The following is a 115,343-nucleotide window of genomic DNA, read 5'->3' as shown; positions in this document are numbered from 1 at the left end:
TCGTCGACGATTAGGAGCTCATACATGCGTTCTCCCCCCATGGTTCGATTCCTTGCGACTCCTTGCCATTCCTTACGATTTATCGCGGTTCATTGCGGTTCATTGCAAACGTCTACTGCTTACGATACCACGGCAGCCGCGAGAGTGGCGCCTCAACTTGAAGCACTACGGGACCTTCGACGAGGCTGCCGTCATCGCCCAGCCAGCGGCCTTCCGGGAAATGCACGATTCTGGCCGTCTGTCCCTTGACGACGACCGGCGCGACGAGCATGTCCGAGCCGAGCAGGAACTGATCCTGTACAAGCTCGTAGCCTTGGCCGGGATACTCGAACGCCAGGCTGCGCAGGATCGGCAGGCCGTCGGCCGCCGCCTGGCGGGCGAGCGTCAGCAGCTCTTGCCCGAGCTCGGTCCGCAGCCGCACGGCGTCGAGGGACCAGGTCAGCTCGTCGCCGCTCAGCACGCGCCAGGGCGCCATGGAAAACTGCATGACCGGGAACAACGCTGCGCACTGGGCATACCGGACGAACAGCTCGCTGTCGAAGCGGAAGTCGGGGGAGTTGATGTCGCCGTCCATGCCGCCGCCGATCATATCCGGGCAGTTAAACGCGTAGCCGAGCAGCCCCTGCGCGATGGCGTTCGGGATCAGGCCGCCGAGCCCGCCTGCGTCCCAGGTATGCGTCTTGTCCCGCTGGCGCTGGATGAGCGCCTGACCGCCGAGCTTCCAGCACATGCGCAGCTCGACGAGCGAGTAGCCGACGCCGAGAGACGCGTAGGCCTCGCAGTCTTCGAGCAGGCGCAGCGGACGCGACCAGGCGACGGGCTGCGTCGTATCCGTCGCGCCCGGCAGGATCGGCTCGCCGGCGTCGAGCTTGAAGCCGTCCACGCCGTAGTCCGCGATCAGCCGGTCCATCTGCCGCCTGAACCAGGCCGCGCCTTCCGCCTTCGTATAGTCGATGACGGCGCTGTAGCCGTTCCACCACTGCCGGAGCACGGGCGCTCCGTCCGCGCCCGTCATGAGCAGCCCGCCGCTTCGGAGCTCCTTGAAGATCGTGCTGTCCGCGCTCACGTAAGGGCACATCCACAGCATCACCTTGAAGCCCATGCGGTGCAGCTCTGCGACCATGGCAGCCGGGTCGGGGAACCGGTGCTTGTCGAAGTCCCACATGCCATAGTCCTTCATCCAGTTGTCGTCGACGATGAGGATGCCCGGCGGCAGTCCGTTCGCCAGGATCGATTCCGCATAGCGAATGATCTTGTCCTGCGTAGGCGCATAGAACATCTCGATCCAAGTGCAGTATTGCGGCGCCGTGAAGGCAAGCGCATCGGGGATCCGGCCGGACGGCGGGAAATGCGAACTGCTGGCATGCATGTATGCGCCTTTGAGCGAACCGTGTCCTTCTTCCAGGATAACCTCGCCGGCGCCGGGCGAGACGGTCAGCCCATTTTCGTCTGCGCGAAAGGCGAAAGGTTCCTCGCTCCAGAGATATCTTCCTTGGCTGGATATAAGCAGGGGGGAGGCCTGATTGTCGTCCGTCATGCGCAGATCTCTCGCATGGACCGTTCGTCCGAACGGCATGGCGCCGCCTTCGTTGATAACGCCGCCCCACCAATATTCGCCGGGCAGTCCGGCGATCGAAATGTCGGTCATGGGTCATTTCTCCTTGTCTGTAACGGACGGATGCGGGCGGATGCCAGCTGTTTTTGCGTCCTTGATCAGCTGAGTTTTTGCTTCAGTTTTAATTATGCAGTCAACGCAAACGGCTGGAAAGAGGATCTAAAGAATGTGGCCGCAATCTTAAAATTGGGGCATATCAACGCGCAAATCCCGTGCTTTATGATGAGAGCGTCAAGAGCTCACGACGATCATCAGCCAAATACGAGGGGGATATCACGATGAACGTAACAAAGAAATCGAAAGCGGCTTCGGCGGCAGGCGTACTGCTCGTCGCTTCGCTGGCGCTGGCTGCCTGCGGCGGCAACTCGAATAACGGAGGCAACGCGGCTAGCAGCGCGCCGGCTTCGGCAGGGGGCGCTTCGAGCCCGGCGGCCAGCAAGCCGTCAGGCGGAGACGGCGGCAAAGCCGTCACGATCTCCTATACGATCTGGGACAAGAACCAACAGCCTGCCATGGAGGCGATCGCCAAGGCGTTCACCGACCAGAACCCGAGCATCAAGGTCAAGGTCGACGTCATCCCGTGGGGCGACTACTGGACCAAGATGTCCGCGGCCGCGCCGGCAGGCACGCTGCCCGACGTCTTCTGGATGCACGGCGGCCAGTTCATCAAGTACGCGACGGGCCAGTTCCTCGAGCCGATCACGGACAAGGTGCAGGCGGGCGAGATCGATCTGAACAATTACGCCTCGAACCTGGGCTCGATTTACACGCTCGACGGGCAGAACTACGGCGTTCCGAAGGACTTCGATACGATCGGCCTCGCTTACAACAAGGAGCTGTTCGATCAGGCAAGCATCCCGTATCCGGACGATACGTGGACTTACGAGAAGCTCGCCGAAGTGGCGAAGCAGCTCAGCCAGCCGGACAAGGGCATCTACGGCTTCGGCGCCAAGCTGGATACGCAAGCCGGCTATTGGAACGACATCCTTGCCAACGGCGGCCACATTCTGAACGACGACATGAGCAAATCCGGCTACGACGAGCCGGCCACCATCGAAGCGCTCAAGGCCCGCTACCAGCTGATCCTCGACAAGGCTTCGCCGACGCACCAGCAGATGACCGACACGGACGCGGTAGAGATGTTCAAGTCCGGCAAGCTCGCGATGATTTTCGACGGCTCGTGGGATAACGGCAACCTGGCCAGCAGCGACGTCATCAAAGGCAAGTACGACTGGGCGAAGCTGCCGAGCGGCAAGGTCAAGCGCGGCAACATCATCAACGGCCTCGGCAACGTGATGTCCGCTAAGGGCAAGCACAAGGAAGAGTCCTGGCAGTTCCTGAAGTTCCTGGGCTCGAAGGAAGCGGCCGACATCACGGCGCAAATGGGCGCGGCGATCCCGGCGTTCAACGGCACGCAGGACGCATGGGTGAAGTCCAAGCCGGACCTGAACCTGCAGGTGTTCATCGATCAGACGGCGGATGCGGTGCCTTATCCGAGCGGCTCCAAGTCGTATCCGGTCTGGTTCGCCAAGGAGAGCGAGATCATGTCCCAGGCATGGGGCGGCGCGATCTCGGTCGAAGAAGGCGCCAAGAAGGTCGCGGAAATGATGAATCAAGCGATCGCGGACGCGAAGTAAGCATCGTCTCAAAGAGGTAATATCGTCGAAGGCGATCCCGTTAGCGGGACGCCTTCGGCCATGATGGGGTGAAGGAAATGCATTCGAGAAGCAGATACGCATGGGCGTATATCATGATCGCCCCTACCTTGATCGGGACGCTGGTGTTCTGGCTGTGGCCGGCGATCTACTCGGTCTATCTGGGCTTCCTGAAGTCCGAAAATTTCGGCATGGACAATCACTGGGTGGGCCTCGCCAACTATGAGCGTTTGTTCAAGGACGACGAGTTTTGGCAGAACCTTCGCAACACGATGCTGTACGTCGTGCTGTTCGTGCCGCTGACGATCGTGCTGTCTACGTTTTTTGCCGTCCTGATGAATGCGAAGATCAAGGGCAGGTCCGCTTACCGGGTCATCTATTTTCTGCCGCAGGTCACGATGGCCGCCGCGGCCGCCATGGTATGGGTCATTATTTTCGCGCAGGACTACGGCCTGCTGAATTCCGCGATCGGCACGCATATCGCCTGGATCTCGGATAAACGGTTCGCCATGTACGCGCTTGTCATGGTAGGCGTATGGGGCGCGATCGGCTTCAACATGCTGCTGATCCTGGCAGGTCTCCAGGGCATCCCGCGTTCGCTGTACGAAGCGGCCGAGCTCGACGGCGCCGTCGGCTTCCGCAAGTTCCGCTATATTACGCTCCCGCTGCTGACGCCGACGCTGTTTTTTACGTCCATCGTGCTCGTCATCGGCGCCACGCAAATTTTCGACAGCATCTACCTGATCATCGGCAAGACGAACGTCGCGCTGCCTTCCGTGCGCTCCCTCGTTTACGCCTATTACCAGAATTCGTTTATCTACTACGATCAGAACTACGGGGCGGCGATCGTCAACATCCTGCTGCTCATCAACCTGATCCTGACCGGCTTCCAGTTCCTGATGCAAAAAAAATGGGTGGTTTACGACTGAGGAGGTACGAATATGAGCGGCGTCGCCTCTGCCAAGCGTAGAAGCAATATCGTCATTCACTTGATTCTCATCGCGGGAGCCGCCATCATGGTGCTTCCGTTCCTCTGGATGGTCCTCACGTCGCTCAAGACGACGACCGAGGCGACCCAGATTCCGATTCGACTGTTCCCTGCGGAGCCCAGCCTTCGCGGCTATAAGGATGCGCTCGCGCAGTCCCCTTTTCTGCACTACTACGCGAACACGCTGATGTCGGCGTTCATGAAGACGCTGTTTCCCGTCATTTTCAGCGCCATGGCGGCCTTCGCTTTCGCGCGCATTCGCTTCCCGGGCAGCGCCCTGTGCTTCTTCCTGATCATCTCGGTCATGATGGTGCCCAACCCGGTTTTTTACACGCCGCAATACATGATGATGAGCAAGCTCGGACTCGTCAACACGGTGACCGCGCTCTGGATCGCCTCGCTCGTCAGTCCGTTCGCGACCTTCTTGCTGCGGCAATTTTTCCTCGGCATCTCCAAGGAGCTGGAGGAGGCCGCCGTGCTCGACGGCTGCAATCCGTTCCAGATCTTCCGCCACATCATGCTGCCGCTCGTGAAGTCGGCGCTGGTGGCCATCGTCATCATCCAGCTGCTCTGGTCCTGGAACGACCTGCAATGGCCGCTCATCATCAACAGCTCGCCCGAGAAGCTGACGCTGTCGGCAGGACTTGCGACGCTCGTGTCGATGTTCGGCACTGACTATCCGGTGCTCACGGCCGGCGCGTTCATGGCCGTCATTCCGATGCTTGTCCTGTTCTTTATCTTCCAGCGGCGGTTCATCGAGGGCGTCGCGTTCAGCGCCAGCAAGGGCTGAGGCTGATTGGCGCCAGGGAAGGTTGCTCAGTTGGCGCAATTGTTCAGGCGGCTGGCAGGATTATTGCAATCCTGGCAGCGCCTGTGCGCCGCGAGGGACTTCCAGCTTCTAAAGACACATTGAAAAGCTCGCGCGCTAACTAGCTGTAACCGCAAAAAGTGAGCTTGGAGCGGCGGAAGTCCCTGAACATGGGGCTGTAAGCGCAAAATGTGAGCTTGCGGCGAAGAAGCTCGGCTGTAAGCGAGGAAAGCACGGCTACAGCACGGTGCGGACTTGTGAATACGGCTGTAAGCGAGAAATTTGAGGTTACAGCACAAATGCCCGGCTGTAAGCGAGGAAAGCGCGGTTAAAGCGCGGCGCGGACGTGTGAATACGGCTGTAAGCGAGAAATGCACGGCTACAGCGCACCGCATGCTCGAATCTCTACAAGTGCTCGAATCACTACAGTGCTCGAATCTCTACAGTGCTCGAATCTCTACAAGTGCTCGAATCTCTACTAAACGGTTTGCTCGGAAAAGAAGGGAGGAGGGTCGTCAGGCCCGCCGGCAAGCCCCTTTAAGCAATTGTGGTAACGCTATCATTGGTAAAAACCAATCCAGGAGGTTTCCGATGAATCCATTATCGGCCCATCAGATTCGAAAATCGTCATTCAGCGTTTTTCTCGCGATGTGTTTGCTCTTAAGCACCGTTCTGGCGAATACCGCGCCAGGCAGCGCCCGTGCCGCAGGCCCCGATCCGACGCGCGTGCCGGTCAATCCCTATCCGAGCCCGGTGGCGGACAGCGCGCTGGCCAAGCACGATCTGACGGCTGCGCCAAGTCCGCTGGCCAATCCGCTCAAAGGCTTCGCCCCGTTTTATCCGTGGGACAACGAGGCTTCGCTTCCCCACAGCCTCGAGTGGTTCTACGTGCCGCTCAAGGCGGTCATGAGCGGACCGAATTCCTTCACGTTCGACGCGGGGATCGAGCCGCAGCTGAATGCCATTGCCGCACGCGGCAATCAGGCGGTGCTTCGCGTCTATCTGGAATATCCCGGCGAAGCCGACGCGATCCCACAGTTCATGCATGACGACGGCATCGCGATTCGTCACAACGATGCCTTCAATCAGGACGAACCCGATTACGACGATCCGCGCATGGTCACGTATTTGACCAACTTCATTCATGCGTTCGGCGCCAAGTACGACGGCGATCCGCGCATCGGCTTCATCCATATGGGCCTCGTCGGCTTGTGGGGCGAGTGGCATACCTGGCCGTACGACTCGGATACGAGCAGCGACAGCTATCCGGACCATATGCCGAATGCCACGACGATCAACGCCATTTTTAACGCCTACGACACGGCCTTTAATCACACTAAATTAGAGGTCCGCAATCCCGGCCTGCCGGGCGCGGGCGATTACGACATCGGTTATCATGACGACTCGTTCGGCTATAAGGAAGGGGATCCGCTGCAGAGCGTGACCCAGCCGGAGAGCATGGGCGGCGCCTACTATTCGTTCATGACGCAGATGCTGGATGCCGGCTCGGAGAACAAGTGGATCACGGAATCGATCGGCGGCGAGGTCCGTCCGGAGATTCAGGACCGTTTCTTCAGCGGCGGTACCGACGTCGACGACGCGATCGACGATATCGAGCTCGCCCATGCGACTTGGATGATCAATCATAAAGGCGTCGGCGGCTACAGTGCGAGCGATGCCAAGGTGGCTGCGGGTATCCGCAAGATGGGCTACGATCTGAACGTAAAAAGCGCTTATTACAACAATGTGGCGCAGGGAGCTCCGCTTAAAGTCGGCGTTGCGATCCAGAATAACGGCGTTGCGCCGTTCTCCTACCCCTGGAAGGTACAGCTGGGCGTCAAAAACGCGTCCGGCAAGCTGGTCAAGCAGTGGGACACGTCCTGGGATATCACGAAGGTCCAGCCTTCGGAGATCCGCACGTATCCGGAATGGAACGTAGATGGCAATCCGAAGTACGTGCCGTTCGGCGAGCCGTATTATTTTGATACGACCATCAACGATCCGGCCTTAAGCGACGGCTATTATTACCTGGTCATGAAAGTCGTCAATCCGCTCGAGGCCATCAGCAGCAAAGCGAAGCAGGTCGGATTCGCGAATACGAATCAGGACAAGGAAGGCTGGCTCAATCTCGGTACGGTGTTGATGGGGAACTGCGCGTCGCCATGCACGCAACCGCCGACAACGCCTCCGCCTCCGCCGACGAAGCTGCTCGTCGATAATTACGACGGGACGCCGGCCTGGTCGGCCAGCACGCAGAACGATCTGAATCAATGGACCGGCTCCAGCAACTTCGCGAACGGCAGCGGCGCGGGCGTCGTTGAAGACGGCGCGCTCATCCTTCAATATCAGAATATGTCCCGGTTAGAAACGAATATCGGCCGCAATCTGGCAGCTACGAGCAAGCTCGTCATTCGGGCGAAAGGCGCCGTCGGCGGCGAAGAAAGCCAGGTCAACCTCACGATCGGCGGCGTTACGAAGACGCTCGGCCAATTTAGCGGCGACACCATTACGACAAGCTATAAAGATCTCGTCATCGATCTGCCTGCAAAAGGCGTGGATCTGTCGCAGACGATCTGGAGCCTCGCCCTCGCGCAAGCGACCTGGAATACGACGGGCACCATTTATATCGATGAAATTTACTTCACGGACAAATACGAATCGGATACGGAGACAGGCGGCAACGGAAACGGTCCGGACACGCCGACGAATCCGGGCGCCGGCACGGCTGGGCTGATCGAAGACTTCGAGTCTTATGCGGACGATACGGCCATCAACCAAGCATGGACGGAAGCCTGGTCCGACAAGCCGGGCTCGGTGACGAGAGCGCTCGGCCTAACGAGCGGCAGCAAGGGCCTCAAGCTGTCCGTCGCCACCGCGGATTCGGAGTGGGCGAATATCATCCATGCGATCCCTGAAGGCAAGCGGGATTGGTCCCGATACGACGGCTTAAGCTTTTGGATCAACAACACGACGAGCGACAGCAAGGACTTCAGCTTAAACGTTGCGCTCGAAACGCCTGTTGCGAACGGGGAGTTCGGGTTAAAGGACGGCGGATCGGCCCTGACGCTCGCCGCGGACGGAAGCTGGCGCAAGGCGGCGTTTAACGGCGCTTCGCTGAACGTTCCGGCAGGCTTCAGCGGCGTCGTCAGAATCCCTTGGGATCAATTCGTTCAAGCCGCCTGGCAGTGCGACGGCGATCAGACGTCATGCGCGGCCGCGCTGGACACGAGCGAGATCGACGGACTCCAGTTCGGCTTCCCGCCCAAGGGCTACACGCACAATGTCGTCACGATCGATGACATTGCGCTCTACCGGGCAGACTTCAGCCTGGACAGCTTCGATACGTATGTGGACGATGCCGCGCTGCAGAACGTCTGGAAGATCGATTGGGAGGACGGCGATCCATCCGTGCTTCGGACGCTCGACAAGGTAAACGTGGCGAACGGTACGCAGGCGATGAAGTTCTCCGTCTCCCCGACGCCTGGCAAGTCTGCGTCCAATTGGATCAATATCAAGCGTGCGGCGTTTACCGGGACGGATACGGACTGGACGGACTACGACGGTCTTACCTTTTGGGTGAACAACGCGTCGCCGAGCAGCAAAAGCATGGATCTGAACGTAGCGTTGGTTACGGACGCGTCGAAAGGCGAGTTTTCCTTAAAAGCCGGCGGCGCCGTCAAGTTCTATAACGCTGCGGACGGCTGGAAGACGACCACCCTGGGCGGAGGTTCGCTGTCGATCGCCGCAGGCTACAAGGGCATGGTCCGCATTCCTTGGGACGCCTTTTCCCAATCGTCCTGGCAGGGCTGCGGCGCTTGCGACGCCGCATTCGACAGAAGCAAGGTGCTGCAAATTCAGTTCGGCTTCGGCCCGGCCAGTCAATCGGACAATGTCCTCACGATCGACGCGCTCGGCTTGTATGCGCTGGCGGGCAGAACGAGCGGCGGCGACGGAGGTCCTTCCGGACCTGAGCCTGTCGACCACCCGAGCGCGCCGGCATGGGCGACGGCAGAGGGAACGCACGCACTCACATATAGCCAGGCACCCGTAGATAATCCGCTCAAGGGCTTCCTTCCTTTCTACGATGCGTCCGAGGAAGCGTACTTCACGGCAGGCGACGATTGGAGAGACCGTCCGACCCAACTGCCGTACAGCATGGAGTTCTTCTATCTGCCGCTGAGCAAGCTGATGAACAACCTGAACGACTTCGATTGGACAGAGCTGGACAAACGGCTGGAAGCGGTGGCGGCCAGAGGCAATCAGGCGGTGTTCAGAGTGTATCTGGACTATCCGAACAAGCCTTCGGGCATCCCGCAATTCCTGATCGACGAAGGTCTGAAGACGTTTGCCTATGAAGGCTACGACAACGGCAAGGATGCCACGAGCCTGGCGCCCGATTACAACGACGAACGCTTGATGGGCGCTTTGGACAATTTCATCGGCGCGCTTGGCGCGCGTTATGACGGCGATCCCCGGATCGGATTTATCATGATCGGCTTGATCGGCTTCTGGGGCGAGTGGCACACGTACCCGTATGACGGGAATTTAAAGTCGCCGAACCTGATGCCGACCGACGCCAACCTGAAGCGCGTGCTGACCGATATGGATCACGCGTTCGACAGCACCCAGCTCGTGCTGCGGTATCCGATGGACAACAGCACGCTCAAGACGACGAATTTCGATGTCGGCTATCATGACGATTCGTTCGCGTTCCAGACGCTCCCGCCGAGCCTCGGCGGACAAAGCTGGCATTTCTGGGGCCGCATCAAGGATGCGTCGGCCACGGAATTCTGGAAAAAGAACGGCATGGGCGGGGAGATGCGGCCCGAAATTCAAGTGAAAATGTGGAACAACGATCCGCCGCGCTACAATGAGCCGTCGACGCCGATCGAAGGCGCGCAGGGCGAGGATTATTACACCAGCCTGAATCTGACCCATGCTTCCTGGCTGATCGCGCAAGGCATCTTCCAGACGCCGCTGGACGCCGAAGCGCTGGCAAGAGCGACGGAAGGCTCGCGCAAAATGGGTTACGAGTATTATGTGCCGACGGCTTATCTGGATGCGGCTGACGGCAACCTGAAGGTCGGTGTAGAAGTCGAAAACAAAGGCGTAGCCCCCTTCTACTATAACTGGAAGGTCGAGCTCGCCGCGCAAACGGAAACCGGCATCGTGAAAATCTGGGAGCCGGGTTGGGATCTGAAAGACCTGCTGCCGAATACGAACGGCTTCGACGGCAACAAGCTGTTCGAGTCGACGAACAATCCGGCGCTGGGCAACGGAAGCTATCAGATTCTGATGCGTTACGTAAATCCGCTCGAGCAGGTCAATGCGGACGCCAAGCCGTTCCAGTTCGCGAATGCCGAGCAACATGACGGCGGATGGCTGAATCTGGGCAGCGTCGTCGTGACAGGCAGCGCGGCCGAGGCGCCGGTACGGGTAACGAGCTTAACGGCTGCGACGGCAGAACAGCTGAAGTTGACGCCGGGCAAGAGCGCGCAGATCAGCGTCGCCGCCGCGCCAGCAGCAGCAAGCAACGCGAGAGTCGTATGGTCCTCGTCAGACCCGGCAGTGGCTTACGTTTCTGCCGCGGGCTTAGTCAAGGCTGTCGGCAATGGACAGACGGTAATTACGGCTAAGACGTCGGACGGCAACTTCGCGAAGCAGTTCCAGGTTACCGTATCCTCGGGATCCGAGCCGGAGACCAACCCGCCTTCCGGCGGCACGACCGTGACGCCTGCGACACCGGCGCCGGAGCAGACGAAGGATGGCGTCAAGCTTGGGCAGGACGCAGTGAAGACGACGCAAACCAAAAATGCGGACGGCGTCGCCGAGACGACGGCAACGATCGATGCGAAGCGGCTTAAAGAGGCCTTCGATGCGCTCGCGAAGCAAGCGTCGGCGACCTTGAACGCGGTCACGATCGACGTGAAAAACGACGGCGGCAGCGTGAAGGCAGAGATTCCGTCGTCCGCGCTGATCGATGCCGCGGGCAAACTGCCGGGCGCGTCGATCGTCGTGCAGACGGATTCGGGAAGCTACAAGGTGCCTGTCTCCGTTCTGGGACTGACTTCGATGGCGGAAAAGCTGGGCGTAAGCGTCGATGCGATGACCATCAGAATCGAAATTAACAAAGTGGCAGGTGAGGCGGCGGAGCGGTTGTCCGCACAGGCAGCCAAGGATGGACTGACCTTGCTCGCCCCTGCGCTGGCATACGACATATATGCGGAAGCGAACGGAAAATCCGTCGAGATCGCCGATTTCGGCAGCACCTATGTCGAGCGGACGATCGGCCTGTCGGGAACGGTGGATCGTGCAATAACGACAGCCCTGCTGTACGACCCGGCTGCAGGCACTTTCCGTTTCGTACCGGCCGTCTTCCAGACAAGCGGCGACCGTACGGAAGCCGTTATCAAACGGAACGGGAACAGCATCTATACGGTGGCGACCGGCAGCAAGACGTTCGACGATCTCAACGGCCACTGGGCCAAGGCGGATATCGAATCGCTCGCTTCGAAGCGGATCGTGAGCGGAGCTTCGTTGAACCGCTTTTCGCCCAATCAATCGATCACGCGCGCGGAATTCGCGGCCCTGCTCGTTCGTTCGCTCGGATTAAGCGCTCCGGCTGCGGCAGCTTCGTTCAGCGACGTCGCCGAATCGGACTGGTATAACAATGCGGTCGAACAGGCGGTAAATGCGGGTATCATCGAGGGCTATCAAGATGGTACATTTAAGCCGAACGACCGGATCACCCGCGAACAAATGGCGGTCATGCTGTCCAGAGCGCTCAAGTATGTGGGACAATCCGCGGCAGCGGGCGACGCCGAGGAGACGATTCTTGCGAAGTACGCGGACCAGGGCGCGATCGGCGCTTGGGCCAAACCGGCCGTCGCTCAGCTGCTTGCCGCCGACATCATGCAAGGAAGATCGGCAACGACGATCGATCCTGCCGCGAATGCGAGCAGAGCCGAAGCGGTCGTATTGCTCGAACGGTTTTTACAGCTCGTTCAATTTATGAACTGAATGTTTGGAGCCTCGGCAGGATTCTGCCGGGGCTTTATACAATTGAATGGTATCGATGCTTTTTTACCGGGGGAGACAGGCTGAGGTGAAAACAGTAAATCGCATTTTTTTATTCTGTTCGATGATCGCGTGGGTCATAATGGCCTCGTCCTGCAAGGGCATACCGGGGCTTGGCGGCTCCGAAGGCAACAACGGCACGGAAGCGTCGCAGCCCTATGTCACGCTAAGCATGATCATGCCGGGGGACGAGTCGGGGCGCATGCGGGAGTTCGTCGACAACGAGCTGAACGCGCGCTTGAAGCAGGAGCTCAACATCAAGCTGGAATTGACGTATATTCCCTGGGCGGATTATCAATCCAAGGTCGAGCTGGCGCTGTCCACGGGCGAGAACTACGACTTGTTTTGGTACGGCATGTCGTTCGTGTCGGATTACAAGACGAAGGGCTACATCCAGCCGCTGGATACGCTGCTTCGGACGTACGGCAAGGATCTGACGGCGAACATCCCGGCGGATAACTTCAAGCAGTACGAGATGGACGGCAGCCTGTGGGCGATTCCTTCCCAGGCGTTTACCTCTGCCGGCAAATTCACGTCGGTGATGGTGCGCCAGGATCTGCTCGAGTCGGTCGGCATGAAGGATATCCGGACGATCGCCGATCTAGAAGCGTTTTATACGAAAATGCATGCGCGGGATCCGAGGTATTACGGGTACTTGGAAAACGATCGCGGCCAGGATGTCCTGTGGCGAGAGCTGTCGGATGAGCCGCTCACCTTCCTCGATGAAAATCAGATGTTCGCCGTCAACGAGAATACGGGCGCGCTGGTCGATTACCTCGAATCCGATCTGTACAAGAAGGTCGCGCAGGTACGCAAGCGTTGGGTGGACATCGGCGTGATCGACAAACGCCTCGCCGGCAACAAGGCGGCCAACATCGATCAGGAGGACGCGGGCAGGCTGCTGTTCCGGGTGGGCGCCGTCTCCCGGGCGATGGAGAACCTGCAGACGGTGCAGAACGCGGACCCCGATGCCAAGCTGAGAGAATATTACTTGGCCCCGGAGAAGCCGAAATACATCGTCGCGCCCTCCAACGAGGCGTATATGATTCCGGCCAAGGCGCTTCATCCCGAGCGCGCCATGCAGTTCATGAATTGGATTCTTGAGAGCAAGGAGCACTACAACTTCATTATCTATGGCGTGGAAGGCAAGGATTATCGGATCGAGAACGACAAAATCCAGCTGCTCACGAACGACCAGTTCATGTACGAGTGGATGTGGCGCAACAAAAACTACTTCATGCCGACGACCAATGTGGACGATTCCGTCGTGGAGGATATGCTGCATAACGACGACAACGCGAGAGTCTCCCACATATTCGGCTTTCATTTTAACCAGGAGCCGGTCAAAAAAGAGTACGCCAAAGTGCTCGCGGTCTACAACGAAAAGTTCCTGCCGATCAACCTGGGCATCGTCGGTTACGATCAGGCGTTTCCGGGCTCGATGGAGGCGCTGAAAAAAGCGGGATACGATAAGGTTTGGGAAGAATTCAAGCGACAGTACGCGGATTTCCGGGCTGCACAGACCTCCCGCGCGGATCAGGAGGAATCGGAGTGAAATCCAGCATTTTCACCAATATGGTACTCGCTTTGCTCCTGCTGCTGACGCCGATCATCGCGCTGTATGCCTACTCGAACCATACGAGCTCCAGCGTCCTGACAAGGGAGATCGTGAAGGCGAAGCGTACGCAGGTCGAGACGTTCGTTGGACAACTCGGTCAAATGTTCGCGCAATACGATTCCTATCAAAAGATGCTGTACGAGAGCACGGAAGTCCGCAATCTGGCCTATCCGGACCTGCTGGACGACGATCTGCTCTACTATCGCACGCTAAAGACCGTATCCGAGGAAATCAGCAGGCTGGCGGGCTACGGGAGGTGGAAGGGCATCATCGCGGTCGTCTACCCGAAGACGGGCGTGGTGATCAAGAGCAATTCCAGCCTGGGCGCCGTGCCTGCGGAGCTGCCGGACAAGGATGGCTTCTGGAGCTACCGGACGAATCCGAAGGGGAATTCCTATTTCATAGAGACGATCTCCAATCCGGCCAAGAGCGCGAGAGAAGAAGAGGCGGATCTGACTGTCGTCGCCAAAGTTGACGAAGGCGAGATCAAGAGCGATCTGTCCGAGATGAAGAGCAACGGGCTGGAGGATCCGTTTTTGTACAAGCCGGGCGATACCCCGATCTATAACTATACGGCGAATCAGGCTCTGATCCAGGAGATGCTGCCCGAGCTTGACCCGGCGGGCGCCGACGGCGAATTCGAGCCGCTGCTCATCCGGACGAGCGGGGGCACGTACCAGGTGCATATGGACATGGTGCAGCCGCTGGGCTGGTACCTGGTGGACTACGTGCCGATCGACACGATTATGGCCCCGATCAAACGCAGCCAGACGATGTTCTACTCGATCAGCGGCATGATGCTGTTCATGGCTTGCATCCTGAGTTTCCTGCTGTACCGGAGCATCCGTATTCCGTTCCGCAAGCTGATGCAGGGCATGAACTTTATCGAGAAGGGCATCTATACGAGCCGGATGAAGGACCCTCCGAAGGGGGAATTCCGCTATGTGTATCAAAAGTTCAACTCGATGGCCGCGAGAATCGAAGAGCTGATTGAGGACGTGCTGAAGGAACAGATCCGGACGAAGGAGGCGAACGTCAAGCAGCTGCAGTCGCAGATCAATCCGCATTTCCTCTACAACACGCTGGCGTATATCAAGAGCATGGTGGAGCTTGAGGAAAAGGAAGCGGCCGTCTCGATGACGATGAACCTGAGCAGGTATTACCGCTATACGACCAAGCTGAGCAGCAGCTTTGCGACCATTCAGGAAGAGCTGAATCTGATCGAAAATTATTTGGACATCCACCGCATGCTGACGGACGACTTCGAGTACGAGATCGATATCGATCCGGCGATGTTGAAAATGGAGATCCCCCGCCTGTCGCTGCAGCCCTTGATCGAGAACGTAATCGTACATGCGTTCCGCAAGCCCGTCAAGTACGGGACCGTCCGCATCCGGGGCACGCTGGAGGAGGGCGGCATCGCGCGGCTGTCGGTCGACGACAACGGCACGGGCCTCGCGCCGGCGCAGCTGGAGTCGCTGCAGACGAAGATTCGCACGGCGCCGAGCGATCAGATCGACTCCGGCTTGCAGAACGTTCACCAGCGCCTGATGCTGCTGTTCGGCAAAAGCTCCGGGCTGTTCCTCAGCCAATCGGAGCGGGGCGGGCTGTGCGCGGAGTTGATCTGGCAGGTGCAGGAGGATGAGGAAGCGGAGTGAGGGCGGTCGTTGGGAGGTCGGCGGGAGAAGGTCGGAAGAGTCGGAGAGCGTCGGGAGAGCGTCGAGAGAACGTCGGGAGAGCGTCGGGAGAACGTCGGGAGAGCGTTAAGAGTTGTTGAGAGATCGATTACAGACGGACCGAGGAGCCGCTATTGGGTTGAATTTGCGCCAAAAATGATCGGTTGCGGACAACAGTTCCGTTATCCTCACCTGTAACTCCGGAAACTCGCTTGTTTAACTTCGTTAACGAACCCTGTGTCCGCAACATCGCCGATAGCCATGATTTTGAGTAAATAACGCATCCAGTGTCCGGCTGCGTCGGCCGCGAAGACAGCATCGCCTCTTGTGCAGGAGGCGATGAGCCTTTGGCGGTCCGCAAATTCGGCATCGCCTCTCGTATAGAAGGCGATGAGCGTTCCGGGGTCCGCGAATTCGGCATCGCCTCTCATATAGAAGGCGATGGGCCTTTTGCGGTCCGCGAATTCGGCAACGCCTCTCATATAGGAGGCGATGGATCCTCCTCGGCTTCCCGCGAGTCGAAAAACTCAATATCGAGTTAGTTTCAGAGCTTGGTTGGCGGGGAAGCCGATACGACGGATATAGAGTTACTCTACGATCTAGGCACAGTACTACCAGCACTGCCCCACACCCGCCAAATGGCTGTCTCGAAGGTCGTAAAGCGACCTGGGAGACAGCCTTTACTTTTGTTTGCCGGCCCACGCCCGACCCTGGAAAAACCAATCTAAAAAAGATGGCTCCGATCTTAAAATCGGGGCCTATCAGCATGCAAAACGCGTGATTTATGATGAGATCGTAAGCGCTTACGAAGGCGCTATCCCGTCCGCGTCAGTCTGCATGCATGCATGGTTATCGGGATGCAGCGGAGACGTGGCCGCGATGAGAGGGGGCGAGGAGCAGGGACGGCGGGCAGGCTCGCCGGTCGCTTCAGCAACATATCCCATGCGAACAGGAGTGAACGATGTAATGTCGAACGCACGACTCGCAAGACCCGCAAAGCCGGTACTCATCCTGATGGCTTTTGTCCTGATCGGCACGATGCTGCTTATGAATTTTCGGCTGCAGCACGCCGCCGCTTCGGGAGAATGGCAGACCCAGACGTACGACCAGAATAAGCCGGGGCTGGAGCAAAATCCGCTGAAGGGATTTTTGCCCTTTTCCAAGCAGCCTTCGGAAAGCGTCGATCCGAACAACAGCTTCCCGCACAGCATGGAATGGTTCTACGTGTCGCTGCGGGATCTCATGACCGGCTCCAACACTTACAACTGGGCGCCGCTGGACGCCTATCTGAACGATATCGCCAGCCGGGGCAACCAGGCTGCGTTCCGCGTCTACGTCGACTATCCGGGACGCACGACCGGCATCCCGCAGTTTCTGATCAACGGCGGTCTATTGACGCGCGATTACGACCAGAACGGCAACCACGACACGTCGACGCACAGCCTGGCGCCCGACTGGAACGACGCCAACCTGAACACGGCGCTGCGCCAGTTCGTCGCCGCGCTCGGCGCCCGTTACGACGGCGATCCGCGGATCGGCTTCGTGACGACGGGATTGTACGGCTTCTGGGGCGAGTGGCATACGTGGCCCTACAATTCCGCCCCGAACGACTGGCAGATGAACCAGTCGAACATGGACGGCTTGCTGACCGCATTTAAAAACGCGTTCAGCACGACACAGGTGCTCGCGCGTTACCCCTATTCCGCGAGCACATCGACGCTGAAAAACGCCTTCGGCTACCATGACGATTCGTTCGCCTGGGAGACGCTGACCCAGACGACCTGGGATTTCTGGAGCCTGATTACCCAGAACAACCTGCAGAACATCTGGCAGACGCATCCGATCGGGGGCGAGCTTTATCCGCCGCTCCAGCAGGACGCGAACTTCTGGCAGACCTGGCCCAACCAGAACGGCCAGAACTTCCAGACCTCGGTCGAGACGACGCACGCCTCCTGGCTCATGTACGACAAGGTTTACAAGTCGACCCTCCCGAGCGCGACCGCCACGGCCAATGCGCTTCGGGCGCACAAGATGCTGGGCTATACGCTGTACAACTCCGGCGTGCAGCTGCCCGATTCGCCGGCTTCCTCGCTGACGGTCAACGTCAAGCTGCAGAACAAGGGCGTGGCGCCGTTCTACTACAACTGGCCGGTCGAGTTCGGCGTGTTGAACGCCTCTGACGTCTGGGTCAAGTCGCTCGGCACGGCGAACTGGAATCTGAAAAGCGTGCAGCCGGGCGGCGCGGATTATAGCTTTACGTTCAGCTCGAGCCACAATCTGGCTGCCGGCGATTACAAGCTGGTCATGCGCGTCGTCAACCCGCTGTCGAACGGCAAGACGCTCCGCTTCGCGAACACGCGGCAGGATGCGAATCGCAGCGGCTGGCTGACGCTGTCGGGCTTCCATGTCACCGCAAGCGCCACGACGTCCACGACGCTGGCCGATCCGCCATTAACCGGCGGCGCTACGCCAACTCCGACTCCAACTCCAACGCCGACGCCAACGCCAACAGCAACGCCAACAGCAACGCCAACACCGACGCCGACCGGTACGACCTCCTATGAAGCGGAGGCTTCGGGCAACACGCTCGTCAGCCCGGCTGCCGTCTCGAGCTGCACGACCTGCTCCGGCGGAAGCAAGGTCGGCTACTTGGGCAATGGCAGCGGCACGCTGCGGTTTAACGGCGTCACGGCGCCTTCCGCGGGCGATTATACGCTGACGATCTACTACCTGAACGGAGACGCGAGCCGTTCGGCCTCGCTCAGCGTGAACGGCGGCGCGGGCACGTCGATCAGCTTCCCGAGCTCCGGCGGCTGGACGACGGTAGCGGCAAAGACTGCGACCGTGCATCTGCAAGCGGGTGCCAACACGCTGCTGTTTTCGCAGCCGACCGGCTATGCGCCTGATATAGACCGCATCGTCGTGAGTACCAGCGGCGGAGGGGGCGCAACGCCGCTTATCTTCGACAACTATGACAACGTGGCCCAGTATAATACGCTGCTGAAAAACGATATGGGAGGCGGTTATTGGGGAGACGGCAGCATCTCGAGCAACGGCTCCGAGCTGACGCTCAGCGGGGTCACCTGGTGGGACTCCACCTTCAGCGCAGCCGAGGCGAACGTCAATCTGTCCGCTTACACCTACCTCGTATACGTCGTGAAGAGCGCTACGAACGGCGCCTCGTTTAACGTTACGATGTGGGATGCAGGCGGGTCCAAGGGGACGAAGACCGTCACCGCTACGACTGCCTATCAGACAATCCGCATCCCGCTGGCCGACTTCACGGGTTTCGACAAAGCGACGGCCATCAAGTTCAAGCATAGCGCGTTCACGGGCAACTTTACGATCGACGAGATCCGGTTCGAATAGCGATCTGAATGCGTCCGTTTCCATTGCGAAGCGGACCACAGACCCGCTATTTCAACAAAGCCGTTCGATTTGGAACGCCACGCGGACCCAGAATCCGCTATCTTCGGGTAGTGGCGTGAAAACGGGCGGTTTAGGAGGGAATAACGGCACTGGGGTCCGCGGAGTGTGATAACTGCAGGTAGATCGCTACAATAGCGGATCGTATGTCCGCAATCAAAAAGGCCGGCGCGCGACTCACCCGCGTACCGGCTTTTTGCGGTCGGAATCGCGCCACTTCTTGCGAATCCCAAGCCAATTACAGGCTTCTCCCCAGCAGCGTTCCGACTTGCTGCGCCATGACGCGCGGCGGATGGGGCATGCCGTTTTTAATCCACCATTCAATGATGCCGACATAGGCGGTGCCGGCATACTGGAGCATGACATCGTCCGTCAGGTCCGTATTTTTGCCGCTGTCCCGGTCGATCTCGCACTTGAAGCCTTCCATAAACGAGGTCAGCAGCCGGGTCCTAAACGAAGACGGAGCCCCTTTGCTGGCCAGCATGGTCGAGAAGAACAAATAGTTTTGCTCGAAGTATTCAAAATAAGGGACGAGCGCGTCCTTCCATTCCAGCTCGCACGCCCATTCGTCCATTTCGCCCATTTCATTCAGGTGCGATTCGATGAGCTGATCCAGCAGATCGAATTTGTCCTGATAATGGAGATAAATGGTCCCGCGATTGACGTTGGCCCGGTCCGCGATCTCCTGAATGGTAATGTCGTCGAAGTTTTTTTCGGTCATCAGCTCGATGACGGCCTTTTTCAAAGCCTCCTGCGTCTTCGCGATTCTCCGATCCACTTTAACCATCGTCGCTCACCCAGCTTTCCAACATACTTGACACATTTCGCTGATGTGTTCATCTTTGAACAGATCCTGTCGGATTGACCATTGAAGCCGGCGAATCAGACTATATAATAATAGACATGAGTTGACTAATCAAATCGGTTCGATTAGGTTGTGGAGAAGAAAGCAACTCGAACGGAGGGGCGCACATGGAGATCAGAAGAGCGGGGGAGCAGCCTTCAGGCAAAGGACCTTCCGATTATTTTACCGGCACGGTACGTATCGATCCGCTATTCGAAGCAGCCGATCCGGCACGGGGAGCCGGCGCCAACGTGACATTCGAGCCGGGGGCGCGGACCGCATGGCATACGCATCCGCTCGGTCAGACGCTGATCGTGACGGCGGGTTATGGACGGGTGCAGCGTTGGGGAGGCGAGATCGAGGAGATCCGTCCCGGCGACGTCGTCTGGTTTCCGCCCGGCGAGAAGCACTGGCATGGCGCTTCGCCGACGACGGCGATGACGCATATCGCCATTCAAGAGCGGCTGGACGGCAAAGCGGTCGAGTGGTTGGAGCATGTGAGCGACGAGCAGTACGAGGGTTAAGGCGTCTCGCACGTGGCGCCAAGAGAAAACGAGGGACGGCGATCAGCCGTTCCTCGTTTTTTCTTACGCGGCGCCTTGCGTTAAGTTATAAATAAAGTGGTGGGCAAAACTTCCGGCGCAGGGGGCGAAGAGATGAGAGAAGTAACGGTATACCATTATGATGCGTTTAGCCGTATTCCGAATAAAGGAAATCCGGCTGGCATCGTACTGGACGGTGACATGCTTACGGACGAGCAAATGCAAGAAGCGGCCCGGAAAGTTGGATTTAACGAAACAGCCTTCCCGCTTCCTTCCGATGTAGCAGATTTGAGAATCCGCTATTTTACGCCGGGGCATGAGATCAATCTCTGCGGACACGCAACGATGGCGACGCTATATGCGTTAAAAACGAGGGGCATGTTGGGCGAAAAGCGTGACTTGACGATCGAAACGAGAGCGGGCATCCTGCCGATGCATTTTGATGCCACAGATGCAGTAAGCAAATTTGATATCACAATGAGGCAGGCTACTCCTCAATTTCAGGCGTTCAAGGGTTCGCTAAAAGAGCTGGCCCTTTCGATGGGAATCGACGAGCGTGACATAGAGACACAATGGCCGACCGTCTACGGCAGCACGGGCATCTGGACGCTGTTGGTTCCAATCAAGAACCTGTCCGCATTTGAACGAATGAAGCCCGACAACAAACAGTTCCCTTTCATTTTAAAGGAGAAACCTAACGTCTCTGTCCATCCCTTTTGCTTTGAGACTTACGATTCCCGCGCCCACATGCATGCTCGCCACTTTTCGTCGCCGTTTTCCGGAACGGTAGAGGACCCCGTCACAGGCACGGCCTCGGGCGTCATGGGCGCTTACTATGCGAGATATATAAAGCCGGCGCCCGAACTAAACCTCCTGATTGAACAAGGTCAGGAGCTAGGAAGAGATGGAATTGTGAAAGTCACCGTAATTAACGGAGAGCAAATCGATATTACGGGCACAGCCGTGTATGTAAAAGAATTTCGAATTTCGATATAGGGATTCACAAGAAGAGTTACGCGGTGGAATATAATTTGCATTCGAAAAGATATGCCGAATGTTCGGTCTAGGGCAAATCGTCGGTTCTCCGCAACCGGTATCCGAAGGGTATCTGCATCAAATGTTTTGCCTGGAGACGGATCAAGGAAAAAACCAGGCGCTCCATACGCAAGGCCGACCAGATGTGTTCCTAAGCAGGAACATGGAGGCGCTCCATGCGCAAGGCCGACCGGATGTGTTCCTACTTAGGAACACGGAGGCGCTTCATGTGCAAAGCCGGCCGGCTTTGTTCCTACTTAGGAACACGGAGGCGCTTCATGTGCAAAGCTGGCCGGCTTGGTTCCTACTTAGGAACACGAAGGCGCTCCATGCGCAAGACCGGTTGGATTTGTTGCTAAGTAGGAACATGGAGGCGCTTCATGCGCAAGGCCGTCTGGATTTGTTCCTACTTAGGAGCACCCAGGCGCTTCATGCGCAAAGCCGTTCGTTACGGCACCGCCGGCAGGGGGATATCGATCGCGAGCAGGCAGCCGGCGCCGCCGTTCGCGGAGACGGCGAACGTTCCGCCGTGGCGCTCGACCCGTTCCTGCATTGCCGTCAGGCCGAAGCCGAACGGTCCGGCTTGGTAAGGACGCCCGTCGCTTGCCAGACGGAAGCGAAGCCGAGCATCCGCGACGCCTAGTTGGAAGGCGAACGTCCGGCTGTCGCCATGCCGAATCCCGTTCGTCAGCCCCTCCTGCAGCGCCCGGTACAGCGTTGCGCAGAGCGCTTCGTCCAGCGCAGGCAACGGCTCGATCGCGTAATCGACGGCAATGCCGGTCATCTCCTCCGTCCGGCGAAGCAAGCTGTGCAGCGCCGGGAGCAGCGCTTCCTGATCATCGGCCGTCTTCAGCATCCGCACCGTGCGCCGGATCTCATCGAGCCCTTCGCGTACCGATTCGCGGGCGGCGTCCAGCTTGCCGGCAGCCCGCTGCGGATCGTCGTCGAACAGCAGCTTCGACGCTTCGATCTGGATCATGGCGGCCGTCAGCGTGTGGCCGACCTGGTCGTGCATGTCATGCGCGATCCGGTTGCGCTCTTCCAGCACGGAGACTTCCGCAAGCGCGTGCGCCGTCTCGTGCACGGAGTCGATCAACTGCCGGTTGGCATGCTCCAGCTCGGCCGTGCGCTCCTTCACGAGCCGCTCGAGCGAACCGGTCAGGCGCGACAGCTGCAGGTGGACGCGCACGCGGGCAAGCATGTCGTCCAAGACGACGGGCTTGATCAGATAGTCGTTCGCGCCGGCATCGAAGCCGGCCGCGATGTCGGCCGGACTGCCGGTCGCGGTCAGCAGCAGGATCGGCAGAGCGCCGGCGTCATAAGACTTGCGCAGCGTCCGGCATAGGTCGTAGCCGTTCATGATCGGCATCATGACGTCCGCGATGACCAGATCTGGCTTGCCGTTCGCGGCGATCCACGCCAGCGCTTCCCGGCCGTCGGCCGCCGGGACGGTTTGCATCCCTTGCAGCGACAGCAGATTGGCCAGGACCTGGCGGTTGATCGCATCGTCGTCGACGATCAGGGCGACGGCAGCCGCCAGATCGGCGTTCGGCGTCTCATGCGACGGCACAATAGCGCCAGCGTTCACCGATGCTTCATCTGCAAGCGGGCGTTGAACCGATCCCGGCTCGGCAATCCTCGCGACTGCCCCGACCTGGACCGTCGCGACTGTTCCGGCTTCAGCCAGTGCCGCCGCTGCTGCTTCTGCTGCAGCTTCTGCTACTGCTGCTTCTGCTACTGCAGCTTCTGCTACTGCTGCTTCTGCTACTGCAGCTTCTGCTTCGACGGCCGTCGCTTCGGCCGCCGCCATTGATACTGCAGTAGCCGTCGAGGCCGCCGCCTCGCCGCGCTCCGCGATCGGCAGCGAGAACGTGAACACGCTGCCTCGACCTGGCTCGGACAAGCAGGAGAGCGTGCCGCCGTGGAGCTCGACGAGCTTCCGCGCGAGCGGCAGGCCAAGTCCTGCGCCGCGCAAGCCGGCTTCGCCCTGCTCGAATGGCTCGAACAGCCGCGGCAGCTCCCGAGGATCGATGCCCACGCCCGTGTCGGCGACCGAAACGTGCAGTTCCCTGCCGACCGGCTTGGCCGTCACGCGAATGACGCCGGCATCGGTATACTTGATCGCGTTGCCCATCAGGTTGAACAGCACCTGCTGAACGCGGTTCTCGTCTGCGAAGACGAGCGGCGCATCGTCCGCGATGTCGATCAAGACGCGCAGCCCCTTGTCCCGGGCAAGCGGGGCCACGAGCGCGGCGACGACGCCGGTCAGCGGCGCCAAGGCCATCGGCTCGCGTTGCAGCCGCAGATCGCCGTGCTTAAGCTTGGAGATGTCGAGAATATCGTCGACCATGTGCGAGAGCCGCTTGCCGCTGACGGCGATCATCTGCAGCTGGTCGGCAATCGGCTCGCCTACGGGGCCGGCGGCGCCGCGCGCGAGCGTATCCGCGATGCCGATAATGCCGTTCAGCGGCGTGCGCAGCTCGTGCGACGTGTTCGCGAGAAAGTCGTCCTTAAGCTTGTCGAGCTCCGTCAACCGGTTGCTCTTTCGTTCTAACTCCTCGGCGTGCCGTTCGGCTTGGGCGTACACGGCCCGTACCCTCTCCCTAAGCACCATCCCCATGCAGAACAGCAGCACGAAGAAGGCATGCATGAACCGGCTTTGCTCGAAAATAAGGCGGTCCAGCCACCACCACCAGATGCCGGCGGCCGAGAGGCAGTAGACGGCCAGCACGGGACCGAGGGCGGAGAAACCGGCCAGGTACCAGAGCGCTTCCGGACTCCGCCGCTTGCGGTAATGGGCGACGGAATGCGCAAGCACGATCGCGATGATCGGAATCATGAGCAGGAAGAAGACCGTGTTCGTCGCCGGATAGGCAGGCGGATCGAACAGGGCGGCGCCGATCATGACGGCGAAGAACGGCGGCATGGCCTGCCACAGCCGGCGAACGATTTTCCGGTAGCCCGGACCGAATACGGATTCGTAGAACAGGAGAAAGCACATGACGCCAAGCGGCACGAACGCGTTCATATAGTAAGGATAAAGGTACGTATCCGCGAACAGCTGCAGGAAAGGAAACGACCGGCCGACGCACAGCGACGCGATGTAGAGGGCGAACAGGGAGAAATAAAGGTAGCTGCGGTCTCTGCGGGAAAAGAAAAAAACAAGCGCCCCCGCGCCGATCAACGCAGAGACGAAACCGAGCGCGATCAAATAAGCGTACTCTCCGAACAACGCGGCAAGCTGATCGGCGTAGCTGCGGATATAGATTCCGCCAACGCCTGCATATTCGTTGTCTTTGTATACGCGGATATATAGGGTGCGGTCGGTGGCCGCGTCGAGCGGCAGCGGCGCGCGCCCCAGGCTGGAGCCGGGCACGATACGGCGCTCGTACGGCTCGCGCATGCCGCGCTCCAGAAGGACGGAGCCCTCCAGATAAACCTCGTAGTGCAGCATTCCCTGGACGAACAAATTGGGGTCGCGCCACCGGTTGTCCGGAAGCTCGAGCGCATACCAGAAATAGCCGGTCGTCTTGCGACCGCGGTATTCCTGCCATACGTCCGCCGCGCGGCGCCAGGAAGCTCCTTCAAGCCGATCGCCCGGCAGGTCGCCGACGTATGCGCGGAGATTGTCCTGCGCGCCGACCGAATAGACGTTAGCGTAGGAAGGCGTGACGCGGTGGTCGAGGACCGCGAACGGCACGAGCGGCACGATCGTGATCGCCAGCACGATCAGCATGACGATATACGGTTTGGTCTTCGACAACAACATGAAACTCTCCATTCCGGCTCGTGGATGTACGGCTGCGCCGTAGCACCATCATCGCCGCTTCTTTCGTCGCGTGACCAGTGACGGCGGTCATGGTTCTGGTCACGATCGGCCGTTCAGCAGGGCGCAGTCCCTTTCCGGCGTCAATCTTCGTCCCGGTTCCCCGGCTCCCCTTCCCGCATCAGGCCCTGCAGCAGCAGGAGCGCCTTGGCGCGATCGTTCGTGCCGATTTTCTGGTAGATGACGCTGACGTAATTTTTCACCGTGCCTTCGCTCATGAAGAGAAATTCCGCCATTTCCCGGTTGCTTCGGCCTTCCAGCATGAGCAGGATCACCTTTTTCTCGCGGTCGGTAAATCGGATCATTTCTTGGCGAAGCCGCTTCGGATCAAGCACGTCGGCAGGCGCCTTCGACAGGAAGGCGAGCCGCGACGCAAGCTTCGCGGCGACGGAGGCCGGCAGTATGAGCTGGCCCTTGACCGCGTCCCGGATCGACTCGACGATCTTGAGCGCGGGCAGATCCTTCAGCAGATAACCGCAGGCGCCGTTGGCCAGGGCATCGACGATATACTCGTCCTCGGCGAAGGTGGTCAGGATCAGCACGGCGGTGCCGGGATGCTCCCGCTTGATCGTCTTGGCGCTCTCGATGCCGTCCCGACGGGGCATTCGAATATCCATCAGCACCAGATCGGGACGCAGCTCGCGGACAAGCTCGCAAGCCTGCTCGCCGTCCTCGGCCGCGCCGACCACTCGCATATCTTTTTGCAAATCGATGATCGTCTGCAGGCCGTCCCGCATCAGCGTCTGATCGTCGGCGATGACTACGCGAATCATTAGAAAAGAACAACCTCCGCCTCCACGTTCGATTTTCCTATTATACCGCTGCGCGCGCCTATGCGGAGCGATTTTGACAAATTTCGTCATCATGACGCCGGTAACTGGTCATTTTCGCAATAGGCCCTACAATATAGCATGGAAGAGTAGAATGCCATAAGGGGAGAAGCGGCATTTGAGAGGATCGACGTTTAATCGCGCGGAGGGGAAAACAAAAAATGAATCGCAAGTTTAACATGCTGCTAGGCAGGATTATGCGCGGTCTTATGCGCGGAACCGTCCTTTCGCTTGGGGCGGGCGGCCGTGCTTTTCGCGGCTGGCGCATGCGTTTCGCATTGGCGGCAGTCGTGTGGATGGCCGCGGCGGCGCTCGCGTCGACGGCGCAGGCGGCGGACGAACAGACCAAGCTTACGGCGGTCGCCGTACAGGTGACGGCAGGCGACACGGGCGTCGTCTACCAATCGTTCGCGAACCGGTATGTCGTAGGGCCTAACGGCTGGATGGAATGGAAGATTACCGTGAAAGAAAAGCTGGCAGGGTTCACCGAGGGCGCCTTATACGATTTTGATAAAGAGAGCGCATTGAACTGGTGGGAGCACAAGCGGGCCGTCATTAAGAAGCAGGAAGGCGACCATACGCTTGTGCTGCGTTTCGATCCGGGGACTTCCAGTCCGAGCGGGCCGCTGACGCTCGACCGCAAGCTGGCGCTCGACGGCCAATACGGCTCGGTCAAGTACTATGCCGTCAATCCGGACAACGGACAATCGGTCCTCAAGTCGACGACCGCCATCGACCTGTCGGGCGTCGGCGGCATGGCCGCGGTTCAGTTCAAACGGGAATATCCAACGCTGACCATCACGCCGAATCCAGCCGATCTTCAGCGCAGCGGACAGGCGCCGGGCGGCTTGTCCGTCGACCGGATCATCGTCGACGTGAAGGACGCCGTGCTGGACCCGCAGGATTTCGAGTTCAAGTACAGACTCAATGCCGGCATGTACAGCAAATCGGCCGATTGGACGACGATGTCGGAGCGCAACTTCATTGCGGTGCCGCCGGAGGCGCGCGGCAAGGCGGCGCACGTGGACATCGAGGTGAGGGACCGCGGCGGCAACTGGCGGCCCTACACCTACTTTTATCCCGGACCCGGCGGATTCGCCGAATCCCGCGTCACGATCAACCCGTTCTACGTCATCGGCGGCGGCTCCGGCGACGCGGGAAACCGTTACCTGCGCATGCTGGACGCGACCGGCATCGATGCGGGGGTACGCGTGGACATGCTGCGTACGGCGGTGTCGGACTTCAAGTTTCTGAAGCAAACGTACGAGATTCCGAGAAACACATACACGTGGCTTTCGGTGTTTCTGTACAGCACGGCGCAGAAGTCGACGAGCGGCTACGCGGGCTATGCGGACGTCGATCTGACGAAGAGCGGCTACTTGTGGAGCGCCAGTCCCGATTTGCCGGCGGATGACCTGCCGGTAACGCCTTTTTCGGACACTTATCGCGCCGTCGAGACCAATCCGCTGAACGGCCGTCAGTATGAAGGCCACTGGGCCGTCCTGGCCAATGCGAATACGTCCGCGCTGCGCGAAGGGACTTACTATTTGTACGTCAAAGCCGTCGACGCCGTAACGGGCGGCTTTATGTGGCAGAAGGTGTATTACGACTCGGACCGGTTCTTGACCGACAAGAGCGCGACCAACTTCGAGCCGGTCAAGCTGGTGAAGGATACGACGCCGCTTACGATCGACTTTGCGGACCAGCCGCTCGCCCGCGGCGATTACGTCATGCAAGCCGAAGTAGGCGACAACACCGGGCTGGGCGCCGTGCAGTACCTGGTCAGCGAGTACGATTTCTGCGCGCGCAGTCCGGGCGCGTGCGAGTCGATGGGCGCCAAGTGGACGGACGTGCCGCTGGCCGCCGGCGGCAAGACGGCGCATGTCGGCATCGACACGGCCCCCTATTATACGGACCGGTCCGGATTCCGTCTCTACGTCTACGTAAGAGGCGTCGAGCAGCGGCACAAGCAGCCGCCGTACAACAACGATCCGTTCGCGGCCGGCAACAAAGCGAACATCGTCACCGCCGCGTCTTCCTATTACGTACTTCGGGGAAGCAATAAGCTGGAATTAAAGGCGACCTACGTCGATCGGATCGACGCGCAGGGCCGGCTGGCCTCGGCGCCGGAGCACCGGCTTCGGCTGTACGCGCACGCGGCGGGCTTGCTGGCCGCCGAAGGCGACGTGCGTTACCGGATCGAGCGGGCCGACGGCACGGTCTTCAAGGATTGGGCGAACGTGCCGAGCGGGCAGGAAATCGTGCTTGCCGGCGCGGACGGCGAATACCTGCTGCGCGCGCTGGCGCTGGATGCGGAAGGGGCGACCGTAAGCGAGGCGTACACGCAGGCCTACGTAATCGGTCCTGCGGCGTCCATCACGGCCGTATCGGCCAGCTTCGGCACGACGGAGATGACCAGCCGGGACGTGACGCTGACGTTGACGACGGGCGTACCGGTGAAGATCCTGAATTGGGAAGGCGTCGACCCCGCAGCCGCGGACAAGTCGCATACGCTTGCGATCAAGGAAGCGACAGCGCCCGGTTCGCCCCTCTCGATTCTGATTCAGCCGGAAGGCGGAGAGGCCGAGTCGATCCGGGTGTCGGTCGGACAGATCGACAAGAGCGGTTTTACTCATCTGGCGGGAGGCGGCTCGGTCATCTATTCGGTCAGCCAGCCGACCGCGGGAGAAGTGACGGCTTATATGTACGTCGGCAAGAAGGTCAAGCCCGGCGTCGGCGACGGCATCACTTACCGGAACGGCTGGGTGTCCTATACGTTCGCGGCGAACGGCGAGCATCTTTTCGAGGTGGAGGATCTGGCCGGCAACGCGCTTCAGGGCTATGCGAACGAGGATAACCGCAAGGCGGCCGTGACGTGGATCGACAGTTCCGCGCCCGCCGTATCCGTCACGTACAGCACGGCGGCGCTGACGAACAAGCCGGTTGCGGCGACCGTGCAGCTCCCGAGCGGATTTACGGTGATCAACAACGGGGGAAGCGCCTCCTATACCTTTGCGGCAAACGGCGAGTTCGTCTTTCTCGTCAAGGACGGCAACGGCGTCATCCGCGAGTATAAGGCTACGGTTGCCAATATCGACAAGGAACCGCCGGTGCTCACGCTTAATGGACCGCTGACTTATCCGGTCTATCAGGGACTGCCGTTTTCGTTCGACGAGCCCGGCTTTACGGCCGTCGACAACCGGGACGGCGATGTATCCGCGAAGGTCAGCGTGTCCAGTCAGGTCGACGTCTACAAAGGCGGCTATTACGAGATCGTCTACACGGTCTCCGACAGCGCGGGCAACACTGCGCGCGGGGTGCGGGGCGTGTCCGTCATGGAAATGAACGGGATCAACGTGTTCGTCAACGGCATCCGGCTGCGCGGCGACGTCGCGGTATCGCGAGGAACGCTGCGCTTCGATATTGCCGGCCAGGAGAGCGACGAGATGGTCTTCAAGTATCTTCCCGGCAAGCATGCGGCGGGCGCCTTCAAGAGCGGCGGCACGCCGATCGACGGCCGGACGCTTACGCTTAACGAAGCGGGCTGGTACACCTTCTACGTTCAGGACCGGGAGCGGCGAACCTTCGTCGGACAGATCAATGTGCAGTAGGAAAAGGGAGAGAACGGATCAATGCGCATGCGATGGATGAAAACGGCTGCGGCGGCAATCGCGGTCGCGGTGACGGTCTCGGGCCTTGCGCCCGGGTGGGCGCTGGCCGCCGGACGGCCTCAGCTCTCGGACGATGTGCTTCGCGTCAGCGTGAACGAGCAGAACGGGCGGATCGGCGTGGGAACGACCGGCGGCGATCCGGTTCGTGCCGGGGACGAGGATCAGCCGCTCGTCTACAATCCGGAAATGCCGGAAACGTCGTTTACGAGCTTTCGGATCGACGGCGAGGAAGCGATCTACGGCCATGACTACGGCCCGGCAGCGGCGCCGTACGGCTACTTCGTGCAAGCGCCCGCCGTCGAAGGCGACCGGATCGTGTCGGTGTGGCGATACAGGGGCGTCGACATCCGCCAGACGGTCGAGCTCGTGCCGCAAAGCGACAAGACGCTGCCTGCTGGCAATGCCAAGCTGTCTTACCGGGTGGACAACAAGTCCGGCAAGAGCGTCAAGCTCGGGACGCGGATTCTGCTCGACGTCAAGGCCGGGGACAACGACGGACCGCTGCTGATGGCGCCGGGAGAGCTGTCCCCGGTCCTCGGCGAACGCGAATTCGGTCCCGCCGACGTGCCGCTGTACTGGCAGGCGATGGACGACATCGACAATCCGTCGGTTATCGCCTACGGCACCTTGTACGGCTTCGGCGAGAAGAAGCCTTCGCGCGTCATTTTCGGCCACTGGAACGGACTGTCGGCGACAAAATGGAAGTACGACTGGAGCCAGTGGACCGATTATACGGCCGACGGGGGGCTGTACGGAACGGCGGACAGCGCGGTTGCCGTCTACTGGGACGAAGCCGCCCTGGCCGGCGGCGCGTCCGCGTCGTTCTCGACCTTGATCGGGATGGGCGAGATGAAGCAGCGGCAGGCGCTGCTCGACAATATGGCGGTTACCGTCTCGGCGCCGCAGAAGGTGACGGCGGAGGCCGGCGGCCAAGCGTCGTTCGAGCTGTCCGCAGAGCTGGCCAACAACCTGCCCAAGTCGGTCGCCCAAAGCGACGTGCGCGTCGAGATCGTATATCCGGGCAGCGCTACGTTGACCGGAGGCAGCCAGAGCGTCGCTTATATCCCGGCGGTCGCCAAGGGCGAGCGGCTCTCCTTCCGCTGGCGGTTCGTCGCCACGGGCGCCGACGCGGTCAACGTCTTTGCCTTCAAGGTGCGGATTACGGTAGGCGATCCCGCCGCGCCCGGCGTGAAAATGCGGGAGGAGACGGCGCATATCGTCGTGCTGAACGACTTCCGGCAGCCGCCGGATATCCAGTTCACGGCCGTCGCGCCGAACCGCATGTACGAGAAAGAAACGTTCCGCAAGGCGGTCATCTACGGCAGCAACCTGAACTTTCTCAAGGACGCCCCGGACCGCTGGCACGTCTATATCCAGGCGGCCGGCGGCGTGCGGACGAACATTGAATCCAAGTACGTGACCGTCGACAGCGACAGTCAGCTGTCCGTCATGCTGCCGCAGCTGCCGCTCGGTTCTTACGGCATCGGCGTGGAGCACGATCTGAGCAAAGGCATGTACCGTCCCGACGCGATCCGCATTACCGACGACATCTCGGTCATGAAGCGCGGGTACGGCACGCTCCTGATCACGAAGAAGGATCTGCTCAAGACCCGCACGGACATCGGCGGGCAGTATACGCTGCGGACGAACAAGATTTATTATGCCAAAGGCGGCGCGCTGCCGTCCGTCCCGGCCGGCGAGGAGGAAGTGCTCCGCATCCAGGGCAACATTCAGGACATGGGCGACGGGACGTATTCCGTCGTGCCCCATCCGTCGCAGGCGGTATCGCTCGGCAACGTGCTGAAGCTGACCGTGTCCGAATTCGATGCGGACTTGCCCGGCGAGATCGTCGTCAAGCCGGTCGCGTACGAATACGAAGACAACGGCCTCGTCTACGACAGGGCGACGCAAGCGGTCGTCAGCGGCAACGAGCAGAGCCGCATTTACCTGAAGCAGCTGACGAATCTTCCGAATTCGCCGCTTATTTGGAAGGATGCCTTCACCTTCAACGTCAACGATATGAAAATCAAAAATCCGAACGTATTCGGGTTCAGCGACGACGCCCAGGCGATCGTCGGACCTTATGTGCTCGGCATCAAACAGGTGTCGGTCGTCTACGACCCGGACGCGAAAAAATACGCGGCCGAATTCAAAGGCTCGCTCGACATTTTGTCGATCATGAAGACGCTGTACCGCTTCTTCGGGGCGAGCAACAATGCCGTATTCAGCAAGCTGCTGTATGCGGAGGTGGCGGTCGACAAATTCCGCGTGTACGAGGACGGACAGATCAAGTTCGCGCTGGAAGCGGGCGTCGGTCTGCCGCAGATGAAGATCGGGCCGTTCGTCACGTCGGACAGCCTGAATCCCAATCAAACCGGCGGGGTCGAGGGGCGGCTGCGCATCGATTCGATCCAGAACCTGTACAGCATCTATGCCAAGTTAAGCCTGCCGAACCTGGAGTCCGTCCCGACAGGCTCGGGCGGCAGCTTCAACCGCAACTCGCGGATCCAGGGGAAATTCGGCATCTTCGCCGTGCCGACGCCGGAGGGCGGAGCGATCGTCTTCCCGGACGAATTCATGGCCGAGTACGCGGATAACGCGGGGTTCATCAACATCCCGAACATTCCGCTGACGATCAATCAGCTGGGCGGGGAGATCAAGGGTCTGCATACGATCCGCGACAGCATCTCCAAGGGCATTTATCCCGACTTTGGGGGCAGCTTCTGGTTCGGCGTGACCGATACGGTGTCGCCTGTCCTGCTCGGCAAGCGGGCACTCAGCGCATCGAACGTCAAGCTGTCCATCGGCGCGCGGGAAGCATCCTTGAGCGGGACGGCGAACGTGTACTTTTTTCCGATCGCCGACATGACGGGCAAGATCATGTTCTATCCGGTGTCCGGGGCGCTGGTCGGCGGGCGCATCTCCCTGCTCGACGTTATCGTCGGCCAGGCGTCGGTCGAGCTCAGCTACAACAACGAATCGTCGCAATTTTATTTCGGCGGCTACGTCCGGGGTTCCGTCCAGCTGCCGCCGTATTCGCCGATCTTCCCGGGGCTGAAGCTCGCGGACGCGTCCGCGGCGCTGAACACGAACTTCGTTCAGGCGTACGCCAAGGCGCTGAACACGATTCCGGTCGGCGTGCGCTACACGTGGAGTACGCAGCAATTGCAATTTTTCAATCCGGATCAGAAAGGGTTCTCCACGGTGTCGGCGCTGTCGGCAGCAGGCGCGGCCGATCGCGAACGGCTGGCGATCGGCACGAATCTGAAGCAGCTTCCGGTCAAGAAGGCATCCGGCGCCGTGCGGACGCTGGCCGCGAAAACGGCGTCGACGTTCGAATCCGCCGGCGGCGAAGCGCTGCTCGTTCAAGCGAAGTACGCGAAAGGGAGCGAAATCGCCTTGACGCTCGCCGATCCGGACGGCGCCGAGGTCCCGCTGGTCGAGGACGGAGACGAAGCGAACGTGTACCGCAGCGAGTACGTCGATCCGGACAGCGGAGAGGTTCAGAGCTATATCGCGATCGCGGTACCCGCCGAGCGGAGCAAAGCCGGCACCTGGACGCTGACGAGCAGCGTGCCGGCTGAATTCGAAGCGTTCGACGCCGCGCCGACGCCGGAGATCGAGACGATTCAAGCGGTGCAGGACGGCGGCCAGGCGGCGGTCGATCTCGCGTTGACCCGGACGCCTGCGGACGGGCGGACCAAGGTCGACCTGTATCTGCAAAGCGTCGACGCCGCGAAGCCGTTCCTCTCACGGGTCGCTGCGGAAGAGACGCTCGCGGACGAGGAAGCGACGCTTCGTCCGGCGCTGCCGGACGGCATCCCGAGCGGCTCCTATAAGATTGTGGCGGTGCTGAAGCAGTACGACGCCGGCGGCGCTCTATTGCAAAACAGCTTCCGCGATTCCGCGCCCTTCGCCGTCGCGAACCCGAAGGTGCCGACCGCGCCGGGCAACGTGACGGCCGAGGCGATCGGCCGCGGCGCGCTGAAGGTCGAATGGGACGCGTCGGCAGGCGGGCATGTGGCCGGATACTATATTTTCACGGTCGATGGGGAAGGGAAGCCGGCGGACGGCTCGAACTGGACGTTCGTGCCCTACGAAGAAGGCACGGAGCGCTACGCGACCGAGATCCGGGGCTGGACGCCCGAGACGTACCGCATCGTCGTGCAGGCGGTAAGCGAAGCGCCCGGCGGCACGGCGAACGATCCTTACGAAGGGTATCCTGCGGCAGGTTGGGCATCCGTCGACGATCCGCTCAAGCTGGGCCAATACACGGCCGCATGGGCGCCCATCGCGGGCATCTCGGAGTATGTCATCCGGCTCACGGACGCGAACGGCGAATCGTATGCGATTCCGTATTACGGCGAGCCCAACGCCAGCGACGAGAGCGACGGCGATGACGACGGCGACGGCGACTATTATCAGACGACGCTGTATGGCTTGCCTGCCGGCAAATCTTTTAATATTACGGTAAACGGCGTCGTAGAGCAGGATCTCGAAGCGAAGGCCGTGCAGGCCGCCGAGGCCGGCGCCGGCAAGAAAAAAATCAGCTGGGACAAGGTCGAAGCGGACGGCGTGCGTTCGTACACGATCTACGGAAAGCCGGCGGACGACAAGGCGCCCGTCGTGCTCTTCGAGCATCCGGTACCTTCCTCCGGTCAGCCGGAGCGGTATGCGGACATCGCGGTCGACGGCTTCGCCGCAGGCACGGATTACGATATCTCGGTTATCGCCAATGTGGCCGAAGAGCGGCCGGAGCGCTATTTCGGGGAGTGGTCATCGCCTGTCGAGCTGAAGCTGCCGGTGCCCGATCCGCCCGCGTTCGACCTCAAGGTGCAGCCGGTCGATCCGGCAGGCGGCGTCGTGCGGATGGACCGGGATGCGGAGGGCTTGCCGTATTTCCGCAGCAGCACAGGCGACGTGACGCTCGGCTTTACGAGCGACGAGGCGGTCCGGACGGAAGTTCGGGTGAACCCGTCCATGTACGATCCCGCCGCCGAGCCTGATGTGTACGCGGGTGCGGCGTGGACGACGAATGTCGTGCTTAAGGAGGGCACGAACGAGATCGAGGTCACCGCATACGACGGCGACGGCGACGCCGACGAGAAGACGTACCGGGTCGTCGTGAAGGAGAACGGGCCGATGCTGGCGGTGGACGATCCGGCGTTCCCGGACGGCCAGGTCGAGCTGACGGGCCAGACCGACATCGGCGCCGGCGTGACGGTGAACGGCTACCCGGCCGAGGTGGATGACGCGGGACGCTTCACTTACCGGCTTCCGCTGCCGGAAGAGCAGGCTTTTGACGTCGAGATCGTGGCGTCCGATGCGTTCGGCCAGGATAACGCGTACGTCCAGCGGCTCGTCAATCCGAAGGTCGGGCGCATCGAGAAGGTCGTCATCGGCATGCAGCGCGAGATGAGCTCGGCATCCAGCCAGCCGCTTCGTCTATACGCCTACGACGGCGACGGCCATGCGGTGCGGCTGCCGAACGATGCGGTCGAATGGACCGTTCTATCGGGCGAGCAGTACGCGGAGATTGCCGGCAGCGAACTGAAGGGGCTGCGGCAAGGACAGGCGGTCGTGTCGGCCAGCTATCGGGTGAACGAGCAGTATGCATGGACGGATTACGGCGTCTTCGACATCGATCAGCACAGCCTTGTCGCGATGACCGATCTGGATGCGGTGACGGCCGATCTCGGCACGCTTGCCGTTGGTTACGCAGCGGATGAAGGGCCTGCCGGCGTGACGAAAAACGTCGCCCTGCCGGCCGCAAGCGCGAACGGGACGACGATCGAATGGTCGTCCGACAATCCGCAGGTCATCGACGCAGAGACGGGCAAGGTGAGCCGGCCGACGTTCGAAGCGGGCGATGCCGCCGTGACGCTGACGGCGACCGTCGGCAAGGGAATCGTCAAGCAAACGAAGACGTTCCTTGTCAATGTGTCGAAGCTTCCGGAGTCGGGGGGACATATGACCGATCTGCAAGCGGTCATGGCCGATCTCGGCGCGCTTGCCGTCGGCTATGCCGAAGGCGATGGACCGACCGGCACGACGAAGAACGTCTCGCTGCCGACCGCGAGCGCGAACGGCACGACGATCGTCTGGTCGTCGGATGCTCTGCAGGTTATCGACGCGGCGACCGGACAGGTGAACCGGCCGGCGTTCGAGGCGGGCGATGCCGCCGTGACGCTGACGGCGACCGTCACGAAGGGCGTCATCGAGCAAACGAAGACGTTCCTTGTCAACGTGTTGAAGCTCGCGGAGACGGGCGGCAATAACGGCGGCGAGATGACCGATCTGGAGGCGGTGACGGCCGATCTCGGGTCGCTTGCCATCGGATATGCGGGGGGCGACGGGCCGGCTAGCGTGACGAAGGACGTCGTGCTGCCGACCGCGAGCGCGAACGGCACGACGATCGTCTGGTCCTCCGACAAGCCGCAGGTCGTCGAGGCGGCGACCGGTAAGGTGAACCGGCCGGCGTTCGAAGCGGGCGACGCCGCCGTGACGCTGACGGCGACCGTCACCAAGGGCATCGTCGAGCAAACAAGGACATTTTCCGTTAAAGTGTTGAAGCTTGCGGAATCGGGCGGCAATAACGGCGGACAGATGACCGATCTGGAGGCGGTGACGGCCGACCTCGGTTCGCTTGGCATCCTGTATGCAGGGGGCGACGGGCCGGCTGGCGTGACGAAGGACGTCGTGCTGCCGACCGCAAGCGCGAACGGCACGACGATCGTCTGGTCGTCCGACAAACCGCAAGTCATCGATGCGGCGGACGGTAAGGTGACCCGTCCGGCGTTCGAAGCGGGCGATGCCGCCGTGACGCTCACGGCGACTGTCACCAAGGGCGCCGTCAAGAAGACGAAGACGCTTGTCGTCAACGTATTGAAGCTCGCGAAGACGGGCGGCAATAACGGCGGCGAAATGACCGATCTGGAGGCAGTGACGGCCGATCTCGGTTCGCTTGTCGTCGGTTATGCGGGAGGGGACGGGTCGGCCGGCGCGACGAAGAACGTCGTGCTGCCGACCGCGGGCGAGAACGGCACGACGATCGTCTGGTCGTCGGACAAGCCGCAGGTCGTCGACGCGGCGACGGGGAAGGTGAGCCGTCCGGCGTTCGAAGCGGGCGACGCCGCCGTAACGCTGACGGCGACCGTCGCCAAGGGCGCCGTCAAGAAGACGAAGACGTTTGTTGTCAACGTGTTGAAGCTCGCGGAGGCGGGCGGCAACAACGGAGGCAATAACGGCGGCGAGAACGGCAATAACGGCGGTACGGACCAGCCTGCCCAACCGGCCGAGCAAGCCGGCTGGCGCATCGATCCGGCCGTCGGAGGCACGATCTCCGGATCGGGCGCTTCGATTCGCTTCCCGGCAGGCGTCTTTCCCGCAGCGTTCCGCATCAATATCGCGACGCTGCCGGAGGAGACCGGCAGCCGGCTGCCCGATGCGTCGCGCCGCGTAAGCCGCGTATACGACATTACCAAGTCGGCGTCAGGCATGTTTCTGAAGCCGGTCACGATCACGCTGCCGTTCGACAGCGTACGGCTGGACCCGAAGGCCGACACGGTCGCCGTCTATTGGCTTAACGAGGTGACCGGCGAGTGGGTGCCGCTGAACAACGCTTCGATCGACCGGGAGCGCGGCACGGTCAGCGGCGAGACGATTCATTTTACCAAGTTTGCCGTACTGACCGCTCCGGGACAGCTTCCTTCCGGAGAACCGCTGCCCGCGCTCGGCGACATATCGGGCCACTGGGCGGAGGCGAGCATTCTGAGCATGGTCGGCCAAGGCTATGTCAAAGGCTATCCGGACGGCACGTTCCGTCCGAACGCCAAAGTGACGCGGGCGGAGTTCGTGCAGCTGGTCGTCCGGGCCTTCGGCATCGCGGAGGCGGACGCAGCGGCCGGCACTTTCCGCGATACGGCGGGTCATTGGGCGCGCGGGGCCATTGCCGCGGCCCAAGCGGCCGGCATCGTCGACGGCTATGAGAACGGCACGTTCCGGCCGAACGATCCGATCACCCGCGAGCAGATGGCCGTCATAATGGCGCGGGCGCTGAAGCTTCAGCCGGCAGATGCCGGCGGTAAGAAACCTGTTTTCGCCGATCGTGCTGATATCGCCGATTGGGCGCTGGCATCGGTTCTGGCTGCGACGGAGAAGGGCTTGTTTAACGGCTACGAGGACGGCTCGTTCCGCCCGCATGCCTATGCGACAAGAGCGGAGACGGTCGAAGTGCTGAGACGCGCAATAGATCTTCGCAAATCATAATGATTAAAAGACTGAAAAGGGCCTCCTCGCTGCCAAGCGGAGAGGCCCTTTTCAGGTTCCAATATGTGTTAAAATGAATCGTTGTTGACGAGCCTGAGAATGTCCGCATGGATCGATAAGAAGACAATCACCTCCGTTGTCGATAAGAATCGTTCAAATGAAATATGGGAAAATGGAGGCAAGTTGTCGATGGAAAAGAAAGAAGAGCGCGGTGAAGGAGAGTTCGGAGGCATCCGCCACAAGCTTGAACAGAAAAAGCTCGTCGAGCTGCTATCCAACGACATGTCAGGCTCCGAACTAAATACACTTTTGTTGGAAGTGTTTCAGCGGCGGAAGGCTAATATTTCGCCGAGCGAACTGTTGCGTAGTTATAAAGATAACCGGTTCGTCAGTCCAGCTTCTGTCGATCCGATCGCACTGAAGCAATTAGAGTTAGAACTGCTGGGAATCGCGCAGAGCAATCGGTATACACCAATTCAACTGTCGCCGGTAGCACCGTTTGGAACGTGCTCGGTTGTGGCGCCTGCTGATCAAAATAAAGTTATTTCCGCGCTCCGGGGAACGGAAGTTGTCGCGGACGCGACCAATCTAATGGCCCTCCATATAGCAGACGGCATCAAGTCAGGCCATTTTCAAAATCATTCCGGCCTGATTCGTTTCGCTGCAACGCATCGGCATGTAAGGGCGCAGAAGTTTCCCCAATCGCCTGGCATGTTGGCGCATTTCAGCCTGTACGCGATGGTTACTTCCGGGAAGGACGTTGGGTCATACGGATTTGAGAAGCAGTCCATTTGGGAGCACATTGCAGTGTACAGACAGATTTTTCGAGAGAAGTATCAGTCGGAAATACAACTCATTATAAATGCGCGAGAGGGGTATTCCGACTGCGAAGGGCTGATTGAACGGATCGTGCGGCACATCCGGGAACAAGCTCCTGATATGACGATTATTACTAACCTTGTATCTTCTGATAATGCTTACTATAAGGGACTCCAATTTACGATCAGAGCAACAATGAATGGACACGAGCACAACATTGGCGATGGTGGCTTCGTAGATTGGACCCAACAGCTGCTTGGGAATAAAAAGCAACGCTTGCTGATCAGCGCAATCGGACTTGATCGTATGTGTAAATAAGAAGTTAGGACTGTATTCTGGAGCAAAGGGACGACGCGACGGCGATACGCGGACCCATCGGAACGGTTGTCGGATAAGTCAAGCCGTGCAGGACGACCCGGAAGAGATCCGTCAGGTTTATCTGCAGGATTCGCCATTCGCCGCTTCTCGTTTTTCTAATCCGGCCAATTAATGCTTGGTCCTGTCCGTTTCTCAGCGTGAGCGACAACCAGGTGCAGGAATATACAACTTTTACAGCGGAACGGCATACCTTTTGTCGTTATTCATAGTTACATTTTGCGCATTAGAATGCCAAACTGAATCGCAGAGGAGGTGGAGAGCCGGTTTGCCGCAAGCAACATGCAGGGCAGTCCCAACAGCAACAACATACGACTCTAACGAAGCGAGGGAACGAACTGATGAAGCGAGTAATGCCAAGGACTGAACGGACAGGCACCACGAAGTCCAAATTGTTCGGCTTGATATGCGCGGCGGCGATCGTGGTACCGGTCATACCGGCGCCGAGCGCTTTTGCCGCGACGATAAATGTAACCGCTTTCGGAGCAAGCGGAAGCGACACGGCGGACGATCTTACGGCGATCCAGAACGCTGTCAATTCGGCGGCGGTAGGCGATACCGTATATCTGCCTGCAGGCACTTATTATCTGTCCGCCAACGTGAACGGCAAGACCGGCGTCAAGATCGCCGGCGCAGGACGCGATTCGACGACCGTGAAGCTGACGTCGGGCTCCTCTTCCGACAAATTCTTTTACCTGCACAACGTGTCGAACGCGGAGATCGCGGACATGACGCTCGACGGCAACAACAGCACGACACTGCTGTCGGCCATTACGTCGGAATCCGGCGACGGCAACAAGATGCGCCATCTGCGGGTCAAAGATCTGGCCGCTTCCTCGGGCTTCGGTCCGTTCGCGCTGTACGGAATCGGTTCCACGCATCTGGAGATCTCAGACAATATCGTGACGAACACGGGCGTGAATTCCGATTGGGGCGGAGGCGTACGTACCGGCTGGGGTTCGAACTATGCGCTTATCGAGAACAATACGATCTCGAATACCGGCCGTGGCGGTATCTTCGTCAACGACGACAGCGCGTATGCGATCGTCCGCGGCAATACGATTACGGGAACCGGCAAGAAGATGGAAGGTCTCGGCATCGAGCTGCACACGAACGCCGACTATTCTCTTATCGAGAACAATAACGTCGACCACTGGATCAGCGCCGTGCGGTCCAAATACATCGCCGTCCGCAACAACGTCGTCAAGGCGAACGACGGCTCCGTGGGCAACATGGGCCTCGAGGTGATGGTCGATCACGGCGTTACGTCGGGCAATCTCGTCGACGGCGGTCAGCAGGTCGGCATGCAGCAGTCGCCTGGCACCGGCTACCAGCTGTGGAACTACAATACGGTCCAGAACATCGTCATGTGGGGCATGCAGCTCCAGGGAGCGGGGACCGGGCAGACGGAACAGTACCAATATTTTTACAAGAATACATGGAAAAACGGGGCAGCGGGTAATCCTGCCGCCGCATATGCCGGCTATGACGGCAATGCGGTCCGAATTCACGGAGATACCAAAAACATCGTGTTCGACAGCAATCAGATCTTGAACAACGGCCGCAAGGCGATCGAGATCACGACGGCCACCGGCACCGACCGGATCAGCTTTATCAATAATACGATCACCGGAAACGCCGGTCCGTCGATCGACCAATATCCGTCGTCCGCCGCGGATCTGGAGTGGAGCGGCAATACGGTCAGCGGCAACGGCACGAACACGCAACTGACGGGCCGCGGCTTCTCGGATCCCAAGCCCGTCGCCAACTTCACGGCGCCGCTCACGGTGCAGCTTGGTCAGTCCGTGACGTTTACCAATACGTCCACCGACAACGGCACGATCGTCGAGAATCTGTGGGATCTCGGCGAGGGCATCCCGGTGACGACGGCCAGCCCGACGTATACGTACCAGAAGGCGGGCACTTACAAAGTCATCCTGGGCGTCTGGGACAACGGCGGCCGCGCGAGCGTCAAGGAGCAGACGATAACGGTTAACGCCGGACCGCCCGACACGACTGCACCGAGCGCGCCGGGCAGCCTGACCGCGCCGTCCAAGTCCAACGTGACGGTCAACCTATCCTGGTCGGCATCGACGGATAACGTCGCGGTCGTCGGCTACGACGTCTACAGAGGCGGCACGCTGGTCGGCTCGACCACGGGCGCGACGACCTACACCGTGACGGGTCTGACGCCGAGCACGGCATACAACTTCACGGTCAAGGCAAAGGACGCCGCGGGCAACGTGTCGGCGGCGAGCAACACGCTGAACGTCACGACCGATGCAGGCGACACGCAGGCGCCGACCGCGCCGTCCGGCCTGACCTCTCCTGCAAAAACGGACACGAGCGTCAGCTTGTCATGGGCAGGCTCGACCGATAATGTTGGCGTGACCGGCTATAACATTTACAACGGCACTTCGCTGGTTGGCTCGACGACGGGCGCGAACGCGACGACCGTTACGCTGACCGGACTGTCGACGAATACGACATTTACTTTTACGGTCAAAGCGAAGGACGCTTCCAACAACTTGTCGGCGGCGAGCAATACGTTGACGGTCACGACCGATCCGGCCGCGAACTGGGTCAACTGCGCCGGGGAAAACAACCTGTGCTCGTTCACGGGCACGAAGCAAGTGCGTTACGGCGCCGCGGGCAGCTACGTTTACGGCACGTTCACGACTTCCGTCATGTGCTCCAACAATGCCTTCGGCACGGATCCGGCCGTCGGACAGTACAAGACGTGCGACGTGAACCTGGCGGGCGGCGGCGGAGACACGCAGGCGCCGACGGCGCCGGGCGGCCTGACGTCCCCGTCCAAGACCTCGTCCAGCGTGAGCCTGTCCTGGACCGCATCGACGGACAATGTAGGCGTCACGGGTTACAATATATACAACGGCAGCAGCCTTGCCGGATCGACGACCGGCGCGACGACGTATACCGTCAGCGGCCTTAGCGCGAATACGGCATATGCCTTCACCGTCAAGGCAAAGGATGCCGCGGGCAATCTGTCGGCTGCGAGCGGCACGCTTAACGTGACGACGAACGCGTCCGCCGACACGCAAGCGCCGACGGCGCCGAGCGGCCTGACTTCGCCGTCCAAGACCTCGTCCAGCGTGAACCTGTCCTGGACCGCGTCGACGGACAACGTAGGCGTCGCGGGTTATGATATTTATAACGGCAGCAGCCTGGCCGGCTCGACGACGGGCGCGACGACCTTCGCGGTCAACGGGCTGAGCGCGAGCACGGCGTACACGTTCACCGTCAAGGCGAAGGACGCGGCGGGCAACGTCTCGGCGGCGAGCGGCGCGCTGAGCGTGACGACGAACGCGGGCACGACGCCGACGAACGGCCTGATCGGCGCGTATTACGCAGGCAACTTCGGCACGCTGGCGATGACGCGGACCGACGCGACGATCGACTTCGACTGGGGCGACGGCCGTCCGACCGCCGACGTGCCGGGCGAATGGTTCACGATTCGCTGGACGGGCAAAGTGCAGCCGCAGTATTCGGAGACGTACACGTTCTACACCGATACGGACGATGGCGTCCGCCTGTGGGTGAACGGCCAGCAATTGATCAACAACTGGGTATCCATGAACGGCGAGCTGAGCGCCACGATCACGCTGACCGCAGGCACGAAGTATGACATCGTCATGGAGTATATCGAGAACGGCGGCAACGCGCACGCCAAGCTTTCCTGGTCCAGCGCGTCGCAGGCCAAGCAAGTCGTGCCGACCGGCAGACTGTTCACGAGCTGATTTCGTAAAAAGGTTCGTCGTCTGAGGAGGCGGCAAGGGAAACGCGCTGAATTCGGAAGCTGCCGGTTGCTGCCGGCAGCTTCATTCTTTTATAGACAGTTCACCCTGACATTTCGCCACGAAAGTCGTGACCTTTCGTCACTTCTCAATTCGACACGCCCGCTTTATATTTGGTAGTGATTGGCGAATGGTGTCGATAGCAGAGGGCGAAAGGGGACCGATGAAGTTGTCCGTAACAGGGAATATGAGGCGTATGGTCGCATGGCTGCTTATATTGGCGCTTGCGTTGCCGGGGCTGTTCGCAGGATCCGGGCGAAGCGTGGCGGGGCCGGCAGTGACAGAATGGCGGAGCATTGCCGGAGATATGGACTTTGACCGCCCGAGCGGCATAGCGCGGGATGCGGACGGAACCATTTACGCAGTGGATTCCGGGAGAGGCGTAATCAAAAAGAGACTTCCCGGCGCCAACGAATGGACCGTTATTTCAGGCGAAGGCGATTTTAGCTATCCGAACGATCTGGCTGCCGGGGGCGGAGATCTTTATGCGCTCGACAACGGTAACTCCCTGCGGCTGATGCGTCTGGCGAGCGGTCAGACCGAATGGACCGAGGTCGCGGGAACGAACAAGCCGAGCATTCCCGGCAACAGCAGTATCGCGGTTGCCGGCGACGGCAGGCATGTCTATTGGTCTTTCTTCGATACGGTTTACGTATACGACGTAGACGCCGATTCGTGGTCGACGATCGACGCATCCGGTTTGAATGCGATGATCGCCGACACGGCGGTCGACGCGAACGGAACGCTGTATTTGCTTGCGCAGGTGACATCGCAAGGCTTTCCCCGGACGACGACCGCGGGACTGTACAAGTATGAGAATGGCAACTGGACATCGGTCGCCGCCGGCTTGACCGGTAACGTGAATTTGGCAATTGCAGGAACGGACCGATTTTTTATCGCGCCAAGCGCCTCAACCACGCTCCTTTCCACAAGTAAGGGCGTGTACGAGATCATAGACGGCGCAGCGAAGTCGATCGTGCCGGCGGACGGCGCATGGGTGACGACCGGCGGGTTGGCTGTCGATTCCGAAGGCTATGTCTATGCGGCCAGCATCGAGAACAGCACGGTGCTGACGACAAATCCGAATGTGCCGACGGCCCCGGCAGCAAAGGGCAGCTGGGTGCCGGTAGGCGGCTTTAGAACTCCTGCCGACATCTCCGCGCATTGGTTCGGTCTGGGCGAAGACAATACACCTATTGCTGCATATGGATTGCCGAACTATAGTAATCGAACGCAATCTACTCCGCCTTCCGTTCAGGCGTATGACGGCAACGGCTGGTCCGCCTATGAAGCAACGGCCGATTTTACCTATGCCAGCACGACGTCTTATGCGATCGGCCCGGACGGACGGGTGTACATTGCAGTGCCCAAGAGCGACAGCGGGAGCTACAAGCTTTACATATACGTGAATGGAGGTTCCGGCTGGCAGCCGTGGGGCGATCCGGCAACGGTCGCGACGACGAACATGCCGAGCCCGAAAATCGCGTTTGATCGCGAAGGCGCCTTGTATATGACTTATGTTTATGGCAGCGGCAGCGATTATCATCTTGTCGTGCAGAAAGACGAAGGCAACGGCTGGGTGCAGGTCGACTCGCTTCCATTTACCGTGTCCCAGGGAGCTCCCGTAATCGCGGCAGGCGATGCGGACCATGTATATATTGCAGTACGGAATTTTAACTTGCAAAAGGTTGCCGTCTACCGCGTCGATCCGAACGGACTGACGCTCTTATCCGGGGGACTGCTCGACAGCATCTCGACGCCGGGTACCGCGATGGCGCTTGAAGTAAATCCGCTGGACGGCGCGCCGTATGTGTTCGTAGCAGACCAGATGGACGGAAATAAAGGGCGGGTGTATGCCTATCGCGACGGTTCGTGGAACGCGGTCGGAAATCGGATCGACAGCTTGGTAAACTTTACGAGCCTTGCCTTTGCCCCGGACGGCACGCCGTACGTTTCCTACACGGATTCGGGCAAAAAAACCACGATCACGGTGCTGAAGCTGGCTGACGGCAGCTGGCAAGCGGTCGGTCCGCGGGGCGTCGCGCCCGATTACGGGATTTACTATTTTAATCGTATCGTCGTTTCATCGGAAGGCATTCCTTACGTCTCTTATTTCGATCAAACCAACGGCCTCAAGGTTTACCGATATCAGCCGCCCGCTCCTGTATTGGCGGCGGATACGACGGACAACGATCCGGCGCACGATATCGTCATTACGTTCACGGACAATCCGGACTGGCGCGGCAGCATTACGAATGTGCTGGACGGCGGCGTATCGGTAACGGCCGGTACGTACACGCTGGGCGCAGGCACGCTGACATTCGCAGCAGGCGAGCTGTCGGTCGGCAGCCATCAGATCACGCTCACGTCTTCAAAGTACGCGGATGCAACGGTTGCGCAGACGGTGACCGAAGAAGCGACGCCGACACCATCGACGTCGCCATCGCCGACGCCGGACGATTCGACGCCGTCCCCGTCGCCGGACAATTCGACGCCGTCTCCTTCTCCGGACGCTCCAACGCCGTCGCCGGACAATTCGACGCCGACGCCATCGCCGACCTACGCTGCGTCGCCGACGCCATCCCCGTCGGCAACGACAGGCGTCGAGGTGTTGGTCAACGGCAAGGTGGAGCAAGCGGGCACGGCAACGACCGGCGTCGTTGACGGACGCACCGTCACCAAGGTAACCATAGACGAAGCCAAGCTGATTGAACGTCTGGCCGCGGAAGGCGAACGGGCAGTCGTGACGATTCCGGTAAAGGGCGGCTCTGACGCGATCGTCGGCGAGCTGAACGGCCGCATGGTCCAAGGCATGGAAGACAAGCAGGCGGTCATCCGGATCCGGACGGCCCTTGCGGACTATACGATTCCGGCTGCGCAAATCGATATCGGCGCGATCGCGGCCAAGCTTGGGGCTGACGTGAAGCTGCAGGATATCGTGCTGCGAATCGAGATTGCCGCACCGGCTGCCGGTACGGCGAAAAGCGTCGAAAACGCAGCGTCGAAGGATGGATTCACGCTCGTGGCGCAGCCGTTGGAATTCAGCATTCATGCGGTATACGGCGGTCAAACGCTGGATGTCTCCAGCTTCAACAGCTATGTGGAACGTTCGATTCTCCTTCCGGACCATGTGGATCCGGGCAAGATCACGACGGGTATTGTCGTGGAGCAGGATGGATCGGTCCGGCATGTGCCTACGAAGGTCGTAACGACCGACGGCCGTTATTATGCGCAGGTGAACAGCCTGACGAACAGCACCTATGCGGTCGTCTGGCATCCGCTGACCTTCGCGGACGCCGTCGGCCACTGGGCTGAAGCCGCGGTGAACGACATGGGTTCCCGTATGATCGTGGACGGAACGGGAGCCGGACAGTTCCAACCGGACCGGAACGTGACGCGAGCCGAATTCGCCGCTATGATCGTCAGGGGCCTCGGCTTGAAGCCGGAAGCGGGCAGCGGCGCATTCAGCGACGTGAAGGCGGCGGACTGGTACGCCGGCGCGATCGGCGCAGCCGTCTCGCAGGGGCTGATCCAAGGCTACGAGGACGGCACGTTCCGTCCGACTGCAAGCATCACGCGGGAGCAGGCGATGACGATCGTCGCCAAGGCGCTGGCGATTACCGGATTAAAGGCGAAGCTGCCGGTCGCGCCTGCGGCAGACATCTTAAGCGCGTTCGTCGATGCGTCGAGCGTATCCGACTGGGCGAGCGGCGGCTTGGCGGATGCGGTTCAAGCGGGACTCATATCCGGCCGCGGCCAGGCGGGACTTGCGCCGCAGGCTTCGATCACGCGGGCGGAGGTCGCGACGCTCATGCAGCGGCTCCTGCAAAAATCCGATTTAATCTAACCGTATCGTAATTTCCGTCAGAAGATAGAGATGCGCCAAGAGCAGCCCAAGTCGTCCGAGAGGACGTCTTGGGCTGTTTGCGTACCCGCAGCATTGCCTTTAACCGCATTCATTTCGCATCATCGATCAGGTTTTTCTCGATGATCGATCATTTACGGTGCGAATTAAAGATGAGATTCTATAGGTAGAACATGCGAATACGGATCTGCGGGAAGGGAGAGGCGCCTAGTGACTTTGCAAGAAGAGAAATTCGGATATCTGTTGGTCCACTTCATCGGGGAGCAGCCGGATGGGGAACAGGTCTATTTTTCATATAGCGAGGACGGCTTGCACTGGAACGATCTGAATAAAGGCTTGCCCGTGCTCCGTTCCGAGCTCGGGGAGAAGGGCGTGCGGGATCCGTTCCTCATCCGTTCGCCAAGGGCGGACAAGTTCTATCTGATCGCGACGGATCTTCGCATCGCGAGCGGCAAAGGCTGGGATGCCGCCGTGAATCATGGCAGCCGCGACATCATCGTATGGGAATCGGCCGATCTCGTGAATTGGTCCGCGCCGCGGGCGGCGACGGTCGGCGTGCCGGAGGCCGGCTGCGTCTGGGCGCCGGAGGCGATCTATGACGAGGCCGCGGACGACTTCCTGGTGTTCTGGGCATCCGCCACGCAGGAACCGCATGAGCGGGACCGCAAGCAGAAGATCTATAGCGCCCGGACGAAGGACTTCCGATCCTTTTCGGCAACCGAGAAATACATCGAACGGGAAAATCATATCATCGACACGACGATTATCGCTCATGAAGGCGGCTATTACCGTTTTTCGAAGGACGAGACGACGAAGAACATCCGGCTTGAGAAAGGCGCATCGCTGGCGAGCGACGCTTTTTCCGACGTGCACGCGCCTGTATTGGAAGCCATGCTGGGCGTTGAGGGCCCGCAAATCTACAAGTTCAACGACCGTGAAGAATGGTGCCTGATCGTGGACCGATTCGCAGAAGGGAAGGGCTACCTTCCGCTGCTTACATCCGATTTGGATAGCGGCGAATTCACGGTCGTTCCCGAAGACGCGTTTAACCTCGGAAAAACAAAGAAGCGCCACGGCGGCGTTCTGCCGCTGCGCGCGGAAGAATGCGCCCGACTGCTGGCCGCGTTCGGCGAATGACGCGAAGGAGCGGATCTCAGTGACGATTCCAGGCAAATTAACGATAGACACGCGACAACGAGGGACGCCGCTGGGCGACCTGTTCGGCATCTTTTTCGAGGACCTCAACCACGCCGCGGACGGCGGACTGTATGCCGAGCTTGTCCGCAATCGTTCCTTCGAGTTCGATCCGGTCGATCATCCGGATTATCATGCGCTGTCGGGGTGGGAGAAGCTCGAACGCGGGGCCGGCAAGGCGGCGCTTACCGTTGAGCATGCTGATCCGATCCATGCGCGCAACACGCATTACGCGGTCATCGAGATTATAGAGGCAGGGGGCGGCGTTGGCATCGCCAATCCGGGCTTCAATACCGGCATTCCCGTTCGGGCAGGCGAGCAGTATCGGTTCTCGGTCTACGCCAGGCGGGACGCCTCCTTTGCGGAGCCCGTGCGCATCGCGGTCGAGAGCGCAGAAGGGGCCATTCATGCGGAGGCCGTCATCGAGGTCGGTTCCTCCGACTGGCAGCGGTACGAGGCGGTACTCACTGCGGGCGCTACCGATTTTAGCAGCCGGTTGACGATCCTGACCCAAGGGACGGGGAAGCTGTACCTGGATATGGTGTCCCTGTTCCCGGCGAAGACGTTCCGCGACCGGCCGAACGGTCTCCGTGCGGATATCGCGCAGCTGCTGGCCGACCTGAAGCCGAAGTTCATGCGCTTTCCGGGCGGCTGCCTGGTGCATGACGGCTCATTGAACGACGAAGACCGGGATTCGATGTACCGCTGGAAAAATACGATCGGCGATGTCGCGCAGCGGCCCCCCAGACGCAACAACTGGCGGTACCATCAGACGCTGGGGCTCGGTTATTATGAATATTTTCAATTTTGCGAAGATATCGGGGCGAAGCCGATTCCGATCCTGCCGGCCGGCTATGATCCGCATCACAAGCGAGCCGTACCGATCGAGGCGCTGGGCCAGTGGATCGACGACGCGCTTGACCTGATCGAATTCGCGAACGGCGACGCGTCGACCGAATGGGGAAGCCATCGCGCGAAGCTTGGCCATCCGGCGCCCTTTAACCTCGAATACATCGGCATCGGGAACGAAGAGGTCGGCGCGCCGTTTTTCGAACGGTATGCCTACTTCCATCGGGCCATTAAGGATAAGCATCCGGAGATGAAAATCATTAATTCCAGCGGCCCCTTCGCCGCGGGCGGCGAGTACGAACGCGGCTGGCGCTCGGCGAGAGAGAACAAGTCGGATCTGGTGGACGAGCATTACTACCAGTCGCCGGAGTGGTTTTTGGCCAATGTCCGCCGGTACGACAGCTTCAAGGCGGACGATCCGAAGGTGTTCCTGGGCGAATACGCTTCTTGGGGCAACGCCTATTACAATGCGCTGACTGAGGCTGCCTTCATGACGGGACTGGAGCGGAATGCGCATGCGGTCGGTCTGGCATGTTATGCGCCGTTGCTCTGCAACGTCGATTACGTGAATTGGAAGCCCGATATGATCTGGTTCAACAATCACGAAGCATTTGGAACCGCCAATTATTACGTTCAGCAGCTGTTCATGCACCATCAAGGCGACTACTTGCTGCCGATCGAAGCCGCCGGCTTGCGGGCACCCGAGCCTTATAGGGAAGTAACGCCCATTCGTGGCGAGATCGGACTTGGCGCAAATGCGAATGCGGTCGAATACGGCTCGATTCGTCTGGTCAATCATGCGACGGGCGAGACGTTATCCTTGGCGGATACGGCATTTGACTGTACGAGTGAGGGCGACAAGCGCATCGCCATGCTGGGCGCCACCGATTGGGAGGACTACACGCTGTCGCTCAAAGCAAAGAAGACAGGCGGCGGCCAGTGGGGATTCGCCGTTTACTTCGGGTGGACCGACGACCGGCAGCATCTGCAATGGGACATCGGCAGCTGGCAGAACCAGGATTCCATGATTCATTCCCTGGTCGGCGGCAAAGATTCGGTGCTCACCCAAAGCTTGTTCGAGGTACAGAATGGCGTGACGTACGACCTGGCGCTTCGGGTTACGGGAAGAAAAATCGTCGCCTCCATCGACGGAGTCGCGGTCGCAGAAACCGAAGATCATATTCCGTATATCGAGCCTCTCTATTATTCGGCAAGCCTGGAGGACGCGACGGGAGATACGATCCTGAAGGTCGTCAACGTCCGCGGCGAGGCCGAGACCGTGGAGCTGGCGTTCGAGGGTATGGAAGGCGGCCGTACGCTCGTCGCGGAAGTCCATGTGCTGAGCGGCCACGGCCTCGAAGACGAGAATTCGTTCGAGCAACCGGCCAAGATCGCGCCGCGCAAGAAGACGCTCACCTTCGATCGGCCGGCATTCGCGTACGAATTTCCGAAGCATTCGGTAACGGTCATCCGGGTTCGGGGGGAATAGCGCGGCCCCAGAAGGCCTCATCCAGAAACAAATATAGCCCGAAAGCGGCGAACTGGTCGCGGAAGTCTCAACCAGAAATAAATGCAGAGCGCTCGCAACGACTCGGTTGCGCAAAGTCCCAACTAGAAACAAACATGGCCTGTCTGTTGCGCGCCGGCCGCAGAAAGTCTCAACCGGAAACAAACTTGACCCGAACGCTGCGTGCCGCCCGCAGAAAGTCCCACCCAGAAACAAATCGAGTCCCGGACGCAGCGTCCGGGACTCTCTCATTGTCCACCCAAGGGTCCAGCCAGCCTGCAAGCCGCGCTAGCTCAACCTCACCAATCTCGCCCCGTGCGAAGCGACCTCCAGCTCAAGCCGCTTCGAGACCGGCTCGAGCGCCGACGAAGCCCACATATCGAACGCAGCCGCAGCCGCGCCATCGTTCCAGCCCAGCGCTTCCAGCGAGACGCCGACCCGCAGCGGCGCGTCGCCAACATTAAACAAAGCGACGTAACGCCCGCCGCCCGGACCGTTCGACGTCCAGACGATGCGGTCGCCTTCCCGCGACACCAGTCTGGCGTCCGTCCCGTCGCGATGCATCGCAAGCACGTCGCGGTTGGTGAGCAGCGACAGCGTCCAGTCGTCGTTGTCGTTCAGTTCGCCGCCGAAGAACAGGGGCGAGCGGAACAGCGTCCACAGCGTCATCATCGTCACCTGCTCGTCCCGGGTGAAGCGCGTCCAGCGGTCCGCGCCGCCGCCGTCGACCGAGCGGATGCCGATATGACCGAGCGGCAGCATGTCGCAGTCGGGCCAATGCCCCGGTCCCGTCCGGCCCTGCCACTGCTCGCAGCGGTCGAACATGTCGAGCAGCGGCTCCCACAGATCCCAGAAATCGTCGGTCATCCGCCACATGTTGGCGTTCGCCTCCAGGAAGTCGGCATGCGCGAGCGGCGCCGGTCCCGGCGACAGGCTCAGCGTCATCGGCCGTCCGCAGCGGTCGATCGACGCGCGGATCATCGCGATCTCCGGCAGATGCGTATCGTACAGCCGGGATGCGGCGATATCGTCCACCTTGACGAAGTCGACGCCCCATTCCGCATACAGCTCGAACAGCGAATCGTAGTAGGCCTGAGCGCCCTCCTTGGACGCGTCCACGCCGTACATGTCGGTGTTCCACGGGCAGATCGAGTTCGGATGCGCAATGTCGCGAGCGGTGGTGGATGTGCCTTTGATCGGCGTGGCGGCATGCGCGGCCTGACGCGGGATCCCCCGCATGATGTGAATGCCGAATTTGAGTCCCAGCCCATGCACGTAGTCCGCCAGCGGCTTGAAGCCTTGGCCGTCCGCCGCGGACGGGAACCGGTTAACGGCAGGCATCAGCCGCGAATACGCGTCCATCTCGAGCGGCACGAACGAACGATACTGCGAAGAGACGGCGCCCGGCTCGTACCACTGGATATCGACGACGACGTAATCCCAGCCAAAATCCTTCAGATGCATGGACATATAGTCGGCATTGGCGCGAATTTCTTTTTCCGTAACGGCGGCGCCGTAGCAATCCCAGCTGTTCCAGCCCATCGGCGGCGTCGGGGCGATCAGATGATGATTCAAGCGAAGACACTCCCTGTCCGAAAAGATAAAATTGCGGTCGTGTCCTCATCATAATACCGCCGGAGAGCGCTGAATACCGTAATTTTGGACGACAAATCGCACAAAATTGCTGTTCGTCATCCATCCGTCATCAATCGTAGAACAGCCGGCTGTACGGAAGCTGCCGGCCCTCGCGATACTGCCCCGGCGTCTGGCCGGTCAGCCTGCGGAACACTTTGATAAAATAACTGCCGCTCGAATAGCCGACGGCCGAAGCGATCGCTTCGACGCTCCAGTCGGTCCGGCCGAGCAGCTCGACGGAGCGTTCGATCCGCACGCGGTTCAAATAATCGTTGGGCGTCTGGCCGACGTATCGCGAGAACGTCCTGAGGAAGTGATACCTGGACAAGCCCGCCTCGGCTGCAAGCTGCGATTGGCCGACCATCCCGGCGTAGTTCGCCTCGATGAAGCGAACGGCCGCGCGGACGGCGTCCGGCCAAGCCTCCCGCTCCCGGTCGGGCGCCGACGCGAAGCGGGCGAGCGCCATGACGAATTGATAGACGTGCGAGGACGCGGTGAACGGGTCCGTTATTTTGCCGTCGCGCGCTTCCTCGAAGATCGCCCGCAGCTTGCGGATCGGGGCGCTGCCCGCCGGCAGATCGACGACGTCTCCCAGCATGGACTTGATCGCTTCCCAGGCGGGAAGGAGGAGACGCGGCCTGAACAGCAGATAGTAGAAGGTCCATTCGTCCCTATCCGGAGGCAGGTAGTAGCGATGATTCCCCGGAATCTCGACGAGAAAAGCCGAGCCGACGCCTACGGCTTCCCGGCGCTCCCCGATCTCGACGGTACCCTCGCCGGCCAGCGTGTATTGGAACAGCAGGAGCGGCCCGTCGTCGCGCGTCAGCCCGTCCCAGCGGTACGCGGCGCTGGTCTCCCGTTCCCGGCCCACCGCGAACAAGCCGCAGAGCGGCAGCTCGGGAGCATCGGCGAAGCGGAAGCCGTAGGTGCCGTACGCAGCCGCATCGGTCATTTCATCGTCTCCTTCCCGTGTCTCGCAAGGTTAATCATAGTAGATGGCATCGTACGGGAACTCCAGCTTCTGGTTCCTGTACGCCAGCGGCGACATGCTCATATATTCCCGGAACACCTTACCAAAATAGCTCGGGCTGTCGAAGCCGCATCGCTTACCGACCTCCTGAACGGGCAGCTCCGTCGTTCGGAGCATCGCGATCGCCGCCTCCATCCGCCGGTCCCGCAGATAGGCGAGAGGGGAGGTGTGTTCGGCTTTTTGGAACAGTCTGCAAAAGTGATATTTGTTCACCCCAAGCCGCTGCGCGATCGCATCCAGCGTTAAGGGCGAGGCGAAGTTCGCTTTCATCAGCCGCTTGGCTTCGTGCAGCAGCGTGTGCGACTTCGAGCTGACTTCCCGCCCCGACTCCCGGCTCGATTGGAGCAGCGCGAGCATCCACTCGTAGGCGAGGACGGATAAGCGGTACTTATCCGTCAGCTTTTCCTCGGAGATCGCCCGATAGAGCTTCCACAGCTGCGAGATCAAAGGGGATTCCGCATCCCTGCGAATGACCGTTCCTTCCTGCGTCAGGACGAGGTCCCAGATCCGGCCCGCTTCGTCGCCCCGCAGATTGATCCAGAGCACTTCCCAAGGGGCGCCGTTTTCCTCGTAATAATAACGGTGGCTGCCCGGAATCCGGACGAGGAACGCCGACCCCTTCGGCAACCGAACGCGCTGCTGCTCGTATTCGATCCAGCCCTCCCCGCTAAGCGTATATTGGAATACGACATGTCCGCAGTCCGGACGGTCGTCGCCCGAGAAGGCGTATCCGGCGCTCGAGATTTTCTGCCATCCGATCGAATCGACGGTCAACATCGACTGCTCTTCATGGCGGAATCCGTAAACGGAAGGCTCCATCTTTTCGCTGCCTCCTATGTGCCGAAGTCAATTTTGTTATAGTATAGCGCACAAAATTAAGATTGTCCTCCTAGAGGCCCGGCAGTAAGATCGAGGTATGAAGCAGTCCCTTTAGGAGGCCATATGGATAAAGAATCGATTCGAATCCCGTTGCTGGAAAACGAATATTGGTGGGGCGGAGCGGTCAGCGACGGCGTGCAGATGCCGTTTTCCGGGCGTGACCACGCAAGAGATTTGTACGGCGATGCCGGCTATAACCAAGCGAGCCCGCTGCTGCTCTCCAGCCGGGGGAGGAGCGTGTGGTCTGAAGCGCCTTTCCGATTCGCCTTCGAGGACGGCATCCTGGTCGTAGAGGGACAAGCAGGAACGATCAAGATCGAGCGATCCGGGGGCAATCTGAGGGAGGCGTTCGGCCATGCGTCGCGCGCGTATTTTCCGCCGTCAGGTACTTCTCCGGACCCGCTGTTCTTTAACGTGCCGCAGTACAATACCTGGATGGAGATGAGCTACGGTCCGACGCAGGAGAAGGTGCTGGCTTATGCGGAAGCGATCGTCGCGAACGGATTTCCCCCGGGCATTCTGATGATCGACGACAATTGGCACGAGGATTACGGCACGCTGACGTTCCACGCGGGACGCTTCCCGGACCCGAAGGCGATGGTCGAACGGCTGCACGCCCTCGGATTCCGCGTCCTGCTGTGGGTCAGCCCGTTCGTCAGTCCCGACGGCGAGGTGTTCCGGTATCTTTACCGGCAAGGGTACCTGCTGCGCGAAGCGGACGGCGAGCCTGTCATCCGCAAGTGGTGGAACGGCTACAGCGGGATCTTGGACGGCACGAACGAGGACGCGTTGGACTGGTTCGACGGGCAGCTCGATCGTCTTATCGGGACGTACGGAATCGACGGATTCAAGCTGGATGCCGGGGACCCGCAGTACTACAAGCCGTCGGACGTCAGCGCCCGGCCGGCGACGCCGAACGAGCAGTGCGAAGCATGGGCGCGGCTGGGACTCCGTTACGCGTTCAACGAGTACAGGGCCTGCTGGAAGCTGGCCGGACAGCCGATCGTCCAGCGCCTGAGCGACAAAAATCACAGCTGGATCGGGGACGGGCTCGCCAGCCTGATCCCGAACGGCCTGGCGCAAGGGCTGCTCGGCTACGCGTTCAACTGCCCGGACATGGTCGGCGGCGGGCAGTACGAGGATCTGATCCGCCCCGACTTCGAGGTCGATCAGGAGCTGTTCGTCCGGTACGCGCAGTGCTCGGCGCTGTTCCCGATGATCCAGTTTTCCACGGCGCCCTGGCGAGTGCTGGACGATCGGCATCTGGCCTATTGCCTGGAGGCGGCGCAGCTTCACTGCCGGCTCGGACCCGAGATCGAGCGGCTCGTCGCGCAGTCCGCGGAGACGGGCGAGCCGATCATGCGGCATATGGCGTACGCGTTTCCGGAAGGCGGCTTCGAGACCGTTTCAGACCAGTTCATGCTCGGAAACGACATTTTGGCGGCGCCGGTATTGGAGAAAGGAGCCGTCTCGCGAAAAGTCGCCTTCCCGCAAGGGACGTGGCAGGGAGACGACGGCTGTTCGGTGAGCGGACCCTGCGTGGTCGAAGTGGAAGCGCCGTTGGCCAGGCTGCCCTGGTATCGCCGCGTACAAGCATAGGTTAGAAGGAAGAGCCCTTGCCGCAGCGGGGCTCTTTTCGTTTTTGCGTTAATAGGCGGATTCGTGCAAAAGGTTCGCGCAATTGTCCGAAGGCCGAGATGATAAAATAGATTCCATAAGTAGATATATATAAAAGGATAGGTTTGGAGGCATCGGACATGGAGAGACCGACGATCGGCGTGCTGCCCTTGTATGACGGAGACAAAGATAGCTATTGGATGCTTCCCGGGTATATGAAAGGAGTCGAGGCGGCCGGCGGCATTCCGTTCATGCTGCCGCTTACCTCGGATGCAGCGCAAATCGCTCGCATTGCCCATCTGTTCGACGGCTTTCTTTTTACGGGCGGACATGACGTGAATCCCGAGCTGTACGGGGAAAACGCGGAAGCCGTCTGCGGGGAGCCGTGCGCCGAGCGGGATGCGATGGAGGCTGCGCTGTTCGAACAGGTCGTACGGCTGGACAAGCCGGCATTCGGCATTTGCCGCGGCCTGCAGCTGTTTAACGTCTTGCTCGGCGGGACGCTGTATCAGGATATCCCGACGCAAATGCAGTCCGACTTGAAGGTCGGCCACAAGCAGTCGCCTCCTTACTCGGAGCCGGTCCACCCTGTATACATTGCGAAGGAAACGCCGTTCCACGGCCTGGTCGAAACGGAAGTTTTACAAGTCAACAGCTACCATCACCAGGGCATCAAGCGGTTGTCGGGGCAGTTGCTGCCTGCCGCCAAGGCCGAAGACGGCTTGGTAGAAGCAGTCGTGATGCCGGGTAAGAAGTTTGTGGCAGCCGTGCAGTGGCATCCGGAGTTTAACTACGAGACGGATGGTTATAACTTTAGACTATTCGAGGCATTCGTGAAGGCGTGCAAAAAATTAAAAATATAGCGCGACCGTAAGGCGGATCCGTACGTAAACAGCTATTGAAATCATTTAGGAGGGAATTTTTAACGTGGAATCCGACAGTCAACGCACCAGCTTTATCGAACTATTGAAAAAAGGCAACACCTCGTCGGCCGCGGCCGCCATCGGCAACACCGGGGTCGCGATCGTCAAAGGCATCGCAGCGGTAACGACGGGCAGCGGGGCGATGTTCGCATCGACGATGCACTCGATCGCCGACGCCGTGAACCAAGCCTTCGTATTCGCCGGCAGCGTGCTGGCCGAGAAGAAGCCGACGCGCCGGTTCCCGACCGGGTTCGGCCGGGTCATCAACTTATTTTGTATGGTGGCCGTTATCGTCGTAACCGTGATGGCTTACGAGACCATCCTGGAAGGCTTCCACTTGTTGGCGCATCCTTCCGCGGAATCGCATGGCTTCTGGTTTAATCTTATTGTGCTGCTCCTGTCTGTCGCAGTCGACGGATTTGTTCTTATAAAAGCGATGAAGGAAATCGTGCATGAGTCGCGTGCGGAAGCGAAGGGAATGGCGATCATTCCTCAGGCGTTCAAAAACGTAGGTCGCGCCGCGCCGCCGACACGCTTGGTCTTTTACGAGGATCTTGTAGCGACAACCGGTGCGCTCTTGGCGCTAGCGGCCGTAGTCGTGACGTCGCTGACGAGCTTTCATCTGCTGGACGGCGTCTCGACCATCCTCATCGGCTTGTTAATGGTCGGGGTCGCGTTCAAGGTCGGCTACGATAATATGGTCGGGCTCATCGGCGTATCCGCTCCACGCGATGTCGAGGACAAAGTCGCGCAGATCATTTTCTCCAACAGCTACGTGACCGATATTTATCAAATGCGGATTTTGCAGGAAGGTCGTTATTACCACGTCGAGGGACTGATCGAGCTGCGCCCCGGTCTAACGCTTGCGGACGCGGACGATATCAAGTTCAAGATCAGAGATCGCTTGCTGCTGGACAGCGACATTGCCGATGTGACGATCGGGATTATCGAGGACAACGGCGTTAAGAACTGGAATCCGGAGCCTGTGAATTCTTAAGGACGTTAACTTGTAGCCTGCCGGCGCAAACCGGCGGGCTTTTTTACGTGGTGCGAAAGCAGCCGAGCAACCTTTGAAGAAAGCTTAACGTTCTAAACTTGTAATGGGATTTTCCACGATTAGGGTGGGGGGATTAGAACGGAATGAGATCTTTTACGGTGATCTTGTTGCTTCTGTGTATGGCAGCGACAGGCTGCGCGAACGATGCGGGCACCAAGGGGAAGGTCGTGCTGAACGGAAAAGAAATCGTATCCGTGAAGCTCGAATGCGCGGAATTCTGCAAGAAAGCGGGGACTCCGTTTGCGGAAAAGACGTTTACGAAAGAAAATGGCGAAGAGCTCAAGTTATTCCGGAAGGCGATCGTTAACGCGGAAAAAATGAATGGCGTAGTGGACTATGGCGTAGATTTTTTTATGTATCTCTCCTTCGGGGACGGTACGCAAAAGAAATACGTACTCAACGTCGCGGACGAAGAGGGGAGAACCGCGTTGCTCGTAAATACGGACGATAGCAGCCAGGGATACACAATATCCAAGGGGCTGACGAACGAACTGCGAAGCGTTATTTATGGGGCTAACGATTAAGATGGGGCAGGCTTACGATTGACAGCGGCAATTGCTGCGTGATAATTTGGCAATAGAATAAAGGCAATGCAACCTTCGGGTTCAACCTCGCTGCGTAGTGGGGTTGAGCCTTTTTTGCATTCAAATTGGGGGAGGGCACGTATGCGGGGAACAGAATTGCTGCTGCAGCGTTTGGTCGAGATCGGCCAATCGCTCGAACGGACTGGAGGCGCGCTGTTATTGTTAGGCGTCGGTTCTGTGGGGGTCGAGACGGCGCGGCTGGATCAATATTCGGATCTGGATTTCTTTGTTATCGTGAAGCCGGGGGAGAAAAGCAGGTATCTCGATCGTCTGGATTGGCTCGAAGACACGTTTCCGCTTGCCTATGCCTTTAAAAATTCAGATGCCGGCTGCAAGATTCTGTTCGAGGACGGCATTTTCGGGGAATACGCGATATTCGAGGAGCGGGACCTGACGAATGCCGCCTATCCGGAAGGCCGAATCGTCTGGAGGGATCCCGCGTACGAAAACCTGGCCATCGCCAAGTCTTCCGTTCCGATCCCCAGCCTCAAAGCAGATTCGCTGGACTTTCCTTTGAACGAAGCCCTAACCAATCTTTACGTAGGGCTAGGCCGCTACGCAAGGGGAGAGCGCTTATCCGCCGCAAGGTTCATACAAGGCTACGCGATTGACCGAATTCTGTCGGTGCTTCACCTCCTGGAGCCCGAGGTCGATTACTATCCCGATCCGTTCGGGAACGAGAGACGGTTGGAGAAGAGATTCCCGCGCTTCGCGGAGATTGTCGGCGACATGATGCAAGGATACGACCGCATCCCCGTATCGGCCCTATGCATTTTGGCGTTTTTGGAAGAGGCGTATCCGGTTAATCCGAGGATGTGCGAGGAGATTCGGCGATTGGCGGGACAGTGCGGGACGGCGCGGGACAGCGCGGGCAAATGAGGCGAAGTAGCTCAGATAGAGCTACATAGCGGGACAGCGCGGGCAATCTGGGCGAAGTAGCTCCATATAGAGCTACATAGCGGGACTGCGCGGCCAACTGGGGCGAAGAGGCGCTATACAGCGCCTCCTGCCAATTCGATGGACGCTTCCGCAAGATCAAGCAGGTGGACCGCAACCGTGCAGCGTTCCTTCCATTTAGCCGGAATCTCTTCGATTTCGGGGAGGCGAGACAGCTGCTCCAGCAGATTGGGTATCATCATTCCGCACCGTATGCCGGCAGAAGCCATAAACCCGAATTTGGCTAAATGATCATCTCCGCGCCACCCGGCTTTACGCAACCCTTCGCAGTATCGAATCGCCATTTCATTCGCCAATGCTCGCTTATCGGGTAGGTCGCCAAGATCCGAGTTTAGGCTCAAACCGTAATAACGTCCCAGCTCCTCGCCGACGCCGGCAAGACCGCAATTGGACCAATCGATCATCGTCAACCCGCGGTCTGTTGCAGGAAACAGGTTCGGCCTCCAGGCATCGTTGTGGGTGAATACTTTCGGAAGCTTCTCAAGGCTTGCCAGCAGCAGATCCCTGTTTTGACAAAACGAAAGATAGCGTTCAAACGTACCGTCGGGCAAAAGTCCTTTTACGCGCGATTGATTCCATGTCTCTTCAAGTCTTGCGATTCCGCTGTCGTATTTATCGCACTCGTGCGTCCAGGACTGGAGGAAACCACGGCACAGCCAAGGTTCCGAGGGCAGGGGGAGTCCGGCAAGGTAGGCGCCGTTAAACCGTCCTAACATCTCGGCGATATCCTCGTATTTTTGCAACTCCCAATGTTCATCAAAACCTACGATGATCTCTTCCAGCCACATCTGCCATGTGCCGTCATCGCCCTGCTCAACGCCATAACATTGCGGCGCCCGCACCGGCTCGGGAAGCGACTCTAGCAGTCCCGGATTGGTAGAGAAGGGGCTCGCGTTTCCAATAGCAATAGTGGTTGGGGTCATCGGTGTCGGGCGCCGGAACGATCACTTTAACGATAAAGAACCAGTCGAGCGTCTTCCCATCGATAAGCACCTTTCCTGAAATACGATATAAGGCGTCCGTCACCGTATTCGACGCTTTCCAATCCAGCTTGGTCATAGACCACTCGGCCAGCGAGAGTTCCTCTGCGTTGAATTTGATACCGAGATAGCGGATGATCTGTGGTTCCGAGATTGCCGCTTGCAAGTCGGACATGGCAGCTCCTCCACTTTAGGCTTTTATAAGGACAGAATCATGGTAACATTGCCGTATAGGAAATGGAAATTATCGGGCGATAAGGTTTTTAGGAGAGAATCCAATGAAGCTTGTATTTGTGGAAGGTGCCACGGGATCGGGAAAGTCGTCGACTGCCAGATTCATAGCGCTTCAATTTAAAAAGGACGGAAATCGCGCAGCGCTTTTTCATGAATCCACTTGCCCTTCTTGGCGTGCGTGAGGTTATCGTTTATGAGAAGGATATTGTCGGCAACCGTAACGAGGATGGAACAAAATTTGTGAGGATAGAGAAATTTTAAGGAGGGCTCGTTTGAGAATACAACATGTACAATTGCTGACGAAACACTTGGACCACCTGAAGACATTTTATATAAACGAGCTCGGACTTCCCTTGGTGAAAGATTCTGAAGACACGTTTACTGTGGACATCGGGCGCTCGGCGCTTACTTTTGTGCAGACCGATGATGCCGAGGAACCCTTTTACCATTTTGCATTCGACATCCCTCGAAATAAAATCGAAGAATCGGTGGCTTGGCTAGAATCGATCGGCGTTGCCATCCATGTGTTCCCCGACCATTCGAACAGCGTGTACTCCGAGTCCTGGAATTCAACCTCCGTTTATTTTCACGACGCTGGGGGAAATATCGTTGAATTCATCGCAAGGCACGATCGCGGTCCTGACATCGATACACCGTTTACAGGTGACAGTCTATGCAGTATTAGCGAGATCGGGCTTGTCGTTAGCGACGTGAATAAGGTTAAAAACGCGATGCACGCCGATTATTTGATGATCGAATATAAGAATGGCCATGATTCGTTTGCTGCCGTTGGGGATGAAGACGGATTGTTCATTTTGTCGGCGATCGGTAGAGTATGGCTTGGTTCCGATAAAAAAGCGAAAGTGTTTAGAACGGAAGTTACGGTTGAAGGAAGTCCAGCGGGCGAGTACGCGGTTGGCGAGTATCCGTATAAGCTGTCGGTTGTTCGTTCGTAGTGCCGGAGTGAAAAAAAGGGCGTCCCGTTGTCCATCAGGACAGGGGAACGCCCTCTGCTAGTTTCAGCCTTCGACCGTCCAACTTACGTCGTCGCGATCGATCGTCACGCGGACGGTGCGACCGTTCGCCGTATATACGGCGGAAATTGCTTGGCGCTCGGCGTCGAGGTCGAACGATTCTAGGCTGGCGTCCGTGGAGCCGATCGCATCCAGCTGCGGCAAGGCAATGCAAGCGATGCCCGCGGTTACGTTCGCTTGGCCGCCCATGGACAGAACACGGTTCGGCTCTTTCTCCCCGTAGATGCGGGAGATCCAGCCGGCTTCTTCGGTGGCGGCGAAGCCGGAGGCGGCTCCGCCGGCCGTCGTCCAATGCATGTTGACCAGCGTTCCCGTCGACGGATGGACGACGCTAGCCCAAGACGCGACGCTGCCGGAGTTGGCTGCGGAATCGATATTGGCACCGCCCAGCTCTACGAGAGCTTCCGGATGCAGGTAGAAGCGCTGCTCGATCTTGCGCTCGCCGTCTCCTTCCAGCCAATCGACGATGAGGAGGAGATCGACGTCCTTGCCGACGAGCGTCCATCTCCGGTGGAGGACCGGCTTCTCCAGCCGGAGGTAGCCGTCGTGCGTCGCTTCGATGAAGGAGAAACTCGGGTTATCTATCCAGCGGAGCGTCTCGCAGTTTGCGACGGGCTCTCCCCAACGCTGCGTCGCCTCGTAAGGCGTCTGGTCCAGGCCGTCAACCGTTACGGTGTTGTGCGCATGGGTGCTTTTGAAGAGGCGGCGCCATTCGCCTTCCTCATAGGTGTACCTGCCAGGATCCGCGAAAACGAGCTGGCCGTTCCACATCCATTCGATGCTGAGCGCGTCCGCGTGGCCATGCGCGCCGCCCATGCCGGCCGCGTCGAAGAACAGATGGTGATTCTCGCTCTTGATGAAATAGTAGCCGGTTTGCTCGAACGCGCGGCTGGTCGTGGCAGGCGAGAAGGAGGACTGGCTGTCCTTCATGCGCAAATACACGTCCGTTCCGAACATCCACAGCAGCTCTTCGCTAACCTCGCCTGCTTTTAACAGGGCCTCATCGTTCAGTATGGCGCCAAGCAAGCCGAGCGGCCGCCGGCCATGGCTGATCCAGTCCGAGTCGCCGATCGGCGTCGCCTGCCCGTCCGGACGGATGACCGCTTCGGTAAACGCGCCCATGCGGGCCAGCTTGTGGGCGTACCATTCCGGAAATTCGTACCCGGTCTTGAGGGCGAGGAGATAAGGCGTGCTGAACATGCCGATGCTGCCGTTGTGATAATGCGTAGTCAGCTCGCTCTGCACGCCTTCTTCGCCGACCTGCCGCAGCATGCACAGCTCCAGACGCTCGGCGGCAAGCTGGCGCCATAACGGCGAGCGAGGATGATCCGCGTAGAACGCCCCGATCATGAAGAGCCCTTGCATATGCATGATCGCGTGATTTATCTCTACGCTTCCCAGGTACCGCGTCAAATAATCCGCATGCTCGGCGAGCGCGGCGAAAAACCGTTCGCGGAACGCATCGGAGATCCGGGGGCTCCCTTCGACCATCCGGTATGTCCAGATCCACGATTGCACGCGCAGGCCGGTCTCGAGCAACCGCCAAGGGCCCGGACGCTGGAAATAAGTCGCTTCCTCGTAGGGAACCTCTTGGACGGGAGCGTTCTGCGCGAGCCACTCCTCGAAGTGCCGGATGAACGTATGGACGTATTCCTCGCGCCCGGTGAGCAGGTAGGCTTTGCCCACATCCTCCATATGCCAATGGCGGTTAAAAATCCAGGTGAATTCGAGGTCCTTCGTCGGGTTGTGCAGCCAGTCGATCGGCGTCCCCATGTGGACCCAGCTGTCCTTGACCATCGTGTAGGGGAGGCGGAATTCGTTGCGGCCGGCATGCTCGGCGACGTCGATCGCCTTTTTCGCCTGCTCGGGGTAATCTTGGAGAAAGATTTTGGCGGCTTCGCGCAGCTCTTCGTGCGTCACGTAGAACGGATTCATTCGGGCACCTCGGCTTCCAGGAAATCTAGGCGGAGCGGCGTGAACACGTCAAGAATGATCGAATCCTCCAGCGCCACGACGCCATGGGGAACGCGAAGTCCCGCATAGAAGCTGTCGCCGGCGACCAGTACCGACTTAACGCCGTCCACGGACACCTCGAACTTGCCTTTCACAATATAGCTCGTCTGCTCGTGCGCCTCGTGGGAATGCACCTCGCCGATGCCGCCTTTCTTGAAGCTCACTTCCACCATCATCAGGCTGCCGCCCGTCCCGAGGATTTTCCGGGATGCGTATTCGTCCACCTTGCGGCTGGGGATATCGTTGTTATGAAGGATCATGGCGATGGGCCTCCTTATGGTTATAAAAATGTGTGTGGCTATCGCGCAGCGATGGTGCGGTTGGGCGGGCATAGCGGAAATGAGTTCCGCTATGGCGCCGCGGTAGTGCGGTTTGGGCGGGCATAGCGGAAATGAGTTCCGTTATGGCGCCGGGGTAGTGCGGTTTGGGCGGGCATAGCGGAAATGAGTTCCGCTATGGCGCCGGGGTTGTGCGGTTTGGGCGGGCATAGCGGAAATGAGTTCCGCTATGGCGCCGTGTGGCCTTGCCCGGGCGGGCGATAGCGGCACCGTATGCCGCTATCCCGCCACGTGGCCGTGAAAGGCGTGCAATAACGGCACCGCATGCCGCTATGGCGCCGTGTGGCCGTGCCCGGGCGTGCAATAACGGCAACGCATGCCGCTATGGCGGCGCGTGGCCGTGCCCGGGCGTGCAATAACGGCACCGTATGCCGCTATGGCGCCGCGGTAGTGCGGTTTGGGCGGGCATAGCGGAAATGAGTTCCGTTATGGCGCCGGGGTAGTGCGGTTTGGGCGGGCATAGCGGAAGTTTGTTCCGTTATTGAGCGGCGGTGGCGCGAATTGGGCGGGCACAGCGGAAATTTTGTTCCGCTATCGTGCCGCGTTGGTGCGATTTTGGCGAGCATAGCGGAAATAAGTTCCGCTATGGCGCCGCGATGGTGTGGTTTGAGCAGGCATAGCGGAAACGAGTTCCGTTATGACGGCCAAATGACCGAAGGAGCCGCCCCTCGGTCATCGCATGACCTTGAGGCAGCCCCGATCAGAAGCGTCGAGACATCGGTTACTTGGCGAGCGTGCCCTGCAGCTTGGAAGCGTCGAAGCTCGGGTCCGCCTCGATCTTCGTCGTGCCGTCCGCACGCGCTTTGGCGAGCGCCGCGTTGTAGCGGGTGTTCAGGTCCGCGATCATCTTGTCGAGATCTCCGCCGACGATGACGTATTTGGTCAGCACGTCGCCGTACTTGGTGCCTTCGAGGTCGGCTTCCGTCGCGGAGAGCGGCGTGGCCGGATAGAGAGCGTCGTACTTCGTCGGCAGGAAGCCTTCGATGCCCGGAAGAGAAGGCGTGGCAGCAGCTTGGATGACGTCCGGGATCAGCGATACGCCATAGCCGCTCTCGTAATATTCCTTTTGCAGATCAAGGCTGTATACGTACTGGAGGAACTTCCAGGCCTTCTCCTTGTTCGGCGAGTCGTTGCTGATGCCGATGTAGGAGCCGCCTACGACGTTGACCGCGCCGTGAATCGTGCCGTCTGCGGTCGGCGGCAGCGCCGCTGCCCAGTTGACGGTCGTCGGGAATTGATCCTTGTACACGCCCGGCTCGCCCGAATGGTTGATGTACATGCCGATCTTGCCTTGCGCGAATTGGGCGCGCAGCGGATCCATGTCGAGGCTCTCGACGCCAGGCATCATGCTGCCGTCTTCCTTCATTTGGCGAAGCGCCACGGCGATATCCTTGACCGAGTTAAAGTCGAACTGGCCGGTCTGGAAGTTGTAGCCCTCTGCGCCGGTCGAGCCGCTGGCCGTCGACACGGTGATCGAAGGGCGCCAGAAGCCCGAGGAGCTCTTGAAGTTGCTGGCGAAGCCGTACGCGCCGTCAGCTTTGCCTGCTGCGGTGATCTTCTTCGCGTCCTCGACGAGCTCGGCGAGCGTCTTCGGCGCTTCGGCGATGCCGGCTTTTGCGAACAGGTCCTTGTTGTAGATAAGGCGCCACGTCTGGCCGATGTTCGGGAAGGAATAGATCTGTCCGTCGATCATGTTTTTGTTCTCGATCAGGATCGAGTCGAATCTCGCCTTGGTCGCGTCGTCCATGTAAGCGTTCAGCGGCGTGATGTAGCCCTTCTTCACATAGGTCTCGAGGTTGTTGACTTGAAGGACGTCCGGCGCTTGCTTGCTCGCGAAGGCAATGTCAACGGCGTCCGCATAGTTGTCGGCCATGACGGTCATTTCGACTTCGATATTGTCCGTATTCGTCTTGTTGAACTCGTCGATCTTGGCCTTCATGAATACCGCGTCGTGACGGTCTGGCGTCCAGTAAGAGATTTTTGTTTTTGTCCCGGAAGCGGCTTGACCGGAAGCGCTTGCAGAAGCCGTACCGCTATTCGAGGCGCTCGAAGCGGCGCCGTCGTTGTTCGAAGATGAACAGGCTGCCAGTCCGACGACCAGCGTCGCGCCAAGCGCCGTATAACCCCATTGCTTTAACATGTATAAAAACCTCCCTTTGTCGTATGCGTTAGCCTGACGAGCGTCCGGTAACTGACTCGATTATAGGACGGAACCCGCGAGGGGGGAGAAGGACATTCCTACTGTGCAGGGAGGAGGAAATCACTTTTTGTTCCGGTATTCCGTCGGCGTCAGCCCCGTGTGCTTTTTGAACAGCTCGCTGAAATAAGGGCGATCCTCATACCCGAGAGAGGCGGCGATCTCCTGTACCTGAAGCCCATCGGCCAGCATCGCTTTTGCTTTTTCCATGCGCTGCTGGGTGATGTACTGCATGAGCGTCATGCCCGTTTCTTTCTTGAACAGGTTGGCGAAATAGCTCGGGCTGAGATGGACCGACTTCGCGCAGTCGTTCACGGTCAGGCTCTGCTCGATATGTTCCTCGATATAGATCTTGGTCCGTACGATCAGCCTTGCCGCATCGTGGTTCTGCCGGCTTGCGAGCATGCCGCAGCCGAGCGCGCAGTAATCCTGCAGCTTGCGCTGCCAGCCGCCGAGCGACAGGGAGGCGAACTCCTTCATCTCGGCGAGCTTCGTCTCGAGCTGACGCCGCTCTTCGTCCGATACCTGCTCGGACAGCGCGCGGAAAATGGAGAAGGCCAGGCCGTACAGCAGGTTGGTCATCACGGCCGGCTCGGGAGGCACGGGGTACTGCGAGCACTCCATGAAAATATCGTCAAGCATCTTCGCGCCTTTGTCCTGGTTGCCGGACCGAAGCGCGAACAGCAGCTCCTTTTCCTTGTCGGCCGAGAAGCGAGGAGAGATGAAGCCGCTCTTCTCCGTATAAGGCAGCACGCTGTTGCCGCCGCTATAGAAGGCGTAGGACAGCGCAGCCTTCGCCTGTTCGTAAGACAGGTAGACGCTCTGGATGGTATCGACCTGCGAGCCGATTCCGATCGAGACGGACTGCGACGTCCAACGGTCGATATTTTCCCGGCACAGCTCCAGCAGCCCTGCCGTGTCGAGGTCCGCCGGCGGATTGAGCACCGCGACGAATTGATGCACGTTCTCCCGCAGCAGAATGAACTTCGTATGGGAGGAGAGCGTCTCCTCCAGCACGTTCTGCACGGCGAAGCGGCCCAGCTCGACTTCCTTGATCGGGAGCAGGCGGGCCTTTTCCTCGAAGTTGTCGATCTCCGCGACCATGACGAGCAGCGGCGAATAAGCCATCTCCATCTGGAGGAAGCCCCATTGCCGGTTCAGCGACTCCAGGCTCGAGTCGTACCGAAGCAGCCGGCGGCAGAACTCCTGCCGCAGATGGGGCATGCTCTCGGCAAGCTGCCGTTCCATCTCGCGCAGCACGTCATGGCGGGACAGCTCGCTCAGCACAGCGTCCCTTGCCTTGGTGGCGGCTTCGATCACCTGCTGGGGCGTAAACGGCTTCAGCAAATAATCGAACGCGCCCAGCTTGACCGCTTCCTGCGCGTAGTTGAAGTCGGTGTAGCCGCTGATGAAAATGACTTTGGAGGGAAGGTCGCCGTCAGCGACCAGCCTCACCATCTCGATGCCGCTAAGACCGGGCATGCGGATATCGGTGATGACGATGTCCGGCTTCTTCTCCCGGATCAGCGCCAGGCCCTCCGCGCCGTCCAGCGCCGTGCCGACGACCTCGATTCCGTATTGCGCCCAGGGGATGCGAGTCGCGATCCCGTTCACGACCGTCTTAATATCGTCGATCACGCACATGGTGACGATTCGTTCCATTTAGTAAGCCTCCTTCGGCAAAGGGATAAGCAAGCTGACGGCCGTCTCCTGGCTTGGAACGCTCGAGAGCGTCATCGTCGCCTGAACGCCGTAGGTCAGCTGCAGGCGCGCCCGCACGTTCGCAAGCGCATATCCGCCCTTCGTGGGCGTATCCGTATCGTTCATTCGCCGCAGCACCTGCTCCACGTCCATGCCGGTGCCGTTATCCGCGACGCGCAGCAGCAGATAGGCGCCTTCCCGGCGGACGTCGATGCTTATTTTTCCGTTCTCTCTGACATGCTCAAGGCCGTGCAGGATCGAATTTTCGACGAGCGGCTGCAGCAGTATTTTCAAGATGGGCATTCCGAGCAGCTCCGGGTCCTCCAGCTCGATCGAGAAGTCGAAGCGGTCTTCGTAACACTTCTGCTGGATGATCAAATATTGGCGGACGTGATCGAGCTCCTTCTCGAGCGTCGTGATCTCGTTGCCGTTGTTCAGGCCGAGGCGGAACAGCAGGGAGAGAGAGAAGATCATCTCCTGCACGTCGCTATATTCCTCGCTTTCGCTTTTCCAATAAATCGTATTGAGCGTGTTGTAAAGGAAATGGGGCTCAATCTGCGACTGCAGCGCCTTGATCTCCGACTTGCGCTTCTCCTGCTCCGAGGCCTTGACCTCTTCGATCAGCGTCTGAATCTGCTCCAGCATCCGGTTGAACTTGTGTCCGACATGCCCGACCTCGTCCTCGTACGGACTCTCGAACCGGACCTCAAGATCGTTTTGCTCGACCTTCACCATCAGCCGGTGCAGCTTGTATAGCGGCTTGAGGAGCACGTCGGACAGCAGCTTGGAAAAGAGAAGGGCGACGACGACGCACGCGGCCATTATGATGAGGATCAGCCAGCGGATGTTCTTCATCGGCTTAAGCAGCGCCGCTTCGGACTGGATGCCGACGAGCGACCAGCCGCCGTTCATCGTCAGATGGGCATAATTGACGAGCTGCCGGTCGCCCGACCGGTCGGAAAAACGAAAAAAGCCCTTCCCGTCGCTCTGGGACATGGCGCTCATGAAGGCCGGCTCCTCGTCGAAAACGTGGGACGCATGGGTGGGCCGCACGATCTCCGCGCCGCTGTCGTCGAGCAGGTACATGCCGACCTGGTTGTCGATCAGGTTCTCCTCGACGATATCCCTGACGAGCGACTCGTTCAGATTGACGGTCAGGAAGACGTCGGGCGAGTACTGGCTGCTGAGCGGCCGCAGCAGCAAGGACACCACGCGCTTGCCTCCGACGAACAAGGGGTCCGCATGCGCGCCGATCCACTGGACGCTCCATGAAGGACGGTCGAGCCATTCGCCGAACGCCTGCCGATAGTCGCCCGAGGCGGAGCGGGTATCCTTGGTGGCATAAAATTCGCCGATCGGCGTGTTCAGCAGGACGGACTCCACGAGCGGCTCGTTCAGCTTAAGCTGCACAAAAGGAACCTGCAGCGCCGACAGGTTCCGGTAGTAGCTTGCGTCGTTTTTGGACTGGACGTCGATCATCGTCTGGACGAAGGCGTCGCTGAGCATCAGCGTATAAGAGGAGACAATGACGTGGCGCAGATGCTCGTCGAGCACCTGCGCGGATTTGTTGAGCGTATTCTGGCTGAGGCCGAGCGCATTGCGCTCCATGACCCGGGACGCGAAGTAGTCCGACAGGATCCCGGTCACGAAAATGCAGAACACCGTCAAAAGGATGTAGAAGAGCTGAATTCTTTTCTTAAGGGATAATCGGTAGTAGGCACGCTTCATGAGTTAACACTCCCCGCCTCCCATTATAGCGCAGCGCGTCATCCCTTAACGGCGCCCGCGGATACTTGCATAAAGGACTTGTTGGCGAAAATATAGACGATCAGCATCGGCAGAATCGACAGGCAGGCGCCGGCCAGCATCAATTGCGTCTCGGAAGCGGAGCCGATGCTGTAGCGAAGGCCGGCGAGTCCGACGGTCAGCGTCTGCAGCTCGGGCTTGGTCATCGTGAACACGAGCGGGAGGATGTATTCGTTCCACGCGCCGCGGAAGACGAACAGGCCGCAGACCGCGAGCGCCGGACGAAGCAGCGGGAGCACGATCCGCCAGAACACCGAGTAGAAGTTACAGCCGTCGATAAAGGCAGCTTCGTCAAGGTCGCGCGGGATCCCCCGGAAGAAGCCGATCAGCATGAAAAAAATCGAGGCGTGGGCGCTGATCAGGATAATCACGACGCCCCACAGCGACTTTTGCAGGCCGAGGCCGATCATCATATCGAATTGCGGGCGCAGCACGACTGCGCCGACTGTGATGAAGAGGGTGCTGGCTTGCAGGACGACGTAGAAGCGCTTGCCGATAAAGTTGGCGCGGTCGATCGCATAGGCCGCCATCGTCGTCACCAGCAGCGTGCCGACCGTCGTCGTCACGCTGACGAACGTGCTGTTCCACGTAAACCGGGAGAAGTTGGCCGCTTTCCAGGCGGTCGCATAGTTGCCGAACTGCCACACCTTGGGCAGAATCGTCGCGCCAGTCGTTACCTCCAGATTGGTCTTGAAGGAGCCGAGCAACGTAAGCGCGACGGGGAATAGCATCATGAAGGCCGTAACCAGCAGGAATATCCAAAGGATCGTTTTCGGCAGCAAAGCCAGCATTTTCGCCGAAGTCATGGGTGCCGCCTCGCTTTCTTAATAAATTTTGTCCATTTTCCGGGAAAAGTAGAAGTATAGTGCCGTCACGGCGCCGACGATAATCGCCGAAGCGAAGCCGACCGCGCTGCCGTAGCCGAAGCGCTGCATGCTGGCCGTGTCCGCGGAGATCGGGAAAAATTGCTTGAACACGTAGAGATACATGACGTCGGTCTTGCCGTAAGGGCCGCCGCCCGTGAATACCATGATGCTCTCGTAGCCCTTGAGCGCGACCGTAATGGCGTACATGACGATCATCTGCAGGACGGGACCGAGCATCGGGATCGTGATCTTGAACATCTTCTGCGTCGCGTTCGCGCCGTCCAGCGAAGCGGCCTCGTACAGATCGTTCGGGATGCCTTGAAGGCCTGCGAGGAAGAGCAGCATGTAGTTGCCGACGGCGCCCCACACGGCGATCAGGATCGTGGTGAGCATCGCATAGTCCGCGCCCAGCCAGTTGATCGGGGAAGAGATCAGGTGGTATTTCATGAGGAACTGATTGGCCATGCCGTTGTATGCGTTAAAAATAATGAAGAAGACGATGGACATGACGGACGCGCTGATAATGGTAGGCAAAAAATAAATGGCCCGGAGCAGCTGTCTCCCGCGGAACGCCTTGTTTAACACGACGGCAAGGATGAGAGAGAGCGGAAGCGTCAGTATGAGCTTGCCTCCCGAGTAAATAAACGTGTTTTTGACCGAATTCCAATATTCTGCATCCCGCATGAGGCGGGCAAAGTTGTCCAGACCGACATAGTTCGCCGTCCCGTAGCCGGCGTAGTCGTAGAACATGTACCGGAGCGCCCACAGAAGGGGATAAACCCCAAGCACCAAAGTGAGCAGCAGACTCGGCAGTATAAATACGTAAGGTTGGATTTTTTTCATGATCCTGCAACCCTCCTCCAATGATGTCCCAATTATAGAAGAGCGGGCGAGGGTCGAGGGACGGACGATTCTACTGTATAGAGGGGAGAAAGTAACTGAAGTGACCTCACGGCAAGAAGAAGCGGCAGCCTGACGGCTGCCGCAGAGATCGCGTTTATACGTTTAGATTCGAAATGCGGATGGTCCGGCGTGCCGTTCAGCTATTCGTGATCATCCGGTACTCCTGGTGCGCATCGCCGGTCGAATGCCGTAAAACGGGCGGCCCGTCCGGATCGCCTGCTTGGAGGGTCCATGCTTCGGGCGTTAATTTTTCCTTCGCTCCGCTCGGTCGGATGACGGTGATAAACCAAACCGGCGTATCCGCCCGGACCAGTCCCTGAACGACTTTTAATGGCAACTTGCTCTTCGTCCGATGCGACTCCCAGCCGTCCTCGATGTCAAGCTTCATGGATGCGGGGCCAAACAAAAGGAGGTCGCAGCCGATTTCTTCCGCGTCGTCGCGCAGTCCGCTGCCTTGGGCAAGGAAGCGGCCGGCTTGGCCCGAGAGCTTTGAAACCTCCCATTCCAACAGCGGGCTGTGCAAGCGGTGCTGGTACGTATGCGTGCCGGTTCCCGTCAACCAGTCGTATATAATCCACTCTCCGGTATCCGGAAACCAAACGGTCCTTCGATGCGTCACCCCTCGAATGCGATAGCCGTCATGCTCCGCGCAGATCATCTGCGACTCGGGGTTCCAGGCGATCACTTTTACCCGGGCTTCCGGCGTTCCCCAACTTTGCGTACGTAAATAGGGCGTCTGATCCTGTCCGTCCACGAGGACCGTGTTATGGGCGGACGTGCTTTTAAAGTATCGCCTCCAGGGCGTTTCCATGTAGGTATACACGCCGGGGTCGACAAACAACGTTTTCCCGAATGCCCCATACTCGAAAGAAAGCGCGTCCGCATGCCCATGCGGACCTCCGAGCGCAGCCGCGTCAAAAATCAATTTTTGCCGTTCGTTACCCATGCCGTAATAGCCGGCCGACGGAAAAGCGAACGGCACCGGCGGATGGCTCTCTTTTAAGTTCGCTTGGTCCGAGGTTAGAAAAGACTGTATTCGGTCAGGACCGACCGTCCAAAATTGTTCGTGCAGCGCTTCCCGCAGCATCCATTCCGGCCTCTCGAAATAGAGAGCCGCCGCATTCAGATCCGGCGCATCCTTGGCGTTAGAATCGGCGAAAGGCGCCATCTTGCCGTCGATCCGGGTCATGCAGCGGGAAAAAGAGACCATCCGGTAGATCCGGTCATCAAAAAAGCCGGAGAAACGATATCCCCGTTTTTTCAACATGACCGCGCAGTCGACGAACAGCTCCAGGGAAACCATGTGATAGTGCGGCGTCAGCTCGCTGTGCGCCCCGTCGTCCAGAACCTGGGCCCTCATGCATTGTTCAAGCCGAGCGCATGCGTCCTGGCGCCATTTCTCGCTATCCTCCCACGTCTCGAAGGTCAATGCGGCGCTAAGCAATCCGATCATATGCATAATGGAGTGATTGATCTCGATGCTGGCTTTGAAATCGTAAAGGAAGTCGGCATGCTCTTTAATCGAATGAAAGAAGCATTGTTCGAACGAAGGGGTCCAACGAGCCGACGATTGGAAAAAGTGATACGCGTACACCCATTGCCGTAACCGCAACCCTGTCTCAAGCAGACGCCAAGGCCCAGGTTGTTGGAAATAGAGCAGCTCTTCGGCAGGCAGATGACGCGGACACGGCTGCGTTTGAATCCAGCCTTCTATATGTTCCAGCGCCGCTGAAGCGTATTTCTCATGGCCTGTAACGGCGTATGCGATGCCTAACTGCCTCAAATGCTTGAATCGGTTAATCCCCCAAGTAAACTCCTTGTCTCCCGTTGGATTATACAGCCAGTTTATAGGTTGTCCCATATGGAAGCCGTTAAAGTCGCTCACGCATAAACGATTCGCTTCTTCTATGGCCGCTTGCGCCTCTGCGGGAAACATGCGCTCGAATCGGGCGCCCCACGGTCTTCGCAGATCCGAAGAAAAGAACAATAAATCCGTCATGGTTTCAACTCCTCGTCGAATTCGTGAGATAGGGCGAATGGTCCCGGTCGGCCCTGTCAGCCCTGCCGGCGTGAAAAAAGGCCCCGATCCGCGACGAATCGGGATCATGAGGCCGGGCAGCCGGTCACTCGCGTTAAACCGGCTTTAATTCGATTTCATGTAGACGCCGACATGGGCAAGCGTCGGCTGCCAGCGGGATTCCTCGATCCGGATGCGGACCGCGTCGCCCGTCACCGGCTCGAAGAGGCAAATGCGCTTGTGGCCGACGACGGTGTTGCTGTGAACGTCGGTCCAGCCCGCTGTCGTACGGCATGACACGGTGAACCGTTCGATCCGCTGGCCAGAGCGGATGTGCTCCTTGAGCACGACGCGGTCGAATGTAAGCGGCTCGGCAAACCGGAGTTCGATGTCCGCCTGCTCGGTGCCTTCGGACGGGCACCAATACGTCTCCGGATCGGCATCGAGCACGTTGGATGCGGCATGCGCCTCGTCGATGGCGTCAGACGCGGCAGCTTCGGCGCCTTCGGCCAGATTGACGCCGTAATCTGCGCGCAGGCGCTCGCCAAGCCTACGCAGCACATCGGCATCGCGCTCGTGGACGAGGCCGCGCCGGTCCGGCGGCACGTTGAGCAGGAAGGATGCGTTACCGCCTGCCGAACCGTGGTAGACGGCCAGCAGCTCCTCGACCGTCTTCACTTGATCGTCTTCGGTAGCATGATAGAACCAGCCCGGCCGGATGGACGTGTTGACCTCCGCCGGATACCAGACGAGATCGGCGATGCCGGCAATCGCTTCGCGGCTTCCCAGATCGTTGTCCCTCGAGTCGACGCGCCTGGCAAAGGCGCCCCCGTCGTCCTCCTTCTGCGATTTGTCGGCGATTTTCTCGTTGTCGCGCATCGAGGCCGGCACGACGCTCCATTCCGACGGCCGGACATGTCCGGCTTCGTTGCCGCACCAGCGCACGTCCGGACCGCATACGGAAATGACCGCGTCCGGCTGCAGCCGGCGAATCGTCTCATAGTAACGGTCCCAATCGTACACCTGCCGCTTGCCGTTCGGCCCCTCTCCGCAAGCGCCGTCAAACCAGACGCAAAAAATATCGCCGTACCCCGTCAATAATTCGGTGAGCTGCGCAACGAAGTAATCGTTATAGGCGGGCGAGTCGCCGTAGGTCTTCTCGTGCCTGTCCCAAGGCGACAGATAGACGCCGAACGGGATGCCAGCCTCGCGGCAGGCGTCTGCGACTTCGCGGACGAGATCGCCTTGTCCTTGCCGCCACGGACTGCTCTTGACCGAGTGGTCGGTATAAGCGCTCGGCCATAGACAAAAGCCGTCGTGATGCTTGCAGGTCAGAATAAGGCCGCGCATGCCCGCCGATTGGACGGACGCCACCCATTGACGGGCATCCAGTTCCGTCGGATCGAAGATGGCGGGCGCTTCGTTGCCGTCCCCCCACTCGCGGTCCGTAAACGTATTGACCGTAAAATGGATAAAAGCGTAAAATTCGAGCGACTGCCATTTGAGCTGGCGCTCGGAAGGCACGACCTGCGCCGCTTGCTTAATGAAACTTTCCATTGCAGACGATGTCTCCTATCTCCTGGAAAATGATTTTAAAACCCTATGCAAAGTTGGATTTATCTTAATGATAGTACCGATTATAAAAGAGTTGGGAGGGGTGGCGGGACGGACGATTCGACTGTTGAGAGGGGAGAAAGTGACTATGATAGTGGGGGAAACGTAAAGTATATTTTACACTTTTGTAGATAATAATTATAATAGGGGTAAACGGGGGTGGTATGGATGAAGGATTTAATTACCGACGAAAGTGTCTTGCAAGTGTTGCGGGGCTACAATAAGTGGTGGGAAATCGGCAAGGTGCCTAATGACTTCGCCAAGCCCGTCAAGCGATTTGCTTACTTCGACGCGAAACAAAGCTTTGAGCACACGTCGATCAGGCGGCATGTCATTTTAACCGGACCGCGCAGAGTAGGGAAATCAACGATCATGTATCAGACCATACAAGACATGTTGGACATAGGAATCCCATCTAAAAACATTCTTTATGTTTCTTTCGACCATCCGCTTTTAAAAATGTCGGCCATGGACCGGATCTTGAAAATATTTATTAATAATGTCGCCGTAGATGAGCATATTTATCTCTTTTTGGATGAAATTCAGTATGCCCAAGAGTGGAACGGGTGGTTGAAGACGATCTACGATAACTACCCTTCTTATCGGGTGATGGCAACCGGATCTGCAAGTCCGGTCTTAAGCGATAAAATGCCGGAAAGCGGCGTGGGACGCTGGGTCCAGATTCGTATCCCGACCTTATCCTTTTATGAATATTTGGAGCTCCGCGGGATTGAAGTCCCTATCCTCGAACAAAAAATCAAACCAACGGCTTTAAGCGAATTAAGCCAGAAAGAACTGGCCGGATTAATGGGAAGCCTGGAACCGCTGGAGCGTCATTTTCACAGGTATTTATTGATCGGCGGTTTTCCCGAAATTGCACAAACGGACGACCTGCCGTATGCCCAAAGGATTATTCGTGAAGACGTGGTCGATAAAGTGTTAAAGAGAGACATGGTATCTCTTTTTAATGTGAGGCATATCGACGAGCTTGAACGCGTATTTCTATACCTGTGCCTGACGACCGGCAATATCGTAGAAGCAACGACAATTGCCAACAACATGGACATCACGCGACCGACGGCATTAAAGTATCTGGATTTTCTCGAGTTGGCTAACCTCATCTATATGGGCTATCCGGTCGATATGGCCGGGAAAAAAATACTGAAAGCAAAACCGAAAGTTTATCTGGCGGATGCGGCTATTCGGAATGCCGTCCTTCTGCAGGGCGAGGAGGTGCTGCAGGATCCCGATCAGATGGGCATGATCGTTGAATCTGCCGTATATAAACACATCAACACCTTCTACTATAACTTCAACCCAAGAATTGGATATTATAGAGATTCGAATTCACAAAAAGAAATCGATATTGTCGTTATGATGCCCAACTCCAAAATATTGATCGAGATTAAATATCGCGAGAATCCAAGAATTAAAGAGACAGAGGCTATTGTAGACTGGTCGAAAAAAGAGGGAGCGCCGACGGCATCTCTGCTGGTGACGAAGCATGCTGGGGATTATGGGATGTTGGATCATGCGCCTATTATGAGAATCCCGGCGTTTGCGTTCTTATACCTGCTAGGTCATGCGGAAAAAACGCGGTTTAGAAAACCGGAGTAGCATTTTAATATTTGAGTCGTAGACGCATTCCAAATTATGGCGTTCTTGCGAATCGCTGATATAATTGACCTAAAGCGATCGCAAAGGGACGATGGACATGAATAATAAAGTGAATCGATATCTCTTCTATTCCGGAACGGGTATTCTTGTTCTCTTTGTTGTAGGTGTCATTTTTGGAGCACTCCTCTTTGCGAAGACAAGCCCCTACACCGTCAACATCTATGGAGAAAAACCCGATCGGCATTTAGTCGAAATAAAAGACCCGAATCACCTTGTTAACTTTTACGGATATAACATACCGGATAAAAGAGTAAATTTAGACGTAGGAACTTACTATGTTCTGTTAAAGAAAAAGAGCAGGGAAATCTTGTTGATTACTGACGATGTTGAAGTCTTGAATAAACGACTGGATAACAAGAGTTGAGCTTAAGGCTACGAAATCCAAAAACAACAACCAGCAGGGCACCCCTTAAAGTAGGGTGCCCTGCCGCCGCAAGAAGGTTGTTGTTAACGTTGCGGTACACCTTTAAACCATACGGCTTTAAGGGACAGGGTGTCCGAAATGTTCGTTGTCGGATCGCCTTCGACCAATACGAGATCGGCACGCGCACCTGCGGCTATGCGGCCGCGATCATGAAGACCGAACCGGCGGGCCGGCTTGGAGGTAGCCGACTGCAGCGCTTCGACCGGCGTGAACCCGGCCTTAACGAGCAGCTGCAACTCGTGATGTACGCTGGCCCCATGGGCAAGGCCGCCTAAGTTCGGAACGGGAACGGGGGCGACATCCGTCCCGACCAGAATGTCCACGCCGGCACGGTGAAGGTCCATCACGTTTTTAAAGCTATTTTCCAAGTTGCCTTGCGGATAAGTATTGAAGCTGGCGTTCAAAATATCGATCCAGTCCGGGCTCAATTTGGAATGAACGCGAGCGTCATTCGCCAACTCCGCTGCCGGGTTCCCAATAATGGATGCGTTCAACACGAGGCACGGCGTTACAAATGCGCCAGAATCGACGATGGATTGTACGACCTCCGGCGTATATTCGGGCCTGTCGATAAACAGGTGACCCAATCCGTCTACGCCAAGATCGATGGCGGTTTGCGACGAACGGGCAGTTAAAACGTGGGCGATGACCAATTTGTCGAACTTATGGGCTTCATCTACGGCTGCCTTTAAAATCTCGTCGCTGAGTACAGGCAGGCCAGGGGCACCCATGACGGTTCCCTCTTCAATCATGATCTTGATATAATCGGCGCCATTCTCAACCTGAGCATGCACATGTTTAATCGCTTCTTCCACAGTCGTTACTTGCGGCACTTCATCATGATCGTGAGCATAAGCCGCTAACATCGCTTCCCGGTCTTCCTCCGACAATTTCTCCAGTTCCTTTAGTATGAATTCCGGAATTTCGCCATCATCGGGCAGCAACTCATCCGGATGTCCTCCGGGAGCGGTGATTGCCGTTCCTGCAGAGCGGACATCTGCGACGTCATCCACATTTTTTAACTGGATCGCTCGTCCTCTTTCCGTAAAATCCCCGTTCATTTCGAGTTCTGTCGTTACGCCGAAACGTAATGCATCGCGTAATCCGCCGATGGAAGTGTGGACATGCGCATCAATCAAGCCAGGCATCAATGTAGCATCCTCAGCATCGATGATCGTTGCATTTTCCGGAATATTGCCGCCTACCGCAATAATAGTGTCCCCTTTGATGACAACGCTCCTTGATGCGATTACTTTTTCGCCATCGAAAATACGCGCATTCGTAATGGCCGTCAATTTGTCAGAAGAGCTTTGGATTTCTTGGTTCATTTTGTAGTTCCTCCTTGGCGTTATGCTTGAGATAATTCGTAGTTTAATTGTTAGATATCTAACTGTCAATAAGCTAATTTTTGTTTGACATGTTCTCTGGATCCCGATATAGTTTAATTGCTTACAGTTAGCTGTCTAACAGTATGGGGGGACGCTCATGAAGCCTCGCAAGGATACGCCTTATCTGGATTTGTTCCAGATTATTGGCCTTAAATTAAAGAAAAAAGCGGACGAGAGCATAAAAGAGCTAGGATTAAACGCGCAGCAAGGAAAAATAATCGGCTATATTTATGAGAACCAAGAAAAGGAATTAATCCAGCGGGATCTTGCCGATCGGTTTCACCTGCGCGGGGCCAGCATTACGAGCCTGCTTCAAGGTCTTGAGCAAAGAGGCTATATCGAGCGGAAAATCCCGACCAATAATGAACGGCAAAAAAACATTTATGTTTTGCCAAAAGCCGTTGAATTGATCGAGGATTTCAATGAATCCTTCCAAAAGGTCGAGGACGAAATCGTTCAAGTCCTTTCGGAAGAGGAAAAGCAAACGTTAAAGGAATTGCTCATCAAGATTAATGAACGCTTATAAGAAAGAATGGCAGTCGATCACAGGATCGTCTGCCATTTTTGGTTGGTCCGGTATATGTTAAAATTTAGTGGTTGGTTTATCCTGGTGGACTTCTTTGAAAGGCAGGGAAATGCTTGGGGACCGATATTCATGTATATATCGAGCAGAAGAAAATCAAAAGCGGAAATGATCTGAGGACAGAATGGATTAGCTTAGATGAATGGATATATGAACCTTACCCACATGAAGGAGCGTCATGATGACAAAAATACTGAACGGATTGGCTGTATTCTTTATTGTCGTAGGGATGATCTCGGGTATCATCCTTGGAAACGACGGCGCCGACGGATTTCGATGGGGCACAGCCATGACGTGGTGGATCAGCGGGATCGTCACCGGAATTTTATTCTTCGCGATCGCCATCATTCTGGATTATGTCGAAGACACGAATGCCCGGATACGGAACCTGGAATATGAGCTGCTTCTAAAAAACGCGTCTCGCGCTGCGCCGACAAACAGAGGTAACTCCAAAGCCGACTTAAACAAGCTGCGCGGATTGCGACTTGGGAATCCCGAGGAATAGCCAGCAGGCTGCTTTTTGAAAGGAGAAAAGGTGCATGATCATGATTCCGAAGCCCTTTATCGATCGTATGCGCGTGCTTCATGGCGAGGAAGGCGTGGCCTGGTGCGCGACGCTGCCTGAGCTTATCGCTAAGTATGCAAGTCGGTTTGAAATTAGCCCGGAGACGCCATTTTCCAACTTAACCTATAACTTCGTTATGCGCGTAAGGTGCAATGACGGCAAGCCGGCTGTGTTGAAGTGTTCGTTTATGAAAGATGAGCTCTCCAGGGAAGTCGATGTCCTCCGGGACTATGACGGTCGTGGAGCTGTTCGCGTGCTGGAAGCGGACGTGGGGGAGGGCGTCGTCCTGCTGGAGGGCGCCGATCCTGGCACACCATTGGCGAGTGTAGAGGATGATTCGCAAGCGACGGCGATCTTTTGCGATGTTTTTCGCCGCCTTCACCTTCCGGCAGCGCCTGGCAGTCCGTATCCGTCCATCAAGCAGCACTTCGCTGCCATTGAACGATATCGTGAGCGTTTCGATGACGATAAACGGTCTGCGCCGCTGCCTGAAAGTTGGGTAGAAAATGCCGAGGAATGCCTGCACTATCTGATCGCGACGACAAGCGAAAATGTCCTGTTGCATGGCGACCTGCATCACGGCAATATCCTTCGCCATGGCGAAGCGTGGGCTATCATCGATCCCAAAGGCATCGTCGGGGATATTCACTTTGATACGATCCAGTATCTGCTTAACTACGAGGATCGGGGCGGCGACCGCGACCAAGTGCTTCGGAATCGGATTGCGATCATGGCGGATCGGCTTGTCTTGGATCCTCGAAGAATAGCCATGTGGGGCGTGGCGCGGGGCGTGTTAGAAGCCACGTGGACCATTGAAGACGGAGGCACGGACTGGCATAGAGGCATCCAAATAACGCAGCGATTTTCTAACTGTCTGGATTGAGGCGTTATTTGGCATAGATGCGTAAGCGCCGTCAAATACGAACCGTATGGAAAATGCGCCGGATAAACCATATACTAGCTGTAACTGTTTTTTTGTTGAGGTGAATATCGAATGGATGAAGTCGATGATTCCAAGCAAATCGTATTGCAAATCGGCGGCGCCTTGAAGAAGTACAGAAAAGAAAACAATATGAGCTTAGACGACCTAGCAGCGTTAACGGGCGTAAGCAAGCTTACGCTGGGGAATATCGAACGCGGCGAGACCAACCCGACCTTGGGGATCATCTGGAAGATCTCGAAAGGCATATCCTTGCCGCTCTTTTCTTTGTTTAAATCCGAACCATCCGTAAGTCTGTATCGAGCGGGCGAAGGAATGCGGTTTTCGAACGATCAGAAGAATTGGACCATCGAACCTTTCTTCAAAAACGCAAGCAGCGATATTGAAATGTGCCGGGCTTACTTGCAGCCCAACAGCTCGTATCACCCCGAGGGTCATCATGCGAACACGACTGAGATTGCGACCGTCATGACAGGTTCCGTTGAAATTCAGGTCGATGGCGAGGCTTATACGCTCAATCAATACGATACGATCAGTTTCCGTGCGGATTGCCCGCACGCTTATACCAATCATACGGATCGCGAAGCGGTGCTTCATATATCTTTAAAATATGGTTTTTGAAGACGAAAAAATCCCATAGGTAATACAGCTTTTTAGATACAACGCCGAATTCCGTGCCGGGACTCAGCGTTGTATTTTTTTGTTCGTACATTTAGAAAGGATAAAAATTTTGGCGGCGATTCTTAGGCAGGTAAGCGCACATTCGGCATGCCGGAGCATTTCGGTGGCTTGCGGGACCCAAAACCTGCATTTATACATGTATTTTCTGCAGACCAACGGTACCCGATGGAATACCTGCAAATGTGCAGGTAAATTCAACGCATAAGCCGGAAATCCGGCTGATGGCGTAAAATAACTGCGCTTTTGCATCTATCTTGTTTAAAAGGGCCGACATCGGCGGAAATAGATGTATATTTGCAGGCGTTGCAGCGATAGAACGTCCCGGCCAACGATAGACCAACCCATCAGAACGCAATTTTATATATTCTAAAATACTTATTGTTAAAAATATTATACTATAATATACTTTTCTTGTTCGCGCGGACGAAGATTCATTGTTCTCTAATCGAGAAGAAACAAACATACGCTTGATCAGGAAGGAGACATGGAGAATGTCGGACAAACGAATAAAAGCAGCGGCCCTACCATCCTCTGTCGGGCTGTTAATACTCGGCATCATTGTTATTGCAGCTAATTTACGGGCCCCCTTAACCTCGGTCGGTCCTTTGGCAAGTCTCATAAAGGATGAGGTTCATCTTTCAAATACATTGGCAGGCTTGATAACGACCGTACCATTGCTTGCCTTTGCCCTATTATCGCCTCTGGTACCCAAATTGGGGCGAAGGTATGGGTTTGAACGCATGATTTTGATCGCTCTCATCTTTCTGACTGTCGGTATTATCATCCGTTCGCTCTCCGGCGCTGCAGGTCTGTATATCGGAACAGCCATTCTTGGATTCGCAATCGCCGTTTGTAACGTATTATTGCCAAGCTTAATCAAGCGGGATTTCCCGAGAAAGATTGGCTCCATGACGGGCGTTTACGCCATTTCAATGAATTTATGCGGAGCGATTGCATCGGGGATCAGCGTACCGCTTGCCGCGAACGCAGGTCTGAAATGGCAGGGCGCATTGGGGATATGGGGAATATTGAGCATTGTATCGATTCTTTGGTGGTTGCCCCAATTAAGAAATCAAGCCAAGCACGCAACTTCGACGAGACAACCGACGGTCAGCCACCACGTGAATGTTTGGCGTTCCCCGCTTGCTTGGCAAGTTACCTTGTTTATGGGGATCCAGTCGATGGTTTTTTATGTGCTGATTGCCTGGTTGCCTGAAATTTTGATACACCGAGGTATTGACTCAAGCCAATCCGGCTGGTACCTCTCCATCATGCAGTTAGCCGTGCTCCCGTTTACGTTTATCGTTCCCGTTATTGCCGGGCGGATGTCCAGCCAACGTTCGTTGGTGATCGTCACGACCCTTTTGCTGTTGACGGGAACGCTTGGATTACTCTATGGACGCTCCAGCGTAATTTTATTTTGGATTATCATCCTTGGCATCGGCGTTGGCTTCGCTTTTAGTTTGTCCATGATGTTCTTTAGTCTGCGTACAAAGCATGCCCACCAAGCGGCGGAACTGTCCGGCATGGCGCAAGCCGTCGGATATCTTCTGGCCGCGATCGGTCCCGCCCTCATCGGATATTTGCATGACGCGACAAATAGCTGGAATCCGCCGCTTTTCATTTTGCTGGGCGCTTCAGTCTTGCTGTTTATAGTCGGTATAGGAGCGGCAAGGGACCGGTTTGTAGACGCGGGCTAAGCAGCATAGGTTCGGGGAGACAGCCTGCCGGCGTGGTTCGGCGGGCTGTTTGATTATGTTGAAAGGAAGGAGAGCTTGGATATTTGTGGAATCCTATAAAGTGATGTAGGGCGATATGCCAGGCGTAAGGGAGGGTATGAAGGTGAACGAGACTACCTGTCTAGGTTGTCAGCTAGCGAATAAAGTGGTTGAAGCACATATTGTTTATGAAAATGACTGGGTCACTTGTATCTTAGATATTGCCCCTTTAAATGAAGGACACATGCTGATCCTGCCAAAGAATCATTTTCACGATGTGGATGATTTAGATGATGCGGCTTCAATTGAGATTATGCGTGCATCCAGGCTCCTCGCCAGATTGTTAAAATCACATTTTCAACCGCATGGCATCACGATTCTTCAAAACAACGGAACGTTCAATGATTTAAACCATTATCATATGCACGTCTTTCCGCGTTATGAGTCTGACGGTTTTGGTTGGCTAGAGCCTGTGGATACCGCGAATGCCAAAGACCGTTTAAAAGAGACGGCTGAAGCTTTGGTTGTGCTCGTCGATCAACGGCTTTGAGCTAAAGGATGGCTAATGATGATCACACAAAAAGAAATTCTGTTCATGGTGCAAGCGCAACTCGCTATCGATCTGAATTGCTCGATCGACGATCTCAACGGTGAAAAGGATAACATCGTCTTTGTTGAAGCTAAAGAGAATCCCGGTCGAAGACCTTTTCCACGGAAGGCGCGTTTTTTTGAAATCGTGTCTATGGGAAAATCAATCGTAGTCTCGGCTACATCCGAAAGGCTGCTCATTGCCAAAACCATGATGCAAGGAAAGGATAGGGATTCTGTATTCTCCCTGCCGATTATTAGAGGGCTTTACTTGCACTATGTGCCTGATGTGACAAAGCTAAATCGGGGAGCATCGCCCGCAGGCTTTTCATTCGAGCTCGTTAATCGAGAGGAAATGGCCTTTTTATTCGAAGCTCCAAGATTTAAAGAAGCGATTATCTATGATATAAGTCTCCCTTGGCAAACGGATCTTGCTGTACTTGCAAAGCAAGATGGAGAAATCGTTGGCGTGGCTGGAGCAAGCAAAACCTGTTCAAAACTGTGGCAGATCGGCATCGAAGTCTTGCCCGGGTATCGTAATTTGGGCTTGGCCAGTTATCTTGTAAACGAGTTAAATTTTGAACTATTAAAACGCGGCGATATACCCGTTTATGACGCAATTGCCAGCAATATCGCTTCACAAAGAGTGGCTCAACGTTTGGGATTTTACCTCGCGTGGGTTTCGGATTGGCGATGCAATTTTGAAGGACTTGAGTAATGGGGGAATTAAAGAGTATGGGAGGACGTATGTCCAAATTTAATTCCGAAATGAACATAATAAAAGAAAAGCCAGGTCTGTATATAGGGAAGAAGAACTTTACAAGACTTCTTGGATTCATTCATGGCTTTTTGCATGCGGAGTCCGTTTATCAAGTAGTAGAAGATCACTCAAGATTGTTTCCGTTACCTTTTCATTTCTTTCATGAGTTCGTACGGGTGAAATTAGGTTATTTTGAGTCCACATCCGGTTGGTACAACATGATTATGGATAAGAACAAGCACGATGAAGAGGCAAGCTTTGATGATTTTTTTCGATTATACGAGGAATTTAACCATCTTACAATCCAGAATTCTGTAACCGCCATATTGACTGAGGAAAACAAACATTTCCATATTAACGATCCTGGTACACCAAAAAGCGTAATTGATTTTGATGGAAAAGAAAACTGGATACTCGAGCCTTATTTCTCCAATCCGGAAAAATTATTTCTAATCAAGATGTCAAATAACATGGGTTATCTAAAAGTAATTCTTACAAAGAAAGAATGTTTTCTCGTATTTAAATTTAGTCGCACTAAAAAGAAGTCGATGGAACACTTTCATGAAAATTTTGGTGAAGATTTGAATTGGTTTAAAAGCAAATGGGAAGATGGACTTTTAATAAATAGAGAAATGAATTGGACCTAGTCTACAGTTATTCTCCTATTAATGAACTGAAAACAAGAATAAAGCGGGGTAACCATGAGATTTCAAATCGTTTGGAATGCTTTTTTCAAAGTTAAAAATGAGGACAAAGCAAGTCGACTCATAAAGCAAATTGAATCAAGAACGGGTCACCCCATCGTGTCAAAACAATTCGAGAGATTAAAGAGAGATCCTTCATTGTTGGGATCGACGTTTGTAACGAAATTAAATGATGATATAACGATGGAGGCAGCCGTCTTTGAGACGCTTCTGATCATTAATAACCTGGGTACCAACTGGACCGTTTCCAGGCCTAATATAACAAACGATCCTTTTACTCCTTCCGAAGTTATGCTTTCGTTTGAAGGCATGCACAGCAGTCCCTCGTTCCCGGGACTAACTTGGATTTTATTTGTGTTAGAGACGGATACGAAACTTCAGTATGGATGGGAGCATCTTAGTAGGTACGGGACGAACTTTGTAAATCAGATCGAGTAACGGATTTGGTTTGCTTAATAATAGAGTGAGGTGAACGGATTTGGGGATGGATGTCACAGCCTACTTAGGACATAACTTGTCTGCAGGGGATATCGAGCTATTATGTCTTGCTCTAAATTCAAAAAGATTAAAGTATGTGAATTTGTAACCTACCTTCTTCCACACAATCCGGAGGATGCAGGGTTGCTTTGGATTATTCGCGATGGAACTGACGGCACTTTAGAAATCGACGGACCTTGCGGGGTCTTGTTAACTTTCTCGGAGAAGATATGCTATTTTCATCATTATATCAGGTGGAGCAATTTTTTATTAAATGAAAAGATTCAAAGTTATATAAGGAAACTTGTGTACGATTTAGCCCGATTTTTGACAGCCCAATATGCTGTTTATGTCCCGGACAGTGGAGCGAAAGAGTCGTCCATTCTGGACTTTATCTGGGATGATGAAAATAAAGATATGGATTATATAAGGAATTGGCTTCTTGAACGCTGCGGAGCGCCGAAAGCAAAGATCGCAGATATCCATCAGCAGTACGAAGATTACTGGGAATCTGAGGGATACTACATTGATTACTTTGACGATTTACAACTCGATAAATCTGACATTTGAACGGGGACCTTTTGCGGTGAATCGGACCTTTTTCTCTCCTCGTTTCTCCGGTTGCTTACCACCCCAATTAAACCATCTAAAAAAGTCGGAATTTAGGGCTATTCATATTCCGCGTCCCATGCTATAGTAATTTTGTAATTTTAATTACACGTAAGCGACGAGGAGAACCATGCCGAAGAAAAAAAGCACTGCGGTGCTCTCCATCCGACTGGACGACGAGGTTCTCAAGGCCGTGGATTTGCTTGTCGAATCCGGGCTCGAATCCAATCGTTCGAGGGCGGTCGCCCACTTCGTTAATGTGGGGGTGCGGGCTTCCCACGATCTGCTGGTGCGGGCGAGAGAGCAGGCAGACAACCTTCAGCGGCTTAAGAATGAAATGTTCGAGGCGGTGAAGCATCGCGACATCGACAAGGTCGCCGAGCTGATCCACCGGGACGCGAGCCTGGTGAACGTCAGCAACCCGCAAGGGGAGACGCCCGTGCTGATGGCCGTGCTGCTTCGCGCGAACGACATCAAGGAACTGCTGCTGCGAAACGGGGCGGGCAGGCTAAACGTATTCGAGGCAGCCGCCGTCGGTTACAGCTCCCGGGTGAAGGAGCTGCTGGACCAATCTCCGCAGCTGATGAACGCTTACAGCCACGACGGCTTCCCGCTTCTGTCTCTGGCCGTACAATTCGGCAGCACCGAGACGGTGGAGCTGCTGCTGGAACGGGGCGTCGACATTCATGCGCGAAGTCGCGATGGCAGTCTGAACAACAAGGCGATACACGCCACCGTATTCGGGAACTACGGACATCTCGTAGACCTGCTGATGGCGTATGGCGCCGACATTCATGCCCTATGCGAGGGCGAGCTTAGAAAGGGCTTCAACGTGCTGCACGTGGCGGCTTACTTCGACAAAGCGGAGCTGATCAGAAAGTTTCTCGGTTACGGAGCCGACAAGACGGTAAGAAACGCGAGCGGCGAGACGCCATACGAATTGGCACTCTCTCTCGGACACGCGGCTTCCGCAGAGCTGCTCCTGAACTAGCTTGCAAACGATAACGACATTGATCCGATTACCATTACATACGACAACTCGACCGGACAGACGGAGAGTCGCTGATTTCTCAAAGCGGCCTGCGTCTGTCCTTTTAGTCGTAACGGAAGAGAGGAAGAGCTTGATGCAATACCGGAGATTGGGAAGAACGGGACTCAAGTTGTCCGAGGTCAGTCTGGGTACGATGGCGTTCGGGCGCTGGATCGACGAGAAGGCGTCCGGCGAGGTGCTGGATACGGCGCTGGAGGCGGGAATCAACCTGATCGACACTGCGGACGTGTACGGAAGCGGCATGGATAACGGCGACCGGTCGAAGTTCGGCGAGTCCGAGGAGATTCTGGGACGGCTCCTTCAGGGCCGCCGCAACGACATTTTACTGGCGACGAAATTCAGCGCTCATGTGGGTCCGGGCGTCAACGACGGAGGACAGAGCCGTTACCACGTCTACCGCGCGCTGGAGAACAGCCTTTGCCGGCTGCGGACGGATCACGTCGATTTGTACCAGATTCACGTATTCGATCCGGAGACGCCGATCGAGGAGACGCTGCGGGCGCTGGACGATCTGGTGAAGCAGGGCAAGATCCGCTACCTCGGCTGCTCCAATTATGCCGCTTGGCAGCTTGCGAAGGCGCATGGCGTAAGCGCGCTGCACGGCCTTCACCGATTCGAGAGCGTGCAACCGGAGTACAGTCTGATCACGAGAGGCATAGAACGGGAGCTCGCGCCATTCGTGCAATCGGAGCAAGTCGGCGTCATCAGCTACAGTCCGCTCGGCAGGGGAATCCTGAGCGGCAAGTACCGCCAGGGAGAAGCGCCTCCGTCGGAATCCCGGCTGGCTCATGGTGAGAAGCGGCTGGAGCTGTTACTCGATGCGAATCCGGCGTACGCGCTCGTCGACGGCATTCGCCCGCTGGCCGAAGCGAGAGGCTGGACGCTTGCGCAATATGCGCTCTCATGGGTACTCAGCCACTCTTTTGTGACCTCCGCGATTCTCGGTGCCTCGAAGCCGCAGCAGATTCGCGACTCGCTTGCCCATGCCAGCGAGAGGTTAATGGCAGAGGAACTCAAGGAAATAGACGATATTTCCCGCCGCATCGGTCTTTTTACGCTATAAAACCTTGTTTTCGCATTGGCAAACTAAAAATTAGGAGGAGAACCATCATGACGCAATCCCCACAAGCCAAGCCGTCCAAGCGCCAACTCCATCTGGGGTTGTTCTTGTTCTCGACAGGCTATCACCCTGCCGGCTGGCGGCTGCCGGAAGCGGCGACCGACGGCGCGTTCGATCCGAAGTTTCTGCACCTCGTAGCCCAGAGGCTGGAGGAAGCGAAGTTCGACTTCTTCTTCCTCGGCGACGCGCTCGCGACGAGCGCGGACATGCAGCACACGTTCCCGTCGCAGATGGTGCGTCTCGAGCCGTTTACGATGATCGCAAACATCGCGGCGGTCACCGAGAAAATTGGTCTGATCGTAACGGCGAACACGACGTACTCCGAGCCGTACACGGTCGCCCGGCAGACGGCGTCGCTCGATTACCTGAGCGGCGGCCGCCTCGCCTGGAACGTCGTGACCGGTATGGACGTGCGGGCGGCCCAGAACTACAGCCGGGAGAAGCACTGGGACAATTCCAAGCGCTACGACTACGCGGACGAGTTCGTGAAGATCGTACAGGAGCTGTGGGATTCGTGGGAAAACGAAGCGTTCGTCCGGAACAAGGAGACCGGCGAGTTCGTCGACGGCAGCAAGGTGCACCGGATCAATCACGAGGGCGAGCACTTCTCCGTCGCGGGTCCGCTGAACGTGGCGAGGCCGCCGCAAGGACAGATCCCGCTGCTGAACGCGGGCACGTCCGAGCGCAGCCGCGACCTGGGCGCGCAGCAATCCAGCGCCGTTTTTACAGGGCAGATCCTGCTTGAGCTCGCGAAGACGTTCTACGCCGAGATCAAGACAAAGGCCGTGCAGTACGGAAGAAGCACGGATGAAGTGTTCATCCTGCCGGGCCTCGTGCCGCTCGTCGGCCGCACGTCCGAGGAAGCGCGCGCCAAGTACCGGGAGCTGAATTCGCTGCTCGTGACCAACTACGACGTAACGCCGCTGTCCGCGAGAATCGGGATCGACCTCTCCGCGTATCCGCTGGACGGGCCGCTTCCGGACCTGTCGCTCTCGACGCTTCCGGGCGACGAGGCCAGGTGGCTGGTCGCGCTGGCGCAGAAGGCGGAGGGCCGCGAGGACATCACCGTCCGCGAGCTGTTCCACTACTTCGCCGCCACGTCGCGCGGTCATCTGCTCATCGTCGGCAATCCGGAGGAGATCGCGGATCAGATGGCGGAGTGGTTCGAAGGAGGCGCGGCCGACGGCTTCAACATCTGCCCGCCGTACATGCCGGGCGGCCTCGATCTGTTTGTCGACCTGGTCGTACCGGTGCTCCAGCGCCGCGGCCTGTTCCGGACGGAGTACGAGGCGGATACGTTCCGCGGGCACTTCGGCCTGTCCGTTCCCGAGAATCGCTTCGCCAAGAAGGCAGCCCTGCAAGGGGCGGGCGAGTAAGGAAGGGAGCAGAGCCACATGGGCCATGACGGCAAAAAGCGCTACCGGTGGCGCATTCTCATCGGGCAAGTCGCGCTGCTGCTCGCTTGCCTGGGTATCATTGAATACCTCGTACAAGCGGAGATCGTCGGCAGCTTGTACCTGTCGAAGCCGACCCAGGTCGCTGAAGAGATTTACAAGCTGTTCGCGGACGGCGAGATTTTCCACGACTTGCTCGTGACCCTTAAGGAATTCGCGGCGGGGTACCTGCTAAGCGCGTTCGCGGGCATCGCTACGGGAATGTTCCTCGTGCTCGTGCCGCACGCGGAAAACTTCTTCCGGCCGTTCCTCTCGGCGCTCCTGGCGATCCCGAAGGTAACGATCATTCCCCTCCTGATGCTCTGGCTGGGAATCGGGTTGTCGCACAAGGTCGCGATCGTGTTCCTGTTCTGCTTTTTTACCATCGCGTTCAATACCATCACCGGCATCAAGCAGACGGCGGAAGCGCACCTCAAGGTGGCTCGGGTGTTCGAGGCATCCAAGCTGCAGACAATCGTCAAAGTTATCCTGCCGTCGGCGGCGCCTACGATCTTCGTCTCGCTGAGAGTCTCCGCGGCAACCGGGCTCGTCGGCGCGCTGTTCGGGGAGATGGTCGCGTCCAAGGACGGGCTCGGCAACCTGCTGGTGCAGGCGACTTCCCTGTACGACACGGCGAAGGCGTTCGGGATCATCACGGTCGTGACGGTCGTATCGGTGCTTATTATCGGCATCATCGATCTGCTGGAGAAGCGCGTCGTGCTGAAGTGGAAGTCCTCTTAAGAAGTTAGCGAGCTTAACCGTTAGCACGCTTAACAGTTAGACAAATAAACAGTGACCTTTGAGGAGAGAGAAACCATGTTGAAGAAAAAATGGATGGGAACCGGAATCGTAACGGCGGCGCTTGCGCTTGTGCTTGCGGGCTGCGGCGGCAGCAACAATAATGCGGGAGGCGCGGCTTCTCCGTCAGGTTCTGAAGGCGCATCGCCAGCGGCATCGCCGTCGACATCTGCGTCGGCGTCGGCATCTGCTTCAGCGTCCGCGGAGCTGCAGAAGATCCGATACGCGCCGTTTAACGGCGTGAGCGGTCTGGCCGTTCGTTTCGGCATCGAGAAGGGCTTCTTCAAGGACGAGGGGCTCGACGTCGAACTGATCTCCACCCAAAATCCGATCGAAGCGCTGACGAGCAAGGATGTCGACATCGTAGACGTTGCGACGACCAACGCCATCGTGGCTGCGGGCAAGGGCGCTCCGATCAAGATCGTATCCTCGATGTTCCGCACGAAGGGGCCGTTTTACCTGGTCGCCAGAACGGGCATCGAGAGCGTCGAAGACCTCAAGGGCAAGAAGGTCGGCGCAGCCGTGCTCGGCAGCGGATTGGACGTATACACCCAGACGATCCTGAAGGCGCATGGCCTCAGCAAGGACGATGTTACATACCTCGCCGACGGCGTCAACGACGCGGCTTATGCAAGCCTGACGTCAGGCCAAGTCGACGCGACGATTATCCACGAGCCGTTCGCTTCTCTCGCGGAGATTGAAGGCACAGGCAAGATTCTCGCCAAGGGCTGGGATTACCTGCCGACGTTCCATACCGGCGTCCTCGCCTCCCGCAACGACTTCATCGAGAACCATCCGGAGCTCGTCGAGAAGCTGCTGCGCGCGTACTTCAAGTCGCAGGATTATGCGAAGAGCAACCTGGACGAGTACAAGAAGTACTTCCTCGAAAACGTGAAGATCAATCCGGCCGCGGTGGACAAGGCGTTCGAGCGCGAGAACGTACTGTGGGAGAACAATCCGGACGTAGACCTGAACGCGCTGAAGGACACGCAGCAGGTGCAAGTTGACCTGGGCTTCCAGGATAAGATTTACGACGTCGACAAAATACTGGATCTGCGGTTCATTCCGAAAAAATAACGCGAACGGGGGCGATCATATGGCGGGGTTCGAGGTCCGCGGCGTGTCTAAAGTATACGGTGGGGCGACGCCGACGGAGACGCTCTCGAATATCGACTTGACCATCGAAGACGGCGAGTTTCTGAGCATTCTCGGTCCGAGCGGCTGCGGCAAGAGCACCTTGCTCGAGATTCTGGCCGGGCTGCAGCTGCCCACCTCGGGCGAGGTATGGTTCGGCGGAGCGAAGCTGAAGGGGCCGGGCATCGAGCGTGGCGTCGTTTTCCAGGATCCTTCGCTGTATCCGTGGAGATCGGTGGCGAAAAACGTCCAGCTGGGACTAGAGATGCGAGGCGCCGCGAAGAGCGAACGGCGGGAAGGCGCGCAGCGATATCTCGACCTGGTCGGGCTGAAGGGGTTCGAGCACAAGTATCCCCATCACCTGTCCGGCGGCATGAAGCAGCGCGCAGGTCTTGCCCGAGCGCTCGCGAATGGCCCGGAGGTGCTGCTCATGGACGAACCGTTCGGCGCGGTCGACCATCTGACCCGGCTGCAGCTGCAGGACGATCTGCTGAGAATCTGGGAAGCGGAGAAAAAGACCGTCGTATTCGTCACGCATGACGTGTCCGAGGCGGTATTCCTGGGCGACCGGGTCGTGCTGCTGTCTCCGCGGCCAGGGCGGATTAATCGCATCTTCCAGGTGCCCAAGGAGCGTCCGCGAAAGCGCGACGACGCCGAGCTGCTGAAGATCCAGAATGATATTTACGCGGCGATTCACGAGGTGAAGTCTGAGGAGAGTTTGGAGTTTACGATCTAACTAAAGGCGAGCGCAAAGACAACAACGGCAAAGGAGACCGCGAAGACAAGCGGTCATCACGGAAAAAATGCGAAGGAGCGTGGAAGATATGTCATTGTCCAGTATAGCGAGCGTGGCGCAAGTGCAGGAAAGATTGGCGGGCGGCGAGCGCATCGTGCTGCTCGACGTGCGGTTTAATCCGAAGGATCCGGCGTATGGCAAGGATGCCTATGCGAAGGGGCACCTGCCGGGCGCCTTGTTCATCGACTTCAAGGCCGATCTGACCGACCCGGCCCAAGAGCATGGCGGGCGCAGCCCGCTGCCGTCGCCGGAGCGGCTCGCTTCTCTGTTCGGGTCTCTCGGCATCGACCGCGAGACCGCCGTCGTCGCCTACGAAGACGGCAACGGACCGGCCGCTTCGCGGCTGTGGTGGCTGCTCCGCTACCTGGGCGCGGATCGCGCGCAAGTGCTGGACGGCGGCTATGCGGCTTGGACGGCAGCCGGCGGCGATGTGTCTGCGGAGCCGGCAGCGGCCGTGGCTCCGCGCGAATTCGTGCCCGTGCCCAGAGCCGATTGGCTCGTCGGCGTGGAAGAAGTTCGCGCCGCATCCGCCGGGGGCGGTGCGGCGCTGGTGGACTCGCGTGACGCGGCGCAGTACACCGGGCGCGAGGCGCCGTTCGATCCGGTAGCGGGGCACATCCCGGGCGCGGCGAACTACTTCTGGAAGGACACGCTGGAAGAGAGCGGGGCATGGAAGTCGCCGGAGCAGCTTCGCGACTGGTTCGACGATCTGCCGCAAGACGGCGAGATCATCGTATATTGCGGCTCCGGCATCTCGGCGACGCCGAATGTGCTGGCGCTTTGCGAGGCGGGATATAACAACGTTAAGCTTTATTCGGGCAGTTGGAGTGATTGGATTAGTTATGAGGGGAATTCGATTGCTACCGGCGATGAAGAAGAACCGAAAGACGTATAATAGTATGTAGATTAATGAATACACCATCCGGTGCTTGTAGACCGGGGAGGTGTATTTTTTTATGGCTCGAAGTCAACACCATCGAGTGGCTCGATTGGAATTGCTATAGCCAAAGTTTCACATGGAGAATGGAGTTGTCTCTTGGGTTGGGGGGCACGAGAATCCACAATGAGTTCCCGTCCCCATTTGATTTGCTGCTGACCCTATGGAATACGAAAGTCAGGATTATTTTTGATTATAAACATATTGTATTAATCCGGCTTTTTCTATGTCTAATTTATCGACAGTCTTTACAAATATGTTCTTAAAAATTCTATAAGCTAGAAAACCAACTAAAACACCAATAAGATTCATTATTGAATCATTGATATCGATAGTTCTATAGGATATCTTTAAAATAATATTCATTATTAATTGAATTGTTTCAATAGAAAAGCCAACTATAAAACTAGTTAATAACATATTCTTACTGAGCATTTTAGACACGAAGTTAATACCAAACCCGAACGGAATTGTAAGTAAAATATTTAATAAATTTTCTCTGTTTAGTTTTAGGCTCAAGGGATTGTAGTTTATTTGTCTGATCATTTGACTGAAGGTTTCTTTTCCAAATACATCGGTATTGTACAAAATGGGGAAGAATGTATATTTGACTGATTGGATTAGATAAAGATAAAAAAGAGAAAAGAAAATGATATAAATAAATCCTTTTTTCATTAAGGAAAGAAATATAACAATAACTAGATAAATAAATAAGCTACAACCCATTACTAGGTAATTAAAATCTAACATTAAAAGTCACCTCATTTAGTAATCCCGATGTTGAAGCAACTAACCCCAAATATGATTTGGGGTTAGCATATAGGTTATAAAATATCAAGGAGTGGTGGTCTCAAGTTTACCCGTTCCTTCAATAATCCAGTTATCAACCCCACCCTTGTCGAAATTTAACTTATAATTTCCAGCAACTACACTACCTGCATTTATTACGAAGCTATCTGTTGCTGCTTGTGACCATGGAGGCGTGGCATAACCAGTACCTACCAAAGTATTTCCTCCGGTGCTGTTTGCTTTCCAAACAGTGATTGTAATCTGATTTGGGGTTGGTGCGGATCCGTTATTAGCGCCGACATTCCACACTTCACCGGTAACCTTCAAATTACCGGCGGTCATAGCATGATTGACACTTCCATATAACCATCTACCATCATAGTCATAAATATTCCAGGATGAAGAATTTGCAAAAACAGGTATAGCCATAACAAAAATAAAAATTAATGCCGTAAAACCTGATACAAGCGTTTTTTTCATAGTTGATGCCTCCCATATTTTATCTATGATAGCTGGCCAGCTTATCATCTTGCTTGGCATATGCTAATTCTGCATGATAAAATAGAGAGGACTAGTACAATGCATTTCGCATTGTACGTAGCTCACGGAACCAATATCAGCCCACCGTCCAAAGTTAGCTGATATTGGTTCTTCCTATTATCACCTTGCAAAATTATGCATAATATAAACCTTAGTTGCCAAAAGTTGTATCTTAATGCAGAATATCACTATGAGTTTGAAGTGTAAACAGGGCGTTGTGCCTAAAATTGTAAAATTATAAAGGTAATTTCTTGGGACTTACTGAACCGCAAATATTTCGACCTGGTTTGCTTGCTTGAGTCCGCCGCTCCCCTCCTCCCAATGCAGCGGTGCTTATGGGTCGCCGTGTCGATTTTTATCGCTCCATTTCGAGCTTGAGGGAGCTAGTTTGCCAGGACGATGGAGCAATGGCGCTAGCGGGGCAACATGCCATATTTTGGCGTCCTCCAATCTGGTCTTATGTATGCCGCAAGACGGCAAAAGCGATGGGATCATCTCCCCCAACGACCCGATCGCCACCGGCGACGAAGCCCGAAGGACGCATAAACGTATCCTTACAGCAAACAAGCCGCCAAAGCCCTCGGGCTACATGGCGGCTTGTTCTACATTTCCGAAGTTAGCACACGGCCAACTTTTTACCCTATCTACCTAACTATAGAACTGCCAAAATACAAGCTGCCCGACCAGAACAACCATCATCGCAACAGGCAGAATGGCCGACCACTTGTACAGCGCCGTTGAAGCAGAGCGTTTCTTCCTCCAGGATAGCAGCAGCGCACCTACCAAAATCGCAGCCAGCCCAGTCAAACCGTAGTTGACTAAAATCTGCGGATAGACTTCGGCATAGGCACGCTCATTGTTGCTGAGCATCCGCAAGGCAAGAATCAGATTGTTCGCCATAATACCGGTACCCGTCAAGGTGAGGCCAACCACCAGCTTTCGGCTCACGGTACGAGGTGCGGGGCGGCGTTTTCTGTCTCTCAGCGCGTTCCAGACTGCCCGTATCAGCAACACAAGCGGAGCGATCACAAAGTAAACGATGGCGAGCACCGCCAGCGCGGCGCTCAGGATCAGCACCGGCATGGATCTACTTGCAGGCAGCGGTAAATAATCGGAGGTATAGACCGAGATCGACTTTACCTCTCCATCCCTGACAGTCGCATACAGCATGGGCCAGGCATCGAGCGCTGAGTCTCCGCTCACTTTCTCATAGAGGTAAGGCTGCACCTGCTTATAGCTTCCGGTCCTGCCCGCTAGCGTCATCTGGAGCTGATCGGCTCCCAGCGGCTTCAGCTTCATCATCGTAAGATAGGGGAATAGCTTCATGAAGCCATGTTCAGGGCGGCGTGCAGCCACGAACTCGCCTCGAACCTCCGACACATCCGGCAGATTGATAGCTTCCGCCTGCGTCTGCGTGCCTACAATCGCTTTAGTCAGACCATGGACAATATCAGTTTCGCCGGCCTGGTTGGTCATAATGACGATCGCAAACCGGTCTTCGGGCACAAGCTGCATATTGGTGGAAAAAGCAATCGTGTTCCCGCCATGTCCGAGCGTCCGGTGTTGTCCGGGATATTCCCAGAATCCATGGGCAATGCCTGGCATTCCTTCAGCAGAGGTATGGCTCTGCGTCAGCATCGTACCCAGCGTCCCCTGTTTCTCGAACAGAGGGGACTGTTGTCCGGCCGGAGGGAGGAAGGCCATCGCAAACTTGGCCAGATCCTCCGCAGTGCCGTTATTGCCGCCGTTCGGGTACATGGACATATAGTTCCACGATCCCGGGGTGAAGGAACCTTCGCCTTTGAAGAAATAACCTTTGGCTTTATGCTCCAGCAATTCCGGGCGATCCTCTACGACGGAATGCGCAATGGAATGATTCATGCCCAGGGGGTCAAAAATATGCTGCTGTACGTATTCGTGAAAAGGCTGACCGCTTATTCTCTCCACGATATACGCAGCGAGCGAGTTGCCATAGTTCGAATAGGCCACAACCTCGCCGGGTCTATAAATCTGTGCGGGCTGGGCAAGCTGCAGTCCCTCCTCCAGCGACCGTACTTCCTCGGGGGATTGATAGGCCATATCGAACATATACTCTTCAAACCCGGCATTGTGGTTCATCAGATGAAGCATCGTTATGGGATCGTCGTATTTCAGCTTGGTCAGGAAGTTCTCCGGCAAATAGCTGCGGATATCCTCATTCAGATCGATTTTCCCTTGTTCCGCCAGCTGCATCACGGACGCCCATACGGCAAGCTTGCTGATGGAGCCCCACTCCATGACCGTATCCGTCGAGACAGGAATCTGCTGCTCCGCGTCTGCGTAGCCGTAACCCTTGGACAGCACCACCTGGCCATCCTTCACGATAACAACCGACGCGCCTACGGTTTGTTTTCCTATGTACGTTTTCACATAATCGTCGACAAAAGCTTCCAAACCGCTTAGCGGAATTCCGGAAGGCGTTGCCCCATCTGTTCCCACGGTAGCGTCCTCTGCTGCAAATGCTGCGATACTACCGCACAAAAACAGTAGCATGGAGAACACAATCGTACATCCTTTTCTTAACAATAAAACCTCTCCTCCAGGCAGGTAAATTCCGGCAGTCCCCCTATTTTAACAAAAGATCTCAAACTTGACCGTAGCATATTGTAAAAGGTACAAGCAGTTGCATCATTTTTAATCAACAAAAATATGTATTATTTACTATAATGGAAGTTCCAACAAGTTCACCAAGACGAAGCGACGGGGGGCAAAGAATAAGTTGATAACATGGAGGGGGAGGTACTTTGAAATATGTCTTAAGCACATTACTATTAATAATAGTAATGGGAATTACGGGGTGCAGAGTGAATGACGATAACCGGAAAATGACATTAACTGTCGGGGGAGAATCAGTTGATTATGTTATGTATAACCCTTCCGAATCAGAAAACGGACAAGATTATCGATATAAATTCGCTTTTCAAGAAGAACCTTTAACGCATATTAAATATATAAAAATGCAGGATAAAATAACGATTAATTTCGGAAATTCGTCTCCGGACAAAGTTAGTGTAAGCGACAGCTTACTACACTCGAACGGTGAGTATATCTATCCTGATGATTTGTCCTCCGTAACGCCACTCCCCATTGAAGATGGGGTTTCAGAATATATTTTTCAAAAAAAACCGGCCTCCTCATTAAGCTCGCAATTCGATAAATCAAAGAAATATTTTAGAGGGATTACCATTATGGCCAGTTGGGGGAAGCAACAAAAACAATATCTTTTCGTAATACGTACGGATGCATAATTGATAATCTTCAACACTACGGACCGGTTATATGAAAAGGAATTCGAGGACGCCTCTAGAGAACTGAGGTTGCTTGTTTCTTGTTGATTCATGTACAGAGAGGAGGGGGGAGGATCCGCGGCCGCCCCTGCCCTCGTTTTTCATACCCGGGTTAGCTTATCCGGATTTCGTACAACGAAGATCCTGGCAAATTGCCCGCCTTGGAGCTGTACGAACAGAGCCCCCGCGGCTTCGTCCCCCGAACGGAGTATCAAGCTCATCTCGCCGTTGAGCTGGGCAGCCTCGAAGCGGAGATTCGCCTGAACGACGCTTTTGAACCCGTCGAGCAAGAAACGGGCCACGGGAACGCGCATTTGTACCGGGCGAAGGGCCGCAACCGCTTTGCCGCCTCCGTCGGAGACGAACATGACGTCTTCGGTCAGCAGGGACAGCATATGATCGACGTTTCCTTGCTCGAGGGAAGAGAGGAACCGGCTCACCCAATCCACATCGACCGCTGCGGCCGCGACCTGCTCCTCCTCTGATATTTCCAACTTGCTTTTTGCCCGGCTCATCAGCTTCCGGCAATTCGCTTCTTGCTTGCCGAGCAGCTCGGCGATTGCGGGATAATCGAAATCCAGCGCCTCGCGCAGGACAAACACCGCCCGCTCTGTCGGCGTCAGCCGCTCCAGCAGCACGAGCATACCGTAAGACAGCAGGTCGCGGCGGACGACCGCCGTCTCGAGCGAATCCGCCTCCTGCGTCCGAATCGGCTCGGGGAGCCAGGGACCGACGTACGTTTCCCGCTTCTTCCGCGCCGATTTCTGCAGGTTGAGGCAGCGATTGGTGACCATTTTGCACAAATACGCCTTCGGCTCTTCCAGGCGCTCGGGATGGAGCTCGCCCGCCTTGATAAATACGTCCTGTACCGCATCTTCCGCGTCCGCCGCAGATCCCGTCAACTGATAGGCCAGCGTAAACAGGAGCGCCTTGTATTGATCGTACAGTTCCTCCATTTGCCGTCTCACCCTTTCCTGGGGCGTATCCCTATATTCGCCTCTTTATTTTCCAAAGAAACCCGCCTATACGCAAGCGTACAGGCGGGCGTTCTCATTTTTCTTATTCGGTCAGCTTCTTTAATTGATCGATAATATCCTCCGGCTCCATCCGCTTCATGAGGTCCGGATTCACGTGCGCGCGGCGGATGATGCCTCCCTTATCCACGATAAACGTCGCCGTAATCGGTAGAATCCACCGGTCCGTTTGGTTGAACTTGGCGAGATCCATACCGGATTTCTCATAGAGGTTCTGCAAGTAATCGGGCAATTCGTACAGCACCCGGTAGCTGTCAGCGACATGGCCGTTCGAATCGCTTAACACGCGGAAGGTGAGGTTCTCCTTCTCCTGATGGGACAGCGAGTTGTCGGGGCTTTGCAGCGACACGGCCATCAGTTGCCCGCCAAGCCTCCCGATCTCCGGCAGCAACTGCTGGTAAGCCCGAAGCTGGAGATTGCAGAACGGACACCAGCTGCCGCGGTAAAAGGTCAGAACGACCGGTCCTTTCGCAAGCTCGTCATATAGATTCACGCGCTCTCCAAGCGGGCTAGCCAGCGTAAAATTCGGTGCTGGGTCCCCTTCCTGCAAACCGAAGACGACACCGGACGCCTGCTGCTCCTTGATGTGCCTAAAAACCTGCGATTGCACTTCTTCTGGCGCGACAGCGATAAAATGTTCCTTCGCTTGATCCAATAACGGTTTAATCGCCACGGTGCAACACTCCCTTTAAAATGGAATCGTTTACCGCCATTCCACAATTTCATCGAGCGTTTGCCTTGCCTTCGGACGTTTAGGATCCTCTTGACGATATCCGAAAGCGACCATACAGGCTAAACCGAAATCGCCGCCGTAAATAATTCCTTCATTTTGCAAAATAGCGGTCACCTGTTTTCTGTCAAAGCCTTCGATCGGACACGAATCAATGCCGATTTGAGCCGCGGCGGTCATCATGTTGCCCAATGCGATATAGGTTTGTTTGCTGGCCCACTCGAAAAGGAGACGATCGTTGTCTTCGAGCTCCGTTTCCACGAAGGTTTGATAGGAACCCAGGAAATGCGGAATAAGCGCTTCAGGGAAATGATGAACGTCGTTCACCATTTTGGTCACATGAGCGGAATCATGCTTTAAGCCTTGTCTGGCCAAGATCACGACAAAGTGGCTCGCGGTAGGCAGAGAACCTTGGGCACCGGCGGTTACAGGTTTTAATTTTTCACGAAGCGCCGCATCTTGGATCACGACAAGCTTCCAAGGCTCGAGGCCTGCCGAGCTTGGAGACAGTCTTCCGGTCTCCAATATAAAGTGAAAATCTTCATCCGGAATCTTTTTGTTCGGGTCGAATGACCTACAAGCGAACCTGAATTGATGAGCTTTCAAAATTTCTTGTTTTTGGCTCTCCGTCCCTACCATGTGAAAACAACTCCTTTTGCGATTTGCACATATAACAATGCAGGGCGCCGATTTGTGACAACGGCAGCAAAATAAATTTGACTGAGCGGATCGGATGGGAAGCCTTCCTGCGCAATTCTCCTGCCGGCCATCTGGTTTCTGTTCGTTCATTCGGCGGGTAATAGAGCCAAAAGGAGGGGCTGCCATGCCGTATGCGAAGTTTTTTCGAATCATTCTCAGCGTTATTTTCGTGCTGCTGGCGATCTTTCTTCTCTTCCTTGATCGCTTCATGTTCGCGCCGATCGTTCGGATGTTCGACATTCTGCTTCTGCCGATTGCGCTATCCGGCTTTCTTTATTACCTTCTTCGCCCGATCGTCGGCTTTCTACATAACCGGGGGATGAAGCGTTGGCTTGCCGTCACGCTGCTCTATTTGGCGTTTGCAGGTTTAATCGCCCTGTTTGTCTGGCTGGTGTGGCCGACGCTGCGCGATCAGACGAACAACTTTATCAACAACGCGCCCAAGGTCGTGGAGGATCTGAGCGATCAGGTTCAGGATCAGACCGAAGACGGGAGCGTGGTCTCCTCGGTCCTGCCGGAGTCGTTTGATTTGGAAACCCGCATTTCGGAGTACGCCCAGAAGGCCGGCGCTTGGGCCTCTACGTACCTGACGAGCATCATTTCCGTCATTTCCCGTGCCGTCGTGCTGATCGGGGTCGTGCCGGTCATTCTCTTCTTTATGCTCAAGGACGGGCGCAAGCTGGAGGATTCCCTGTTGTATCTGGTGCCGCGCAAATACAAGGCCGAAGGGCGTGCGGCCCTGTCGGAGATTGATGAAGCACTCGGTTCGTTTATCGTAAGCCGGGTTGTGCTGAACATCATTCTCGGCGGTCTCATGTACGTCGGCTTCTTGATCATCGGGCTTCCATACGCGCTGCTGCTGGTGCTTATATCCGTCGTACTGAACTTTATTCCGTACATCGGCGCTATTCTGGCGGCTATTCCGGTCCTCGTTGTCGCTTTTATGCAATCTCCCATGCTGGCGCTCTGGTCGCTGATCATTATTCTGGTTGCGCAGCAGATCCAGGATCATATTCTGACGCCGATCATCTTCGGACGGACGATGGCGATTCATCCCGTCACCATTATCGTGCTCCTGCTGCTTGGCGGCGATCTCGCAGGCGTGCTGGGCATGCTGCTGAGCATCCCGGTCTATATTGTCGTTAAAATTTTGTTTACGCACATTTACAAGCTATTCTTCCAGGAGAAGGTGGAAGAGATCGTAGAATAGCGGCGATCCAAGACGCAGGATGTCATTCTCCTGAACGCCAAAAAGCCCTCCGCCTGAACGGCAGAGGGCTGAGTTCCGAGATGGGGGCGAGGCTGCCGGTTACAGCTTCGCCTTTAATTATAGCTTCGCCTTGATGTCCTTCAGGTACTTGATGACGACGGCGACGGCGCCTATATAATAAGCTGTCTTCACGATCCAACCCGTCTCGTCCATCAAAGCGATACCAGACAGTATGAGGAGCGGCAGCAAGTAGACGACGATTTCCCTCAGATAGACGAGAACCGCTTCATTCGCGTTAACAAACTTGTTTCCTTGGAGCGACTGGAAGAGTCCGACCAGGAAGTCGACCGCCATCGAGCCAAGCACAACCCACAGCGCAACCTCCATCCAATACGTCAGTGCACCAATCATACAGAATCATCCTTTCCTGCGTAGATTAAGATTCCACTAGCAGGATATTCAGCAGAGGACAGGCGCATGCGTACATGGTCGAAAAGCAGGCTTTAGAGAGCGTTCGGGGCGGACCTGCTTAAATCTGGTTCTGCCCGCCATCGATAAATAATTCGATACCGTTAATGAAGCTGCTGTCTTCGGATGCCAGAAATACGACGGCGCTAGCGACTTCTTCCGGCTTTCCTACGCGCTCCAACGGAATTTGCTGCGCCATTTGCTGCAAAAACTGCTGCGATTCTTCTTCGCTGCTTGCCAGTCCCGTCAATCCGGGCGTATGAATGACGCCGGGGCTGACGGCGTTAACCCGGATTTTGCGCGATTGCAAATCAACGATCCACCCTCTGGCAAAACTGCGAATCGCCGCTTTCGTGGCGCTGTATACGCTGAAGGCCGGCATGCCCGACGAAGCGGCCGAAGAGCTGGTAAGAATGATCGAGGCGCCGTCCTTCAAGAGCGGCAGCGCTTTTTGAACGGTGAAGATCGTTCCTTTTACATTGATGTTAAAGGTCTTCTCGTAATGTTCTTCCGTAATATCCCCCAACGGAGCGAACTCGCCGCCGCCTGCGTTTACGAACAAAACATCGATTTGTCGATGCTGGCTGCGAATGACTTCGTACAAATGATCCAGATCGGCCAGCTGGGACACGTCGCTCCGGACACCCGTTACATTCGAACCGATTGCCGTTACGGCCGCATCGAGTTCAGCCTGACGACGACCGGTGACGTACACATATGCGCCTTCTTTGACCAGCCGCTGCGCGGTCGCCAATCCGATCCCCGATGTTCCACCCGTAACGACTGCCACTTTACCTTGAAGTTTTGCCATTGAACTCACTCCCGTTGTTTAGTTATTTATTTAGCGTACGCTAAATATATATCCGAACAGGCGGGTTGTCAATGATTAATTTAGCGATCGATACATTAATGTCAAAAATGATCTTGCCGGTTTGCGCTGTGGAACTGTTCCACTATAATTAGAACTACTTCTACCTGTATTAAATTGAAATAAAATCGACGGACAGGAGGAGAAAGCGATGGCAAAAGGAAGACCTCGCGCTTTTAATATCGAGACTGCATTGGATCAGGCCCTCGATCTGTTCTGGCGAAAAGGCTATGAGGGCACGACCATCTCCGATCTTACGGAAGCGATGGGCATTAATACGCCCAGTCTCTATAAAGCGTTCGGCAATAAAGAGCAGCTTTTTTTACGAATTTTGGACAGGTATGCGGAAGGTCCGGCCGCTTATATGATGGACGCTTTTAAACAGACGACCGCTCGCGGAATGATCGAAGCTTTATTGTACGGCGCGGCGCATGCAACAACGGATCCGGAGACCCCGGGCGGCTGCCTGACGATCCATGGCGCAATCTCGACGGGAGAGGCGGGCCAAGCCGTCAAGCATGAGCTGGATGCCAGACGTGCGGGCGGCGAAGCCGCTATGCGGGAACGGTTCAAGCAGGCGCAGACAGACGGCGAGATTCCATTGGACGTGGATGCGGATCGTCTGGCCGCATTTTACAGCACTGTTTTTCAAGGACTTGCGGTCCAGGGCGGGGCCGGCGCCAGCGAGTCCAAGCTGCGGCATGTGGTAGATATGGCGCTTCAGCTCTGGCCCGGTTCGCCCCAATAAGTTAAACGTCGAAGATACATCGCCAAGCGGCTCAGCGCCAGGGCGATGTATTTTTTTGCAACGAGGCATAGTTCCCGTTCGGGAACTATCTTACCAAACCGTGCCTATCGCTCGAAAAAGTGCATTCTATCCGCATCGGAATAGCTGTGATAGGATGATCCCAATAGAAAGGAAGGTGCCGCATGTCATCGTATCGTTTGGATGTAGGGGAGCAGAGGATCGTCTGGGGGACCCGGCTGGAAGCTGCCGCCGGCCAGAATGCCGGACCGGGCGGGGAGACCGTGAAGCCGTCCGCCGACAACGGCTTGTGGGAATGGGACATTCCGAACGGCGTGTACACAGCCAGAGAGATCGTTAAGGCGTTAAGCGTGCTGCTCGAAGCAATCGCCGTTCAATTAGGGGAGTCGGCAAATCGCGAAGCGCTGCTGGCGAATATCGAGAACACGCTCGCAATAGCCGGGCGGGAAACGGCGCTTCCGCTGGCCGCCTTGGAGCTAAGCGACTATGGGAGGCTAGAGCTGTCCGAGCAGGCCAGCCGGATCGGGATGACGCTATCGCAGTGGGCCCGCGCGTTCGACGGCGAAGCACGCGGATTACAGGAGCTCGGCGATGAGGTGCTTGGGCGTCTCGTATTCCGGAGCCGGTGCGATAATCATCTCTGGACGCACGAGGTGACCGATATGCTCACGGGGCCGGCAGGCGGCCCATCCGTCATGCAGCTGTTCAACGAGTACCTGCACGAGATCGTTCTCCTCCGTGACGCGCTTCTCCCGTTCGAGAATTGGCAGGAGGTGCCGCTTGCGCTGACGGCGCGGCCATCCCGGGGGCTGCGGTATACCGAACAAGCGCATACCGCGTTCCTCTCGCAGCTGCTGGCCAGGCCGCTGGACCACAAGTCGCTCGTTCGCTATGCGGCAAGCCTGCTGGCGCCGGAGCTGGCTGCCGGCGGCTATGGTTTTCAGTATCGGCACGGGACGATTCTGCCGGCTAGCCTGGGGACCGAACTGGCGGAGGCGCCGCGTTATCTTCTTCGGTGGTACCCGGTGCAGACAGTCGAGTCCGGCGAAAGGGATGCGATCGCTTTTGCGTATGAATATCCCGACTATTACAAGGCGCCGCGATCGCAGCTGGGGCCCGGTTCACGGGAGAGCAGGGGAGGAGAGGCGGAGTTGGGCGGCATCGCCGAAGCGAGCCTGCAGGCGTCCCTGATCGGCAACGATGAGGCGGTCATTACGTTCCAGCTGTCTGCGGGTGCCGACACCGATACCGATACCTATAACGTCGACTTGGGCCAAATTTTTCGGGGCCATCGATTTCATTACCGTGCAGGTTCTGCAGAAAAGAAGCCGGCCGGCGCGTCCCAGGCGCATGAGAAGCTCGATATCGCACATCACGCCGCGGACGCTGTCTTCTCTCTTTCGGGACTGGTGACGAACGAAGCGGGAACGCATGAGATCGCGACCGGAGGAAATGAACTCGTGACGAGGGCGCTGCTGGGAAAACTCTACCCGGAAAATGTCATTGTTCTCGAACGCGGAGATGCAGAAGAGCTTGAGGCGGCAAAAAACGCAGGCAAGCGATTCGGCGCCAAGTTTCTCCTCCGCCCCGGGCAGGATCAGGCGCGCTGGTCCTCTGTCGCCGAGGCGTCGGCCGGGAAGCTGTCGATATAATCGGCCCCGAATTCGCACAGCTGCTTGAGTATGGGGACCAGCCGCTTGCCGCGGTCCGTCAGATCGTACTCCACCTTGAGCGGGACCACGGGATACACGCTGCGTACGACCAGCCCGTCACGTTCGAGGTCGCGCAATTGCTCGGTCAGCATCTTGTGGGTAGCGCCGGGCATGAGCTTCTGCAGCTCGCCGAACCGGAAGGTTTGGTCGTTCAAGAGGCTTAGGATGAGAATCTTCCATTTGCCGCTTACGAGCTGCATCGCGACCTCGGAGGCGCAGCGGTACTCTTTATCCCTGAACTGAATCATGCGGGTCCCCCCATTTATAAAACCGAGTAATTCCATTTATTTACCCAATATTTTAGCAAAACGGCAGAGCCGCTTCAATCGTTTTCTCCCGGCACTCGCAGGTTCGAGGTGACATTCATGGCTTCAGATCGTTTAGACCGCATCATGGAGATTATCTCCATGTCGCTGCAGCCCTTGCTGAAGGGGACGGTCCTGTATACGATTCCGATCTCGCTGCTCTCCTTCGCGTTAGGACTCGTATTTGCGCTGGTTATCGCCCTCGCAGGCTTATCGGCCAACCCTTATGCCCGGGTTCCCGCCCGGGTGTATGTGTGGATCATTCGCTGTACGCCGATTCTGGTGCAGCTCTTTCTCATATTCTACGGTCTGCCAAGCCTAGGCATGCTGCTGTCGCCGTTCGCCAGCATCGTGATCAGCCTGACGATCTCGGAGGCGGCCTATTCGTCGGAGATTATGCGGGCGGCCATCCTGTCGATCCCGCGCGGTCAGTGGCGTGCAGGCTACGCGCTCGGCATGTCCCGGAGCCAGAACCTCTTCCGCGTGATTTTGCCGCAGGCGTTCCGGATTTGCGTGCCAAGCTTCGGCAATCAGTTCATCACGCTGTTTAAAACCTCGTCGTTAGCCGCGCTCGTGACGATCCCCGATTTGTTCGGCGCCGCCAAGCTCATCGCCGCCTCGACCTTCGAGCCGATGCTGCTGTATCTGATCGCAGGCACGTATTATCTCGTTCTCTGCTCCGCGCTGACGATCTGGCAGTCCCGGCTGGAGCGGCGGCTTGGCGCCTATCAGACCTAAACCTAAGGAAGGAGGGGGCGATCCTGCTGCTTACCCTTCAAGGCTTAACGAAGCAATTCGGCGACGTACCGGTGCTTAAGGCGATCGACCTGGAGCTGTCCCAAGGGACGACGACGGTCGTGATCGGGCCGTCCGGCTCGGGCAAGTCGACGCTGCTGAATTGCATCAACTTATTGGAGCTTCCGACCGGCGGGAGCATCCGCCTCGGCGAGTCGCAGCTTCGCTTCTCGCAAGCGGACAAGCCGAACCCGAAGGAAATCCTGGACTTCCGCCGGCAGACCGGTACGGTTTTTCAAGGGAACCACCTGTTTCCCCATATGACCGCACTCGAGAATGTCATGGTCGGCCCGATCACCGCCCGCCGGTTAACCCGTACAGACGCACAGGTACGCGCCGTCGCGCTGCTGGAGCACGTCGGCCTGGCGGCCTTCCGGGACCGCTATCCGTACCAGCTGTCGGGCGGACAGCAGCAGCGGGTCGGCATCGCCCGGGCGATGTCGATGGAGCCGCAGATTCTCCTGTTCGACGAACCGACCTCGGCGCTCGACCCGGAGCTGGTCGGCGAGGTGCTGGAGGTCATGCGCGCCTTGAGCCGCTCCGGCATCACGCTTGTCGTCGTGACGCACGAGCTGGAATTCGCCAGCCGGGTCGCGGACCGGGTGCTGTTCATGGACCAGGGCACGATCCTGGAGAACGGAACCCCGGAGGCGGTCTTCGTGCATTCCCGTCAGGAACGAGTACGGCAATTCGTGAGCCGTCTGGCACCGGGTGTCGCATCGCTTATTCCTGCGTATTCGATCTAATTTTCTATTATCGGAGGATGGTTCATCTTGTTCAGAAAAATGATGTATCTCATGGTTGCGGCAGGACTGCTCCTGAGCGGATGCAGCGCCGACAAGGCCCAAACCGCCAGCACGCTTGCGCAGTTAAAGAAAAAAGGGGAGATCGTCGTCGCCACCACCGGCACGTATCCGCCTTACTCGTTCCACGACGCCAACGGCTTAACCGGCTTCGATATCGATATTTCCAATGAGGTCGGCAAGCGGATCGGCCTGAAGGTGAAGTTTGCCGAGGTCGAGTTCGCCGGCATGTTCTCGGGCCTGGACGGCGGCCGCTTCGACACGATCCCGCAGCTGTCCATCACTGAGGAGCGGCAGAAGAAGTACGACTTTTCCGATCCCTATCAATTTTCCAATCTGACCCTGATCGTGCTCGAGCAGAACAAGGAGATCAACGGCTTCGCGGATCTGAAGGGGAAGAAGACGAACGGGCTGGCGGAATCCGTGCAAGGGGCGCTTGCGTTAAAATACGGGGCGACGCTAGTGCCGGAAAACGGCGACTCCGTCGAGCTGCTGCAATCGAAGCGGGTCGATGCGCTCATCTATAACAGCTTGTATTTCCTGGACTTGCAGAAAAAGCGGCCCGATCTCAAGATCAAAGTGGTCGACCAGTCCGAAGATCTCGAGACCGCGGCATTCCTGTTCCGGAAGGGGAATGCGGATACGATAGCGGCCTTCGACGAAGCGCTGAAGGCGATGCACGCGGACGGCACCTACGCCCGGATTTCGACGAAATACTTTGGCAAGGACATTTCCGAGGGCGTAAAACTGTAAAATGACGCGCGTGGCCGATCTCCTTCGATCAACAATGTTATAATCACCTTAGAAGTTGCAACCGGAGAGGTGATCGGCATGAGCGTCATACGTTTGGAGAACGTCACGAAGAAGTACGAAGATTCGATGGTTTTTCGCGATATTTATTTTCGGGCGATGCAAGGAGAGCGGATCGGTCTCATCGGACGGAATGGCGCCGGCAAGTCGACGGTATTCAAGCTCATCCTGGGGCAGGAGGAACCGACGTCCGGCAAGGTAGAGATCGATCCCCAGGTGAAAATCGGATATTTCTCGCAGTTCTCGGAGTTGAGGGGCAGCCTGTCCGTTCAACAAGAGCTGGAGGCGTGCTTCGAGCAGGTCGCGGCGATCGAACGGGAGCTGCAAGAGGTCGGGGATAAACTGGGTACCGTTACCGACGACAAAGAGATGGACGGGCTGCTCGCCAGGCAGGCGGAGTTATTCGAGCAAATGGAGCATCTCGATGGCTGGAACGTGTCCGTCGAGATCAACACGGTGCTGACGAAGCTGGGATTCAACGACAGGTCGCGCCATCAGCCGATCGATGAGTTGTCAGGCGGGTGGCGCAACCGCGCCGCGCTCGCGAAGATGTTGATCCAGCTGCCCGACGTCGTGCTGCTCGACGAGCCGACCAATTACTTGGACATAGAAGGCATCGCTTGGCTGGAGCAGTGGCTGTACCGGTTCAAGGGCGCCATGATTCTGGTGTCCCATGACAGGCAGTTCATCGACAAGGTCGTTACGCGCACGATCGAGATCGAGAATTATCATTTTCAGGAGTACGAAGGCAATTACACCGATTACGTTCGCAAAAAGAAGATGCGCAAGAAGGAGCTGGACCGTCAGTTCGAGTGGGAGGAAGAGCTGCTGCTCATGGAGTCCGAGGCGATCGACGACCGCGCGAACAGGAAGTCGGGCTCTAAGGACCGGCTCTCGCGCAAGCTGGCGGATAACAAAAAGCGAATCGAGCCGCACCCCGTCAACGTGCTGATTACCGATATTTACGAGAGGCTGCGCTTTCCGGACAAGCTATGCGAAGCGAAGAAGATCGGGCAGACCTACGAGGGGCGGCAGATCTTCGAGAATGTCAGCTTCGATATTCAGAAGGAAGACCGCTTGGTCATCGTGGGGCCTAACGGAAGCGGGAAGTCTACGCTCATCAAGGCGCTTACCGGGCAGGAGAAGCCAGAGTCCGGAGAGGTAGTCTGGGAGAAGGGCGTCAGTTACGCGTACTTCAACCGGATGTGGGGGGAGCTCGATCCTAAGGATACCGTCAGCCACGCGGTGAATACGTACGGATTGGGACTGGACGCTCCCCGTAAAAAGGTGAACAAATTCCTGGCCATGCTGCAATTTTCGGAGGCAGATCTAAGCAAGGTCATCGGCGATCTGTCCGGCGGGCAGAAGGCGCGGGTGGCACTGGCCAAGTGTCTTCTCTCCGGTGCGGCCGTGATCATCCTGGACGAGCCGACCAATCATCTGGATCTCACGAGCATTCAGGTGATGGAGCAGGCGCTGATTCATTTTCCAGGCGCGGTCATTACGGTAAGCCACGATCGCTTCTTCATCGACAAGATCGGGACGAAGATGCTGACCTTCGATCCGTTAACGGGAGTGACCGAGCAAAGTTTATAGACGCGAGCCAGAGGGCCGCGACAGGTTGCCGGGAGGCAGGCTGTTGCGGCCCTCTTAGCGCTTCTATTCGTATTATCTCCAGAACGTGATTTTCTCCGAATCTAATCGAACGGATTCATACCCTTCTTCTTTGGCTTTTCCAATGGAAATAATCATGACCGGAACATAGCGTTTCTCGTCCAAATCAAATGCGTTGGCCACCTGATCCGTTTCAAAGCCCGCCATCGGATTCGTATCGTATCCGTGCGCGCGAGCGACCAGCATGAGCTGCATGGCAAATAGGCTGCTATCGATTTTGGCGACTTCAACCAGGAGTTCTCTAGGCAGCGTCGGGAACATCGACAGGATCGTTTTCAGCTGGCTGTCTCTCACCTCTGCCGGCATTTTACCTTGCTCCACCGCCGCATCGTAAATTTCTGTGGCATAGGCGTAGCTCTGGATATCTCCGAAAATGATGAGCATGGCGGATGAAGTGTCGTTTTGCAGCGTGTTAAAACGTACAAGCGGTCGAAGTTTTTCTTTTCCCTCCGGGGTATCGACCACCGCGACGCGCCAAGGCTGCATATTGGCAGAGGAAGGAGCCAGGCTGGCTTCGGAAATGATCTCGCGCAGCTCGTCTTTCGATATTTTAACGTTTTCGTCATAGTTGCGAACGGAACGCCGGCCCGTCACAATGCTGGTAAAATCGTTGCTTTGGATATTTTTAAACATATAATCGCTCCCTCGTATAACCCTGATTTATTGACTTGGCATGCGCCATTGGTTATCCTATTCGCATTATGAACTATGAACTTAAGTTCATAGCAACAGGTAGAAGAGAGGCTCATCATGAAAATAAATGACGTTTCTAAAATGACAGGTCTGCCGATCTCCACCTTGAGATTCTATGAACGCAAAAACATAATCCCGGACACCTTCGTTAAACGGGATCCGAATAATTACCGCATATACTCGGAGGAGGTCGTCGACTATCTCAATGACGTGAAGACACTTCTGTCCGTAGAATTTTCAATCGAAGAGTTAAGCTTGCTGGTCGATCAGCAGCATCCTTTTTCAGCCGAGGCCAAGAAAAAAGTGGTGGAGCAGAAGCTCGCGGAAATCGAAAATCTTCAGCGGCAACTGAAAAAATCGAAGGCGTTTTTGAAGGCTATCCTGGATGGAGAAGCGAAGTTTCAAACGAAGTGTTAGGCGGGACACCTTGTCCATGCGGGCTCGGAATCTGGAGCCATCTGCCAGCCGTGCAAAACGATCGCGTCGCCGAACTGGATTACGACATGTTCCTGCAGAGCGATCCGATCACGGTCATGAAGCAAGCGGATTTAATGGCGATTATCCTTGTGGAGCAAGCGAGTAAGAAGTAAGGCCGATAATACGATAAAAGCAGGAGCCGTCGGCTTCTGCTTTTATTTGGCTAATTTAATACGTGGCAAGCGTGGTGCCTGAAGTGATGGCTACAAACGGAGGCAAATACGCCAGTTCCGGAAGCGTCGGTCACGTCACTACGTTCGGTTCCTGGTTCTCGCCGACAGCTTCGTAATCGACTCGATGTCCTGATCGGTTAATTGATCGAGAAAATGCTCGCGGATCGCCTTCGATACGATGGGGAGCGCATCCTCCAACACCGACTTGCCGGCGGAGGTTATCGTCACTTCAACGCCGCGCTCTGTGTCCGACGGTTTTCGCAGCACCAGTCCGCGCTTCTCCATGCGCGTCAAATGATGGGATAAGCGGCTCTTGTCCCAGTCCATCGAGTCGGCTAATTCCTGCTGGCGAAGCGTGCCGTTGCCGAATTGGACTAGACGATCCAAAACGCCGAAGTCGCCCTCGGACAGGCCGGTATGTTCGGACATGTCCTTGATGACACGTCCAAAGATCCGTTTGAAGGAACCTTTCCAAATATTCCATATTTTCATTTCTTCTTCGCTTAGCTCATTCCTGTTCATGCCATCATCATAGCATGGTTGACACGTCAACCGCAATCAGTTATCGTAGTTGTGTTGGTTGACGCATCAACTTAAGGGACTGGTTTGGTCATTTGGTTGATATGTCAACTTGAGAAGACGAAGGAGTGTGCAATCAGATGGAATACGTAAAGCTTGGACGCAGCGGATTAGAGGTGTCGAAGCTCAGTCTTGGAACGATGAGCTTCGGCGTGCCGGAACGCGGCAATACGCCTTGGTCGTTGGATGAAGAGCAAAGCAGAGCGATCATTAAGGAGGCACTGGATTTAGGCATTAACTTTTTCAGTACAGCCAATATGTATTCCGATGGAACCAGCGAAGAAATCCTGGGACGTGCCTTGCAAGCATTCGCCCGTCGTGACGAAGTTGTCATTGCTACTAAAGTATTCGTCCCGATGCGCAAAGGTCCGAATGCAATGGGACTTTCCCGTAAAGCGATCCTGAGCGAAATCGATAACAGTCTCAGACGGCTTGGAACGGACTATGTCGACTTATACCAAATCCATCGTTGGGATTCGAATACGCCGATCGAAGAGACTATGGAGACGTTACATGATCTCGTTAAGGCGGGAAAAGTCAGATACCTTGGGGCATCCTCCATGCTGGCGTGGCAGTTTGCGAAAGCGCAGCATGTCGCCGAGCGCCATGGCTGGACGCGGTTTATCTCGATGGAGAATCGACTTAACCTGCTCTATCGTGAAGAAGAGAGGGAGATGCTCCCCCTCTGCAAAGACCAGGGCGTCGGCGTCACTCCTTATCTGCCCCTCGCTGCAGGGAGGCTAACCAGGGATTGGAATGCGCAGACCGACCGATCGGAGAATGATCAGGTGGCAAAGGCGCTATTTAGTCGAACGGAAGAGGCCGATCGCAAAGTGGCGGACAGAGTCGCGGAAGTGGCAGCTAACCGCGGAATTCCCCGCGCGCAAATCGCGCTGGCCTGGCTGCTGCAAAAAGAAGAGGTGACCGCTCCGATTATCGGTTCGACGAAGAGCGGTCATCTTGAAGATGCCGTTGCGGCACTGTCGGTTCGATTGACTGCTGAAGAAATTACCCGATTGGAAGAGCTATATATACCGCATTCATACGTGTAAGCAGAAAACCGGCGGCCGTCCAGCTTGGGCGGCTGTTTTTTTTGTTATCTTCCGAACATGGTTGTCTGCTAAAAAAAATTAGACTCCCTCTTGAACATTACGCTACGTAATGATTTATAGTAAACGTAACAGCAGGGCAAAATACGCGGCAACTGTCAAAAAATCGAACAAGATAAATTCGAAATCGAAGGAGAGACGGACATGAGAAAACTCGTATTGTTCATGCATGTGTCTTTGGATGGGTATGCGTCAGATTCTAACGGAGGACTGGGTTGGATTCCGTACAACGAGGAATTTGAGAAATACGCCGAGGAGGTCGTAGCCGAAGTCGGCTCTCCCGTATACGGACGTACGACGTATCAGATGATGGAGAGCTACTGGCCGACGGTGCTGGACGATCCGAACGAGTCAACGCACAGCTTAGAGCATGCTAGGTGGGTGCAGGATGTGAAAAAGATCGTCATTTCCAGCACGATGGACAAGGCGGAATGGAACAATACGATGTTGATCAAGGACAATATCGCAGAGGAGATCAAGGCGCTCAAGGAGCAGCCGGGCAAAAATCTCGTAATCTTCGGTAGCCCTGGGGCTGCGAAGACGCTGCTGGAGCTCGGCCTGATCGATGAGTTCCTGCTGACGATTTGTCCTGTCGTCCTGGGTAGCGGAAAGTCGGCATTCGACGGCGCCGAAAAAATCCGGCTCAAGCTGCTGTCCAGCCGAACATTTAACTCGGGCATTATCGCGACGCGCTACGCGGTGGAGAAATAAATGAGACGTATAAAGTATTCCGCTCGAGCGGAAGCTTTACTTTAATTCAACAGCCTGCCGGCGGGATCCGGCAGGCTGTTTGGCTAAAAAGAAGGAGTTTTAATTCATTTTACGAAATCGTTGAGGTGAGTCACATGGAATTAGACTCTGACACGTATATTCGTTATGTCCGAGATCAAGCGCGTGAACAAGGAAAAGAATTCTTTTTAGATACTGGCGAGGGACGAGATTTTATTGACCCGCATACAGGAATGTATGTTGAAGATTTAAGTGGTTGGTTATTCGATATAGAAAATGGACTTGAAATTCACAAATTTAAAAGAACTCCAAGAGAATTGCTTCATAGCCAATTTGATAATTATTATCTTGTCATTTGGACCAAGGAACAAGATGGACGCATTTCAATAAAATTCAAAAGTGTTTATTAAGGCATTTCGGGATTAAGTATAAATATTGAGATGGATGGAGAGTGAGGATGAACAAATATGTGATTTATATCGTTGCAAGCGTGACTTGTATCTTGATACCCGTTATTGGTCTTTTGTATGGTTTGTGGGATATCCATCAACCTAAAACAGGACCTGTAGGAGACGGAAAACCGAATTATCCCACCATTCCTCAACTTATTCCTATTATATCTTGTTTTATTCTTGGAGTAGTGAACCTACCTTTTGCCATACTGCGTTACAGACAAAACAAAAAGACAAAGGAAGACTTATAAAGGATGTGCGTGATGTGAATCTAAATTTAATAGAAAAAGAAATAAAATCCAAAATTAGATTTTATGACGGTATTCATTTAACGGAATTTGAGGGACTATCTAAACGATGGAACGAAATATCAACGATTATATATCAAGAAATATTTAATTATATTAATGACGATCAATTATGTTCGGAAGATTCATTTCCGATTCGCAGTAAACTGTCTGGAAATTGTTATATTGATTCTATCTCCTACATTAAAAGCTTAAATCCGCAAGGCGTTCAAATCATGTTTGAAACCAGATTAACTGAATATTTGCCTGCAGGCGAAGAGGATTACCTGGGATTGGAGATTACTATTTTTGCAAATACAATAGACGGAGAATTCGTAGTATGGGGTGTTGATAGCTCTTCAATATAACGAGTATCGCAATCGGTGGAGGTGACAAGCAGATGGGAGTAGCACAAAAAGGAAAACGAAAGCTTGAGCACAACGGCAGGTCTTACTTTTGGTATGTTCAACAAAACGATGAAGATTACGGGCGGATGAGCCTTAATATTGTCTCCGAAGATAAGAAATTTATAGTATCGTTCCTCGTTGCTCAGTCAGTTGAAAATAAAACGCCGCATATTGTAATAAAGGGATTGGAGTTTGTCGGCTTAGAGAACCATGATCGAACGGGGTGGGTAAGAGTCCAAACGCCGACTTGGGATGACCAAGTTATCACGCCTGGACTTGTTAAGAAGATTATCGAGTGGTGCCTGAGTCCAAAAGAACAACTCGTTTTCGTTGATTGGAATGGGAACCTCATTCAGTAACTGTGTTTTGTGTCTAGAATGAAAAACTGTCATTGGAGAATGGCTATGATAAGGACATGGGATGATCATTGTTCTGAATATGCACGATTGTGTAGTAAAAATAACAAGTTTTTAAGTATGTATCATTTTGTGCTTTCTATTAGAGATTCTAAATGTTCAAATCATATTTACGGATGGACTTCTGTGTGTGATTTAAATATTGTACAAAATGAAGTGAAGTATCCTTACGAGGGGCCTCGACTATTAGTAAGGCAGTTAGAAGATTCTAAGCTGGATTTTAGATATATTGATACCTATATGGCGGATCGACAATGGAATAGAGTGGTTGACGGAAATGATGGGTTCGGGAAACTATATAGACCGCAATTAATATCATAACCGAACAAGCAGACGATCAATGGTCTGCAACGGATGCTTGTTGATCCGCTGCATAAATTGGCTTACATGAAGCCTAATCTTATAAAATTTTTCAAAAAAG

The 115,343-nt window shown here is 56.6% G+C and carries 87 protein-coding genes (1 of these 87 running past the window's edge); 56 read left to right on the top strand and 31 right to left on the bottom strand.

The window, feature by feature from the left end; translation table 11 throughout:
* Positions 1 to 26, bottom strand: the 5' portion of a protein-coding gene (locus ACFOTD_RS25520; RefSeq protein WP_378122768.1) for a response regulator. 1,612 nt of this gene lie to the left of the window's left edge; 26 of the gene's 1,638 nt are visible here — the first part of the coding sequence; the start codon lies at positions 24 to 26; its stop codon lies beyond the left edge, outside the window.
* Between the two features lie 86 nt (positions 27 to 112).
* A complete protein-coding gene (locus tag ACFOTD_RS25515; RefSeq protein ID WP_378122767.1) occupies positions 113 to 1,648 on the bottom strand; it encodes a glycoside hydrolase family 31 protein in 1,536 nt (511 codons plus the stop codon).
* A 245-nt stretch (positions 1,649 to 1,893) separates the two neighbouring features.
* Here ACFOTD_RS25515 and ACFOTD_RS25510 point away from each other — a divergent pair, with 245 nt between their 5' ends.
* From ACFOTD_RS25510 to ACFOTD_RS25480, 7 genes are all read left to right on the top strand, one after another.
* The gene (locus ACFOTD_RS25510; protein WP_378122766.1) at positions 1,894 to 3,252 is read left to right on the top strand and encodes an ABC transporter substrate-binding protein; all 1,359 of its coding nucleotides are present in this window, start codon (positions 1,894 to 1,896) and stop codon (positions 3,250 to 3,252) included.
* Between the two features lie 77 nt (positions 3,253 to 3,329).
* Positions 3,330 to 4,199: a carbohydrate ABC transporter permease gene (locus ACFOTD_RS25505; protein ID WP_378122765.1), complete on the top strand. Its 870-nt coding sequence runs from the start codon at positions 3,330 to 3,332 to the stop codon at positions 4,197 to 4,199.
* Positions 4,200 to 4,211: 12 nt separating this feature from the next.
* Positions 4,212 to 5,048, top strand: a complete 837-nt coding sequence (locus ACFOTD_RS25500; protein WP_378122764.1) for a carbohydrate ABC transporter permease — start codon at positions 4,212 to 4,214, stop codon at positions 5,046 to 5,048.
* Positions 5,049 to 5,657: 609 nt separating this feature from the next.
* Positions 5,658 to 12,086, top strand: coding sequence for an S-layer homology domain-containing protein (locus ACFOTD_RS25495; protein ID WP_378122763.1), 6,429 nt, complete (start codon positions 5,658 to 5,660; stop codon positions 12,084 to 12,086).
* Positions 12,087 to 12,171: 85 nt separating this feature from the next.
* On the top strand, positions 12,172 to 13,698 hold the full coding sequence (locus tag ACFOTD_RS25490) for an ABC transporter substrate-binding protein (RefSeq protein ID WP_378122762.1): 1,527 nt from the start codon (positions 12,172 to 12,174) through the stop codon (positions 13,696 to 13,698).
* Positions 13,695 to 15,419, top strand: a complete 1,725-nt coding sequence (locus tag ACFOTD_RS25485; protein ID WP_378122761.1) for a sensor histidine kinase — start codon at positions 13,695 to 13,697, stop codon at positions 15,417 to 15,419. Before ACFOTD_RS25490 ends, ACFOTD_RS25485 begins: the two co-directional genes overlap by 4 nt.
* A gap of 984 nt (positions 15,420 to 16,403) precedes the next feature.
* Positions 16,404 to 18,806, top strand: coding sequence for a DUF4832 domain-containing protein (locus ACFOTD_RS25480; protein WP_378122760.1), 2,403 nt, complete (start codon positions 16,404 to 16,406; stop codon positions 18,804 to 18,806).
* Positions 18,807 to 19,101: 295 nt separating this feature from the next.
* Here ACFOTD_RS25480 and ACFOTD_RS25475 read toward each other — a convergent pair whose 3' ends face one another.
* Complete coding sequence (locus ACFOTD_RS25475; RefSeq protein WP_378122759.1) at positions 19,102 to 19,650, bottom strand: TetR/AcrR family transcriptional regulator; 549 nt, start codon at positions 19,648 to 19,650, stop codon at positions 19,102 to 19,104.
* A 185-nt stretch (positions 19,651 to 19,835) separates the two neighbouring features.
* On the opposite strand from ACFOTD_RS25475, the gene ACFOTD_RS25470 reads away from it, so the two are divergent.
* Together ACFOTD_RS25470 and ACFOTD_RS25465 are read left to right on the top strand one after the other, a co-directional pair.
* On the top strand, positions 19,836 to 20,231 hold the full coding sequence (locus ACFOTD_RS25470) for a (R)-mandelonitrile lyase (protein ID WP_378122758.1): 396 nt from the start codon (positions 19,836 to 19,838) through the stop codon (positions 20,229 to 20,231).
* A 132-nt stretch (positions 20,232 to 20,363) separates the two neighbouring features.
* Positions 20,364 to 21,245 carry a PhzF family phenazine biosynthesis protein gene (locus tag ACFOTD_RS25465; protein WP_378122757.1) on the top strand — a complete coding sequence of 294 codons (882 nt, stop codon included), beginning with the start codon at positions 20,364 to 20,366 and terminating at the stop codon, positions 21,243 to 21,245.
* Between the two features lie 487 nt (positions 21,246 to 21,732).
* On the opposite strand, the gene ACFOTD_RS25460 is transcribed toward ACFOTD_RS25465, so the two are convergent.
* Both ACFOTD_RS25460 and ACFOTD_RS25455 read right to left on the bottom strand, forming a co-directional pair.
* On the bottom strand, positions 21,733 to 25,047 hold the full coding sequence (locus ACFOTD_RS25460) for an ATP-binding protein (protein WP_378122756.1): 3,315 nt from the start codon (positions 25,045 to 25,047) through the stop codon (positions 21,733 to 21,735).
* Positions 25,048 to 25,193: 146 nt separating this feature from the next.
* The gene (locus tag ACFOTD_RS25455) at positions 25,194 to 25,883 is read right to left on the bottom strand and encodes a response regulator (protein WP_378122755.1); all 690 of its coding nucleotides are present in this window, start codon (positions 25,881 to 25,883) and stop codon (positions 25,194 to 25,196) included.
* A gap of 218 nt (positions 25,884 to 26,101) precedes the next feature.
* On the opposite strand from ACFOTD_RS25455, the gene ACFOTD_RS25450 reads away from it, so the two are divergent.
* The 7 genes from ACFOTD_RS25450 to ACFOTD_RS25420 all read left to right on the top strand — a co-directional run bounded on the left by ACFOTD_RS25450 (position 26,102) and on the right by ACFOTD_RS25420 (position 50,285).
* Complete coding sequence (locus tag ACFOTD_RS25450) at positions 26,102 to 29,551, top strand: DUF5011 domain-containing protein (protein ID WP_378122754.1); 3,450 nt, start codon at positions 26,102 to 26,104, stop codon at positions 29,549 to 29,551.
* A 21-nt stretch (positions 29,552 to 29,572) separates the two neighbouring features.
* Positions 29,573 to 37,879: an immunoglobulin-like domain-containing protein gene (locus ACFOTD_RS25445; protein ID WP_378122753.1), complete on the top strand. Its 8,307-nt coding sequence runs from the start codon at positions 29,573 to 29,575 to the stop codon at positions 37,877 to 37,879.
* Between the two features lie 99 nt (positions 37,880 to 37,978).
* Positions 37,979 to 39,016, top strand: a complete 1,038-nt coding sequence (locus tag ACFOTD_RS25440) for a hypothetical protein (protein ID WP_378122752.1) — start codon at positions 37,979 to 37,981, stop codon at positions 39,014 to 39,016.
* Between the two features lie 398 nt (positions 39,017 to 39,414).
* Positions 39,415 to 42,831, top strand: a complete 3,417-nt coding sequence (locus ACFOTD_RS25435; protein WP_378122751.1) for a fibronectin type III domain-containing protein — start codon at positions 39,415 to 39,417, stop codon at positions 42,829 to 42,831.
* 253 nt (positions 42,832 to 43,084) lie between these two features.
* Positions 43,085 to 46,735 (top strand): S-layer homology domain-containing protein, encoded by a 3,651-nt coding sequence (locus tag ACFOTD_RS25430; RefSeq protein WP_378122750.1) that lies wholly within the window; start codon positions 43,085 to 43,087, stop codon positions 46,733 to 46,735.
* 228 nt (positions 46,736 to 46,963) lie between these two features.
* The gene (locus ACFOTD_RS25425; RefSeq protein WP_378122749.1) at positions 46,964 to 47,890 is read left to right on the top strand and encodes a glycoside hydrolase family 43 protein; all 927 of its coding nucleotides are present in this window, start codon (positions 46,964 to 46,966) and stop codon (positions 47,888 to 47,890) included.
* Positions 47,891 to 47,909: 19 nt separating this feature from the next.
* Entirely contained in the window at positions 47,910 to 50,285 is a 2,376-nt protein-coding gene (locus tag ACFOTD_RS25420; RefSeq protein ID WP_378122748.1) for an alpha-L-arabinofuranosidase C-terminal domain-containing protein, read from the top strand.
* Between the two features lie 306 nt (positions 50,286 to 50,591).
* On the opposite strand, the gene ACFOTD_RS25415 is transcribed toward ACFOTD_RS25420, so the two are convergent.
* The 3 genes from ACFOTD_RS25415 to ACFOTD_RS25405 form a co-directional block, all read right to left on the bottom strand.
* Positions 50,592 to 51,878, bottom strand: a complete 1,287-nt coding sequence (locus ACFOTD_RS25415; RefSeq protein ID WP_378122747.1) for a glycoside hydrolase family 27 protein — start codon at positions 51,876 to 51,878, stop codon at positions 50,592 to 50,594.
* Between the two features lie 130 nt (positions 51,879 to 52,008).
* A complete protein-coding gene (locus tag ACFOTD_RS25410; protein WP_378122746.1) occupies positions 52,009 to 52,890 on the bottom strand; it encodes a helix-turn-helix domain-containing protein in 882 nt (293 codons plus the stop codon).
* 30 nt (positions 52,891 to 52,920) lie between these two features.
* Complete coding sequence (locus ACFOTD_RS25405; protein WP_378122745.1) at positions 52,921 to 53,787, bottom strand: helix-turn-helix transcriptional regulator; 867 nt, start codon at positions 53,785 to 53,787, stop codon at positions 52,921 to 52,923.
* A gap of 123 nt (positions 53,788 to 53,910) precedes the next feature.
* On the opposite strand from ACFOTD_RS25405, the gene ACFOTD_RS25400 reads away from it, so the two are divergent.
* From ACFOTD_RS25400 to ACFOTD_RS25380, 5 genes are all read left to right on the top strand, one after another.
* Positions 53,911 to 55,446: a glycoside hydrolase family 31 protein gene (locus ACFOTD_RS25400; protein WP_378122744.1), complete on the top strand. Its 1,536-nt coding sequence runs from the start codon at positions 53,911 to 53,913 to the stop codon at positions 55,444 to 55,446.
* 158 nt (positions 55,447 to 55,604) lie between these two features.
* Complete coding sequence (locus tag ACFOTD_RS25395) at positions 55,605 to 56,327, top strand: gamma-glutamyl-gamma-aminobutyrate hydrolase family protein (RefSeq protein ID WP_378122743.1); 723 nt, start codon at positions 55,605 to 55,607, stop codon at positions 56,325 to 56,327.
* 64 nt (positions 56,328 to 56,391) lie between these two features.
* Positions 56,392 to 57,384, top strand: coding sequence for a cation diffusion facilitator family transporter (locus ACFOTD_RS25390; RefSeq protein WP_378122742.1), 993 nt, complete (start codon positions 56,392 to 56,394; stop codon positions 57,382 to 57,384).
* Between the two features lie 143 nt (positions 57,385 to 57,527).
* Complete coding sequence (locus ACFOTD_RS25385) at positions 57,528 to 57,968, top strand: YhfM domain-containing protein (protein WP_378122741.1); 441 nt, start codon at positions 57,528 to 57,530, stop codon at positions 57,966 to 57,968.
* A 141-nt stretch (positions 57,969 to 58,109) separates the two neighbouring features.
* Positions 58,110 to 58,907, top strand: coding sequence for a hypothetical protein (locus ACFOTD_RS25380; protein ID WP_378122740.1), 798 nt, complete (start codon positions 58,110 to 58,112; stop codon positions 58,905 to 58,907).
* 113 nt (positions 58,908 to 59,020) lie between these two features.
* On the opposite strand, the gene ACFOTD_RS25375 is transcribed toward ACFOTD_RS25380, so the two are convergent.
* Positions 59,021 to 59,773, bottom strand: a complete 753-nt coding sequence (locus tag ACFOTD_RS25375) for a phosphotransferase (RefSeq protein WP_378122739.1) — start codon at positions 59,771 to 59,773, stop codon at positions 59,021 to 59,023.
* 25 nt (positions 59,774 to 59,798) lie between these two features.
* Positions 59,799 to 60,140, bottom strand: coding sequence for a hypothetical protein (locus ACFOTD_RS25370; RefSeq protein WP_378122738.1), 342 nt, complete (start codon positions 60,138 to 60,140; stop codon positions 59,799 to 59,801).
* Between the two features lie 331 nt (positions 60,141 to 60,471).
* Between ACFOTD_RS25370 and ACFOTD_RS25365 the strand changes: the two genes are divergently transcribed.
* A complete protein-coding gene (locus ACFOTD_RS25365) occupies positions 60,472 to 61,155 on the top strand; it encodes a VOC family protein (RefSeq protein WP_378122737.1) in 684 nt (227 codons plus the stop codon).
* A 63-nt stretch (positions 61,156 to 61,218) separates the two neighbouring features.
* On the opposite strand, the gene ACFOTD_RS25360 is transcribed toward ACFOTD_RS25365, so the two are convergent.
* The 9 genes from ACFOTD_RS25360 to ACFOTD_RS25320 all read right to left on the bottom strand — a co-directional run bounded on the left by ACFOTD_RS25360 (position 61,219) and on the right by ACFOTD_RS25320 (position 74,631).
* Positions 61,219 to 63,168, bottom strand: a complete 1,950-nt coding sequence (locus ACFOTD_RS25360) for an alginate lyase family protein (protein WP_378122736.1) — start codon at positions 63,166 to 63,168, stop codon at positions 61,219 to 61,221.
* On the bottom strand, positions 63,165 to 63,506 hold the full coding sequence (locus ACFOTD_RS25355) for a cupin domain-containing protein (RefSeq protein ID WP_378122735.1): 342 nt from the start codon (positions 63,504 to 63,506) through the stop codon (positions 63,165 to 63,167). Before ACFOTD_RS25355 ends, ACFOTD_RS25360 begins: the two co-directional genes overlap by 4 nt.
* A gap of 799 nt (positions 63,507 to 64,305) precedes the next feature.
* Positions 64,306 to 65,724 carry an ABC transporter substrate-binding protein gene (locus ACFOTD_RS25350; protein WP_378122734.1) on the bottom strand — a complete coding sequence of 473 codons (1,419 nt, stop codon included), beginning with the start codon at positions 65,722 to 65,724 and terminating at the stop codon, positions 64,306 to 64,308.
* A gap of 120 nt (positions 65,725 to 65,844) precedes the next feature.
* Positions 65,845 to 67,443, bottom strand: coding sequence for a helix-turn-helix domain-containing protein (locus tag ACFOTD_RS25345; RefSeq protein WP_378122733.1), 1,599 nt, complete (start codon positions 67,441 to 67,443; stop codon positions 65,845 to 65,847).
* Positions 67,444 to 69,210, bottom strand: a complete 1,767-nt coding sequence (locus ACFOTD_RS25340) for a cache domain-containing sensor histidine kinase (protein WP_378122732.1) — start codon at positions 69,208 to 69,210, stop codon at positions 67,444 to 67,446. It lies immediately after the preceding gene.
* 38 nt (positions 69,211 to 69,248) lie between these two features.
* Positions 69,249 to 70,094 carry a carbohydrate ABC transporter permease gene (locus tag ACFOTD_RS25335; protein WP_378122731.1) on the bottom strand — a complete coding sequence of 282 codons (846 nt, stop codon included), beginning with the start codon at positions 70,092 to 70,094 and terminating at the stop codon, positions 69,249 to 69,251.
* Between the two features lie 18 nt (positions 70,095 to 70,112).
* Complete coding sequence (locus ACFOTD_RS25330; protein ID WP_378122730.1) at positions 70,113 to 70,997, bottom strand: carbohydrate ABC transporter permease; 885 nt, start codon at positions 70,995 to 70,997, stop codon at positions 70,113 to 70,115.
* 196 nt (positions 70,998 to 71,193) lie between these two features.
* Entirely contained in the window at positions 71,194 to 73,056 is a 1,863-nt protein-coding gene (locus tag ACFOTD_RS25325; protein WP_378122729.1) for an alginate lyase family protein, read from the bottom strand.
* A gap of 144 nt (positions 73,057 to 73,200) precedes the next feature.
* Positions 73,201 to 74,631, bottom strand: a complete 1,431-nt coding sequence (locus tag ACFOTD_RS25320) for an alpha-L-fucosidase (protein WP_378122728.1) — start codon at positions 74,629 to 74,631, stop codon at positions 73,201 to 73,203.
* 225 nt (positions 74,632 to 74,856) lie between these two features.
* Here ACFOTD_RS25320 and ACFOTD_RS25315 point away from each other — a divergent pair, with 225 nt between their 5' ends.
* Entirely contained in the window at positions 74,857 to 76,305 is a 1,449-nt protein-coding gene (locus tag ACFOTD_RS25315) for an ATP-binding protein (RefSeq protein WP_378122773.1), read from the top strand.
* 97 nt (positions 76,306 to 76,402) lie between these two features.
* Positions 76,403 to 76,729 (top strand): hypothetical protein, encoded by a 327-nt coding sequence (locus tag ACFOTD_RS25310; RefSeq protein ID WP_378122727.1) that lies wholly within the window; start codon positions 76,403 to 76,405, stop codon positions 76,727 to 76,729.
* An 83-nt stretch (positions 76,730 to 76,812) separates the two neighbouring features.
* Here ACFOTD_RS25310 and ACFOTD_RS25305 read toward each other — a convergent pair whose 3' ends face one another.
* Positions 76,813 to 78,117 carry an amidohydrolase family protein gene (locus ACFOTD_RS25305; protein WP_378122726.1) on the bottom strand — a complete coding sequence of 435 codons (1,305 nt, stop codon included), beginning with the start codon at positions 78,115 to 78,117 and terminating at the stop codon, positions 76,813 to 76,815.
* Positions 78,118 to 78,274: 157 nt separating this feature from the next.
* Between ACFOTD_RS25305 and ACFOTD_RS25300 the strand changes: the two genes are divergently transcribed.
* From ACFOTD_RS25300 to ACFOTD_RS25225, 16 genes are all read left to right on the top strand, one after another.
* The gene (locus ACFOTD_RS25300; protein WP_378122725.1) at positions 78,275 to 78,703 is read left to right on the top strand and encodes a MarR family winged helix-turn-helix transcriptional regulator; all 429 of its coding nucleotides are present in this window, start codon (positions 78,275 to 78,277) and stop codon (positions 78,701 to 78,703) included.
* Positions 78,704 to 78,941: 238 nt separating this feature from the next.
* Positions 78,942 to 79,265: a hypothetical protein gene (locus tag ACFOTD_RS25295; protein WP_378122724.1), complete on the top strand. Its 324-nt coding sequence runs from the start codon at positions 78,942 to 78,944 to the stop codon at positions 79,263 to 79,265.
* Between the two features lie 34 nt (positions 79,266 to 79,299).
* Positions 79,300 to 80,208 carry an aminoglycoside phosphotransferase family protein gene (locus ACFOTD_RS25290; RefSeq protein WP_378122723.1) on the top strand — a complete coding sequence of 303 codons (909 nt, stop codon included), beginning with the start codon at positions 79,300 to 79,302 and terminating at the stop codon, positions 80,206 to 80,208.
* Positions 80,209 to 80,319: 111 nt separating this feature from the next.
* Positions 80,320 to 80,886 (top strand): helix-turn-helix domain-containing protein, encoded by a 567-nt coding sequence (locus tag ACFOTD_RS25285; RefSeq protein ID WP_378122722.1) that lies wholly within the window; start codon positions 80,320 to 80,322, stop codon positions 80,884 to 80,886.
* Between the two features lie 551 nt (positions 80,887 to 81,437).
* A complete protein-coding gene (locus tag ACFOTD_RS25280) occupies positions 81,438 to 82,646 on the top strand; it encodes a CynX/NimT family MFS transporter (protein WP_378122721.1) in 1,209 nt (402 codons plus the stop codon).
* A 142-nt stretch (positions 82,647 to 82,788) separates the two neighbouring features.
* Positions 82,789 to 83,214, top strand: coding sequence for an HIT family protein (locus tag ACFOTD_RS25275; protein WP_378122720.1), 426 nt, complete (start codon positions 82,789 to 82,791; stop codon positions 83,212 to 83,214).
* An 18-nt stretch (positions 83,215 to 83,232) separates the two neighbouring features.
* Positions 83,233 to 83,970, top strand: a complete 738-nt coding sequence (locus ACFOTD_RS25270; RefSeq protein ID WP_378122719.1) for a GNAT family N-acetyltransferase — start codon at positions 83,233 to 83,235, stop codon at positions 83,968 to 83,970.
* Positions 83,970 to 84,659 carry a hypothetical protein gene (locus tag ACFOTD_RS25265; protein ID WP_378122718.1) on the top strand — a complete coding sequence of 230 codons (690 nt, stop codon included), beginning with the start codon at positions 83,970 to 83,972 and terminating at the stop codon, positions 84,657 to 84,659. Before ACFOTD_RS25270 ends, ACFOTD_RS25265 begins: the two co-directional genes overlap by 1 nt.
* A gap of 597 nt (positions 84,660 to 85,256) precedes the next feature.
* Positions 85,257 to 85,763 carry a hypothetical protein gene (locus tag ACFOTD_RS25260; protein WP_378122717.1) on the top strand — a complete coding sequence of 169 codons (507 nt, stop codon included), beginning with the start codon at positions 85,257 to 85,259 and terminating at the stop codon, positions 85,761 to 85,763.
* 169 nt (positions 85,764 to 85,932) lie between these two features.
* The gene (locus ACFOTD_RS25255; RefSeq protein WP_378122716.1) at positions 85,933 to 86,793 is read left to right on the top strand and encodes an ankyrin repeat domain-containing protein; all 861 of its coding nucleotides are present in this window, start codon (positions 85,933 to 85,935) and stop codon (positions 86,791 to 86,793) included.
* Between the two features lie 133 nt (positions 86,794 to 86,926).
* Entirely contained in the window at positions 86,927 to 87,916 is a 990-nt protein-coding gene (locus ACFOTD_RS25250) for an aldo/keto reductase (RefSeq protein WP_378122715.1), read from the top strand.
* Between the two features lie 47 nt (positions 87,917 to 87,963).
* Positions 87,964 to 89,349, top strand: coding sequence for an LLM class flavin-dependent oxidoreductase (locus ACFOTD_RS25245; protein WP_378122714.1), 1,386 nt, complete (start codon positions 87,964 to 87,966; stop codon positions 89,347 to 89,349).
* Between the two features lie 18 nt (positions 89,350 to 89,367).
* The gene (locus ACFOTD_RS25240) at positions 89,368 to 90,147 is read left to right on the top strand and encodes an ABC transporter permease (protein ID WP_378122713.1); all 780 of its coding nucleotides are present in this window, start codon (positions 89,368 to 89,370) and stop codon (positions 90,145 to 90,147) included.
* Positions 90,148 to 90,222: 75 nt separating this feature from the next.
* Entirely contained in the window at positions 90,223 to 91,281 is a 1,059-nt protein-coding gene (locus tag ACFOTD_RS25235) for an ABC transporter substrate-binding protein (RefSeq protein WP_378122712.1), read from the top strand.
* A gap of 19 nt (positions 91,282 to 91,300) precedes the next feature.
* Complete coding sequence (locus tag ACFOTD_RS25230) at positions 91,301 to 92,074, top strand: ABC transporter ATP-binding protein (RefSeq protein WP_378122711.1); 774 nt, start codon at positions 91,301 to 91,303, stop codon at positions 92,072 to 92,074.
* 88 nt (positions 92,075 to 92,162) lie between these two features.
* Complete coding sequence (locus tag ACFOTD_RS25225; RefSeq protein ID WP_378122710.1) at positions 92,163 to 93,029, top strand: sulfurtransferase; 867 nt, start codon at positions 92,163 to 92,165, stop codon at positions 93,027 to 93,029.
* 225 nt (positions 93,030 to 93,254) lie between these two features.
* Here ACFOTD_RS25225 and ACFOTD_RS25220 read toward each other — a convergent pair whose 3' ends face one another.
* The 3 genes from ACFOTD_RS25220 to ACFOTD_RS25210 all read right to left on the bottom strand — a co-directional run bounded on the left by ACFOTD_RS25220 (position 93,255) and on the right by ACFOTD_RS25210 (position 96,965).
* A complete protein-coding gene (locus ACFOTD_RS25220) occupies positions 93,255 to 93,746 on the bottom strand; it encodes a VanZ family protein (RefSeq protein ID WP_378122772.1) in 492 nt (163 codons plus the stop codon).
* Positions 93,747 to 93,905: 159 nt separating this feature from the next.
* Entirely contained in the window at positions 93,906 to 94,340 is a 435-nt protein-coding gene (locus ACFOTD_RS25215) for a hypothetical protein (protein ID WP_378122709.1), read from the bottom strand.
* Positions 94,341 to 95,048: 708 nt separating this feature from the next.
* Entirely contained in the window at positions 95,049 to 96,965 is a 1,917-nt protein-coding gene (locus ACFOTD_RS25210) for a serine hydrolase domain-containing protein (protein ID WP_378122708.1), read from the bottom strand.
* A 218-nt stretch (positions 96,966 to 97,183) separates the two neighbouring features.
* On the opposite strand from ACFOTD_RS25210, the gene ACFOTD_RS25205 reads away from it, so the two are divergent.
* Entirely contained in the window at positions 97,184 to 97,687 is a 504-nt protein-coding gene (locus ACFOTD_RS25205) for a hypothetical protein (RefSeq protein WP_378122707.1), read from the top strand.
* Positions 97,688 to 97,827: 140 nt separating this feature from the next.
* Here the strand turns inward: ACFOTD_RS25205 and sigJ are convergent, their stop codons facing one another.
* The 3 genes from sigJ to ACFOTD_RS25190 all read right to left on the bottom strand — a co-directional run bounded on the left by sigJ (position 97,828) and on the right by ACFOTD_RS25190 (position 100,129).
* The gene (gene sigJ, locus ACFOTD_RS25200; protein WP_378122706.1) at positions 97,828 to 98,682 is read right to left on the bottom strand and encodes an RNA polymerase sigma factor SigJ; all 855 of its coding nucleotides are present in this window, start codon (positions 98,680 to 98,682) and stop codon (positions 97,828 to 97,830) included.
* Between the two features lie 103 nt (positions 98,683 to 98,785).
* Positions 98,786 to 99,433, bottom strand: coding sequence for a peroxiredoxin-like family protein (locus tag ACFOTD_RS25195; protein WP_378122705.1), 648 nt, complete (start codon positions 99,431 to 99,433; stop codon positions 98,786 to 98,788).
* A 30-nt stretch (positions 99,434 to 99,463) separates the two neighbouring features.
* Positions 99,464 to 100,129, bottom strand: coding sequence for an NAD(P)H-dependent oxidoreductase (locus ACFOTD_RS25190; protein WP_378122704.1), 666 nt, complete (start codon positions 100,127 to 100,129; stop codon positions 99,464 to 99,466).
* Between the two features lie 184 nt (positions 100,130 to 100,313).
* Between ACFOTD_RS25190 and ACFOTD_RS25185 the strand changes: the two genes are divergently transcribed.
* Positions 100,314 to 101,399: an AI-2E family transporter gene (locus tag ACFOTD_RS25185; RefSeq protein ID WP_378122703.1), complete on the top strand. Its 1,086-nt coding sequence runs from the start codon at positions 100,314 to 100,316 to the stop codon at positions 101,397 to 101,399.
* A 117-nt stretch (positions 101,400 to 101,516) separates the two neighbouring features.
* Here the strand turns inward: ACFOTD_RS25185 and ACFOTD_RS25180 are convergent, their stop codons facing one another.
* The gene (locus ACFOTD_RS25180; protein ID WP_378122701.1) at positions 101,517 to 101,810 is read right to left on the bottom strand and encodes a hypothetical protein; all 294 of its coding nucleotides are present in this window, start codon (positions 101,808 to 101,810) and stop codon (positions 101,517 to 101,519) included.
* Positions 101,811 to 101,928: 118 nt separating this feature from the next.
* Positions 101,929 to 102,678, bottom strand: a complete 750-nt coding sequence (locus ACFOTD_RS25175; RefSeq protein ID WP_378122700.1) for an SDR family NAD(P)-dependent oxidoreductase — start codon at positions 102,676 to 102,678, stop codon at positions 101,929 to 101,931.
* Between the two features lie 208 nt (positions 102,679 to 102,886).
* On the opposite strand from ACFOTD_RS25175, the gene ACFOTD_RS25170 reads away from it, so the two are divergent.
* Both ACFOTD_RS25170 and ACFOTD_RS25165 read left to right on the top strand, forming a co-directional pair.
* On the top strand, positions 102,887 to 103,483 hold the full coding sequence (locus ACFOTD_RS25170; RefSeq protein ID WP_378122699.1) for a TetR/AcrR family transcriptional regulator: 597 nt from the start codon (positions 102,887 to 102,889) through the stop codon (positions 103,481 to 103,483).
* 182 nt (positions 103,484 to 103,665) lie between these two features.
* A complete protein-coding gene (locus ACFOTD_RS25165; protein ID WP_378122698.1) occupies positions 103,666 to 105,153 on the top strand; it encodes a hypothetical protein in 1,488 nt (495 codons plus the stop codon).
* Here the strand turns inward: ACFOTD_RS25165 and ACFOTD_RS25160 are convergent.
* On the bottom strand, positions 105,099 to 105,461 hold the full coding sequence (locus tag ACFOTD_RS25160) for a winged helix-turn-helix transcriptional regulator (protein ID WP_378122697.1): 363 nt from the start codon (positions 105,459 to 105,461) through the stop codon (positions 105,099 to 105,101). The two genes, ACFOTD_RS25165 and ACFOTD_RS25160, sit on opposite strands and share 55 nt — an antisense overlap.
* Before the next feature lie 117 nt (positions 105,462 to 105,578).
* Between ACFOTD_RS25160 and ACFOTD_RS25155 the strand changes: the two genes are divergently transcribed.
* From ACFOTD_RS25155 to ACFOTD_RS25140, 4 genes are all read left to right on the top strand, one after another.
* A complete protein-coding gene (locus ACFOTD_RS25155; RefSeq protein WP_378122696.1) occupies positions 105,579 to 106,256 on the top strand; it encodes an amino acid ABC transporter permease in 678 nt (225 codons plus the stop codon).
* 26 nt (positions 106,257 to 106,282) lie between these two features.
* Positions 106,283 to 107,059 carry an amino acid ABC transporter ATP-binding protein gene (locus tag ACFOTD_RS25150; protein WP_378122771.1) on the top strand — a complete coding sequence of 259 codons (777 nt, stop codon included), beginning with the start codon at positions 106,283 to 106,285 and terminating at the stop codon, positions 107,057 to 107,059.
* Between the two features lie 27 nt (positions 107,060 to 107,086).
* A complete protein-coding gene (locus tag ACFOTD_RS25145; protein ID WP_378122695.1) occupies positions 107,087 to 107,869 on the top strand; it encodes a transporter substrate-binding domain-containing protein in 783 nt (260 codons plus the stop codon).
* Positions 107,870 to 107,947: 78 nt separating this feature from the next.
* Positions 107,948 to 109,522, top strand: coding sequence for an ABC-F family ATP-binding cassette domain-containing protein (locus ACFOTD_RS25140; RefSeq protein ID WP_378122694.1), 1,575 nt, complete (start codon positions 107,948 to 107,950; stop codon positions 109,520 to 109,522).
* 72 nt (positions 109,523 to 109,594) lie between these two features.
* Here the strand turns inward: ACFOTD_RS25140 and ACFOTD_RS25135 are convergent, their stop codons facing one another.
* On the bottom strand, positions 109,595 to 110,233 hold the full coding sequence (locus tag ACFOTD_RS25135) for a nitroreductase family protein (RefSeq protein WP_378122693.1): 639 nt from the start codon (positions 110,231 to 110,233) through the stop codon (positions 109,595 to 109,597).
* A 117-nt stretch (positions 110,234 to 110,350) separates the two neighbouring features.
* On the opposite strand from ACFOTD_RS25135, the gene ACFOTD_RS25130 reads away from it, so the two are divergent.
* Together ACFOTD_RS25130 and ACFOTD_RS25125 are read left to right on the top strand one after the other, a co-directional pair.
* A complete protein-coding gene (locus ACFOTD_RS25130) occupies positions 110,351 to 110,710 on the top strand; it encodes a MerR family transcriptional regulator (RefSeq protein ID WP_378122692.1) in 360 nt (119 codons plus the stop codon).
* A gap of 50 nt (positions 110,711 to 110,760) precedes the next feature.
* A complete protein-coding gene (locus ACFOTD_RS25125; RefSeq protein WP_378122691.1) occupies positions 110,761 to 110,883 on the top strand; it encodes a hypothetical protein in 123 nt (40 codons plus the stop codon).
* Between the two features lie 138 nt (positions 110,884 to 111,021).
* Here ACFOTD_RS25125 and ACFOTD_RS25120 read toward each other — a convergent pair whose 3' ends face one another.
* Positions 111,022 to 111,372 (bottom strand): MarR family winged helix-turn-helix transcriptional regulator, encoded by a 351-nt coding sequence (locus tag ACFOTD_RS25120; RefSeq protein WP_378122690.1) that lies wholly within the window; start codon positions 111,370 to 111,372, stop codon positions 111,022 to 111,024.
* A 230-nt stretch (positions 111,373 to 111,602) separates the two neighbouring features.
* Here ACFOTD_RS25120 and ACFOTD_RS25115 point away from each other — a divergent pair, with 230 nt between their 5' ends.
* The 6 genes from ACFOTD_RS25115 to ACFOTD_RS25090 all read left to right on the top strand — a co-directional run bounded on the left by ACFOTD_RS25115 (position 111,603) and on the right by ACFOTD_RS25090 (position 114,865).
* Positions 111,603 to 112,574, top strand: a complete 972-nt coding sequence (locus ACFOTD_RS25115; RefSeq protein ID WP_378122689.1) for an aldo/keto reductase — start codon at positions 111,603 to 111,605, stop codon at positions 112,572 to 112,574.
* Positions 112,575 to 112,775: 201 nt separating this feature from the next.
* Positions 112,776 to 113,342: a dihydrofolate reductase family protein gene (locus tag ACFOTD_RS25110; RefSeq protein WP_378122688.1), complete on the top strand. Its 567-nt coding sequence runs from the start codon at positions 112,776 to 112,778 to the stop codon at positions 113,340 to 113,342.
* Between the two features lie 134 nt (positions 113,343 to 113,476).
* Entirely contained in the window at positions 113,477 to 113,770 is a 294-nt protein-coding gene (locus ACFOTD_RS25105) for a hypothetical protein (protein ID WP_378122687.1), read from the top strand.
* Between the two features lie 47 nt (positions 113,771 to 113,817).
* Positions 113,818 to 114,063 (top strand): hypothetical protein, encoded by a 246-nt coding sequence (locus ACFOTD_RS25100; RefSeq protein ID WP_378122686.1) that lies wholly within the window; start codon positions 113,818 to 113,820, stop codon positions 114,061 to 114,063.
* Positions 114,064 to 114,077: 14 nt separating this feature from the next.
* On the top strand, positions 114,078 to 114,467 hold the full coding sequence (locus tag ACFOTD_RS25095) for a hypothetical protein (RefSeq protein ID WP_378122685.1): 390 nt from the start codon (positions 114,078 to 114,080) through the stop codon (positions 114,465 to 114,467).
* A gap of 32 nt (positions 114,468 to 114,499) precedes the next feature.
* Positions 114,500 to 114,865 (top strand): hypothetical protein, encoded by a 366-nt coding sequence (locus tag ACFOTD_RS25090; RefSeq protein WP_378122684.1) that lies wholly within the window; start codon positions 114,500 to 114,502, stop codon positions 114,863 to 114,865.
* Positions 114,866 to 115,343 lie beyond the last annotated feature (478 nt).

Source organism: Cohnella sp. GCM10012308 (assembly GCF_042649185.1).
Lineage (GTDB): Bacteria > Bacillota > Bacilli > Paenibacillales > Paenibacillaceae > Cohnella.
The sequence above is the reverse complement of the archived record's forward strand: the minus strand, read 5'-3'. Positions and strand labels throughout refer to the sequence as shown.

Coding starts and splice junctions, on each gene's coding strand:
- ACFOTD_RS25215 (WP_378122709.1), bottom strand. CDS start 94,340: ATGAAAAAAACGCTTGTATCAGGTTTTACGGCATTAATTTTTATTTTT.
- ACFOTD_RS25335 (WP_378122731.1), bottom strand. CDS start 70,094: ATGACTTCGGCGAAAATGCTGGCTTTGCTGCCGAAAACGATCCTTTGG.
- ACFOTD_RS25340 (WP_378122732.1), bottom strand. CDS start 69,210: ATGAAGCGTGCCTACTACCGATTATCCCTTAAGAAAAGAATTCAGCTC.
- ACFOTD_RS25450 (WP_378122754.1), top strand. CDS start 26,102: ATGAATCGCAAGTTTAACATGCTGCTAGGCAGGATTATGCGCGGTCTT.
- ACFOTD_RS25480 (WP_378122760.1), top strand. CDS start 16,404: ATGTCGAACGCACGACTCGCAAGACCCGCAAAGCCGGTACTCATCCTG.
- ACFOTD_RS25170 (WP_378122699.1), top strand. CDS start 102,887: ATGGCAAAAGGAAGACCTCGCGCTTTTAATATCGAGACTGCATTGGAT.
- ACFOTD_RS25100 (WP_378122686.1), top strand. CDS start 113,818: ATGAACAAATATGTGATTTATATCGTTGCAAGCGTGACTTGTATCTTG.
- ACFOTD_RS25375 (WP_378122739.1), bottom strand. CDS start 59,773: ATGTGGCTGGAAGAGATCATCGTAGGTTTTGATGAACATTGGGAGTTG.
- ACFOTD_RS25370 (WP_378122738.1), bottom strand. CDS start 60,140: ATGTCCGACTTGCAAGCGGCAATCTCGGAACCACAGATCATCCGCTAT.
- ACFOTD_RS25165 (WP_378122698.1), top strand. CDS start 103,666: ATGTCATCGTATCGTTTGGATGTAGGGGAGCAGAGGATCGTCTGGGGG.
- ACFOTD_RS25110 (WP_378122688.1), top strand. CDS start 112,776: ATGAGAAAACTCGTATTGTTCATGCATGTGTCTTTGGATGGGTATGCG.
- ACFOTD_RS25265 (WP_378122718.1), top strand. CDS start 83,970: ATGGGGGAATTAAAGAGTATGGGAGGACGTATGTCCAAATTTAATTCC.
- ACFOTD_RS25220 (WP_378122772.1), bottom strand. CDS start 93,746: ATGAAAAAAGGATTTATTTATATCATTTTCTTTTCTCTTTTTTATCTT.
- ACFOTD_RS25385 (WP_378122741.1), top strand. CDS start 57,528: ATGAGATCTTTTACGGTGATCTTGTTGCTTCTGTGTATGGCAGCGACA.
- ACFOTD_RS25090 (WP_378122684.1), top strand. CDS start 114,500: ATGGGAGTAGCACAAAAAGGAAAACGAAAGCTTGAGCACAACGGCAGG.
- ACFOTD_RS25495 (WP_378122763.1), top strand. CDS start 5,658: ATGAATCCATTATCGGCCCATCAGATTCGAAAATCGTCATTCAGCGTT.
- ACFOTD_RS25270 (WP_378122719.1), top strand. CDS start 83,233: ATGATCACACAAAAAGAAATTCTGTTCATGGTGCAAGCGCAACTCGCT.
- ACFOTD_RS25475 (WP_378122759.1), bottom strand. CDS start 19,650: ATGGTTAAAGTGGATCGGAGAATCGCGAAGACGCAGGAGGCTTTGAAA.
- ACFOTD_RS25130 (WP_378122692.1), top strand. CDS start 110,351: ATGAAAATAAATGACGTTTCTAAAATGACAGGTCTGCCGATCTCCACC.
- ACFOTD_RS25315 (WP_378122773.1), top strand. CDS start 74,857: ATGAAGGATTTAATTACCGACGAAAGTGTCTTGCAAGTGTTGCGGGGC.
- ACFOTD_RS25225 (WP_378122710.1), top strand. CDS start 92,163: ATGTCATTGTCCAGTATAGCGAGCGTGGCGCAAGTGCAGGAAAGATTG.
- ACFOTD_RS25380 (WP_378122740.1), top strand. CDS start 58,110: ATGCGGGGAACAGAATTGCTGCTGCAGCGTTTGGTCGAGATCGGCCAA.
- ACFOTD_RS25505 (WP_378122765.1), top strand. CDS start 3,330: ATGCATTCGAGAAGCAGATACGCATGGGCGTATATCATGATCGCCCCT.
- ACFOTD_RS25500 (WP_378122764.1), top strand. CDS start 4,212: ATGAGCGGCGTCGCCTCTGCCAAGCGTAGAAGCAATATCGTCATTCAC.
- ACFOTD_RS25300 (WP_378122725.1), top strand. CDS start 78,275: ATGAAGCCTCGCAAGGATACGCCTTATCTGGATTTGTTCCAGATTATT.
- ACFOTD_RS25255 (WP_378122716.1), top strand. CDS start 85,933: ATGCCGAAGAAAAAAAGCACTGCGGTGCTCTCCATCCGACTGGACGAC.
- sigJ (WP_378122706.1), bottom strand. CDS start 98,682: ATGGAGGAACTGTACGATCAATACAAGGCGCTCCTGTTTACGCTGGCC.
- ACFOTD_RS25245 (WP_378122714.1), top strand. CDS start 87,964: ATGACGCAATCCCCACAAGCCAAGCCGTCCAAGCGCCAACTCCATCTG.
- ACFOTD_RS25120 (WP_378122690.1), bottom strand. CDS start 111,372: ATGTCCGAACATACCGGCCTGTCCGAGGGCGACTTCGGCGTTTTGGAT.
- ACFOTD_RS25395 (WP_378122743.1), top strand. CDS start 55,605: ATGGAGAGACCGACGATCGGCGTGCTGCCCTTGTATGACGGAGACAAA.
- ACFOTD_RS25305 (WP_378122726.1), bottom strand. CDS start 78,117: ATGAACCAAGAAATCCAAAGCTCTTCTGACAAATTGACGGCCATTACG.
- ACFOTD_RS25285 (WP_378122722.1), top strand. CDS start 80,320: ATGGATGAAGTCGATGATTCCAAGCAAATCGTATTGCAAATCGGCGGC.
- ACFOTD_RS25355 (WP_378122735.1), bottom strand. CDS start 63,506: ATGATCCTTCATAACAACGATATCCCCAGCCGCAAGGTGGACGAATAC.
- ACFOTD_RS25160 (WP_378122697.1), bottom strand. CDS start 105,461: ATGATTCAGTTCAGGGATAAAGAGTACCGCTGCGCCTCCGAGGTCGCG.
- ACFOTD_RS25260 (WP_378122717.1), top strand. CDS start 85,257: ATGTCTTGCTCTAAATTCAAAAAGATTAAAGTATGTGAATTTGTAACC.
- ACFOTD_RS25435 (WP_378122751.1), top strand. CDS start 39,415: ATGAAGCGAGTAATGCCAAGGACTGAACGGACAGGCACCACGAAGTCC.
- ACFOTD_RS25405 (WP_378122745.1), bottom strand. CDS start 53,787: ATGGAGCCTTCCGTTTACGGATTCCGCCATGAAGAGCAGTCGATGTTG.
- ACFOTD_RS25330 (WP_378122730.1), bottom strand. CDS start 70,997: ATGAAAAAAATCCAACCTTACGTATTTATACTGCCGAGTCTGCTGCTC.
- ACFOTD_RS25140 (WP_378122694.1), top strand. CDS start 107,948: ATGAGCGTCATACGTTTGGAGAACGTCACGAAGAAGTACGAAGATTCG.
- ACFOTD_RS25325 (WP_378122729.1), bottom strand. CDS start 73,056: ATGACGGATTTATTGTTCTTTTCTTCGGATCTGCGAAGACCGTGGGGC.
- ACFOTD_RS25295 (WP_378122724.1), top strand. CDS start 78,942: ATGACAAAAATACTGAACGGATTGGCTGTATTCTTTATTGTCGTAGGG.
- ACFOTD_RS25175 (WP_378122700.1), bottom strand. CDS start 102,678: ATGGCAAAACTTCAAGGTAAAGTGGCAGTCGTTACGGGTGGAACATCG.
- ACFOTD_RS25105 (WP_378122687.1), top strand. CDS start 113,477: ATGGAATTAGACTCTGACACGTATATTCGTTATGTCCGAGATCAAGCG.
- ACFOTD_RS25180 (WP_378122701.1), bottom strand. CDS start 101,810: ATGATTGGTGCACTGACGTATTGGATGGAGGTTGCGCTGTGGGTTGTG.
- ACFOTD_RS25235 (WP_378122712.1), top strand. CDS start 90,223: ATGTTGAAGAAAAAATGGATGGGAACCGGAATCGTAACGGCGGCGCTT.
- ACFOTD_RS25280 (WP_378122721.1), top strand. CDS start 81,438: ATGTCGGACAAACGAATAAAAGCAGCGGCCCTACCATCCTCTGTCGGG.
- ACFOTD_RS25360 (WP_378122736.1), bottom strand. CDS start 63,168: ATGAATCCGTTCTACGTGACGCACGAAGAGCTGCGCGAAGCCGCCAAA.
- ACFOTD_RS25230 (WP_378122711.1), top strand. CDS start 91,301: ATGGCGGGGTTCGAGGTCCGCGGCGTGTCTAAAGTATACGGTGGGGCG.
- ACFOTD_RS25410 (WP_378122746.1), bottom strand. CDS start 52,890: ATGACCGATGCGGCTGCGTACGGCACCTACGGCTTCCGCTTCGCCGAT.
- ACFOTD_RS25290 (WP_378122723.1), top strand. CDS start 79,300: ATGATCATGATTCCGAAGCCCTTTATCGATCGTATGCGCGTGCTTCAT.
- ACFOTD_RS25350 (WP_378122734.1), bottom strand. CDS start 65,724: ATGTTAAAGCAATGGGGTTATACGGCGCTTGGCGCGACGCTGGTCGTC.
- ACFOTD_RS25345 (WP_378122733.1), bottom strand. CDS start 67,443: ATGGAACGAATCGTCACCATGTGCGTGATCGACGATATTAAGACGGTC.
- ACFOTD_RS25400 (WP_378122744.1), top strand. CDS start 53,911: ATGGATAAAGAATCGATTCGAATCCCGTTGCTGGAAAACGAATATTGG.
- ACFOTD_RS25455 (WP_378122755.1), bottom strand. CDS start 25,883: ATGATTCGCGTAGTCATCGCCGACGATCAGACGCTGATGCGGGACGGC.
- ACFOTD_RS25240 (WP_378122713.1), top strand. CDS start 89,368: ATGGGCCATGACGGCAAAAAGCGCTACCGGTGGCGCATTCTCATCGGG.
- ACFOTD_RS25115 (WP_378122689.1), top strand. CDS start 111,603: ATGGAATACGTAAAGCTTGGACGCAGCGGATTAGAGGTGTCGAAGCTC.
- ACFOTD_RS25155 (WP_378122696.1), top strand. CDS start 105,579: ATGGCTTCAGATCGTTTAGACCGCATCATGGAGATTATCTCCATGTCG.
- ACFOTD_RS25510 (WP_378122766.1), top strand. CDS start 1,894: ATGAACGTAACAAAGAAATCGAAAGCGGCTTCGGCGGCAGGCGTACTG.
- ACFOTD_RS25190 (WP_378122704.1), bottom strand. CDS start 100,129: ATGGTAGGGACGGAGAGCCAAAAACAAGAAATTTTGAAAGCTCATCAA.
- ACFOTD_RS25185 (WP_378122703.1), top strand. CDS start 100,314: ATGCCGTATGCGAAGTTTTTTCGAATCATTCTCAGCGTTATTTTCGTG.
- ACFOTD_RS25135 (WP_378122693.1), bottom strand. CDS start 110,233: ATGTTTAAAAATATCCAAAGCAACGATTTTACCAGCATTGTGACGGGC.
- ACFOTD_RS25445 (WP_378122753.1), top strand. CDS start 29,573: ATGCGCATGCGATGGATGAAAACGGCTGCGGCGGCAATCGCGGTCGCG.
- ACFOTD_RS25515 (WP_378122767.1), bottom strand. CDS start 1,648: ATGACCGACATTTCGATCGCCGGACTGCCCGGCGAATATTGGTGGGGC.
- ACFOTD_RS25440 (WP_378122752.1), top strand. CDS start 37,979: ATGTCCGCATGGATCGATAAGAAGACAATCACCTCCGTTGTCGATAAG.
- ACFOTD_RS25430 (WP_378122750.1), top strand. CDS start 43,085: ATGGTCGCATGGCTGCTTATATTGGCGCTTGCGTTGCCGGGGCTGTTC.
- ACFOTD_RS25470 (WP_378122758.1), top strand. CDS start 19,836: ATGGAGATCAGAAGAGCGGGGGAGCAGCCTTCAGGCAAAGGACCTTCC.
- ACFOTD_RS25320 (WP_378122728.1), bottom strand. CDS start 74,631: ATGGAAAGTTTCATTAAGCAAGCGGCGCAGGTCGTGCCTTCCGAGCGC.
- ACFOTD_RS25310 (WP_378122727.1), top strand. CDS start 76,403: ATGAATAATAAAGTGAATCGATATCTCTTCTATTCCGGAACGGGTATT.
- ACFOTD_RS25250 (WP_378122715.1), top strand. CDS start 86,927: ATGCAATACCGGAGATTGGGAAGAACGGGACTCAAGTTGTCCGAGGTC.
- ACFOTD_RS25465 (WP_378122757.1), top strand. CDS start 20,364: ATGAGAGAAGTAACGGTATACCATTATGATGCGTTTAGCCGTATTCCG.